Source organism: Pseudomonas putida, from assembly GCF_050990305.1.
GTDB classification, from domain to species: Bacteria; Pseudomonadota; Gammaproteobacteria; order Pseudomonadales; family Pseudomonadaceae; genus Aquipseudomonas; species Aquipseudomonas putida_AH.
This window is the reverse complement of the sequence record NZ_CP158817.1, coordinates 3,951,495-4,066,837: the sequence shown is the minus strand read 5'-3', so window position 1 is coordinate 4,066,837 and position 115,343 is coordinate 3,951,495. Positions and strand designations below refer to the sequence as shown.

Sequence of the window (115,343 nt, the reverse complement as noted above, 5' to 3'; positions counted from 1 at the left end):
GCTGGCCAGCGGTGAAATCGTGATGGCGCTCGACGGTGATACGTCCTTTGACAACAACATGGTCAGCGCCATCGTGCGCCATTTCGAAGACCCCTCGGTGCCGGCAGTCGCTGGCAGCTTGCGGGTGCGTAATGCCTGGACGTCCTGGGTGACCGCGATGCAGGCGCTGGAGTACTTGCTGTCGATCCACATGTCGAAAATCGGCCTGTCGGAATGGAACCTGGTCAATAACGTCTCGGGGGCCTTTGGTGCGTTTCGTCGCAGTTTCCTGGTGAAGATCGGTGGCTGGAACACCCACACTGCCGAGGACCTGGACCTGACGCTGCGCATCAAGAGCTACTTCAAACGCCACGACTTGAGGATTCCCTTCGAGCCAGAAGCGGTCGGGCACACCGATGCGCCGGCAACGCTCAGGCAGTTTCTGATGCAGCGCCTGCGCTGGGATGGCGACCTGTTTTTCCTCTACATCAGAAAGCACAACCACAACATCAACCCGCGCCTGTTGGGCTGGCCGACCTTTGTGATGATCCTGCTCACGGGGTTCTTTTTTCAGTTGGTGCTGCCGTTTCTCATCTTCAGCTACACCTTGCTGGCGCTTTTCATACTGCCGGGCAAGACGCTGCTGTTCCTGTTCGTGCTGGTCTACCTGCTGTACCTGATGATCACCGCGCTGCTGTTCGTGGCCATGTTGCTGATGGTCTCGGACCGGCCAGGGCAGGACATGAGGCTGGGGTTGCTGGTACCGCTGTTCCCGCTGTTCATGCTGATCCTGCGCTGCTGGAGCGCAGTGGCGATGCTCAACGAGATGTTCCGTCGCGGCCATGAAGAGAGTTCGATGGCCCCGTGGTGGGTGCTTAAACGAGCGACGAGGTTCTGAGATGCGATCGATAGGGCTTGCCTTGATCCTGGCGCTGCCACTGATGGTGCAGGCAGCGCCGTCGACATGGTCCCAGGCCAGTTACGTCTGGGACAGTGAAGGGTTGCTCGATCCCGGGCATCGCGCGACGGAACTGGCGGCGCTGCGCCAGGCCGGCATGAACAAGATCTACCTGGGCCTCAAGGCCGAACAGCTCAAGGATCTGGCCACCACCCGCCAACAGCTCGCGCAATTGCTGCCAGAGGCGGCAGGCGAGGGGGTGCAAGTGAGTCTGTTGCTGGGCGATCCAGAGTGGCTCAAGCCGCAGGAGCGTCATCAGCTCAGCGATTTGCTCGGCAAACTCAAAGGGCTTTCCTTCATCAGCCTGCACTTGGACCTGGAAGTCGAACAACTGGGCGTCCCCGTCCCTGATCAGCGCTTGAAAGACTGGCTCGACACCTTGCGCATGGCCTCGGCGCAAAGCCCCTGGCCGGTGGAAATCTCCAGCCATCACCGCTGGTTCGCCGAACCCAAACCCGGACAAACCTGCGTGCCCTGTGCGCTTCCCGATGCGGGCGTGCGCCAGGTCAGCCTGATGATCTACACCCGCAACCCGAAAAACAGTGCGCGAATGGCCGAGCAGATCGCCCAGCGCTGGCCCGCGCTGCAATTTCGCCTGGCGCAAAGCACCGAGCCGCAACTGGATGCCACGGAGTCCTGGGCCGGCGCGTCGACCGAACAGTTGCAGCGTCAGGCCAACGCCTGGCGCCAGCAACTGCAACCTCAGGGAATTGCCGGCATCGACTGGCAAGCCTGGCGAGACTTTCCAAAACGGTGAACCGAGATGAAGATTCGTTTCGACAGTCGCAAGGAACTCAACCCGACGCAGGAGCAGGGTTTAAGCGTGCTCTACGCTCCGAGCAAGCGCACGGCCTTTCGCGTGCGTTGGTACCTGATCCTGTTGCTGGTGGCGAGCCCGTTGATCTGGCTGGGCGGCAAACTGGCGTACGGCATGCTGATGATCGACGCGCCGGCGCAATTGCGCCTGCCGATTCTGGAGGTGCGTGCCCGGGATGCCGGGCGGGTCGAACAGTTGTTCGTTAAGGCCGGTGACCAGGTTCAGATCGATCAGCCCCTGGCCAATCTCGATAACCCCGAATGGCGTGCCCGGTTGGCGCAACTCGCCGCCGTCCCGGCCAATACCGCAGTGGCGAGTAATGCCAAACTCGGTGGTCGGGAGCGTCAGTTGCTCAGGACCCGGATTGGCCGCTCAGAGGACCGCGTCAAAGTGCTTGAAGAACTGGAGGCCCGTGGCTCCGTTTCTCGGGGCGAGGTGTTGACGGCCCAGTCCGAACTCGACAGTTTCAGGGCCGATTTGCTGGCGTTCGAACGCCGCGAGCAACAGGCCAATCAACCATTGAGCGACGAGCGCGAGAAGGTTCAGCGCAGCACCGAGCAAAAGTGGCTGCAAACACGTCTGGCCGCGCTGCCGGTCAAGGCCGCGCAGAGCGGGCGGGTGGCGGAAGTGCTGGTCAATCCCGGTGAAAACGTCGGTGCCGGCACCTTGCTGATGCGCATCGAGCAACTTGAAGAACCGTTGCTATGGATCTACCTGGAGCCGTTGAACATCAGCTACGCCGGGATTGGCCAGCCGTTGAGGGTACGCATGCCCGATGGCAAGTGGCTGACCGCCCATGTGGTGCAGGCCGTGGACAGCGCCGGGCGCACCCCGACGGTGTTGCGCGGGCCGTTCGCCGCCAGTGAAATGGGTTTGCAGGTCGCTGCCCGGTTTGATCAGCCGTTGCCGCCGCGGTGGCGCATCGATCAGCTGCCGTTGAATGTGCGCTTTCCGACCGATTGGCAACAAATGCTCACTGACAGCCGCCAGCTCATCCAGGAGTTGGGTGAATTCATTGCCGTGAACAAATCGGCGGCGAGCACGGATCGGGCTTCTCAGTAGTACGGATGGCGACGGGCGGTCGCGGTGACTTCGGTCGCCAGCAAATGCTCGACCAGCACGTCGTTGAGGAAACGGAACTGATCGTTGAGGCCTATCACTTCGTTGTTGAAGTGATGACCGGCTGCCGGAATCAGCAAGGCTTCGAATTTTTCGTCGAACATCAGGGTCAACACTTTACGAGACTCGAATTGCTGCGAGTAGTAGTTGTTGCCGAACACCGGGAAGCTCACGGCCAGGGTGACTTCGTTGATCATGACGTGCGCTCCTTGGACAGGACGAACCAGGCAAGACACTCAACCACAAGGCCGTCAGGGCCCGTTACAGGTTTCGTGTGGGGTTGGAATTGATCCTACGCTGACGGTTGGCGGGCGGAAGGCAATCGTGGCGATGATGAATATCGATGTAAGTGATGGTCGGCTTTTGTGGTGGTCTGCCAGGCCCCTTCGCGGGCAAGCCTCGCTCCTACGGGATGTGGGGTGTTTTCGTAGGAGCGAGGCTTGCCCGCGAAGGGGCCCGAAAGGCCACCCTCAAACCCGAATGGGCAACGACCGCCACCTATACTGAAATCAGGGCTTTAAAACGCCGGCCACTCGGCTTGGCGTCGACTTCAAGGAGCCGCGATCTTGAACCTGCGTTCGCTGATCGTCGCCGTGCTGGTGGTGTTGGCGGGATGCGTCACGCAGCCGCGCGCGCCGGTGGAAGTGCCGCAGGTCATGGTCTCGCCGAGCACCTGGCAGCAAGTGGACCGGGAGATTATCGAGGCGTCGCAATCGGCTACCGAACAGACCCGGATCTACGCCCGTGGCGCCATGGATTACTGGCGCACACGGGTCTATGAACTGACCGAACAGAACTTCATTCCCTGGTTCAGCAGCTACTGGACCCAGGAATGGCTGTCGATGAAAGTCAGTTGGTACACCTTGAGTTCCCAGGGCGAGCAGGATGCCTCGGAAAAACGCTTGGCTGCTTATCTGCTGGAGAAGTACCAGGAAAAAGTCCTGGCCCCGGTGGCGGTGGAGATCGATCCGGATGCGATTCTCAGCTTGGCGGCGGCTTTCTACGTGGACATCCTCAAGGAAGAGCTGCAACACATCTCCAAGCGCCACGGTGTGCCGATGACCCAGCTTAATGGCCGGATCCAGAAAATCCCGGCGATTGCCCTCGGCCCGCCCCCGGCGCGCAACGCCTCGCTGTACCAGATTGTGTACGCAGACCCGCTGAATAACCTGCCGGCCTATGCCGCCCTGGTCGACAAGATCCACAAGGCTGGCGGCGACAAGGGGGTTGGTTCGACCGACACCGCCATGGAGCCGGTGGCCAAGCGCGCCAGCCGCCGGATCGAAGCCGAAATGGCCCCCCGTGGCGCCGCCAGTGCCGTGGCAGCGGCGGCCGGCAAACTCGCGGGGGGGCTGATCACCGTCGGTGTCGCCGGAATCCGCGCGCTGATTCAGGCCAACGACCGGCCCGACAGCGAGGCGTTGATTCGCAGCAGTTTGGGCAACACCTTCGACAAGGCCTGGATGAAGCTGGTGCAGAACCCGACCACCGGCGTCATGGCCGGAACCCTGTACATGGCGGGGCAGATCGAAGGCACCCTGGCCGCCAGTGCGCAACCGCCGGTCGGCCTGCAAGCCGATCATGTCGAATGGCAGCCCAGCCAATCGACTAACCAGCAGATCACCCCATGATCGCCTTCACCCCTGAGCTCAAGGAGAACCCCCATGTCTTACGTCAATGCCTTTGTCGCGGCGGTCCCCACCGCCAATCGCGAAAAATTCAAGCAACACGCCGATATCGCCGCTGCGGTGTTCAAGGAAAATGGCGCCTTGAGTGTGGTCGAGTGCTGGGGCAATGACGTGCCCGATGGCAAGGTCACATCCTTCCCGATGGCAGTGAAACTCAAGGACGACGAAACCGTGGTGTTTGGCTGGCTCGTCTGGCCGGACAAGGCCACCAGTGATGCGGCGATGGAAAAAATGATGGCCGACCCGAGGATGCAGTCGGACGTCAATCCAATGCCGTTCGATGGCCAGCGGATGATCTTCGGCGGTTTTGACATCATCGTTAAGGCTTGAGCCACCCGCGCAGGGTCACTCCGGTGCCGGGGTGATCCGGCAGCTCTTGCGGTTGCGGATCTCGCTGTCCGTGGGTCGCTCCCTGACGAATTCGAAACGCGGTTCACCTTCGTTGTAATGAACCAGCCAACCCCATTCCAGTTCGGACTCATCCTGACCGGGTTTCGGTGGCATGGCCCACCATGGCTCTTTGCTGATGATTTCTCGCATGGCCCCCTCCAGTTCAAGCGTTTGGATGAACTATAACTTGGATGTCAGGAGGTGCCACCGATGAGCGACGAATCCCGCGAACCCTTTAAACGGCTGTTTTTTGCCCTGGACTGCGCGCCGGCACAGCGCAAGGCAATCGCCCAATGGCGCAGCGCCTTGCAACTGAGGTATGGGCGCCCGGTGCCGGCGGAGAATTTTCACCTGACGCTGAAGTTTCTCGGGGCGGTGGGTACGGCACAGTTGGCGGACATCTGCACGGCTGCGGCGTCGGTGCGCACCTCGGGTGAGCGTCTGACCGTCGTGTTGAATCGACTGGATGTCTGGCGCAGGGCAGGGGTGCTGGTCTTGTCGCCGGAACAGTCGCCGCCGACGTTGTTGCGGCTGGTGTACGACCTGGAGCAGGCAGTGTTGCCGTTTACCCAGGAAGATGCCCCCCGTGAGTTCCGCCCGCACCTGACCCTGGCCCGGGACTTTCGCGCGCCGGTTCCCGAGTCCGCCACGCCGCCGGAATTTTTCCTGCGTGCCGACCGCTTCGCTTTGTTCGAATCCCACAAGGGCCGCTACCGACCGTTGGCTTCGTGGCCACTGGGAGGCGCGTAGCCAAAACAAAAAAAGGCGCCCGAAGGCGCCAAACTCACCCAAACCGAGGAAGCCAGGTGAGGCCGTTCATCGGAGACGAGTGCAGCGGTGGTAAGGCGCTGCGTGAACGGAAATCAGTTGAGGGTGAATGTTATGGCCCCATCGCCAGCAAGCCGGCTCCTACAGGAGATATGTTGGGTCACGATCCATTGTAGGAGCCGGCTTGCTGGCGATGGCAATTTCAGATTCAGCGATTATTTACCCAGCTTCACCTTGGTCCAACCCCGGGTCATCACCCGCTGCACACCAATCGGCATATCCGGAATGGCATACAAGGTCGCCATGGTTTCCTGGGACGGGTACGAACCCGGATCGTTGCGAATCGCTTCATCCACCAGCGGTGTGGCCGCCGAGTTGGCGTTGCTGTAGCCGATGTTGTTGGTGATCTCGGCGATGATGTCCGGGCGCATCAGGAAGTTCATGAACAGGTAGGCGTTCTCGACGTTGGCGGCATCGCGCGGGATGGCGACCATGTCGTAGAAACTGCCAGCGCCTTCTTTCGGGATGCTGTAGTCGATCTTGACCTTGTCCCCGGCTTCCTGGGCGCGGGCCTTGGCTTGCAGCACGTCGCCGGAATAACCGACAGCTACGCAGATGTTGCCGTTGGCCAGGTCCGAGATGTATTTGGAGGAGTGGAAGTACGCCACCGACGGGCGAATCTTCATGAACAGCGCTTCGGCCTCGGCGATGTGCGCCTTGTCCTGATCATTCACCGGGTAGCCCAGGTAGTGCAGGGCGGCCGGGATCATCTCGGTTGGCGAGTCGAGGAAACTGATGCCGCAGGCTTTAAGCTTTTCCGCGTTTTCCGGCTTGAACAGCAAGTCCCAGGAGTTGGTCGGGGCGTTGGCGCCGAGCACTTCCTTGACCTTGTCCGGGTTGAAGCCGATACCGATCGAGCCCCACATGTACGGGAAGGCGTGACCGTTATCCGGGTCGCTGGCGGAGGCGTTTTTCAGCAGCACCGGGTTGAGATTTTTCCAATTCGGCAGCTTGGACTTGTCCAGCGCCTGGTAGACGCCAGCCTTGACCTGCTTGGCCAGGAAGCTGTTGGACGGCACAACGATGTCGTAGCCGGATTTGCCCGCCAGCAGGCGTGCTTCCAGGGTTTCATTACTGTCGAACACATCGTAGGTCACCTGGATCCCGGTCTCGTCTTCGAACTTCTTGACGGTGTCCGGGGCAATGTAGTCCGACCAGTTGTAGACGCGCAGTACCTTGTCATTGGCTTGGGCGCCAGCGGCGATTGCGCCCATTAAGGACAGTGTCAGCAGAGTCCTGCCAAACATTTTCATCGGTACAACTCCATTTCTTTTTATTCAATTACGCAAAGCAATTGCTGTGAACACACAACTCTTTTGTAGGAGCTGCCGCAGGCTGCGATCTTTTGACTTTAAAAAACAGGATCAAAAGATCGCAGCCTGCGGCAGCTCCTACACAGTTAAGCCAGCGGCGACCTTAGGCTGTCGCTCCGACCATTTGCTTCTTCGGTTGTTGCCAGGATTCGCTCGCCGTTTGGTCCATCGCTTCCTGGATCGCGCGTTTACGGCTGGCTTCGGCACGGCGGCTGAAGTACCAGACCATGAAGGTCACGATCGACACCGCCAGCAGAATCAGACTGGCCACGGCGTTGATCTCAGGCTTCACACCCAGGCGCACCGCAGAGAACACTTCCATCGGCAAGGTCGTGGAGCCAGGACCGGAAACGAAGCTCGCCAGTACCAGGTCATCCAGGGACAGGGCGAAGGACATCATGCCGCCGGCCGCCAGTGACGGCGCGATCATCGGAATGGTGATCAGGAAGAACACCTTGAACGGCTTGGCACCCAGGTCCATGGCCGCTTCTTCGATGGACAGGTCCAGCTCGCGAAGGCGCGCGGAGACTACCACTGCAACGTAGGCGGCACAAAACGTGGTGTGAGCGATCCAGATCGTCACGATGCCGCGTTCCATTGGCCAGCCGATCAATTGCGCCATGGCCACGAACAGCAGCAACAGCGACAGACCGGTAATCACCTCAGGCATTACCAGCGGCGCGGTGACCAGGCCACCGAACAGCGTGCGACCCTTGAAGCGCGTGACGCGGGTCAGCACGAACGCCGCCAGTGTCCCCAGTGCGACCGCCGCCACCGCCGTGTAGCAGGCGATTTCCAGCGAGCGCACCACCGAACCCATCAGTTGCGAGTTGTCGAGCAGGCCGGCGTACCACTTGAACGACCAGCCACCCCACACCGTCACCAGCTTGGAGGCGTTGAACGAGTAGATCACCAGGATCAGCATCGGCAGGTAGATAAACGACAGGCCGAGCACCAGCATCATTTTTGAAAACCCGAAACGTTTCATCCCCGTGCCTCCATCTCTTTGGCCTGGCTGCGGTTGAACAGCAGAATCGGCACAATCAGGATCAACAGCATCACCACCGCCAGGGCGGACGCCACCGGCCAGTCGCGGTTATTGAAGAACTCTTGCCACAGCACGCGACCGATCATCAGGGTCTCCGGGCCACCCAGCAGTTCTGGAATCACGAACTCGCCCACCACCGGAATGAACACCAGCATGCAACCGGCGATAATGCCGTTCTTGGCCAGCGGCACGGTGATTTTCCAGAAGCTGTTGAAGGTGCTCGAACCCAGGTCCGACGCCGCTTCCAGCAGGCTCTGATCGTGTTTGACCAGGTTGGCGTACAGCGGCAGGACCATGAACGGCAGATACGCATACACCACGCCGATATACACGGCGGTGTTGGTGTTGAGGATCTCGATCGGGTGATCGATCAGCCCGGTCCACATCAGGAACGCGTTGAGCAGACCGTTGTTGCTGATGATGCCCATCCACGCGTAAACGCGGATCAGGATCGCGGTCCAGGTCGGCATCATGATCAGCAGCATCAGGACGTTTTGCGCTTCCTTGCTCGTCTTGGTAATGGCGTAGGCCATCGGAAAACCGATCACCAGGCACATCAACGTGCTGAAAAACGCGACCTTCAACGAACCCAGGTACGCCGAGAGGTACAGCTCATCTTCGCCCAGCAGCGTGTAGTTGCCGATGTTGAGCAGCAGTTGGAATTTCTGCTCGGCGTAGGTGTAGATCTCCGAGTAGGGCGGAATGGCCAGGGCCGCTTCGGAAAAGCTGATCTTCATCACCAGGAAAAACGGCAGCATGAAGAACAGGCACAGCCACAGGAATGGAATGCCGATGACAATCTTTCGACCGCTGGGCACCAGGCGCAGGAATTGCTGATTGAAGGTTTTCATGCGCGCAGTACCACGCCGCTGTCGTCTTCCCACCACACGTAGACCTGATCGTCCCAGGTCGGACGCGCGCCCCGGCGTTCGGCGTTGGCCATGAACGACTGCACGACTTTGCCGCCAGGCAGTTCGACGTAGAACACCGAGTGACCACCCAGGTAGGCGATGTCATGCACCTTGCCGCTGGACCAGTTGTAGCGGGTGTCGGGCTTGGTGGTGCTGACCAGCAGTTTTTCCGGGCGGATCGCGTAGGTGATCGACTTGTCTTGCACCGAGGTGCTGACGCCGTGGCCGACGTAGATCTTCTGCTCAAGGTCCGGGCTGTGAATGATCGCGTGACCTTCCAGGTCTTCCACCACCGTGCCTTCGAAGGCGTTCACGTTGCCGATGAATTCGCAGACCATGCGGCTGACCGGTGCTTCATACACATCCACCGGGCTGCCGATCTGGGCGATCCAGCCCAGGTGCATGATGGCGATGCGTTGGGCCATGGTCATGGCCTCTTCCTGATCGTGAGTCACCATCACGCAGGTCACGCCGACGCGTTCGATGATTTCCACCAGTTCCAACTGCATTTGCGAGCGCAGCTTCTTGTCCAGTGCGCCCATCGGTTCATCGAGCAGCAGCAATTTCGGACGTTTGGCCAGGGAGCGGGCCAGGGCCACGCGCTGACGCTGGCCACCGGACAACTGATGCGGCTTGCGCTTGGCGTACTGGGTCATGTGCACCAGGCGCAGCATCTCCTGCACGCGGGCGTCGATTTCGGCGGCAGGCAAACGGTCCTGCTTGAGACCAAAGGCGATGTTCTGGGCCACGGTCATGTGTGGGAACAGGGCATAGGACTGGAACATCATGTTGATCGGCCGCTCGTAGGGCGGCATGTCGGTGATGTCCACGCCGTCGAGCAGAATCCGGCCTTCGGTTGGGCGTTCGAAGCCGGCGAGCATGCGCAGCAGCGTCGATTTACCGGAACCGGAGCCACCGAGCAGGGCGAAGATTTCGCCCTGATGGATTTCCAGGGACACATCGTCCACGGCGGTGGTTTCGTCGAATTTCTTGGTGACGCGATCGACTTTCACCAACACCTTTTTCGGTGCCTGGTGACCTTCAAGGGCCTTCCTGTAGATGCTGGAGGCGTTTGCCATGTGAAACTCCCAACAGGTTTCAGTCGCCGGGCCAACACGGCCTGGCTTAATAGTTGATTGCAAACCCGGGTGGTCAGAGTGCGGCCTCTGTAGGAGCTGCCGAAGGCTGCGATCTTTTGACTTGGCTATTCAAAATCAGATCAAAAGATCGCAGCCTTCGGCAGCTCCTACAGGGAGTCACTCCCTGCCAGCCGGGTTTATTCGGCGCCGCCGTCCTGGCTGCCTTTCGTACTTGTTGTTATTACAGGGTGTTGTTATCGCGAGGGACGGGCGCGCAAAGGCACGCCCGCCTGACCCGCGGGGGCAGAAAATTTTTATTCGTGTTTTACGTCAGCGCGCGTTTCGCAGCGCCGCCCGTTGCCGACACGCCTCGCCGAACGCCTGGAAAATGCTCAGGTAGGGCGGGTTGTCCAGCACCTGCCACTCCGGGTGCCATTGCACGCCGAGGGCGAAGGCCTTGCTGTTCTCCACCGACACCGCTTCGATCAAGCCATCGGGCGCGACCGCTTCGGCGCGAAGGCCGGGAGCGAGCCGGTCGATGCCCTGGCTGTGAATCGAATTGACCTGGAACACCGCAGGCAAATCCAGCGCCTGAAACACGCCGCCTGGCTGCACATTCACAGCATGGGCGGGCGCGTACTGCACGGCCAGATCCGGATGGTTGGCTTCGCGATGATCGAGGAAGCCGGGGAGTTCATGGACTTTCTGATGCAGGCTGCCGCCGAACGCCACGTTCATCTCCTGGAAGCCACGGCAGATGCCGAGCACCGGCACGCCAGCGGCGATGGCCGCGCGAATCAGGGGAAGGGTGGTGCGATCCCGCAAAGGATCGTGTTCGGTGCCGGGAGCGCTGTCGGGGCCTTGATAGTGGAAAGGTTCCACGTTCGAAGGCGAGCCGGTCAGCAACAGACCGTCGAGCTGCGGCAGCAGGTCTTCGATTTCGGTCAGTTCAGCCAGGGAAGGAATGACGACGGGCAGCCCCAGCGCCGCAACGCTGACAGCGCGCAAGTACTTGTCGCCGCTGACATGGTAGGGGTGCAGGCCAATCTGTTTGACGCACGCAGTAACGCCGATCAATGGCTTGAATGCCATTTTTATCACCTCGAAGTTTGACACTTGAACGAGCTTTTCCGGAGCTTAGCGTCGTTGATTTTAATTAACAACTCCCATGTCAATAATTCTAAACGCCGCACGTCGAATCTTCAGGGTTTTCGCGTGTTTGGTAACTATTTTGTACACGCGTGCTCCTTAATGGCCCAAAAAATAAACGCTGAACGGCTAAGTGTTAAGTATTGACTTAACATTGCCTTTCGGATTGACTGGCTGCGTGAAAGGGCGGTGAACATAATAATTAACAGTAAAAAATAGGTGCATCATGTCGGTCCCTCTGCGTGCCGTTCAACTCAACGAAGCAAACGCATTCCTTAAGAAACATCCTGAGGTTTTGTACGTCGACCTTCTGATTGCGGATATGAACGGTGTGGTGCGCGGCAAGCGCATCGAGCGCACCAGTCTTCATAAGGTTTACGAGAAAGGCATTAACCTACCGGCGTCTCTGTTTGCTCTGGACATCAATGGCTCTACGGTGGAAAGCACCGGCCTGGGTCTGGACATTGGCGACTCCGACCGAATTTGCTACCCGATCCCCGGCACCCTGAGCATCGAGCCGTGGCAGAAGCGCCCAACCGCACAGCTGCTGATGACCATGCACGAACTGGAAGGCGAGCCGTTTTTCGCTGACCCGCGTGAAGTGCTGGCCAACATCGTGCGCAAGTTCGACGACCTGGGCCTGACCATCTGCGCCGCGTTCGAACTGGAGTTCTACCTGATCGACCAGGACAACGTGAACGGTCGTCCGCAATCGCCGCGTTCGCCAGTGTCTGGCAAGCGTCCGATGTCGACCCAGGTGTACCTGATCGATGACTTGGACGAATACGTCGACTGCCTGCAAGACATCCTCGAAGGTGCGAAAGAGCAGGGCATCCCGGCTGACGCCATCGTCAAGGAAAGTGCCCCGGCGCAGTTCGAAGTGAACCTGCACCACGTGGCTGACCCTATCAAGGCGTGCGACTACGCCGTCCTGCTCAAGCGTCTGGTGAAGAACATCGCCTACGACCACGAGATGGACACCACCTTCATGGCCAAGCCGTACCCTGGCCAGGCGGGTAACGGTCTGCACGTGCACATTTCGATTCTCGACAAAGAAGGCAACAACATCTTTGCCAGCGAGGATCCCGAGCAGAACGCCGCGCTGCGTCACGCGATCGGCGGTGTGCTCGAGACCCTGCCGGAGCAGATGGCGTTCCTCTGCCCGAACGTCAACTCCTACCGTCGTTTCGGTGCACAGTTCTACGTGCCGAACTCGCCGAGCTGGGGCATCGACAACCGTACCGTGGCGGTCCGCGTGCCGACCGGTTCGCCAGACGCGGTGCGCATCGAGCACCGCGTGGCCGGTGCCGACGCCAACCCGTACCTGCTGATGGCCTCGGTCCTGGCCGGTGTGCACCACGGTCTGACCAATCAGATCGAGCCGGGCGCTCCGGTAGAAGGCAACAGCTACGAGCAAAACGAGCAAAGCCTGCCGAACAACCTGCGCGACGCCCTGCGCGTGCTGGATGACAGCGAGGTGATGGCCAAATACATCGACCCGATGTACATCGACGTGTTCGTGGCGTGCAAGGAAAGCGAACTGGCCGAGTTCGAAAACTCCATCTCGGACCTTGAGTACAACTGGTACTTGCATACCGTTTAACGGCCCGCCCGCCAAGGCGGGCGACCCCCTGTAGGAGCTGCCGAAGGCTGCGATCTTTTGATTGTGTTTTTTAAGGTCAAGATCAAAAGATCGCAGCCTTCGGCAGCTCCTACAGAGGTCGCATTTCAAGTTACAGATTGCGGGCATCGGTCCCGCGATCACCAATTTCTCTGTGTGAGTCACTTCCATGACCATGACCCGCAGCGACTGGGAACAACGCTTCCAGTCCCTCACTATCGAAAGCCGTGCCTTCATCGACGGTCAATATTGCGCAGCTGCCAGCGGTGCGACGTTTGAATGCGTCAGCCCCGTGGACGGTCGTTTCCTGGCGAACGTCGCCAGCACCGACGAAGCCGATGCCAATGCTGCCGTCGCCGTGGCACGCCGCACCTTTGAATCCGGCGTGTGGGCCAAGCTGGCCCCGGTCGAGCGCAAACGCATCCTGATTCGTTTCGCCGATCTGATCCTGGAGAACCGCGAAGAACTGGCGCTGCTGGAAACCCTGGACATGGGCAAGCCGATCAGCGACTCCTTGGGCATCGACATCCCGGCGACCGCCAACGCGATCCGCTGGACCGCCGAAGCCATCGACAAGATCTACGACGAAGTGGCCGCCACACCCCACGATCAATTGGGCCTGGTGACCCGCGAGCCGGCCGGCGTGGTCGCGGCCATCGTGCCGTGGAACTTCCCGCTGATCATGGCCAGCTGGAAATTCGCCCCGGCGCTGGCGGCGGGCAACTCGTTCATCCTCAAGCCTTCGGAAAAGTCGCCACTGACAGCGATTCGCATCGCGCAATTGGCGCTGGATGCCGGCATTCCGAAAGGCGTGTTCAACGTCCTGCCAGGCTACGGTCACACTGTCGGCAAGGCGCTGGCGTTGCATATGGACGTCGACGTGCTGGCCTTTACCGGTTCGACGGCGGTGGCCAAGCAACTGATGATCTACGCCGGGCAAAGCAACATGAAACGCGTCTGGCTCGAAGCGGGCGGCAAGAGCCCGCACGTGGTGTTCGCCGATGCGCCAGACCTGCGTGTGGCGGCCCAAGCGGCAGCCAGCGGTATCGCCTTCAACCAGGGTGAAGTCTGCACCGCCGGCTCGCGCCTGCTGGTGGAGCGCTCGATCCGCGACCAGTTCATCCCATTGCTGGTGCAAGCTCTGCAAGCTTGGAAGCCGGGGCACGCGCTCGATCCCGCGACCACGGTCGGTGCGGTCGTCGACCAGCGTCAACTGGATAACGTATTGCGCTACATCGACATCGGCAAGGAGCAGGGCGCTCAACTGATCGCTGGCGGCCGCCGTACCCTCGAAGACACCGGTGGCCAATACGTAGAACCGACGATTTTCGACGGCGTGACCAACGCCATGACCATCGCCCGCGAAGAAATCTTCGGCCCGGTGCTGTCGCTGATCACTTTCGACAGCGCTGAAGAAGCCTTGCAGATCGCCAATGACAGCATCTTCGGTCTGGCAGCCGGCGTGTGGACCAGCAACCTGAGCAAGGCCCACACCTTCGCCCGTGGCTTGCGCGCCGGCAGCGTCTGGGTCAACCAGTACGACGGCGGCGACATGACCGCACCGTTCGGTGGCTTCAAGCAGTCGGGTAATGGCCGCGATAAATCGCTGCACGCGTTCGACAAGTACACCGAGCTCAAAGCGACCTGGATCAAGCTCTAACAACAATAAAAGCGGCGGCCGCCGGTTGTACCCGGCGGCCATCGGAGAATCTTATGAAACACGTAAACAGCTACTACGCCGCCACCCGCAACTTCACCGGTGACTTCCCTGTGTTGGAAGAACTGGTGGAATGCGACGTCTGTGTGATCGGCGCCGGCTACACCGGTTTGTCTTCGGCGCTGTTCCTCGCCGAAGCGGGCTACAGCGTCACCGTGCTCGAAGCGGCGAAGGTCGGCTTCGGCGCCAGCGGGCGCAACGGTGGCCAACTGGTTAACTCTTACAGTCGCGACGTCGATGTCATCGAAGAGCGCTACGGCGACAAAACCGCCGAAGTGCTCGGCAGCATGATCTTCGAAGGCGCCGACATCATTCGCCAGCGCATACAGCACTACGACATCCAGTGCGACTACCGTCCGGGCGGCATCTTTGCTGCGCTGAACAAGAAGCAGTTCAAGGGCCTGGCCGAGCAGAAGAAAACCTGGGAACGCTACGGCAACAAGAACCTGACCCTGCTCAGCGAGTCGGACATCAAGCGTGAAGTGGGTTGCGACAACTATGTCGGCGGCCTGCTGGACATGCAGGGCGGGCATATTCACCCGCTGAACCTGGCCCTGGGCGAAGCCTCGGCGATCATTGGCCTGGGTGGCAAGATCTTCGAACAGTCGGCGGCAGTGGAAATCACCTACGGCGAGCCGATCACCGTGCGCACCGCCAAGGGCGTGGTGCGGGCCAAGTACCTGCTGATCGCCGGTAACGCCTACCTGCCACAGGGCCTGGACAACCGCGTGACCGCCAAGAGCATGCCGTGCGGCTCGCAGATCGTCGTCACCGAACCGTTGACGGAGAAACAGGCCAAGAGCCTGATCACCAACAACTACTGCGTCGAAGACTGCAACTACCTGCTCGATTACTTCCGCCTGACTGCCGACAACCGCTTGCTCTACGGCGGTGGCGTGGTCTACGGCGCCCGCGAGCCGGACGATATCGAACAGCTGATCCGTCCGAAGATCCTCAAGACCTTCCCGCAATTGAAGGACGTGAAGATCGACTACCGCTGGACCGGCAACTTCCTGCTGACCATGTCGCGCATGCCGCAATTCGGCCGGATTGAGAAAAACGCCTATTACATGCAGGGCTACAGTGGCCACGGCGTTACTTGCTCGCACCTGGCTGGCAAATTGATCTCGGAAATGATTCGTGGCGATGCCGAACGCTTCAACGCGTTTGCATCCTTGCCACACATGCCAATGATCGGCGGGCGCACGTTCTCCGCGCCGCTCACCGCCATGGGCGCCGTGTATTACTCGCTGCGCGATCGGTTCGGGATCTAAGCGTTACCTCGCCGGCGGTGGCCCCAACAGGTATCGCCGGCTTTTTAATTGCAACAAAAAGCGCGACCTCTGTAGGAGCAAGGCTTGCCCGCGATAGCGCCAAATCAGGTGACATTTTAACCGCCTGACGGACCGCCATCGCGAGCAAGCTTTGCTCCTACAGCAACACCAACAAACGTGATTTAATAGCCGCCTTTCACGTTTGCGGGACCGGAAAACGGCGTGATCCGCGCCTGCTCTCCACCCCTCCATCATCGCTCCTACGGGTTGGCATATAAGGCTGTCATGGATACGGGCTCACGACTCAAATTAGTACGCGAAAGCTACAAACTGTCCCAGCGCGAGCTGGCCCGGCGTAGTGGCGTCACCAATGCCACCATCTCGCTGATCGAGCAGAACCGCGTCAGCCCCTCGGTCAGTTCCCTGAAAAAACTGCTAGAAGGCATCCCCATGTCCCTGGCGGACTTCTTTACCTTCGACCAGCCCCCGCGCGAACACCAATACGTCTTTCGTGCCAACGAACAACCAGACCTGGGCCGCCATGGCCTGCGCCTGCTGCTGATCGGTGCCTCGGTGCCAAGCCGGCAGATGCGCTTGCTACGCGAGCAATACGCACCGGGCGCCAGTTCCGGGGAAGAACCGATCGTGCATGCCGAAGGCGAAGAGTGCGGCTTGGTCACTCGGGGCACGGTTGAGCTCACCGTTGATGGGCAGGTCAGCGTATTGAATGCCGGGGATGGGTATTACTTCCCGACCACGCTGCCGCACCGGTTTCGCAATATCGGACAGGACGAGGCCGAAATCATCAGCGCCAACACGCCAGCCAACTTCTGATCACACGACAGCGCCTACATTGATGTTCGGGGACCGGTATGCACACCCCCTGTAGGAGCTGCCGAAGGCTGCGATCTTTTGATCTTGCGGCACAAGATCGCAGCCTCGTTGCACTCGACAGCTCCTACAGGGTGGCAGATTGCCAATGCCTTTCTGGCGGGATGAGGGGAGTCAACATCCTCAACTGTGTCTAAAATTCTTAGGAATTGACCAGCCTTGTAGGAACGACACATGACCAGATCCCGCTCATTGATTGCAGCTATTACATGCCTTGCATTGGTCACCGGCCCAGTGACCGCATGGGCTGATCCTGGCAATGGCAATGGCAATGGCAAGGCAAACTCGCAAAATGCCCAGGATCACGGCAATCAGGGGGGGCATGGAAACAAAGGGAAAAAATCCGGGGACAGTGATTGGGATCATGGCCCGAGCATCAATCACGCCAGCGTGCTCGGGATTGTCGGCGGTTATCGCGACTATTGGACACCCGGTCCGGCTTTGCCACCCGGCATTCAAAAAAACCTCGCCCGAGGCAAGCCGCTACCACCGGGGATAGCCAAAAAGCTCGACGGTCGGCTGATTGGCAAGTTGCCGCATTATGACGGCTATGAGTGGCAACAAGCAGGCGGGGACTTGATTCTGGTCGCGTTGGCCACCGGACTTATTTATGAAGTGCTTAATGGGGCTTTTGATTAACCTTTGAGAGGCGAGGGTGATTTGCATCTCATTCTCGAAAGCGCCTTTTGATATCGACCTTCCGTCTGTCGCGAGCATTTGAACTGTAAGGTGGGTAACGCGTCATACAGCATGCGAAATCAATCCTACGGAAGCAATCATGCTTTTAAACAACAAGAGTCTCGCCGCTGTCCTGTCCTGCGCCCTGATGTTCGCAGCCGCTCCATTACTGCCCGCTAACCTGTCCCTCATTAACGCCGCACACGCCAAAGAAGGTGGTGGTGGTGGTGGTGGTGGTGGTGGTGGTGGTGGTGGTGGTCACGGCGGTGGCAATGGCGGTGGCAATGGCGGTGGCAATGGCAATGGCGGCGGGCATGGTGGCGGAAACGGTGCCGGCCACGGCGCAGGTATGGGGGGCGGCCACAATGGCTCGGACCACGCCGGCAACGCCACCAGCAATGGCCATGGCAAAGGGCTGGCCAGCGATCATGCCGGCAACGCCACTCGCAACCACGGTATCAGCGGCAATCACTTTGGCAGTGAGCGTAATGACGATAATGGACGTGGCACAACGACGTCCGCCATCGCCCACTCCAAAGATACCCACGGCACCTCCAAGGCCCGTGCCATTTCGGCGGCGAAACCGGGTGATCACGAGGCGAAAGGATTGAGTAAGACTGGCATGTCGGGCTCGAAGAAAACCCATTGAGCAAACGCCTGTTGAGTCATTAAAAAACCGCAGCGATGCGGTTTTTTTGTGCCCGATATGAAGTGAATGCGCGAGGTAGATGTCGCTTTCTCGGTGTGGTCAGGGATCGAGTAGGGAGCGTTAAACTGGCGGCGTCTTTTTTATCACCAAGGAATGGACATGACATTGACTGTCGAAACGTTGATCAGCATTGCGATGACCAACCCCATAAATGCTCAAATCACTTCGCGTTTGCCTTCGCTCGGATTGAATCAATGCATGCTCACCGCGGGCTGCCTTTTCCAGGCCGTGTGGAATCATCAGTCGCTGCGACCCACGGCCTGGGGAATCAAGGATTACGACGTCTTCTACTTCGATACAGACCTCTCCTGGGAGGCCGAGAATGAGGTTATCCATTCGGCCCAGCGTCTGTTCCAGGACCTCGGTGTCAATATCGAAATCAAGAACCAGGCCCGTGTTCACCTTTGGTACGGCCAGCGTTTTGGCAAGGCCTATCCCGCACTTCAATCAGCGAAAGACGGGATTGATCGTTACTTGATTGCGGGTACCTGTATCGGGCTGGATGTTGCAACAGGCGAAGTCTATGCGCCGAACGGCCTGGCTGACATTGAACAGGGAATTCTTCGAATCAATCCGAAAAATCCGCAGCCAGACTTGTTTGAACAGAAAGCGAAAAGTTATCAGGAGCGTTGGTCTTGGCTGAGGATTCTGACGTCCTGAAGTCACAAATATCAGCGACAGGCCAACTCCAGCTATCGATTCGCGCTGCCGCAACCGCCCTTCAGGATGCCAAATGCCCATTGTGGTGAGGGGATTTATCCCCGTTCGGCGGCGCAGCCGTCGTAAAGCCGGGCACTTGGATTTGTCATAAGAAATGAACTTGTAGAGTTTGGGACCGCTTCGCGATCCAACGGGGATAAATCCCCTCGCCACAAAGGGGCGTTTTACCGGCCACCCAATCGAGCGTTCGTCGGATGTCAAAGGGGCCGCCCCTAGGAGTAGAAGTGACAACAGCTACGCTAGGGTAACAACCGGGAAACAGCGCCACGCCGTGACGTGTCCGAGGCGTATCAAGCGCGGCTTCAAGTCAGGGAGAACCGAAATGACCCAAACACTGGAACACGCCATCGCCATCGCAGCCGGCGCCCACGCAGGGCAGGTCGACAAGGGCGGTGCGCCGTACATCCTGCACGCGCTCAGGGTGATGCTGAAAGTCACCACACTGGAAGAGCGGATCGTCGCGGTACTGCATGACGTGGTCGAGGACTGCGACATCAGCCTGGAGGAGTTGCGTGAGGAGGGCTTCAGCGAAACGGTGCTGGCGGGTATTGAGTCCGTGACAAAAGTGCCGGGTGAATCCTATGAGGATTTCATTGCCCGCGTGGCGCAGAACCCGATTGGTCGGGTGGTGAAACTGGCGGACCTGGAAGAGAACAGTGATCTTTCGCGGATTGCCCAGCCAAGTTGGGAAGATCTTGAGCGGATTGAAAAGTATCGGCGGGCGATCGGAGTGCTGCGTTAATGTTCCCGACGTCCTGGTCGGGACACTTTTGAACGCTCTCAACGTCACGTGCTTGCGAGTGGATCCTTCGCTACTTGAAAGATGTAGTCGAAATAAACGTCAGTGTAGTGAGCAAAAAAGTCACAATGACTACTTCAAATCAGATTATTGATGACTTGGCTGTAGGGCTTTTCCGACAAATTGCCAAAAGTGTCTAGTTTGTGAAGTAGGCAAAGTCATATATAGCGCGTAGGAAACGTCCGGACGTGCATTTCAGGGGTGACATATTTCAGCGAGATCGTGCATCGTTGCTCCCCCGAATGTGTGGCGGTAGTCATTGACGACTTTTAATTAAAAGTATGTGTTTTTGCTTTTGAGCAAAATCTCATGGCATGGCCCGCAGTCGGTGTGTTGTATTCCACTCAGCATAAATTGGATTTTATCGAGCAATGGCAACGGCTGTTGCGATGTCGCATGGAGGAGTTATGGCTTCAAATAGCTTTCAAAATGAAGTGCCCAAGGCGCGGGTTAACATAAAACTCGATTTGCACACCGGTGGTGCGCAGAAAAAAGTCGAACTGCCGCTTAAGTTGATGGTGATGGGCGATTACAGTAACGGCAAGGAACAGCGTGCGTTATCGGCGCGGAGCAAGATCAGTATCAATAAAAACAACTTCGATAGCGTACTGGCCGAGTTCTCTCCCGCAATGACGCTTGCGGTACAAAATACCCTGGTCGAAGAGGACACCGAAACGTCGGTGGCGTTGAGCTTCGAGTGCATGAAGGATTTCGAACCCGAGCAGGTAGCTCGCCAGATTCCACAGCTTCGCGCGCTGTTGGCCATGCGTAATCTGTTGCGTGATCTCAAGTCCAACCTGCTGGATAACGCCACTTTCCGTTATGAGCTTGAGCGCATCCTCAAGGACGATGCGTTGAGCGATGAACTGCGAGCCGAACTGGCGGCACTGGCTCCAAAAGAAGTTCATTAATTCCTCTCGGTTCATTTAAAAGGAAGTTTCCATAATGTCGGTAGATAGTTCTAACGTGCAATCGCGCGGCGCTACAGTGTTGGCCGAAGAAAACAAAGGCGTTTACAGCGCGTTGTTTGGAAAGATCAATCTAAGTCCGGTCGAAACTCTGACTGGCATCGAAGTGTTCCAGAATGCCGAGGCCCTCTCGGAGGCCACGGCCGATGAGCGAGTCACCGCGGCCGTCAGTGTGTTCTTGAAGTTGCTCAAGCAGTCGTCGCAGAAAGTCGAGCGATTGGATAAAACCCTGCTGGATGAGCATATCGCGTCGCTGGATGCCCAGATCAGTCGCCAACTGGATATGGTCATGCATCATCCGGATTTCCAGCGAGTTGAATCAACCTGGCGCGGCGTAAAGTCGCTGATCGACCAAACGGATTTCCGCCAGAACGTCCGTATCGAGCTGTTGGATATCAGCAAGGATCACCTGGTACAAGATTTCGAAGACGCGCCGGAAATCGCGCAAAGTGGCCTGTATGTGCACACCTATACCCAGGAATACGACACACCGGGTGGCGAGCCGATTGCCGCCGCCATTTCCAACTTCGAATTCGATCGCAGCCCACAGGACATCGCCCTGCTGCGCAATATTTCCAAGGTGTCCGCCGCCGCGCACATGCCGTTCATTGGGGCAGTTGGCCCGGCCTTCTTTGGCAAGCAGTCGATGGAAGAAGTGGCGGCGATCAAGGACATCGGCAACTACTTCGACCGTGCCGAATACATCAAGTGGAAGGCATTTCGCGACAGTGACGATGCTCGCTACATCGGCTTGCTCATGCCACGTGTACTGGGTCGTCTGCCGTACGGGCCGGATACCGTTCCGGTGCGCAGCTTCAACTACATCGAGAGCGTAAAAGGGCCGGACCACGACAAGTATCTGTGGACCAACGCCTCGTTTGCCTTCGCCACCAATATGGTCAAAAGCTTCATCGCCAATGGCTGGTGCGTGCAGATTCGCGGACCTCAATCGGGCGGTGCGGTCACTGATTTGCCGATTCACTTGTACGATCTGGGCACAGGCAACCAAGTGAAAATCCCTTCGGAAGTAATGATTCCCGAGACCCGCGAATTCGAGTTCGCCAACCTCGGTTTCATCCCGCTCTCTTACTACAAGAACCGCGACTACGCGTGCTTCTTCTCGGCCAACTCCGCGCAGAAACCGGCGCTGTACGACACCGCCGATGCCACGGCCAACAGTCGCATCAACTCGCGCTTGCCTTACATCTTCCTGCTGTCGCGCATCGCTCATTATTTGAAGTTGATCCAGCGCGAAAACATCGGCACGACCAAGGATCGTCGTTTGCTCGAGCTGGAATTGAACAAGTGGATCAGCGGGCTGGTGACCGAGATGACCGATCCGGGTGACGACCTTCAGGCATCCCATCCGCTGCGCGATGCCAAAGTGACCGTGGAGGACATCGAGGACAACCCCGGCTTCTTCCGCGTCAAGTTGTATGCCGTGCCGCATTTCCAGGTGGAAGGCATGGACGTCAATTTATCGCTGGTTTCGCAGATGCCCAAAGCGAAAGCCTGAACCGTTCATACCCAAGTCAATTCGTAGGGATACGACTTCATGAAGATCGATCGTCCTTTGTGGGCTGCGGGGGCTCTATTGTCTCCGCAGCAATTTCAACAGCAGGCACGCTGGGAGGCCTGGGCCAATGAGGGGCTGGCGCAATTGTCGCTCGTCCACCCTTGGGGTATCCAGGCCGTGGCGTTTGATATGCAAGCCTTGCGGCTGGGCAAACTCAAGCCCACTCAACTGCGCCTGCGCATGCCCGACGGCACGTTGATCGATACCGATCATGTGGATCGTCTTCCTGATGGCGTGGAGTTGGCCCGGCTGCTGCCCGATGACGTTCAAGTGGCGACATTGCTGCTGGCCTTGCCGCTGGAACAAGCCAATGGCAACAACTGCCTGTTCGATACCGACAATGCCGATCGGCCGACACGCTATCGCCAGGATTGGCGTCAGGTGCAGGACCTCTACGGCGACGAGACGCAATCGATCGGTGTCTTGGAGCATGTACTGAGTCTGCGCTTCGCCCATGACGATAACGGCAATTACCTGACCTGCCCGATTGCGCGCCTGATGCGTGACGGGCAGGGCGCCTGGAGCCTGGATGCCGGTTACGTGCCGCCACTGCTCAGTTTCGCAGCGCATCCCGGGTTGCTGGCGCAACTGGACAATCTGTTCACGCAATTGTCCGCCAAGCGTCAGCGGTTGATGGGCATGCGGCGTGAGAGCAACCAGCGCATGGCTGACTTCGCCGTGGCCGATGTGTCGTTGTTCTGGCTGCTCAATGCACTGAACACCTACCAGCCGGTACTGGCCGATTTCAAGGCCTTTCCCGCACGGCATCCGGAACAGGTTTATCTGGAACTGTCGAAACTGGCCGGCAGCCTGCTGACCTTTTCGCTGGAACACGATATCGAGCAAATTCGGCCTTACCACCATGAGCAGCTGGAAAAGGTTTTTCCCTCATTGCTGCAACTGATCTCCACGTTGCTGGAAGCCAGTCTGCCGTCGCGGGTCATTGCCCTTGCGCTGGAGCAGACCGTTGCCAACCGCTGGCAGGTCCCTCTCAGCGATGGGCGCTTGTGTGAGCCTGACAGCGTCGATTTCTATCTGTCGGTGCGCTGTCGCATGCCTGCTGCGCAGTTGCAACAGCAGTTCCCGCGCCTGTGCAAGATCGGCGCGCCGGATGATCTCGATCGACTGGTCAATGCCGCGCTCGACGGCGTGCCGTTGCAATCGCTCAGTCATGTCCCGGCGGCCATTCCCCTGCGTCTGGAGAACCAGTACTTCGCCCTTGATCTGAGCCATGAAAAGGGGCGGGCCATGCTGGCCTCGGGCACCTGTGCCGTCTACGTTCCCGGCACCCTGGCCGACGTCAAACTTGAACTCTTCGCGGTACTGCGCACATGAATCCGATCGCATCGAAAAAACACCTCGCCTGCGCGTTGGCGATCGACTCGCTGTTGCAGGACAGCTATTTGCTGGTGGTCGAGCTGCGGCAAAAAGCGTCGATAGACAGACGCGAGCCCTTCATTGACCTGTGCACCCAGCAAGTCGAGTACGTGCGTCAGCGGCTGGAACAGGCAGGATTGAGCCCGCGCAGCATCGACCACATCAGTCATGCGCAATGCGCGTTGCTGGACGAAACCGTACTGGGGTTTGCCAAGGACGGTGACCACACCCAATGGGCCAGCGAGCCGCTGCAAGCGAAGTTTTTCAATCGTCACCAGGCCGGTGAATTTCTGTATGAGGACATGCGTGAAGTGCTGCGCGAGCCCACCCCGGACCTGCATGTACTGACGGCTTTCCACCGAGTGCTGATGCTGGGATTTCAGGGGCGTTATCGCGACATCAATGACCCCGAGCGTGAGCAACTGTTGGCCGCCTTGAGTGAGCAGGTTGCACCGCTGAACCTCGACCAGACAATTGCGACGCAAACCACTGCAGGTTCCCGGCTGGCAATACTGCACGGGCTGCAATCGCCGCTCGCCCAGGTGGTGGCGGCAGGGCTGTTGCTCGGGGCGACCTGGTGGGGGTTGGACTACCTGCTGGCGGGTTGGGTTGCCACGCTCGTGCCTGAGGTGTGAGGGCGCGATGACGTTCAAACTCAAACGCGGTCTCTGGCTTTGGGCCGGCACGCTCGCCATTGCACTGCTGGTGATCATCCCGCTGACCGCCTGGACCCGCGCCACAGCGATTCTGCTTGTGATGGGTGGCGTCCTGCTGATCTGCAAGCGGATCAGCGAGCGCGCGTTACGCCAGGGCGAAAACCTGGAGATCGCGAACCATCAGTCGTTGCCACCGGTGGCCTATCGTCAACCAGTGGTGCTGGTCTGTGGTGATGGTCTGGAGGGCCTGTTTGGCTTGATCCCGGCCGAGCAATTGGCTCTGCGCATTACCGACAAGGGGTGCTATGTGCGGGTACCGCTTGTGGAGCGGCTACCGCAGGTGGCCGACCGCCTGATCGCCTCGCGCCCTGATTGGGGGCGGCAACTGAGCGTGATGTTCATCGTCAATCCGCAGGCACATACCGACCGCGAAGTCCTGGCCGGACGCCTGCGCGCCTTGCGCCACCAGTTGCTGCGGGTGCGCAAGCAAGGCTTTGCCTTGCCATTGCTGTTGGTGAGCTACCTGCAAGCGGCTCGAGGCGAGGGACCATGGTTCAGTTGGGAGGACGGACGCGCCATCGCGCGTGTGCGTGAAGACGGCGCCTGTGTCGAGCTGGATGACTGGCAAACGCAAACCGCAGACAGTGCAATCCGCGCTTCGCGCTTGCAGACCTGTGTCCAGTTGAGCAGTACGGCGGCGTGGCTGGGTGAGGCGGTGCTGCCGCATCTTGCTTCACGCGAGGGTGGGGCATGCAACGCTCTGGCGGTGACCAGCGCGATCACGCTGGTGACGTCAATGCCCAACAAGGCCGATGGCAACCTATGGCAACAATGGTTGCGCGAAAAGGTCGCCCTGATAGGCGCGCAAACGAGCGACGAGTCCCAGGCCTTGCCGTTCCCCGATCCACTGCTGCCGCTGCTGGCCAGCGATACCCGCTACGCGCCCAACCGCCGTGCCCTTGTGATTGCTCTGTGGTTGTTCACGGCTGCCGCGCTGGTCGCGTTGGGCAGTTCCGCGTGGCAGAACACCTTGTTGGCGCGACAGGTCAGCGATGACCTGCGCCGATACGCGTCCATCTCTCCGGCAGAGTTCGCCCGGCGGGAAGCGGCCCTGAACGTATTGCACCAGGAGGCTTCACGCCTGGACGGCTACTACCGTCACGGCGCGCCGTTGTCGCTGGGGTTCGGCCTGTATCACGGTAACCGCCTGCGCGAGCATGTGCTGGCGGTGATCGGCGCTCACCGACAGCCCGTGAAGGCCGTCGCCACCACCGTACGCCTGGACAGCCTGTCGTTGTTCAGCAGCGGCAGTGCACAACTCAAATCCGATTCAGCCAAAGTCCTGATCAATGCCTTGGTCGACATCAAGGCCCAGCCCGGCTGGCTGATCGTCATTGCCGGGCACACCGATGCCAGCGGCAGCGCCGAGCACAACCTGCAGTTGTCGCGAGCCCGTGCCGCAGCGGTTCACCAGTGGATGCGGCAGATGGGTGACATCCCGGACAGCTGCTTCGCCGTGCAGGGCTTCGGCGCCACCCAGCCCATCGCCAGTAATGACACCGAAGCCGGGCGCCAGGCCAATCGGCGCGTCGATATCCGCCTGATTCCGGAAGCGGGAGCCTGTGCGCTACCCACTGCGGGATCGGGCATGCAACCCCAGCCGCATACCGCGGCATTCATGTACTAAGAAAAGGAGTTTCACATGGCAATTCCCGTTTACCTGTGGCTGCAAGATGACGGCGGCGCGGACATCAAGGGTTCAGTGGACGTGCAAAAGCGCGAAGGCAGCATCGAAGTGGTCGCCCAGGACCACAGCCTGTACATCCCCACCGACAACAACACCGGCAAGCTGACCGGCACGCGGGTTCACACCCCGTTCCTGTTCAGCAAGGAAATCGATGCCTCCAGTCCCTACCTGTACAAGGCCGTGACCACCGGCCAGACCCTCAAGAGCGCCGAGTTCCGGTGGTACCGGATCGACGATGCCGGCCAGGAAGTGGAGTACTTCAACACCCGCCTGGAGAACGTCAAAGTGGTGAAAGTCGCGCCGAAAATGCACGACGTCAAAGACCCGTCCAAGGAAAAGCACAACCACCTCGAGCAGATCGAGTTGCGCTACGAGAAGGTCACCTGGACCTACAAGGACGGCAACATCATCCACTCCGATTCCTGGAGTGAACGCCAGAGCGCCTGACGCGCAATGACCAGCAGGCAGGCTTCTGCCTGCTGGTTGCGGTGTGCCGGGTTGAGTGTGCCGGGTTGAGCGTCTGTTCGCGGACGTTCAACCCGGCACATCCCCCACGCTTTCCATTCGCACAAACGACTACACGCTGGGCATCCAGCACAAGGACGTATTCCATGGCCGAACACTCCGCTCGCTTGCTTCGTCGCCTCAATCCCTATTGCGCCCAGGCCCTGAGCGCGGCGGCTTCGCTGTGCCAAAGCCGGGCCCACGCGCACATCAGTATCGAACACTGGCTGCTCAAGTTGCTTGAGCAAGGCGAGGGTGACCTGACCCTCATTGCCCGACGCTATGAATGGGACATGGACGCGTTGTGGCGTGGCCTGCTTGATCACCTCGACACATTGCCACGCAGCGTGCAAAGCAAGCCGCAGTTGTGTGCAAAGTTGCAGGAATTGACCACGAACGCCTGGCTGCGCGCATCGCTGGAGGGCAGTGAACATCTTCGATCGGCGGACCTGCTTGGCGCTCTGCTGGAGACCCCCGAATTGATGGCATGCGAAGCGGCCTGGCCGCTGCTGAGTGTCAGCGATACTCAGTTGCGACATCTGTTGCCTGTGTTGGATCAACACTCCGAAGAGCGACCGCAAGTGCAGCAAGAGGCCGTATTGGTCTCGGCTGCGGATCCGTTGGCCATACCACCGGCCAACGATGCCTTGCTGGCGGTGCTGGACAGATTCACCCAGGACATTACTGCCAGGGCGAGGGCGGGGCAGATCGATCCGGTGTTTGGCCGTGACGATGAAATTCGCCAGGTGATCGACATCCTCGGTCGCCGACGCAAGAACAATCCGATCCTGGTTGGCGAACCCGGGGTGGGCAAAACCGCACTGGTCGAAGGCCTGGCCCTGCGCATCGCCGAAGGCAATGTTCCGGACAGCCTGAAAACTGTGAGTGTGCGTACCCTCGATCTGGGGTTGTTGCAGGCCGGGGCCGGGGTCAAGGGTGAGTTCGAACAGCGCCTGAAAAACGTCATCGACGCTGTGCAGCAATCGGAAAGTCCGGTGCTGCTGTTCATCGACGAAGCCCACACCTTGATTGGTGCCGGTAACCAGGCAGGCGGTGCCGATGCAGCCAATCTACTCAAGCCAGCGCTGGCCCGTGGCGAGTTGCGCACGATCGCGGCCACCACCTGGAGTGAGTACAAGCAGTACTTCGAACGTGATGCCGCCCTTGAGCGACGCTTCCAGCAGGTCAAGGTCGACGAGCCCGATGACGACAGCGCGTGCCTCATGCTCCGTGGACTCAAGGCTCGCTACGCCAGTCATCATGGCGTGCATATCCAGGACGCAGCGGTGCAGGCGGCAGTCAGCCTGTCTCGCCGTTACCTGACGGGGCGACAACTGCCGGACAAAGCCGTCGACCTGCTCGATACCACCAGCGCGCGAGTGCGCATGAGTCTCGATTGCGAGCCGCAGGCCCTGGTGCGGCTCAAGGCCCGGCAGGCGGCGCTGGATCTGGAGTGGCATGCATTGCAGGAAGACCAGCAGTTGAGCGGCAGCCGTGCTGATGAACGTCTGGTGATCATCGCGGCGCAGCACGTCGAAGTCGAGCACCAGAAAATCGAATTGACCCGGCAATACCAGCTTGAGCTGGAGCTGACGCAGGCGCTGCTAAAAGCGAGGCAGGGTGACTCACCTGACACGCAAGCCTGCGCACAGTTGCATGCACGATTGATTCAGGTGCAAGGCGCTCAACCGTTACTTTCTGCGGACGTCGATACCCGCCGTGTCGCCGAGGTGATTGCCGACTGGACTGGTGTGCCCTTGAGTAGCCTGCTCAAGGATGAACAAGCCAATCTCCTGCTGCTGGAGCAGCAACTGGGTGAACGGGTGATCGGCCAGGATCATGCCCTTGGCGCACTTGCCCAGCGTTTGCGTGCGGCCAAAACCGGACTCACCGAAGAACAGGCGCCGCTGGGGGTATTTCTGCTGGTGGGCACCAGCGGCGTCGGCAAGACCGAAACCGCGCTGGCCCTGGCGGACTGCCTGTTCGGTGGCGAAAAGTCGCTGATCACCCTCAACCTTTCCGAGTACCAGGAAGCCCACACCGTCAGCCAGCTCAAAGGCTCACCACCGGGTTATGTCGGTTACGGCCAGGGCGGGGTACTCACCGAAGCCGTACGCCAGCGCCCCTACAGTGTGGTGTTGCTCGATGAAGTGGAGAAAGCCCACCGCGACGTGCTCAACCTGTTCTACCAAGTCTTCGACCGCGGCTTCATGCGCGATGGAGAAGGGTGCGAAATCGACTTTCGCAATACGGTCATTCTCATGACCTCAAACCTGGGCAGCGATGAACTGCAAACCGGACTGCAAGCGCAACCGGATGCACCGGACAGCACCCTGCACGAATGGCTGCGCCCGATCCTGCGCGATCACTTCCAGCCGGCGTTGCTGGCACGCTTTCAAACCCTGATCTATCGCCCGCTGGATGCCTGTGCGCTCAAGCGCATCGTCGCACTCAAACTCGCCAAGGTCGCCCAGCGCTTGCAGCGCCACTATGGCCTGACCTGCCAAATCGAAGATTCGCTCAACGACGCCCTGGTGGCCGCCTGCCTGTTGCCGGACACCGGCGCGCGCAACATCGACAGCTTGCTCAACCAGCAGATATTGCCGGTGCTCAGCCAACAGCTCTTGCAGCGCCAGGCCGTCGATTTGAAGACCCTTGGCATCACCCTGGGCTACAGCGACGAATCCGGCATTTGCCTGTCTTTTATCGATGCTGAGCAAACGGCGTCCTCTATGGTCGTGGAGGCCTGAACATGAACCTGCCAACACCGGTCTTCTTCGACCACAGCCGCCACAAACTCCAGGTCGAAGACCTCGATGCCCACCTCGACGTCCTGGCTTTCAGCGGCGAAGAACACCTCAGCCAACCCTTCAGCTACTCCATCGAGTTTACCTGCGCCGAACAGGACCTGGCCGCCGAGCAACTGCTCGGCCGGCACGCCAGCTTCAGCCTGCACGCGGTACCGGTGAAACTGCCAGTAATGTCCTGGGAACCGCCACCGCCGATCAAACCGCTGCGCATCCTGCATGGCGTGATCACCAGCCTGCAGCGCCTGTCCGCTTCCCGTGACGAGGCGCGCTACCAAGTCACCCTGCAACCGCGCCTGGCGCTGCTCGAGCGCGGCCAGCAATACCGCATCTACCAGCACAAATCGGTACCGGAGATCGTCGAGCACGTGCTGCGCAGCCGGCACAATTTCGAGTACCAGGACTTCGTCTTCAATCTGAATCGCCAATACCCCCGACGCGAACAGGTGATGCAATACGGCGAAAGCGACCTGGCCTTCATCAGCCGCCTGCTGGCCGAAGTCGGCATCTGGTACCGTTTCACCAGCCACGAGCGCCTGCGGATCGACGTCGTGAATTTCTGCGACGGCCAGCGCGGCTACCAGTTCGACGTCGAGCTGCCCCACCGCCCGCCGGCCGGCCTGAGCAGCGGCGAAGACGGCGTGTGGGCCCTGCAGACTCGCCACCAGGTGGTGGAAAAACACGTCAACATCCGCACCTACCACCATCGTGACGCCCAGGCCTACCTCGACGCCGAGGTCGACCAGACCCGTGGCGCGAAAACCACCTACGGCGAGGCCTACCACTACGCCGAACCCTACCGCGTACTCGGCGGTCGCTATGACCACCACGAAGACTTGCAGTGTGAAAGCGGCTACTTCTACGCCCGCCTGCGCCACGACCGTTACCTCAACCAACAAACCCAACTCAACGGCCTGAGCAACAGCGCCACCCTGGCCCCCGGCCACGTGGTGACCATCACCGACGGCGCGCCCCAGGCCTTCACCCCGCGCTGTACGATCATCGGCATGACCACCCGCGCCGCCCGCGATGCCAGTTTCGAGTGTCGCTTCGAGGCCATGCCCTACTCGGAAACCCTGTGCTTTCGCCCGCGCGTCCCAGCCAAACCACTCATCCCCGGCACCGTCCCGGCCCGGGTCACCAGCGCCCAAGCCCACGACCAATACGCCGAGATCGACAAGGAAGGTCGCTACAAGGTCAACTTCCTGTTCGACCGCGACACCTGGGAACTCGGCGAAGAAAGCCTCTGGCTACGCCTGGCCCGACCCTACGCCGGCGACACCTACGGCCTGCACCTGCCACTGATCTGCGGCACCGAAGTGGCCATCGCCTTCGAACAAGGCGACCCCGACCGCCCCTACATCGCCCACGCCCTGCACGACAGCGAACACCCCGACCACGTGACCCTGCGCAAACGCGACTACACCCGCAACGTATTGCGCACGCCAGCGAACAACAAACTGCGCATGGAAGACGAGCGTGGGCAGGAGCACGTCAAGCTCAGTACCGACTATGGCGGCAAGAGTCAGCTCAATCTTGGGCATCTGGTGGATGCCGAAAAGAAGAAACGCGGGGAAGGTTTTGAGCTGAGGACGGATGACTGGGGCGCGATTCGTGGCGGCAAGGGCGTGTTCATCAGCGCCGATGCCCAGGCCAAAGCCCAAGGCCAACAACTGGACATGAACGCCGCCGTGGGCCGCCTGCAACAAGCCGGCGAACAACTGCAAAAACTCTCGGTCGACGCCCAAGCCGCCAGCGCCGACCCGGCGGATGTGGCAGCGCAACTACAACTGCTGCGCCAGGAACTGGATCAACTCAAGGCCTCGGTGCTGCTGCTCAGCGCCCCGCAGGGCATCGCCCTCACCAGCGGCAACCACCTGCAGCTGGCCGCACAGAACAACCTGATGCTCAACGCCGGCGCCGAAGCCGACATCAGCGTGGTCAAGCGCCTGTTCATCGGCGTCGGCCAAGGCCTGAGCCTGTTCGTGCGCAAGCTGGGGCTCAAGCTGATCGCCAATCAAGGCCCGGTGCAGATTCAGGCACAGAACGACAAGTTGGAATTGTTCGCCCGCCATGGCCTGGACATCACCAGCACTGAAGATGAAGTGCGCATCACCGCGAAAAAGAAAATCACCCTCAATGGTGGTGGCAGCTACATCACCCTGGAGGCTCGCGGTATCGAGGCAGGCTCGGCAGGGGATTACAACGTCAAGGCGGCGGACTACCTCTACACCCCGATCAAAACCACCCTGGCCACGCCAATAGTCGGCATGCCGAAAGTGATCGATCCGCCACTCGAATTCCACGAGCAATTCCGAATCGTCAAGAGCGACGGCGAACAGCCCTGGGCCAGCGTGCCCTACAAAGTCACCGCCGCCTCAGGCCAGGTCTGGAAAGGCACCACCGACAGCCAGGGCTTTACCGAACGCGTCTACACCGCCAAGCCCGAAGAGCTGTCGCTGGTCTACGACATCGAAGAGGAGGAAGAGGAAGAAGAGCTGGAAGGGATCACCCTGCGGTTGGGGCTGTTTTTTGATGGGACCGGTAATAACCAGGCCAATGCAGCGGCGACGGAGCAGTGCAGGCGTGAGGATCTGGCGTTGTTCGATGAAAGCGAGATGGAAAGCATGGTCTCGTACTGCAAGAAGTACGGGTTCGATGGGTTTGATGGCGATGGTTTCAGTAGTGCACCGGATAATAGTTACGGGAATGCGCCGAGTAATGTGGTGCATTTGTTCAGGTTGTATCCCGATCATGCTACCAATAGACTCCCACCCGCCGCTGACATTGGCTATGTAAAGGTTTATCTGGAAGGCATTGGTACCTACAGTAATGGTGAAGACTCATTAATCGGCATGGCCTCAGGCCTGGGAGAAACCGGGGTTGTGGCGCGGGTAAAACAGGCGCCTCAACAAACCGAAGAACAGTGGGACCTGTTTCAAAAAACTAACCCAGGTGTTTATATCCGACAGATCGAGTTCGATATTTTCGGGTTCAGTCGCGGTGCCGCAGCAGCACGGCATTGTGCTAACGAACTGTTCAAACCAGGGCGTGGGCTTTTCAACGAACTGCTGCAGGCCGGTCGCTTCACCTTGGTCACCACGTTCGATCCGGCGGTGGACGTCAGCATCAACTTCATCGGCCTGTTCGACACCGTCGCTGCCATCGGCGGTATCGACAGCACTGGCTTTAACAACGTGGCGGACGATCACAACCCGGGTGTGAACCTGTACCTGCCACCCGGTTGCGCGCGTCAGGTCATCCAGCTACAGGCTCGCGATGAGTGTCGGCACAACTTTTCCCTGAACGGCGTGCATCACCACCATCGGCAAATCTGCCTGCCAGGCGTGCATTCGGACATTGGCGGCGGCTACCTGCCGCGCGCCCGCGAAAAGGTTTTGTTGACAAAACCTATTGTGGTCGACCTGAAACCCAACCAACCCATGACGTCTCTCGGAGAGTGGTCGCGATACCGCACCAAATTGGAGGCACTACGTGCCAGCGGCATCGCCGACGACGGCGAGGTTGAAATCAGGACATGGGAGACAGTCAAAGCGCCACGCGGCGGTCCGGAGCCCCTTGAAGAGCAACACCTGATGGCGATCGAGCTTGACCGACCGGTACGCGGCGAGTTGGCACTGATTGCACTGCGTGTCATGCGTGAGTTAGGGGTGGGCCATGGTGTGCCATTCATGGACGTTGAGGCGCGGCCTGATTTGGCGCTTCCCGAAGACTTAAAACCCATCGCCGCGCGCATCCTCGATCAAGTGCTGGGGGGCAACGAAGTCAACCTCGATCCCGAACAGGAGCGCCTGTTGCTCCGACGCTACATTCACCAATCAGCCCACTGGGTACCGAGCGCAAAACTCGTGCTGGTCAGCAAGCCCGCGAAAGACAACGAACGCAATGTTTATCCTAATCGTCCCCAGAAAGGGTACCCCCAATGAAGCGCCTGACCCTGCTCGTCAGCCTGCTCGTCAGCCTGTGCGCCTGCGCCAGCGGGTCCAAGCCTTACACGCCACCAAAGCTGCCTTATCACAGTTGGTATATCGGTCTTGCTGCACCACGTCATATGGAAGTTTGGGTCGAGACCGTGGATGTGCTCGATAATCGGGGGGGGGCATATTTTGAAGTTCATAGTGGGAGGGCGAGTTATGCCCGCACACCGCAAAACTGGCCCTACGCAGGAACAATGATGCCAGTGAACAACGTCGACTTGCCGCAACGGATTTTCCTGCGTTGGCAATCGCTGGTCGAACCGCAATCCTACAAGATAAGAATCCCAATCCCGCAGTGGGTGCGCGATGAGATGCTCAGGCCGGAGCGGGTCTTTTGCCAAGGCTCCAAAGAGTGGAGGAATGATTATCGGAAGATGATAACGCTGGGTATGGCCCCCGGCGGCATCGTAAAGGTCTGGATGGGCGGGGCCTGCCTCGACTCCAAGGAAGTCGGGCGCTTTCAGGCAGAGATCGAGCCGTTAGGGCCGTTCAGAGGTAAAAGCAAAGGTCAGTACATCCGCATCGAGCCCGAGAACAAGGCTTATGTCGAGCAGCAAGGTATTCCGTATGGGTCTTGGTAAAGGGTCTTTATTGAAGCGCCTGAGTCTGCTCGCCGGCCTGCTGTTCAGCCTGTGCGCTTGTGCCAGTGGGGCCAAACCACCGGCCACTACCAAGTTGCCCTATGACAGTTGGTACATCGGCCTTGCCGCTCCGCGTTTCATGGAAGTGTGGGTCGAGACTGTTGATGTGCTCGACCAGCGTGGGCTGCCGTTCTTTCGTGTCCATGCAGGTGTAGCTGGCTATACCCGCAAGCCGGAAGGTTGGCACAAAGGTGGGGGGAAAATGAAACCTGTAAACAACGTCGATCTGCCACAACGGATCTTTTTGCGCTGGCAATCGCTGGTCGAGCCACAGGCTTACAAGATCCGACTCCCGATCCCGCAGTGGGTACGCGAAGAAATGGTCAAGCCAGAGCGTGTGTATTGCCCAGGCTCCCAAAAATGGAAGGTCGATTATCGAGACTCCATCACCCTAGGCATGGCCCCCGGAGGCATCGTGAAGGTCTGGGTGGGAGGGGCATGCCTGGACTACAAAGAAGTTGGGCGCTTTCAGGCCGAAATTGAGCCCCTTGGGCCTCATCGGAATGGCAACGGTATTTATTACCGGGCTCCGAAGTCGGAAGCGCAGGCCTACATCGATCAGCACGGTATTCCCTATGGCTCTTGGTAAATGGTCCCCAATGAGGCGTCTGATCCTGCTCGTCGGACTGCTGTTTAGCCTGTGCGCCTGTGCCAGCGGGACCAATCCCTATACGCCGCCCAAGCTGCCTTATAACAGCTGGTACATCGGCCTCGCTGCTCCGCGTTTCATGGAGGTTTGGGTCGAGACTGTGGATGTGCTCGATCAGCGGAGGGGGGCGTACTTTGAAGTTCACGCGGGGGTCGCTGGTTATACCCGCAAGTCGGAGGGCTGGCACAAAGGCGGAGGGAAAATGATGCCAATAAACAACGTCGATCTGCCGCAACGGATTTTCCTGCGTTGGCAGTCGCTGGTGGAGCCGCAAGCCTACAAGATTCGAATCCCTATCCCGCAGTGGGTGCGTGACGAAATGATCAAGCCGGAGCGGGTGTTTTGCCAAGGCTCCAAAGAGTGGAGGAACGACTATCGAAAGATGATCACCCTGGGCATGGCACCCGGTGGCATCGTCAAGGTCTGGGTGGGCGGGGCATGTCTGGACTTCAAGGAAGTCGGGCGCTTTCAGGCGGACATCGAACCGCTAGGGCCTTACAGAGGCAAGAGCAATGGTGAGTACATTCGCATCGAGCCCAAGAACAAGGCCTATGTCGACCAGCACGGTATTCCGTATGGGACTTGGTAAATGATGCCCTATTTCAAAATAATGCAGATGAATTTATGACTGTTTTTACTAAATACCGTCTGAAGGGATGTATTTATGCTCGATTTATTAAAAGCTATCTATCGATTCTGGCTGTGGCGTTGCTATTTCCTTTTATCGTCATGGCTAACGATCAGACTAGTTTTGCTTCGTATATTTTAACTTTTGCCGGAGATGAGGTAACTACAGAAATTAGTTCGCCAAGACGATATTCGCGATTTTCAACGCAGGCCAAAGAGGATGCGGCAGCCTTTGTCGCTAGCGACGGAGCCATTAGAGGTCCGTTTTTTGAGAGTGCTATTCAAGAGTTTCGCATAACAGCCTCTCCATATTTAAGTGATTGGGATATTGCCAGTTTTATGCTTGGCGGTGCCTGAGGCATCTAAATAATTGCTGGTGCAAAACAAGCTCAATGCGCCAGTAGATTTGAAAAGGATTTTAATTGTGCAAACTCGAAATGTTCTATTTGCAATAGGTCTATCGTTTTTCTCCGTTCTGTCGGAAGCTAATTCAAGCGATCTTGTAGGGCGTTACTACTTGCAAGGCGCCATGGAGATGGCTTCTGAATTATTACTCAAGGAAGATGGGACGTTCGCCAGTCAGATTGTTTATGGCTCGGCACAAGGACATGCCAAGGGTATTTGGCGGGTGGAAGGGGATGCTGTTTTATTGCAAAACGATGCAGGTACTACACCGAGAGCTGCGGGTGATATCAGTTTCAGATTGCAGGATGAGCTTACTCTGGAGGAAGTAAGGGGATATCAAGATTATGATAGCGAGCATGGCGACAAGCTTGTGCAAAATAATTATGTCTTGGATATAAAGCACGATCAGGATATAGCGCCTCCAGCGATTGACCCCATGGATGTGATTTTTGAGTTTTCGGATGGTTCTATTACTAAGTTAACGTGGGAAGGTTGGACGGATTGGCGTCTATCACTCCCCTTTTATGAGCGAAAAGCTCTAAAAAAAATTGGCTTTGGTGATAAGGGCGGTGTAGGCGCTATTCAATGGTTCGAAGTTTCTAATACTGCGCGCTGGCTTGGTATTGACTGGAAGAAAAAGCCAGGTCGAAAAATATCTTTTGATCAGCCGTTCGAACGTGATCTGGTGGGGGCGGAGCTTTACTATAAAAATAATCCTGAAGAGCTGGAGCATATAAGAGGTCATTATTTTATAGCTCTTTATTATGATAATGAACTTGTCAAGCCGCAGATTAATCCTGTGTATGTTCATTGGAGGTTTGAAGACGGTTCCGTAAAAAAAGAGCTCTGGAATGAAACTAGGGGGCAGCTAGCACTCTTGCCATATGGGGCACAGAGAAAATTACAAAAGATCGGCTTTCAAGAACAGGGCTCGACCAGACCCATTCAGTGGCTGGAAGTTTCTCCAACAAAGCGCTGGTTCAGTGTTTATTGGAAAGGACATCCACCCGGTCAAGAAGATGATCTCTCCATGCTGTTCAATGATCTGGCTTTGGAAATCAAACCGAATTGCCTGGTGCTTGACTTGGGTACCGGCAAAGCCTGTTTTCGTAAATGAGTTGTTGTCTTTTTAGTGTTGAGCGTTCGGCTTTGTTAGGCCGGGACGGGTCGTTTAATGCCGGGTCCCGCCGAATCTCAGCAAGGATTAACAAGGAGTCTGATCATGCAGCAAGTCAAACACGCAGGAAGCACTAACAGCGCAGACAGCACCGTAGTCAAAGTCCAGTCCGCGGAAAATTCGTTGACTTGGGTATCGCCTGCCGAAAATGCAGTGTTCAAGATCACACAGGATGCGGAGCTGCCAGACATTGTTTTCGAATTTCGCACGACAGTAACCGGTGATTATAAGTGGTCATGGTCAATCGAATGGGAAGCGAAAGTCAGTGGGTTAAGAGAGCGCGCCAGAAAAGGCAATGTTTTACAAACGTTCAAGGAGTCGGGTTCGTTTGTCAGCAGCGCCCATTCATGGACCGTTGGCTTTTCTGAAAAGGTATTGGGCGGCACGCTGACAGTGAAGGTGAGTGTCGGGGCCAAGACATTGACAAGAACAGTAGTGATAAAGGGGCAGAACCCCAGCGTGGAAAGTGTGGCGACCTATATATCCACCCTCGACGACATGACGGGCTTTGAAAAGTTGCTGGAGCAAGAATCCAACTCCAAGCACTTCATTAACTTCGATAACGAACCCATAGCCGCATTCGATAAAGGTTACGGCATCACCCAAATGACCAACCCGGCACCGTCTTATGAACAGGTGTGGAACTGGAAAGCCAATATTTTGGCAGGCTCGTCCATTTACAAGGACAAAGTTCGCATTGCCAAGAAGTATCTTGGGCAGTCGGGCAGAACTTATACGGATGATCAGCTGCAGCATGAAGTCTTCAGCCGTTGGAATGGCGGTTCTTATCATGAGTGGAATACGGCCTCCGCGTCGTGGGTCAGGAAGAAGAACATTTTGTGCGATTCCAATACGGGAAATATCGGTTGGTCCATGGATAAGGAAAAGAACAAGGGGCAGACGGAAACTGAACTGCGCGAACGAGATAAAGATACTTACTCCAAAGGTACCAAGGGCCAATCCGATGAACACCCGTGGGAATACAAGGGGGTGTGTTATGCAGATCATGTATTGGGTGAATAAGTTCGCAAAGGGGGTGGTTTTAACTTTGCTGAGTTTGTGGGTAATTAACCCTGTTTATGCCGGCATCGATACATCTTGGGTGAAAAACAAGGACGGGCAGGTGCATCTGCAAATGGCCGATGGGGCGATATATGACATCAAGTTGATGGCTGATATAGAGGGCGTGTTCTATGACCGGGAAAAACATCCGGTTGAGGGTGGGGAATATATTTCACTGTTCCAGATTCATCCCTCCAATAGTGCAAGTTCCACCGGGCTTTGTGGTGTGGGACGTGAAATCTGGCTCTATGTCTATCAAGTCGTTGACACGGCATTGATTGAAAAGAAAAAGCGATTAGTGGGCAGTTGTTTGCGTTCGATCTCAATGGCAAGCCAGAACTCGGGGGACGCGGATCAAGATGACGATTTCTCTTCGGTCAACTGGAACTCAAGTGGGTTTTCCATTGAGTGGTTTGACAATGTTGATGCAGCCGGACGGTCGTTACAGCGTTCAAATTTTGTGTTGCATGGCGATCACTTTTTACAACAAGACGTATTGATTCAAGACAACCCGAAGAAGTGATTCACCGATTAATAAAAAGGACTGAGACATGAAAGGCATCATTCGTAAAGGCGACAAAAACTCCGGTGGCGGCACTGTGCTTTCAGGCTCTACCGCCAAGCGGTTCAATGGCATCGGTGTCGCCCGCGAAGGCGACCCCGTGCGTTGTCCGGTTCCGGGCCACGGCGACACGGTGATCGCCGAGGGGCATCCGAGCTATCGCGACAATGGTGTTCCGGTCGCATTCGAAGGTCATCGCTGTGCGTGCGGGTGTGTGTTGATTTCTTCTCTGCCCAGAGCAGGTGCGAAATAACCATGCCGGTCAGATTGGATCGCCTTCCCGCACCGGCAACCAGACCTGCACGCCCGCGAATCCTGCTCTGGTTGAGCTTGCTGGTGCTGTTGCTCGCATTGGGTGTCGGGTTGACATTCGTGTTCGCTAACCAAGCGTTGCGAGAGCAGCCAATGAGTTTCTGGGGCCTGGCAATGGGCATGCCATTGTTGGGCTGGATCGTTTTGGGGTTCGGGCGAATTGCGCTCTACATCGGCCAGCAGAGTGCCGCCGATGGTTGGGATGAGGCGCGTGAGGACGACTTGATTGGCAGCATTCGTCAGGGGCGACGCTCCCAGCAAGTGTTGAGCGTGAGTCTGTACACCGCGCTTCACCACCCGGGCGACAAGCCAGCAACCCAACTGGATGCCTTGCTGGCCGGAACTCAGACACTGAAGGCTCAAGCGGGCCCGGTGGGGGAGGCACCTTTGCGCCACTCTCGCCTGCAAGATCGCGCGGGTGAAGAACCTGAAGACGTTCTGATTCGGGTATTGACGCAGGTGTTGACCGACCTGGGGCAAACCCTGGCGCAATTGCCGGACGACAGGCCAGTGGCCCTGTTGTTGGAATTCGATAGCAGCTTACCGGAAGGCCTGTCGCGCCGGGTGTGGCAGCAGGCATGGCGAAATTCCGGCATCCGTCAATCGACCGTAGCCGTCGATGGCGGTGGATTGGCGGCGGTGGATCACTGGCTCGACCAGCGCATCAACGATCAGGCCTTGCTGCTGGTCCTGGCGGTGCAGTTTGCCCCACAAGAAGCCGAAGGCACGGCAGAGGTCGCCGTGGGTTTGTTGTTGGGCAACCGCCTGACGCAAAACACCCTGGCGCCTATTGCCTATCTGCACCGTCCTGAGCAGGAACGCGAGCCAACCGATGCCGATCTGCTCTACGCCACACGCCAGGCCCTTGATTGGGTACCGCTGCAAGGGCCTGCAATCGAGCAGGTCTGGCGGGTGTGCGTGGGGGCGCAACGAACGGCGGCCATGACGTCTGCACTGATTGAAATTCCGATACCGGCCGAGTCGCCGCGAGGTGTGTGCAATCTCGATGCACTGCTTGGCAATCCGGGAAAGGCCGCACCCTGGCTGGCCATTGCCGGTGCGGCGCAATCGATTGAGCGCGGCGCGGGGCCGCAATTCATTTTCAGTGGCGACGATGACGCAGCCAGGCTTTGGTGCACGGTGTTGATGCCAGTGTCCCCACTTTCGAAATAGGAAATCTCGAATGCAGTTTCGACGCTCTGTAGGGGTAGGTTTTGTGGTCGGGGGGCTGTTGCTCACCGGTCTGGTCTTGGGTGTGCTCGTCTGGCGTCATCCTGAGTCGCTGGGGATTGTCTCCGGCGGAGTCTGGCAAACGTTCTGGCTTACAGTGATAGCGGCCACGACCCTCATCGTGGTGATGTTCATCGGTGGCTATCAGTTGTTGGGGAATCTGAAGGGGAACTCAAATTATCGGCGCCTGAAAGCGGGTGAAGATGATCCCCCAGCGTCGGTGTCCCCCGAAAAATCCGTCGAGACGCAAGCGGCACGCATCATCGCGGCGATCAAGGACAATCTGAGCGAACAACACGGCCTGCTCTGGCGATTTAAGATTCGCGTATTCCTGGTCGTCGGCGAACCGGAACAGATCAACGCCATCGCCCCTGATCTGGCCATGCATCATTGGCTGCAAGGTCACGACACGCTTCTACTGTGGGGCGGCAGTACGCAATCCGCTGCGAACGACACCGTATTGAGCCTGTGCCGTTGGCTGACCCGCTGGCGCGCCCTCGACGGTGTGATCTGGGCGCTGAACAAATCGCAAACCACTGACACCCGTGCAATGGACCTTGGCGCGCGCCACCTGAAAACGCTGGCCGTGAAGCTGCGCTGGCAACTGCCGCTGCACCTGTGGCAGGTCTGCGACAGTAAGTGGCCGCAGGACCAACGCCCAACCGAACCGGTCGGCTGTCTGCTGACTCCATCCGCCACCGTGTCGGAGCTGGACACCGCACTCGACAGCCTGATCGAACCCCTGCGCCAAAAAGGCTGGACGCAAATCCGCGAGGCCATCCCTCACGACTTTCTCGTGCGTCTGGCCCGCGACCTGCGAGTCGAAGGCATCCCCCGCTGGCGGCAGGCGCTGGGCCCGTTGTGGCGGGTGTTCGAGCGCGGCGTGCCGTTGCGCGGTTTATGGTTCAGTCTGCCGCTTAAGGACAATACAAAAAGCACCGACAACCTGTGGCACGCCACCCCACCTTGGGAAGGCGTGCTCGGCGCCAAGTCGGTTCAACAGCGTCGCCTCGGCTGGGGCATTCCGCGCATCGCCTATGCCCTGGTACTGACCCTGATCGCGGTGTGGGGCGCCGGCCTGTTGCTGTCCTTTGCCAGCAACCGCGAGCACCTCGGCGAGGTGCAAGCGGCCGTCACAGCGATGCAACAGGCGCACAGCCCCGACGAGCAACTACTGGCCTTCAACAAACTGAACCGCGAACTGGACCGCCTTGTGTATCGCGATCAACACGGCACGCCGTGGTACCAACGCTTCGGCCTCAATCGCAACCAGCAACTGCTCAACACCCTGTGGCCACGCTACGTCGAAGCCAGCCAGCGCCTGCTACGCGACCCGGTCGCGAGCACCCTGCAACAGCAACTCAACGCACTCCTGAAGCTGCCCCCGGACAGCCCCGAACGCCTCGCCCGCGCCGCCACCGCCCATAGCCAGCTCAAGGCTTACCTGATGCTGGCCCGCCCGGAAAAAACCGATCCAGCCTTCCTCGCCCAAGCGCTGAGCGACGCACAACCACCACTCGCCGCTGCCTCGCCGAGCCTGTGGCAAGCCCTGTCGCCGAGCCTGTGGCAGTTCTACACCGAGCAACTGCCAGCGCACCCCGAGTGGCGCATCGAAATCGACCAACGCCTGATCGCCCAAGTGCGTCAGGTGCTGCTCGGCCAGTTAAGCCAACGCAACGCCCACACCAGCCTCTATCAAAAAGTTTTGGACGACGCCGCCCAGCATTACCCGGCCCTGAGCCTGCAACAGTTGGTCGGCGAGGCCGATGTGCAGGCGCTGTTTTTCAGCCGCGACAGCGTCCCCGGTGTGTTCACCCGCCAGGCGTGGGAAGGCCATGTGCGCCGGGCCATCGACGCCATCGCCGAGGCACGGCGCGAGGAAGTCGACTGGGTCCTGAGTGACCAGCCGAACGAGATCGCCGCCGAGCTGACCCCGGAGCAACTGCGCCAGCAACTGAGCGAACGCTACTTCCAGGATTACGCCGACGCTTGGCTCGATTTCCTCAACAGCCTGCGCTGGCAACCGGCCGACAACTTGGGCGAGGTGATCGACCAACTGGCGCTGATGAGCGATGTGCGCCAGTCGCCGCTGATCGCGTTGATGAACGCCCTGGCGTATCAAGGCCAGGCCGGCGCACGCGGGCAAGCGCTGGGCGATTCGCTGGTCAAGTCGGCGCAGAAGCTGATCGCCCAGGATCAGGTGCCGCTGATCGATCAACCGACAACAAACAATCCGCTGGACGCCAGCTTCGGCCCGCTGCTGGCCCTGCTGGGCAAGGACGGCGCCGAAAACGATGAGCGCCTGAGCCTGCACACCTTGCTCAACCGCGTCACCCGCGTGCGCCTCAAACTGCAGCAAGTGAGCAATGCCGCCAACCCGCAAGCCATGACCCAGGCCCTGGCGCAGAGTGTGTTCCAGGGCCAGAACGTCGACCTCACCGACACCCAGGCCTACGCCAGCCTGCTCGCCGCCAGCCTCGGCGCGGAGTGGGACGGGATCGGCCAGACGCTGTTCGTGCAGCCGCTGGAACAGGCCTGGCAACGGGTCCTGCAACCTTCGGCCGCCGGCCTCAACAGCCAGTGGCAACGGGCGATCGTCAACGACTGGCACGGCGCCTTCGCCGGCCGCTACCCGTTCGCCGCCACCGCCAGCGACGCCTCGCTGCCGATGCTCGGGCAGATGATCCGCGCCGACTCCGGGCGCATCGAACAGTTCCTCCAGCAGCAGCTCGGGGGCGTGTTGCGCAAGGAAGGCAGCCGCTGGGTCGCCGACGCGCGGCATAGCCAGGGCCTGCGTTTCAATCCGCAGTTCCTCAGTGCAATCAACCAGCTCAGCCAACTGGCCGACGTGCTGTACACCGACGGCGGCATGGGCATCAGCTTCGAATTGCAGGGCAAAGCGGTACGCGACGTGGTGCAGACCACCTTCATCCTCAACGGCCAGAAGCACCACTACTTCAACCAGAAAGAAAGCTGGCAGCGCTTCAGCTGGCCAGGTTTCACCGCCCATCCGGGCACGCGCCTGACCTGGACCAGCGTGATTGCCAATGAACGGCTGTTCGGTGATTACGAGGGCACTTGGGGGCTGATCCGCTTGCTGGAACAAGCCAAGGTCACGCCGCTGACCGACAGTGGCAGCCAGGTACGCCTGCAATTGCGCGCCCCCGATGGCATCGACCTGACCTGGTATCTGCGCACGGAACTGGGGGCGGGGCCGTTGGCGTTGCTCAAGTTGCGGGACTTCAAAATGCCGAAGCAGATTTTCCTCGGTGAAGGCAATGCCGCACTGGCGCAAAACGAGAACTTCCAATGACCCTACGCACCCTGATCAATCGCTGCCTGGGCGAGCGCGATCCCGTGTCCCTTGCCCATGTGCAATCAGAGCGCTGGCAGGCCTGGTTGCAGCCCATCAGCCCCGAATCGCCGGTCGGCGAAGACCCCGGTTATGACGATGACTTTCAGCGCATGCGCGAGGAGGTCAACAAACTGTCCGGCGCGGATGTCGACCTGGTGCTGCAACTGGCGCAGAAGCTGCTCACCCAAAGCTGCAAGGACTTGCGCGTGTCCACCTACTACCTGTGGGCGCGCTTGCACAAGGACGGTGAGGCCGGTCTGGCCGATGGCCTGCAATTGTTGGCTGCCTTGATCGAACGCTTTGCCGCAGAGGTCCTGCCCATGCGGCCCAACAGCCGCAAGATGGCCCTGGAATGGCTGGCCAGCAGCAAGGTACTGGACTGCCTGTCGCTGTACCCGGAAGTGGTGAAGGACGAGGCGCAGCGCACGGTGGCGGCACTGGTTTGGCTGGAGCGGGGCCTGGAGGCCTGGCCGGAGGATCAACGTCCGCAGCTGGGCGCGTTGTACAGCGCCTTGTCCTCCCGGTTGGCGCAGTCCGGTGGGGTCGATGCCGTGGTGCCGCAGAACAGTGCCAGTCACGATTCCGCCACTCAAACGGCAGCACCCACCGCGAACGCGATCAAGTCCGGGCGCGATTTGCTGGATAGCGGCCGGGCGCTTGCCGGGTATTTGCGTGAGCAACCCAACGGTTGGCTGGCGGCACATCGGCTGATGAAGAGCCTGCGCTGGGACACTGTGCATCAGGCACCGGCCCAGGACGCCAACGGCCTGACGCGCCTGACTGCGCCCCGTGGCGACTACCGGGCTCAACTCAAGCGCCTCTACCTGCAACAGAGCTGGAATGAATTGCTCGATCAGGTCGAGCGTATCTACGCCGAAGGCGTGAACCATTTCTGGCTGGATTTGCAGTGGTACGCCGTTCAGGCACTGAGTAAACAACCGGCACCGCAGGAAAGTTGGGCGGATATCGCCAAGCGTGACCTAGGCATGTTTCTCGAACGTTTGCCGGGCCTTGAACTGCTGTGCTGGAGCGACGGCACCCCCTTTGCCGACGAAACCACCCGCGAGTGGATCACCCAGCACGTCAGCGGCAACCGCCCGCAGCAATGGTTGCCGGTGCCCGCCATGGCGTCGGCGGGTGCGGATAGCGAGATCCTGTCACTGGAGGGTGAGGCGCTGGCGCAAGCCGACAGTGATGGCGTCGAGCAAGCGTTGGCCTGGCTGGCTGCGCGCCCTGGTATCGATACCGGACGGCAACGCTGGTTGTTGCACCTGCTGATGGCGCGGGTGGCCGAGCAATACGGCAAAAGCGATCTGGCCCTGCACCTGCTGGGCGAGCTGGACGCCACGGCTCAGCGCCAGGCATTGGCGCAATGGGAGCCGCCACTGTGTTTCGAGGTCAAGGCGCGCCTGCTCAAGTTATTGCGCTTGAAAGCCCAGCGCCACGATGCCGACAAAACCGCCCTGGGCCAGCGTATGGACGCGCTGCTGGCGGCGCTGGTGGCCATCGATCCGGTACGCGCCGCCGTGCTGTGCGGCTAATCACATTCACAGGAGTTTAATGATGAACAAGGACAACCTGACACTGCATTACTTCGACGCCGAAATGCGCTACCTGCGTGAGGCTGGGCAGGAATTCGCCGAAGCGTTCCCGGACCGCGCGGCGCAACTGAACCTGGACAAACCGGGGGCGCCAGATCCCTACGTGGAGCGTCTGTTCGAAGGCTTTGCCTTCCTGATGGGCCGCTTGCGCGAAAAACTTGACGATGACCTGCCGGAGCTGACTGAAGGTCTGGTCAGCCTGTTGTGGCCACATTACCTGCGCACCATTCCGTCACTGTCCATTGTCGAACTGGCGCCGCAAGTGGGGGAAATGAAATGCAGCAAAGTGATTGGCGCAGGTTTTGAGGTGCTGTCGCAGCCCATCGGTCCCAAACGCACCCAATGCCGATACACCACCACCCAGGATTTGACACTACGGCCGATGACCCTGGATTCCGTGCGGCTGGACCACGAGCCAGACGGGCGCTCACTGCTGAGGCTGCGCTTCACCCGCGGCACGATGGCTAAATGGAGCGAGATCGACCTCAGTTACCTGCCGCTTTACCTCAATGCCGATGCGCCGATGGCCAGTGCACTGCATCAGGCTCTGGCCCTCAACGCTGAAACGTTGTATGTGCGCCTGCCAGACGATTGCGAACGCTATCCGCTGGATGGATATTTTTCACCCAAAGGCTTTGCCGATGAGGATCGCTTGTGGCCCAAGGGCGACAGTGCCTTCAGCGGCTATCAGCTGCTGCTTGAGTATTTCACCTTCCGCGAGAAGTTCATGTTCGTGCATCTGCGTGGGTTGGAGCAGTTCACCATCAGGCCGGACGCGACGTGGTTCGAACTGGAGGTGGTGCTGCGCGAACAGTGGCCGCAGGCATTCAACCTGAGCGCCCAGCACATTCGCCTGCATGCGGTTCCGGTGATCAATCTTTTCAAACTGGAGTCCGACCCGCTGACGCTGCAACCGCTGCAGACTGATTACCTGCTTCGCCCCATGCGCTTGCAGGACGGTCATACCGAAATTTACTCGGTGGATCAGGTCAGCGGGTCGAAGAATGGCGAGCGCCAGGACTATGTACCGTTCAGCAGCTTCCGCCACAAGGGCGGCATGTTGCGTGACGAATCCCCTGAACGTTACTTCCATACCCGGCTGAAACGCGGCACCAATGGTCTGCATGACACTTGGCTGATCCTTGGTGGCGAAGGCTTTGACGAAGACTTGGCGCGCAATAACAAAAGTCTGTCGCTGCACCTGACCGGCACGCACGGCCAACTCCCGCGCAAGGCGCTGCAAAGCACCTTGCTCGACACACCGGCGCAGTCCTCCCAGGTGGGTCTGCGGGTGCGTAATCTCTGCGCGCCAACCTTGCCGTGCTACCCGCCAAACCGCGACCGCTTCCACTGGCGCGTGCTCAGTCATCTGGGCTCGAATTTCCTGCCGATGCTCGACAACGCCGAAGTGCTGCGCGGCACGCTGGCGCTGTACGACTGGACGGGCAGCGAACTCAATCGTCGACGCCTGGCCGCCATCGTTGAGGTCAAACACTACCTGCTGCAGCGTTTCGAAAAAGGCTTTTTGCTGCGCGGTGTGGCCATCGACGTCACCCTTGATTCCAACGGTTTTTCCGGCGAAGGCGACATCAGCCTGTTCGGCGAAATGCTCCATCGCTTCTTCGCCTTGTACGCCGACATTCATCTGTTCAACCAGCTCACGCTGATCCTTCAACCTACTGGAAAGTGCCTGCGATGGAACGAGAACCACAGTCAGCGTATTCCCGGCTGAAAGCCAGTGGCTTGCTGCAAATACTGGAAGGGCGAGTGGCCGAGGCCAACCTGTATCGCTTCTGCCAGTTACTGGAGCAGGCATTGCCTGATCATCCGCCACTGGGCAGCACCACCCACCCGGCCGATGACCCGGTGCGTTTCCGGCCCGACCCCGGCATGGGCTTTCCCGCCGGTGAATTGCGGGGGATCGAAACTGACGAAAATCATCCGCTGCGCCCGGCCACGGTGCGCACACGCCTGTTGGGCCTGTATGGCGTTGACTCGCCGTTGCCGACGGCCTTCCTCGACGACATCGCCCAGCGTCGGGAAGGGCATGAAGCGCTGGAGGGTTTCCTCGATATCTTCAACCACCGGATCTTCACCCAGTTCTACCGAATCTGGCGCAAATATTCGTACCCGGCCACCTTCGAAGCAGGCGCTGCCGATAAGACGTCGCAGTGCCTGCTGGGTCTGATCGGCCTCGGGATTCCCGGCACCGCGCAACGCATCGCCACACCTGTATCGCGGTTTCTGGCGCTGCTCAGTGTGATGCGCCTGCCGACCCGCAACGCCGAGGGTATTACCGCGCTGGTGACGCTGCTCGCCCCTCAAACCCGGGCGCAGGTGGCGCCGCACTGGCCGCTGAAAATCGCCCTGAAGCAGGCCGCCGGTCTGTCCAGCCGATACCCGGTGAGCTTGTCACAAGGCACGCCGCTGGGGGCGTCTGGCCACGACGCCAACAGTCAGATGCACTTGGCGCTGTTCACCGAGGATCAGCAAGAGGCCCAAGGCTGGTTGCCCGGTGGGCAGTTGTACAACGATCTGCGGGTGCTGCTGCGGGTGTACCTGGGCTGGCGCTGCACCGCGAAACTCAAGCTGTCGCTACCCCTGCGCAGCCTGCCGCCACCGGTGTTGGGCGGCGAGCCCGTATTGCTGGGCATGACCGGTGTGCTGGGGCTGAAAGGTCGCACCGGACAGGACGCGGATAACGCCACGATCACCATCAACCTGGGCCGCTACCAAGGCCTCGACAACCTTCCCGACGACAAGGACAGACCGCATGGCATGTACCGTTTCTAACCCCCTGATGATCGCTGCACTCAGTGCGCTGCTGACCGGCTGCGGCTTGACCCAATCGGTGACGGAGTCCACCGCATCCACCGCCCACGGGATTTTCTACAAGCAAGTCAAAACCCTGCACTTGGACATCAGTTCCAGGGTCGCGATGAACACCCAAGCCACGGAGATGAGCGGCTTGTCGGTGCCAACGTTGGTGCGGGTGTACCAGTTGCGCTCCAACAAGTCCGTGGAAAAAGCCAGCTATGACAACTTGCTCAGCGAAGACGATCGCGTGCTCAGTAGCGATCTGCTGGACACGCGCACGGTGGTGGTCAAGCCCGGTGAAGGCGCACAGCTGAGCGTGCCGATGGACAAGGACGCGCAGGTCGTCACGGTCGTCGCGTTGTTTCGCCAACCCGATGCCGAACTCAACACCTGGCGTTTGACGCTGACCCGTGATGACCTGAACCCGGATCGGGCACGGGTCATCGAGTTGGGGGACAACCGACTGACATTGCGCCCGTTGGCCAAGGAGTAACCCATGCCGGAGTTGAATCCCTCGCTCTATGAAACGCTGTTGCAGAACTTCAATGGGGACCTGGGCCTGCATCAAGTCAGCGAAGAGGACCAGTACACGCTCTCGGTACTGGACAACGTGCAACGCATCCTCAACAGCCGTGCCGGCACACTCGCGCACCTGCCCGATTACGGTCTCACGGACATGGGCCAGATCCTGCAGGGGCTGCCGGGAACGGCGCATACCTTGATGAGGACCCTGCAAGACACGCTGCTCAAGTACGAACCCCGGCTGGCGGCCATCAGCATCCAATTACTGCCGCAGGTTCAACCGGGATATTTGGACTACGCGCTGGAGGCGCAACTGCGTAGCGGCAAACAGGTGAGTTTCGGCACGACGCTGGCACCCGAGGGCAAAGTCCTGGTGCGTCACCTGAAGCGCCAGAGCTGGTTGGCGCAATCGAACCTGTAACCCAAAGGAGGCGCGATGACGGCGTTATTTGAAATGTGCATCAGGGTGGGTGGCGATCCGCGCGACTTCAGTGAGTTTGCAGCGTTGCGTGAAGAGTTGGCCAAGCTTAATCACCCCGCATGCCCGGATGTGGACTGGGCGAGGGTCGAGCAACTGTGTCTGACGCTGTTCCAGAAGAACGGCGCAGACCTGCAATCGGCCGCGGCCTTTGCATTGGCGCGCAGTCAGCGCCACGGTTTGGACGGCATGGCCCAGGGCGTGGCGCTGATAGGGACCCTCGGCTGCGAAGGGGCGAACCTATGGCCACCCATGCCTTCGCTTCGGCTGGATATCCTGACCTGGCTGTTCGTTCAGTTGCAGTCGTTGCTGCGCAGCCTGCGCTTGGACATGCACAGCCTGCCCGCACTTGTGCATCTGGATACCGAAATGCTGCGTTTACAGTGGCGGCTGGATCACCCGATGCCAATCCACTCATTGCAAGCCCTGCGTCAGCAGATCGAAAGTCTGAGGCATCGCTTGCAGCTGAACACCGCGATGGGCAGTGCTCTACAACTGACCTCCAGCGAAACACAGTCGGCCCGGTTGATGCCCATCGTGATTTGGCCGGCCAACCCTGTGCCTGAGATCAAACCGACTGCGCGGCGGCGCATCATTTGGCTAGGTGCCGTGGCGGCAACCCTCCTTCTGGCCGGTGGCGTCTGGTGGAGCCTGTATGGCTGGAACAATCAGGGTCAGCATGGCGTGATGGCGCTGTTCCAGCAGCAACAGCCGATCCCCACACCCGTACGCCTGGACAGCCTGGCACTGTTCGACGCCGGCAGCGCCGAACTCAAGCCTGGTTCGACCAAGGTACTGATCAATGCACTCATCGACATCAAGGCCCAACCCGGTTGGCTGATTGTCATCAGCGGGCACTCGGATGATCGGGGCAACCCCGAACAGAACCGCCAACTGTCACACGCCCGCGCCTCGGCCGTACGTGGCTGGATGCAACGCATGGGTGACATTCCCGACAGTTGTTTTGCCGTGCAAGGGGTCGCCGCCAGCCAACCGATCGCCAGCAATGAAACGGAATCCGGGCGCACGGCCAACCGTCGAGTCGATATCAGTCTGGTGCCACAGGCGGGGGCCTGCGGGCAATCGTCTGTTGGCTCCGTATAGCAAGACCGTAGGAGCGAGCACGCTCGCGAGGGTCGTTAACGATTACGCGTGCCAACTGATTCAACGCGGCGCATTTGAATTCATCGCGAGCATGCTCGCTCCTACAGACTATCGGAGTGCCGGCCTCCTGTAGGAGCGAGCACGCTCGCGAGGGTCGTTAACGATTACGTGTGCCAACTGATTCAACGCGGCGTCCTTGAATTCATCGCGTTCATGCTCGCTCCTACAGACAATCGGAGTGCCGGCCTCCTGTAGGAGCGAGCACGCTCGCGAGGGTCGTTAACGATTACGTGTGCCAACTGATTCAACGCGGCGTCCTTGAATTCATCGCGAGCATGCTCGCTCCTACAGGTTTCCTGGGTTGAATCACCTGGCAAGGCCAGGCTGCTTAACGGTCAGGCCTTGCTGGCGGCCAGGTAAGCGCCCAGGCGTTTGCCCATTTCCTCGCCCAAGGCTTGCAAGCCGCTCATGGGGCGGACCATTACTTCGAAATCGACGATTTTTCCCTCCTCGTTGAAGCGGATCATGTCGATGCCCTTGAGCTGCTTCTCGCCAACCCTGGCGCTGAACTCAAGGATGACATTCAAGCCATCGGCGGTTGCCAACTCACGGTGGTAGGCAAAGTCTTCGAACACCTTGGATACCGTGTTGAGAATCATCGAGACCACCGGCGCGCCAGGATACGGCGTGTGCGCCATTGGCGAGCGGAACACCGCTTGCGGGTCCAGCAGGTCGGGCAGGGCCTTGAGGTCGCCGGTGCGGATCATCGCGTGCCACAGGCTCAGGGACTCCGCGGCCTTGGGATGCAGTTGCAGTTCAGACATCGTCAACTCCTGTTTTTTGTTGTTGTTGTTCAAATTTGCCTGATGGGTTGTTACCGAAATGCCGAGCAATGACCTGTGCCGCGTCATTGGCCCATGCACTGTAGATCAATGGCCCGGGGTGGAAACCGTCCGCGGCCATGGAACCGGCCACGGGCGCCAAATGGGTGGTCAGCATCGTACAGCGATCCATGCGCTCGACCAGATGTGCAAGACGCGCATTAAAGCGCACGGCCCGTTGACCCAGGTACCAGCGCAGCGGTTGCGGCAGTGCCGGAAACAGATGCATGGGGGGAAGAGGGGAGACGACGATCAGCTTGGCGCCAAACTTGCCGATCAGCACCTCCATCAATTGTTGCTGCCGGGCGATCCATTGATCCGCCGTCAGCCTGCCGGTGACATCGTTGACGCCGATGGACAGCAGTGCCACGTCGAACCGCTCCAGCGCCTGCTGCCCGAGCCGCTCCAGTAACCCTTGCGAGTCCAGGCCCGACTGGGCCGAGAGCTTCCAGCAGACCCGAAAATCCCTGGCCAGGCGATTGACCAACTGGCCGCTCAAGGCCTCGGCCTGGGTCGATACCCCGACACCTGCTGCGGCGCTGTCGCCGAGAATTATCAGGCGCAGGGGGGCGCCAATACCGGCTTCGCCTTCGCGCTCACCCTCGGCTTCAGGCAATATCGGGGTGACCCGGCGGGTGTACAGGCCCTGCATCAGCAGCACGGGGCCGAGCATGATTTTGGCCAGGGTTTCGGTTTTGCTCATGGCAAAGGGCCTTGGGATTGATGTCGCTAGGCTGCCAGAACCTTGTCTGGTGCGTCACCGGTCATATCCGCCGAAAATAGGGCAGTAGAAGTAGTTTCTATAACGGCTTCGGACCACTTGTAGGAGCGAGGCTTGCCCGCGATGGACGTCAACGATAACGCGGGCAGTTTGAATGTCCGCGGTGTCTGAGTATTTTTCGCGGGCAAGCCTCGCTCCTACAAATGGTTCCAAGGATAGGTACACCGTCTTGAGCGAACCACACTTGCTTATGAAACCGCCAACGGCAGCGAAAAACTGAACACCGCACCACACGGCTCCAGATTCTGCGCCCAGATATCCCCCCGATGCCGGCCAATGATGTTCTTGCACAACGCCAGGCCAATCCCATTGCCGCTGACCTTGGAGGAGAAGAAGCCATCGAACAGTTTCTCCTGCGCCTCGGCTTGAATCCCCCGGCCGCAGTCTTCGATCCGCACCAGCGCCACATCGCCGTCGCGGCTGGCCTGTATGCGCAGGACGCGGCGTTCAAGGGGCAGGTCGACCATTTCTTCGATGGCGTTGAACGCCAGGTTGAGGATCACCTGGCCGATCAGCACTTTCTCGCAACTGACCCGCAGCGGCTGCGGTGAAGGGGCGATGTCGACCCGTATCAGGCTCGGATCGGCCCGCAGGCTGATGAAGTAGCGGGTTTCGCGCAGCAGTTCGTTGAGGTCGATCAGTTCTTCGCTTTTCTCCAGCTTGACCACGTAATCGCGCACGCTCTTGATGATCACCGACGCGTGCTCGATTTGCCGCACGGCGTTGTGCAAACCCCAGGCGACGCCTTGGTCGGCCTCGGCGGCGTTGCCCAGGCGAATCAACGCGCCTTCGATGAAATTGCGGGTGGCGGCCAGCGGCTGGCTCAGTTCGTGGGCGATGGCCACGGCCATTTCGCCCATGGCGTTGTAGCGCGCCAGGTATTCGATTTTCTGTTCGCTGACCCGCCGCGCCTCTTCTGCCTGCACCTGATCGGTGACATCGCGAAACAGCAGCAGATGCCCCACCAGATCGTCTTCGATCTCGATGTAGCGGCAGGTTGCGTCATGCCAGCGCCATTCGCCGTCCCGACGTTGCACCTTGTAGTGCACGCTGAACGGCAGGTGTTCGGGCGTCTCGTTGGACAGTTGCTGCAGCAGGCGTTGGCGCGAAGCGTCGTCACACCAGCCGAGAAAGTTCTTGCCGATCAGTTGCTGCACTTTGCTGTTGAGCAGATGCGCACCGGAGTCGCTGATAAACCGAATCTCGCCCTCGGGGCCCAGCACTGCCACGCCCTCGGCCAGGTCTTGCATGAACGCTTTGAGCCGGCTTTCGAAGCGTTTGAGGTCGCGCTTGACCTTGTCTTCCTTGGAAATGTCGCGGAACTGCACCATCAGTACATCGCGACCTTGCAGGTGCACCAGCGTCGCCACCGCCTCGGACAGAATCTCCACCCCTTGCTTGGAGCGGTAGCACCACTCGATGGCGCGCTGGCCGGTACGGGCGGCGCCTTCGAGCCAGCGCAAGCCCACCGAACGCCGGTACTTGGGCGCATCGCGGGTCATGTCCGGGGCTTTGAGCGGAGTGAGTTCTTCGAGGGTAAAGCCCAATGCCGACAAGGCCGCAGCGTTGGCCCAGAGAATCTCCTTGCTGTGGGCATCGTGAAGAATGATGCACAGCGGCATGGCTTCGATCAGCGTGAAAAAGTCGTTCTGTTCAGGCAAATACATCGCGCAGCCCTTGGCGGCAGGGGATTGAGACCGGTGAACCGGAAGTATGGCGTTTTATACCGGCTCATGCGCGGGGAAGCGCTCAGAGGTAACCGGGGGCGGACTAGGGGTTTTCTTTAGTTGGGGGGCTGCACGCACCAATAGTTGCCGTCGGATGCGGTTTTTACACTGGCTCCCAATGCAAGGGTAGCCACCCACATAGGTGGGTGACACATGAAAAATCTGCGTCACACGCATCACTTGTAGGAGCCGGCTTGCTGGCGATGGCGGCGTCAAGAACACCGCTAATTTTGCTGGTCTCATCGCCAGCAAGCCGGCTCCTACAGGATCGTTTGGCAGTTGTCTGTCGTTACCTGTGCCCTCTAACAATAAGCAAAACGGAGAAAGCCCATGCTGCGTTCAGCGGTCGCGCAACAAGACGCATCGATCGGCGTTGACGAAAATGTCGTCGACAGCCAGGCATTCCAGCGAGTCCTGGATGAAGTGCGTCAGCGTCGCGAGGAGTTCGACAGTGTTTCCCATGTACCACGGGACATGATCGAGCGCTTCAAACAGGTGGGCATCTACCGCGCCGCCACGCCAAAGTGCTTCGGCGGCGACGCCTTGGCGCCTGCAAAATTCCTGCAGATGATCGAGCGTATCTCCGAAGCCGACGGTTCCGCTGGCTGGGTTGCCAGTTTCGGCAGCGCCGGCGTCTATCTGGCCGCCTTGCCACAAGAAACCCTGGCTGAACTCTATGCCGACAGCCCCGATCTGGTGTTCGCCGGTGGTCTGTTCCCGCTGCAACCGGCTGAAGCCGTCGAAGGTGGCTGGCAAGTCAACGGCACCTGGAAATTCGCCAGCGGCTGCAAAGGCGCTGACTTGCTGGGCGTGGGTATCGGCGCGGCGGGCGGCAAGCCACGCACTGCCGTGTTCCGTCCGGATCAAGTGGAAATCGTCGAGAACTGGGACGTGGTCGGCCTCAAGGGCACCGGTAGCCACGATCTGCGTGTCACCAACAAGCGCATCGACGAGCGTTGGACCTTCATTCGCGGCGGTGCGGCGACCATCGACGAACCACTGTTCCGCTACCCATCGATTGCCTACGCCGCGCAAGTGCTGGCCGTGGTCAACCTGGGCCTGGCTCGCGCTGCCATCGACGAAGTCAGTCGCATGGCCAACGGCGGTGGCATCACCGGCGCGCCTAAGTTGTCCGACCGCGCCTATGTGCGCATCGAAATCGCCAAGGCCGAAGCCAAGCTCGCTGCCGCCCGTGCCTTTTTCTACAACACCACCGAACAGGTGTGGGACTCGATCCTGGCCGGCAACCCGGTCACCCCGGAGCAGACCAGCCAGTTGCGACTGTCGGCGATCCACGTCTCCCAGGCCGGCGCCGCCGTGGTGCAGAGCGCCTACAGCCTGGCCGGGACCACCGCCATTTACCTGCGCCATCCGCTGCAACGCTACCTGCGCGATTCGATGGTGGTGACCCAGCACGCCTTCCTCAGCGAAGGTCTGTACGACGGCGCAGGCTCGGTGTTCCTCGGCGTACAGCCGTTCCCGGGCTACATCTGAATTCCAACCCATTTTTCAGTCTTCAAATTCAAGGATCAACAGCATGTCCCAAGCTACCCAGGAACCGTTGCGCGTCGTCTTCTGCATCGGCATCACCCAGAATTTTTTCGACCTGCCTACCGGCGAAGGCCTGAGCGTGTGGAAGGGCTTCAGCAAAATGATGGCCGACCTCGGCGCGATGCCCGGCATCACCGTGCTCGGCGCGATGGATGACGACCGCCTGATGGTCGGCCCGTCCACCACCTCGCCATGGACTGTGTACATCATGGCCGATGTCGACTGCCACCAAACGGTGATTGACGCCTGTAACCTGTTCCGCACCACGCCTGTAAACGAGTACAGCCTGTGGCGCTACGCGAAAGTCGAAGCGCGCATCGGCCGTCCGTTGACCATCCCTGATGCGGCCAAGGTGTAAGCCATGAACGAGGCCTTGCTCCAGCGTCTGGCGACGCTCGAAGGGGAAAGCGCGGTGCGTCGCCTGATGGCGCGCTACATGGACCTCTGCGATGTGCCAAGAGCGGCGGTGCATGTCAGTCAGTTGGCGCAGTTGTTTACCGAAGATGCGGTCTGGGAAGGCGTTGGTCGCGAGACCGCGCAGACCTTCGGTCAGCATCGCGGACGCGAGGCCGTGGCGGCATTTGTCGGCGGTTACCTGCCGCCGTCGGATCACTTCAGCCTGAACCTGCATTACCTCACCAGCGAGTCGATCGTGGTCGACGGCAACGCGGCGCAGGGGCAGTGGATCATGCAGCAGATCTCCACCTACGCCGATGGCCGCAACGAGTTGTTCGGCACCCGCCTGAACATCGATTTCCGTTGTGTCGACGGCACCTGGCTGATCGCGCACTTCCGCACGCAACGTTTGTTCAACACTGACTTGAACAAAAAGGAGCTAGGCGCATGAGTACCTTCATCAGCGAATTCCTGCTCGGTGGCAACGGCAAGCGCGTTGCGATCAAGGACTCCATCGACATCGCCGGCTACCCGACCCGCTCGGGCAGTCGCGCGTTCGCCGATGCCCCGGCAGCCACGAAAAATGCCGAAGTCGTGGACGCGATTCTCGGCGCCGGCTGGCAGATCGTTGGCAAGACCAACCTGCATGAACTGGCGTTTGGCGTCACCGGTATCAACGACTGGACCGGCACGCCGATCAACCCGCAAGCGCCAGACCGTGTTCCAGGCGGCTCTTCCAGTGGTTCGGCGTCGGCGGTTGCCGCAGGCCTGGCGGACATCGCTATTGGTACCGACACCGGTGGATCGGTGCGGGTCCCGGCAGCGTGCTGCGGGGTTGCCGGGCTCAAGCCGACCTATGGCCGTGTCAGCCGCGTCGGTGCTCATCCCTTGGAGTCCAGCCTCGACTGCGTCGGGCCGTTCGCCAAAACCATGGACGACCTGATTGCCGCGATGCAGGTGATTTGCCCAGGTTTTGCCGTTCAGGGCTTGCCTGGTGACGGCGCCAAAGTCGGCTTTCTGGAAGTGGCCTGCGACGCGCACTTGCAAGCCAGCCTGGGTGCTGCCGCCGACCGTGCCGGCTGGCGTCGCAGCAGCCTGCACCTGAGCGAATTCGAAGCCGCCTTCGCCGCCGGCCTGACCGTGATCAATTTTGAAAACTGGGCGGCCTTCGGTCACCTGACCGGTCAGGACCTGATCGGTGCAGACGTGGAAACCCGTTTGCTGGCCGCCAGCCGTACGACGCGTGAAGAGCTCGCAGCGGCCGAAGCCGTACGCGGCCGTTTTACCCAGCAGGTGGATGCTGCATTGGAAGAGTTCGCGGTGCTGCTGCTGCCGACCTTGCCGAGCCTGCCACCCACCCTGAGCGAAGCGCGCGGCGGCAGCAAGGCCGTGGCCGGCATGACCCCACTGGTACGGCCTTTCAACCTCAGCGGCCATCCGGCGCTGACGGTGCCGGTGGAACTCGATTGCGGTGGGCTGAAAGTCGGCCTGCAAATCGTTGGCCGTAAAGGACAGGACGAAGTGGTCTGCGCCTTTGGTGCGCAACTGCAACAGAGCATGGCCGGTTAACGGCGCGGCTCTACAAACGAAATCATAACAAGAAGCCATGAGGAGAACCGCATGAGCACTCATGAATACACGCTGATCGCAACGTCGAAAAGCCCCGAAGAGCTGGTCCAGCACGACCGCGTCGACGTCTCGCTGTACAACGACCCGGCGCTGTTCGAAGCCGAACTGGACAAGATTTTCTACCGCACCTGGGTGTGGGTTGCCCACGAAAGCGAAGTGCGCAACAGCGGCGACTTCAAGACCGCAATGATCGGTCGTCGCCCAGTGATTGTCGTGCGCGACAAGAAAAACAACATCAACGTCCTGGAAAACCGTTGCCGCCACCGTGGCGCCACCGTGTGCGAGAAGCACAAGGGCAACGCCACCGGATTCACTTGCCCGTACCACAGCTGGTCCTATGGCCTGGACGGCAAGCTGCGTGCGCTGCCATACCCGGACGGCTATGAAGGCATCCTGGAAAAGTCCGAGCTGCCACTGACCAGCCTGCGCGTTGAAAGCTACGCCGGCATGATCTTCGCCAGCTACAACGACGAGATCGAGCCGCTGGAAGACTTCCTTGGCGGTGCCAAGCACTGGATGGACCTGTTCATGAAGCAGGGCGCCGGCTACCCGATCAAGACCCAGGGCGAACACAAGTTCAGCTTCAAGGGCAACTGGAAGATCCAGCTGGAAAACACCACCGACGGTTATCACTTCCCGATCGTGCACAAGTCGTTCATGTCGTCGGTGGATGAAGAAACCTCGGAAATGCTCTCGTTCATGACCGACGAACAAGCCGTGACCCATTCGCTGGGCAACGGCCACAGCGTGATGGTGATGGTGCCGGAGCACGTCGACCTGGATCACGACGACGGTACCGAACAGTTGCAAGAGCGTTTCGCCCACGTCACCGAAGAACTGTCGAAAACCATGGAGCCTGCACAGGTTCGCCGCATCGTGCGCTCGCTGCACGGCGCCGGGTTCAACCTGAACCTGTTCCCTAACGTGGCCATGTCGATGTCGTTCTTCCGCGTGTTGCGCCCAGTGTCGGTCACCGAAACGGAAATCCGTCACGTGGCCCTGGGCATGGACGGCGGCCCGGAAATCGCCAACCGCGAACGCATGCGCATTCACGAACACTTCCAGGGCCCGTTCGGTTTCGGCAGCCCCGACGATGCCGAAGCCTGGGACCGCGTGCAGCGCGGCTCGTATGCCGGCGTCGATGCACCGATCCTGGTCAACCGCGGCCTGAACCGCGAAATCACTGCTGAAAACGGCGACAAGGTCTCCCATGCCACCGACGAAGGCGGCATGCGCGGTGCCTACGACATGTGGAAAAGGATGATGAGCCAATGAGCAATCAAGACACCCTGAACGGTTTCACCGGCCCGTTGGCCCAGGCCATCGAATTCATCTGGCGCGAAGCCGAGCTGCTGGACCACAAGAACTACGCCGAGTGGGCGACCTTGTGGAGCGAAAGCGGCAAGTACATCGTGCCGATCGACCCGGACACCGAAGACTTCGAGGCAACGCTCAACTACGCCTACGACGATGCACGCATGCGTGCCCTGCGTATCGAACGCTTGAGCGCCGGCTACTCGCCGTCGGCGGTGGACGCGGCGAAGACCATCCGTACCATCTCGCGTTTCCGCCTGGTGGAAGCGGCCGGTGACATCGTTGAAGTCAACTCGGCGCAGGTGCTGTACGCCTACAAGCGCGGCGTGCACACGCCGTTCGTGGCGGACCTGAACCACCGCATTCGCTTCACCGACGGCGTGCCATCGCTGGAGCGCAAGGTTGTGCGTTTGATCAACTCCACCGACAGCCTGAGCGCGCTCGGCTTCCTGCTGTGAGGGCAACATCATGAGTCGAGTAGCCCTGGTCACAGGTGCCTCGCGCGGACTGGGCGAGTGCATCGCCCGCCGTCTGCACGCGGCGGGTTATCGCGTCGGCCTGGCCGACGTGCGCCTCGATGGCGTTCAGCAGCTGGCCGCCGAGCTGGATGGCAGCGGTGCCACCGCCGTCGCCATCGAGCTGGATGTACGCAGCAAAACCGACTTCCAGCGTGCTCGCGACGTGCTCGCTGAACGCTGGGGCGGCACCGACATTCTGGTGAACAACGCCGGCGTGTCGAAAGTCGCGGCGCTGATGGACATCACGCCTGAGGAGTTCGACGAGTCGATGGCGATCAACCTGCGCGGCACTTTCGTCGCCTGCCAGGTGTTCGGTGCGCACTTCGCCGAGCGTGGCTTCGGCCGGATCGTCAACATCGCGTCCCTGGCCGGGCAGAACGGCGGCACCGCCACTGGCGCGCACTATGCCGCTGCCAAGGGCGGCGTGGCGACGCTGACCAAGGTCTTCGCCCGTGAATTGGCGCCCCGTGGCGTGACGGTCAACAGCATCTCGCCAGGTCCTTTGGACTTGCCGGTGGTGCGCGAAACCGTGGCCCCGGAGCGTCTGGAGCAGATTTTGAAGATGATCCCGGCGGGCAGCCTCGGCGACCCGACGTTCATCGCCGACAGCGTCCTGCTGCTGATCTCCGACAACGCGATCTCTGTAACCGGCGCGTGCCTGGACATCAATGGCGGCTTGTACATGCGTTGAGCAGCCCAGGATTTACGCAACACCTGTAGGAGCCGGCTTGCTGGCGATAGCGGTGAATCAGACGCTGCAATGCTGACTGGATTGCCGCCATCGCCAGCAAGCCGGCTCCTACAGAGCGCAATAACAAGAACTCAAACACAGTATTCAGGTGATGCAATGATGAAGGTGAAGATCGAAAGGATCGTCGACGAAGCGCTGGATATCCGTTCCTTTCGCCTCGTGCGCAGTGACGGCCAGCCGCTCGACACCTATGAGCCGGGTGCCCACGTCGACCTGACCGGTCCGACCGGCGTAACCCGCCAATATTCCCTGTGCAGCCCGCCACAGGACCGCCGCGCCTATCTGGTAGCGGTGAAAAAAGAGCCGAAATCGCGTGGCGGCTCGCAAGCCTTGCACGAGCAGGTCGAAGAGGGCATGGAGCTGGAAATGGGGGCGCCGCGCAACCTGTTCCGCCTCGATTCTGCCGCCCGCGAACACGTGCTGTTCGCTGCCGGTATCGGTGTCACGCCGCTCTTGAGCATGGCCTATCGACTGGCGGAAAGTGGCCAGCCGTATCGCCTGCATTACTTTGCCCGCTCGGCCGAGTACGCAGCGTTCACCGAACTGCTGGCGACGAATTTTGCCGACCACGTGGAGTTCCACTACGGTGTGGAACCTGCGGACCTGGACGCTGCGCTGAGCGAGTGCCTGGGCCGTGCCGGTAGCGACGCCCACGTCTACACCTGCGGCCCGGCGCCGTTCATGAACAAGGTGGTGGAAGTGGCATCGCGCAGCCGCTCGGACGATGCCATTCACCTGGAACACTTCGCTGCAGATCCGGCTGCCAACAGTGCCCCGGCCGGCAGCTTTGAGGTGGAACTGGCCAGCTCCGGCGTGGTACTGCACGTGCCGGCCGACAGCAGCCTGGTGGATGTACTGCAGGCCCATGGTTGCGACATCGACACCGAGTGCCGCGAAGGCATTTGCGGAACCTGCATCGTTGAGGTGCTGGACGGTGTGCCGGAGCATCGCGACAACTGCCTGTCGAACAAGGAAAAGGCGTCCAACAAGCAGATTTGCGCCTGCGTTTCCCGGGCACTTTCCGCTCGTCTGGTATTGGATATTTAAACGCTTTCAAGGCTGGAAAGCAGACGCCGGAGCCTGTTGAATGGGCGCCGGCGGCCGTCGAGGGAGGGATGGCCGGATCATGAAAGATTTTTAACGAACCGCTCGACGAAGCGGTCGGAAAATAACAACAAAAAAACGTGAGGCTTTGCGGACATGATTACAGCATCGGCGGTGCGCAATGAGGCGTTCGAAAGCTGGCTGAGCCAGGTGAACCAGGCCTGCGGGCGCTTCGACGCCCGCGCGCTGGATACCGATTTTTACGGCGAGCTGGCGGAGTTTCGTGGGGGCGCGATCAAGCTCAGCGTGGTCGACATGGCCCATGTGCACCTGTATCGCACCAGCAAGGATGTCAGTGTCAGCAGCGATGGCCACTACTATGCGGTGTTCCAGCTGCGCGGCAGCTCGCAACTGGAGCAGGGTGACAGCCGTGCACGATTGGGTTGTGGCGACATTGCCCTGATCGATGCCAGCCGCCCGAGTGACATGACCTACAACGAAGACTCGCGGCAGTTGTCGTTGATCCTGCCGCGCCAGGTGGTCGAGCGGGGTTCGCATTTCAAAGCGGTCAATTGCGCCACGCGTATCGCGTCCAGCAATCCCCTGGCGGCGATGGCCAACCGACTGGTGTTGGAAACCCGCCAGCAGGAAGGGTTGGACATGCAGGAAAGCGAAGCGGTGCTCGACGCCCTGGCCAGCCTGCTATTGCCGGGGATCAGTGGGCGCGACAGCAATGGCGATATCCACGAGCGGCAGTTCCGCAAGATCATTGCGTTTATCGACGAACACATCAGCGACGAAGAACTCTGCCCGGAGCTGATTGCCCGGGAAGTGGGGATTTCCGTGCGCGGTCTGTACCGGATGTTCTCCAAGCGCGGTCTGGTAGTGGCGCAGTACATCAAGCACCGTCGCCTGGACTTCTGTGCGGAAAACCTGCGTCGCAACGATGTCGAGCAGAAGCTGTCGGCGCTGTGCTATGCGTGGGGCTTTTCCGATTCCAGCTACTTCTCCTCGGCGTTCAAATCGCGCTTCGGCGTGTCCCCCGGTGCTTATCGCAAGCGCTACAGCCAGAACTGAAAACCCAAGCCCAATGTAGGAGCTGCCGCAGGCTGCGATCTTTTGATCTTGTTTTTAAAAATCAAAATCAAAAGATCGCAGCCTGCGGCAGCTCCTACGGTTTTGGTGTGTGTCAGATGGAATGGATGTTGGATGTGCCGGCCTCATCGCGGGCAAGCCCGCTCCCACAGGGATCGGTGTCGTACACAGAGTTTGTGAACACCATCAATACCTGTGGGAGCGGGCTTGCCCGCGATGAGGGCCTCAATTTCTTTGAAGTGCTAGGCCTCTAACATCTGAATCAATGCCGCACCGGCTCCTCACCCGGCAAATGCAGCACCTCGCGCACCAGCATGGCAATGCTGCTCACGCCCATTTTTTCCTTGATCTTGGTGCGGTGCACATCAACGGTTTTCACGCTGATGTTCAGCTCCCGGGCGATCACTTTGCTGGCTTTGCCATCGATCACCAACATCAGCACTTCGCGCTCACGGCTGGTCAGCAGGGCCAGTTTGCCTTGCAGGTTCTGGCGTTGCTCCTGATCGGCCTGGGCGTGTACGGCGGCCTTCAGGGCGGCCTGGATGCGGTCGATCATCTGCTGCGGGTTGTAGGGCTTCTCGACGAAGTCCAGCGCGCCGTTCTTCATCGCCGTCACCGACATCGGTATATCACCATGGGCCGAGACGAAAATGGTCGGCAAGGTGCTGCCGCGCTGGTTGAGGATTTCCTGCAACTGGAAGCCGCTGGTTTCCGGCATGCGTACGTCCAGTACCAGGCAGGCCGGTTGCTTGGGGTCGTACTGGCTGAGGAACTCTTCGGCGCCGGCAAAGCACTGCGCCTGGACGCTGACCGACTCCAATAGCCAGGCCAGCGAGGTCCGCAGGTCCTTGTCGTCGTCAACGATGTAAACAATCGGTTTGCGGGTTTCCATCTGGGCTGCCACGAAAAATTCTATTTATTGTGTTCGCTCGCGAGCACGCGCGGCGGGCATCGGCTCATCTTTTTGGAGCCAGATAGCAGAATACCCACTGTGGCCGGCCCTTGCGATAAAGAAACCACCTAGTCGACTAGCGGAAAGCCTACCTTCGCGTGGGGATCGTCAGAATGGTTGCGTGCCGCGGCCGGCCTTAATCTTGTTCCATCACCTACGGACCGCAAACGAACGGTCCTCCTGAAGGAAGGGGCAAAGACATGGCCGACCTGAGCCAGCAGCAAATCGACTTTCGCAACGCCATGGCGCAACTGCCGGCCGCGGTGAACATCATCACCACCAATGGCCCTGGCGGTCGTTGCGGCATCACCGCCAGCGCCGTGTGCTCGGTCACCGATTCGCCGCCCACCGTATTGGTCTGCGTCAACCGTAACAGCGCCACCCATGACGTATTCCGCACCAACGGCCGGTTGTGCGTCAACGTGCTGTGCGGCGAGCAGGAAGAACTGGCCCGCCACTTCGCGGGCATGACCAAGGTGCCGATGGACGAACGCTTCGCCTGGGACCTGTGGGACGACGGCGCCGCCGACGTGCCGGTGCTGCGTGACGCCCTGGTGCAGCTGGAAGGGCGCATCAGCGAGTGCAAGGAAGTGGGCTCGCATTCGGTGATGTTCGTGGAGTTGACGAAGGTTGGCGTGCGCGAGCCGCGCGATAGCCTGGTGTATTTCAACCGCCTGTTCCATCGCCTGGACCACGCCGTCGCCACTTGCTGATAGACCGCTTTATCTTCATCGCGGGCAAGTCGGGTCGACGCATCGCTCGCTCCTACAGACAATGGATACCTGTAGGCGCGAGCGGTGCGGCGACCCGACTTGCCCGCGATGGCAGTCTCTATGTCGCCATGGACGTAGAATTTTCCGGCCTCATTGCGAGCAGACTCGCTTGTTCAGGTCCGAACCAAGGGCGTAAAGGGGACAGATTTACTGGACCCCCCGCCCACAGGTGATTCCAGCCGCTCGACAAAATTCGCATTTCAATCTGAGCAATCTTGTCATTTGCCAAGGCTTAGGGCAGGGTCGACCCCACTGACATCTCTGCCAAAGGAGTCACCCATGTCTAAGCTATATCCCAGTATCGATCCTGAGGGGCTGGTCGAGTACTCAGTGGTCTACACCGACCGCTCGCTCAACCACATGTCGCAGTCATTCCAAGGCGTGATGAAGAACATTTCCACGACCCTGAAACAGGTCTACAACGCCCAGGCCGTTGCGGTGGTCCCGGGCAGCGGCACATTTGGCATGGAAGCGGTGGCGCGACAGTTTGCCACCGACCAGCAATGCCTGGTGATACGCAACGGCTGGTTCAGTTACCGCTGGAGCCAGATCCTTGAGATGGGCAACATCCCGGCGGCCACTACGGTGTTGAAAGCCCGACCGGTCGATACCGGTCGCCAGGCGGCCTACGCGCCACCCCCTCTGGACGAAGTGCTGGCAGCCATTGCCGCGCACAAGCCGCAGATTGTCTTCGCCCCCCACGTTGAAACCTCATCCGGGATTATCCTGCCCGACGAGTACCTGCGGGCCGTCGGCGATGCCGTGCATGCGGTGGGTGGCCTGTTCGTGCTGGACTGCATCGCCTCGGGAACGATTTGGGTTGATATGCACAAATGCGCGGTAGACCTGCTGATCAGCGCACCACAGAAAGGCTGGAGTTCCTCCCCTTGCTGCGCCCTGGTAATGCTCAGTTCTTTGGCCCTCGAGCGCATCGAACACACGCAAAGCAGCAGCTTTGCCTGCGACCTGAAAAAGTGGCTTCAGATCATGCAGGCCTACGAACAGGGCGGGCATGCCTACCATGCAACCATGCCCAGCGACTCCCTCGCGCGATTTAACGAAGTGATGAAAGAGACACAAGCCTACGGCTTCGACAAGGTCCGCGACGAACAGCAGGCTCTGGGCGATCGGGTGCGCGCAGTGTTGACCGGCAAAGGCATCAAAAGCGTGGCCGCCGCCGGCTTTCAGGCGCCTGGCGTCGTGGTGAGCTACACCGATGATGCCGACATCAAGAGCGGCAAGAAATTTGCCAACCATGGCCTGCAGATCGCCGCCGGCGTGCCGTTGCAATGCGACGAGCCGGCCGACTTCCAGACCTTCCGCATCGGACTGTTCGGACTCGAAAAACTGCACAATATCGAGCGCACGGTCAGCACCCTCGAGCAGGCACTGGACGAGGTGATGGTTAACTAAGCCCTCATCTTGCCCCTGTAGGAGCGAGCATGCTCGCGATGAACGTCAACGATGACGCGGGCTGTCTGGATGCCCGAGTTGTCCTGGCGTTTTTCGCGAGCGTGCTCGCTCCTACAAGGAGTTGGTGATCCCCCAACGGCCAGGTCTGATCCTCTCCCGGTGCTGCTCCAATCGTAAAAACCGTTCAAGGATTATCATTGTGGGCAATGACGGCCGTGGCAAAACGGCCCTTGCCCACGGCGCGATCCGCAGCACATGCCCGCGTTCCCCTGTAGGAGCGAGCATGCTCGCGATGGACGTCAACGATGACGCGGGCTTTCTGGATGCCCGAGTTGTCCTGGCGTTTTTCGCGAGCGTGCTCGCTCCTACAAGGGGTTGGTGATCCCCCAACAGCCAGGTCTGATCCTCTCCCAGTGCTGCTCCAATCGTAAAAACCGTTCAGGGATTATCATTGTGGGCAATGACGGCCGTGGCAAAACCGCCCTTGCCCTCGGCGCGATCCGCAGCACATGCCCGCGTTCCCCTGTAGGAGCGAGCATGCTCGCGATGGACGTCAACGATGACGCGGGCTGTCTGGATGCCCGAGTTGTCCTGGCGTTTTTCGCGAGCGTGCTCGCTCCTACAAGGGTTGGTGATCCCCCAACGGCCAGGTCTGATCCTCTCCCGGTGCTGCTTCAATCGTAAAAACCGTTCAAGGATTATCATTGTGGGCAATGACGGCCGTGGCAAAACGGCCCTTGCCCTCGGCGCAATCCGCAGCACATGCCCGCGTTCCCCTGTAGGAGCGAGCATGCTCGCGATGGACGTCAACGATGACGCGGGCTTTCTGGATGCCCGAGTTGTCCTGGCGTTTTTCGCGAGCGTGCTCGCTCCTACAAGGGTTGGTGATCCCCCAACAGCCAGGTCTGATCCTCTCCCGGTGCTGCTCCAATCGTAAAAACCGTTCAGCGATTATCATTGTGGGCAATGACGGCCGTGGCAAAACCGCCCTTGCCCTCGGCGCGATCAGTAGTGCAGCGCTTTCGTACCGATGAGAGAACCTGGAACATAGTCACAGGAGCCACCTATGCTCTGGACAACGACCCCGACATCAATGTCAGTTGGGCCATGGCCTGACTCGGCGAGTTGCCGGTGGCACAGTTCCGGTCCACAACGACAACGTCCGGATTCAAGCCATGGCTGGAAACAGAACTTGGCGCTACTGATGCTCTGTTGACGGAACCCGACTCAATCGTGGAGTGAACCCAGCATGACCTCGGCCCATAAACTGTTTGTCGGCGTCGCAGTGGCCTGCCTGCTACTCGCCGGTTGTACCTCCCAGGTCACTGAGCGCGAGCAATACTCCGGCTTCTTGTCCAACTACAACGACCTGAAAGAAGTGACCACCACCACGGGTGAGCAGTCATTGCGCTGGGTGAGCCCATCGTGGAACCCGGATGCTTATGACACCATCGCGTTCAGGGCGCTGGAGTTTTATCCGGCTCCAAAACCCAATGAACAGGTTAATCAGCAGACACTGGCTGACTTGCAGAACTACATGTCCAGGAAAGCCAAAAGTGTGCTGGGCCGCAAGTACAAAAGGGCATCCAGCGCGGCGGCTGCACCGGCGGGGTCACACCCCTTGGTCCTGCGTGCGGCCATCACGGGCGTCAGCGCTTCGAACGAAGGCATGAAGTGGTATGAGGTGATGCCGATCGCCGCCGTTGTCGGCGCGACACAGGCCGTCACCGGCCATCGGGATCAAGACACGAATCTGTACATCGAAGCCGAGTTCATCGATGCGAAAACCAACCAGACGATGGCCAAAGTGGTGCGTAAGGTATTCGGCAGCCAGTTAGAGAACGAGAGTCAGAAAATTACAACCAAAGACTTTAAAGCCGCTATCGACAAAATGAACACCGATCTGTGGTCGTTCGTTCATCAATGAAGTGAGTGCTTCGGGTTATTTGCGATTCGTTTTGAAAGGCATTCATCCATTGCAGGTGTTCGCCAGCCTCAGCAATGAAAGTGGGTTGTATGGAGGCAATCAGCAAACAGAGAGGTACTTGCAGTCTGTGTTTCTATACTGACTCCCCGGATAGCCCAGGTGCTGCGTACGGAACACTTCCCCCCAAACTGCATAACCCTGGATTGGTTAAACACCACAGCGCGGTCTAGTGTCGTATTGTCCATTTCCCATGGCGCAGGCGACGACTCTGACTTGGGGTTTACCGGATTTCATTGGAGATATTCAGTATTGGTTTTCAACACTCGAAATTTCACTCTGTCCTCGGGGCTCAAGCTGCTGCTAACGTTATGCGTGATTAGCCTGCTTGGCTGTTCACGTAGCGACGAGGTAGGGCAGTGTAATGCGGCGCCCAAAGCGCCTGCTCGACAGGTGGTCATCATCGGCATCGACGGCCTGCGTACCGATGCGGTCAGTCCGGCACTGACCCCCTTCCTGTCCCAGTTGGCTGAGTCCAAGGGGTTGGCTTGGGGGAGGGTCGATGTCAGCAATGGTCGCACGCAACAGACTTATTCCGCGCCTGGCTGGGTCAGTGTGCTCACCGCGAGTTGGGCAAGCGCACATGGCATTGTTGATAACGACAGCCCGGGTCCCATCAAAAGCCAAACCGTGTTTGAGCGTCTTCAAACCCGCAAGGCCGCTAGTCGCAGCATTCTCATTACCTCCTGGAAGCCGTTGTACAACTTGATCGAGGGGCGTTTGCGGGGTTTTCCGGCGCTAAACCATGCGGCTTTTTTGCGTAAGAACGATACAGCGGTTGAGCAGGAAGTATTGACCACCTGGCGTACCTGCCAGCCCGATCTGGCTTTCATTCATCTCGATGCTGTAGACGAAGCGGGCCATGCCAGTGCTTTCGACCCCTCTGATCCGGGCTACGCTGGCGCCGTGCAAGAAACAGACGCTCGCATTCGTCGTCTCTGGGAGAAGGCATTTGCGTCACCCTCCGCCCAGGGGGCAATGCCTCAGCGCCTGGTCATTTTTGTCAGTGATCACGGGGGCTTCGGCAACAAGCACGGCCGCTATTCAGAAGCTGAGCGCTGGGCGCCGCTGCTGGCCATATCGCCGTCTGGTTATCCGGCAGTGAAGATCAGCGAGTTGGTTGATATTGGCCAGGCTTCGCTGGATTTCGTCCAGTGAGGGTTTGACTGTCCCGGCTCAGATAGACATCCCCGATAAAGTCCTGGACTCACGGCGGCCCATTGTGACTGGCCGCTTTTTATTGCGACCTGCCGGCCGGGGCTGTAGTCGACCGAAAAATGCGCTCGCAATGATGCTTTCGCGGGCGCTGTATTTACGATCGGTCAACGAGGAAACAAAAACGTCACCGCTGCACGAAACCCCCAGCCTTGCGGCCCATCCTCGGGGCTGTCAATCCAGTATCTGGGGCCCGCCTGGATCGTCAGGGGATGCCCGCTGATTCTCAATAGTTGGGTGACTGTCAGGTTGATGGGCACCGACCATTCGCGCGATTGCCAGTCATAGGTTGATTCGGTGTTGATGCCATAAGTGGTCAGCGCCGTGGTGGTGTAGGAAAGGAAGGGTTGCAGGAATGTCTGATTGACCTTTTCCTTGTCGTCCGGCGGGCTGCCGTCCAAACCCCAGATATGGTTGGCGAGTATGCCGCGGGTCCAGCCATTTGATTGCTTGAGTGCCACGGCGGTCGGGCCGGCGCCCCATTGTTCGTTGCTCAATAACTCGTTACTGCCGGTTGGAATCAACAGAGCAGGGCCGGCGCCAAGGATCCAGCCACTCTCGGTAGGCCGGCGCGGGGAAAAGAAAAAGCTTTGCGTGATATCCCCCACACCCGACTTGTCAGCAACGCCATTGGGTGCCAGTCCGTGTTGGTCGATGACAGGCAGGATGGTGCGTGAAATCAGGTTCCAGTCTTCATTCAACGTGAACGGCAGCACCGGCTGGATATTCGTCACGCTGTGCATGCCCTCACCGGTGGGCCCCATCTTCTGATCCCAGTTGTACTGCACGGGCAGGCTGTACATGGCGGCCACAGGATTGAGCGCCGCTTTGGCCAGTTCTGCGGAGTCGTCGGCTTGGGCAATACCGACCTGAGCGACAACCACAATGACCGACAAGTACGTGAGATGGATTCCTTGCATGTGCTCTCCTGGTGGCGCGTGTCGAGTGATCGCCCATAGACGATAGTCGTTATCTTTTACACCGTGAAAAAACCTGCCCTGCGATTCCATGGAGAGCCTGCCGCATCAATGAGCAAAGCCGTCGGTCAGCTACGGTCACTCTTTTTGCTCAGGGGTTCAAACTGCGGGGTGCGACTCCAACGGAGGCGTACGACCCTGAGCACTACCTTATTGAGCGCGATGACCGCAGCGCTGCTGGGTGCCGCCTGCCAACTGGGCCGCTGAACCGAAACGCCGTGGAGTTTTGTTCGACGGCGTTTAACCTTGGGGGCTGTGCCGGCCCCAAAAGATCGCAGCCTGCGGCAGCTCCTACAGGGAACCGTATTCCTCTGTAGGAGCTGCCGCAGGCTGCGATCTTTTGATCTTGCTCTTTATTTGCCATCCCCAAAAATGCCCGTATCGCGCGATACGGGCATTTTTCATTTCAGGTCAGGACTCAGAAGGTGTTTCCGGTTGGGAGGCAGCAAATGGCAACGCAGGTGCTGGCCTGTTTCACTTCGCACATGACGGCGGCTGCGGCAGATGCAGCGGGGTCTTGATCAGGCAGCCGCCGACATCAACGCCACCTCGGCAAACTCAATATCACCTTCATCGTCAACCTCGGTACCCAAGCCCTGCTGGCCCATGCCTGCGAGTCGCTGGCCTCAGCCAATGTCATGACCCTGGATCTGGCGGACAGGACGGAGGGGACGAGTCGTAACACGCTACTGGGTATCGCGCAGGTCATCATGTTGGGTGAGTTGGCAGTGAACCGGGCGTTGGATCGGATTGAATTGTCGCAATAGAAGATCAAAAGATCGCAGCCTTCGGCAGCTCCTACAGGGAACGCATTCCAAATGTAGGAGCTGCCGCAGGCTGCGATCTTTTTTGCTTGCGCCATTCCCTGGGGCTCAGCCCATGCCAGCGCTGAAAGGCACGGGTGAGCGCACTTTGGTCGCTGTAGCCGAGCAAGATGCCCTCCACAGTAGGCCTATCAACCGTAGTTTCGCCCGACGCATCGGACGTTAACAGCGGAGAGCGCCAGGGTGCCGGGCGCTTGCGCCTCAACACCCTGACTGGGGCATCAGAAGTCGAAAAACACGGTTTCTGCTTCGCCTTGAACGTGAATATCGAAGCGATAGGCCAGCTTGCCATCCACCGTGCAGCGTCGGGCGACCAGGGATTCGCGACGATGGGGTTGTTCGATCAGGTTCAACACGGGGTCCAGTGCATTGATCTGCGCTTCGTCGTCGAAATACAGTCGGGTTTGGAGGTGAATGTTGATGCCACGGGCAAACAGCGCCACGTTGACGTGGGGAGCCATGGGAACGCCTGCAGCGTTTTTCACGATGCCGGGTTTCACGGTGTTGATCGTCCATTCACCGACGTCTGTGGTGGCGGTACGGCCAAAACAGTTGAACGGTTTTTCCAGGTCATAGCCGGTGTCGTAATCGCCATTGTGATTGGCCTGCCAGAGCTCCAGAAACGCGTCACGGATCAAGTGTCCATTGCCGTCGTAAACATGGCCCAGCAATACAATGTGCTCGCCTGGCGCGCCGGGTTTGGCCATTTCATTCCAGATTTCCTGCTCACGCGGCGGGTTACCGGCGGCTTCCAGCGCCAGGCCGATGTGCACATAGGGGCCGGCCGTTTGCGACGGGGTTTCAGGCAGCAGTTGAACGGGCATACGCAGGCCTCCTCAGCAGTTTTCGAAGTGGGTCTTGCGCTGGCCGCGCAGGACGATATCAAAACGATAAGCCAGGCAATCCATGGGATTGGCCATGCTCATATCAAGCTTCGCGATCAAGCTCTGCACCGCCTCCGGGTTGGCAATCGACTTGACGATCGGGCACATCGGGATCAGCGGGTCACCTTCGAAATACAGCTGGGTAATCAGGCGCGTGGCAATGGACGGGCCACTGATGGAGACATGGATATGCGCGGGTCGCCAATCGTTGGGACCGTTGCGCCAAGGGTAGGGGCCAGGCTTGACGGTGCGGAAACTGTAGTTGCCATCGCGGTCCGTCAGTGCACGGCCAACACCGCCGAAATTCGGGTCGAGGGGGGCCAGGTAGCTGTCTTTTTTATGACGGTAACGACCACCGGCATTGGCCTGCCACATTTCCACCAGGGTGTGGGGAATCGGTTTACCGTACTGATCGCAGACGCGGCCGGCGACGATGATGCGCTCGCCGACGGGCAGGCCGCCGTGATTGAAATTCAACAGCAGATCGTTATCGTGCCGCCCCATCTTCAGGTGGGAAAAGTCCGGGCCACTGGTTTCCGAGAGCGATTGCGGGATGCTCACCAGCGCCTGACGCGGCGATCTGAGGATCGAGGTCTTGTAGTCAGGGGTCAGGGCTTTGGGATGCCAATTACGGTCACGAATGACGAAGCGGCTGTCGTGCGCATCAGACATGTCGTTTTTCCTGTTGTTATGGTTGGACAGAGGCGGGCACTGCCTTGGCAGCGACTCGTCACCTACTGTCCTCTTAAACGGGCCAACCCGAAAATGAAAAAATCGACCTTATCCATGTCCAAATGGTTATGGATGTTTTCCTTCCCGATACTCCTGGCCCACCTCGCGCAATGTCTCCACGCACCATTGCGCCGCCTGTGCCAGCGGCAACGCCGGATTTGAGCAGAACCCCACGGAACCGCCCGGCTCACGCATTTCCAGGTCGAGCTCTACCAACTCACCTTGGCGCAAGTCCTGCCTGACGGCGTCGAGTGGGGCGACCCAGATGGCCTGACTGCATTGCACATAGCGCCGGCTCAGGGCTATCGACAGGGTCTCCAGGCGCTGACGGGACGGTGTTATCCCATGCTGCACAAACAGGCTGTCGGCGAATTTGCGGATCGTCGTCCCCGCGGACGGCAACACCAACGGATAGTCTTCCAGGTGTTTAAGCCCAGGTGAGTCTGTGAGTGCCGGATGGCCGTTACGCACGACCAGGGTCATGGACTCGCTGTAGAGGTGCTCGAACGCCAACCCCTGAATCAACGGGCTATCGGTCATCCTGCCGACCACCAGGTCGAGCTCACCGAGCCGTAGGCGCGACAGCAGATAGGCGCTGGGCCCGGTCATGACGCTGACCACCAACGCGGGGTGTCGGGCGTGCAAGCGGCAGATAACCTCCGGAACCAACAGACTTTCGACGGTGGACAGCACGCCCACTTGCACGGTGATGGGCTCATGTACGCCGGAGCGCAAACTATTGACCCCTTCGCGCAGCGATTGCACGCTCGGTGCGGCATAGCGCAAAAAGGCCTCGCCGGCCTGGGTCAGCGTCGAACCCTTTTTACCCCGTTCAAACAGGGTGGCTTCGAGCAGCAGCTCCAGCTCCTTCAGCGTCTTGGAAAGCGCCGGTTGGCTGATTGCCAAATTGTCGCAAGCACGGGCCAGGCTACCTTGGCGCGCCACCTCGAGAAAACACACCAGGTGACGGAATTTGATTCGAGTATCGATGTTCAATCGCTCGTTCTTCCTTCGTCGTATGGCATCCATTATCGCTGGATATGAAGCGTTTGTGCGGTTGTCCGGAATTCTCTGGCCATTGGCTGCGATGATCTCAAATGATCGAAGCCGTTGGTGGTGATCGCTCTTTGTCGGATATGGGTTCGGCGCATGCGGTGATCAATTCACCAGGCTCTCAGGGGTGTCCCTTGGGTAATCTGCTCGTACATCCGGACCCGGCGGTGATTGCGCGCATAACCGCCCATTGCCGATACGGTGCCGCTTTGAATGTGATCCAGGTAACGGAACAATTTGCGCGGTGAAATAGAACGCACCGAGTAGCCCAGGGCCGTCATTCGATCCTGCAGTTCATAACCTGGATTTCGTCCATCCATTTGAAAGTGAAAATCGTATTGCTTGAAGAGCGCCACATTCCACAGCGTGCAAAAGCTCTTCAGGTGCTTTTCTCGATAAGGCTTGGGTGCTCTTGCATGAAAGCCTAGCGCCAACAGACTCCGTCGGGTGTAGTGCTTGCAAAAACGTGAGGCCAGGCGCCAGGCCGAGCGAACGAAGCCCCGGTCCAGTTGCTCCAGGCAGCCGACGGCGGCCACTTCGCGCCGCGCTGCGCATTGGTCGAGCATCATGGCGAAGACTGCAGGATCGTAAATGAAGGTATCGGTGTGCAACAGAAACAGATAGTCGGTTTCAACCCTCGCCAAAGCGAGATCCAGCGCCCGGCCATGGGCAATGTTTCCCGCTTCAGGGCCTGTGTGTTTGCGTTCGATCAGTTCAATCCAGTCCAGTGAGCGCAAGTACTGGCTGCTCGCATCGTCGGAGTGGTTATCCACCACAATCACCGGCACGCCTGTCCCGCGCAGCGCCGTCTGTAGAAGCGTGAGACAGGTTTTGGTCAGCTCAAGTGTTTTGTAGTTAACCAACGCAATGCTGTAGTTGGCTGTCGTTGGAGTTGGACGATTCATAACCTGTTGTGCCTCGATGATTTAACCGATACCGCGCAAGATTTCTCAAGGTTGACGGGGTAAAAGCCCCCTCAATTCGAGCGTGAAACGTCGTTGGAAGCGGCGTTCTGATTGCTGGCCGTGGCGGTCGTCGTGGCAGAGCCTGAGTGTTGATTGGAGGCCATGGCGGTTGCCCTGGCGGCTTCCATTTTGGCTACCACGGTATCGCCACCACCTTCTGCCATTGCGGCGACAGAGGCAGTCATCAAGGTCACGATCAAAAGGGCTTTAAGGCTGTTCATGAGTATTCTCCAGTATTGAGTTGGGCCAACACGGTGTTGGTTGGCTTGGACTCATCTTGATGCTCACGGCCTTTCACCCTGTTCGCCGGAAAATGAATTTTTCGACAGGTTGGCGGCGGGGTAATGCTGTTCACAGTAGGAGCGGGCTTGCCCGCGATGGCGGTGCGTCAGTCACCATGAAGTTCGATGTGCCGGCCTCTTCGCGAGCAGGCTCGCTCCCACAGGGATCGCTGTCGCGCACGGGATTTGCGTACAACCTTGATCAACTGTGGGAGCGAGCCTGCTCGCGAAGGCGCAGCGTCAGTCACCGTTGATGTTGGATGTGCCGGCCTCTTCGCGGGCAAGCCCGCTCCTACAGGGATCTCTGTCGCACACGGGATTTGCCTACAACCCTGATCAACTGTGGGAGCGGGCTTGCTCGCGAAGGCGGTGTGTCAGCCACCATTGATGTTGGATGTGCCGGCCACTGCTGCTTTACCCAGCAGATCGATGCGACAGCCAGGCGTCGCGTCACCGACAGTCAATTTCAGATCGTGCAAGCGCGCAACAGCGGAGACCATGCTCAACCCCAGGCCATTGCCCGGTGTGTGCCGGCTCGATTCGCCGCGGTACAGCCGGCGCAACACGGCTTCGCGCTCACCTTGGGCAATGCCCGGTCCGTTGTCCGTGACGCGAATCCCGACGGTGCCTTGATCAGCAATCACCGACAGGTTCACGTGGCTATGGTCGGGAGAAAACTTGATGGCGTTGTCCAGCAAGTTGCAGATCGCATCAAACAACAGTTGTGCATCGCCTGCGATGATCGCGGGCGACGGGCTTTCGTTGAGGGTGAGGCTGATGCCGCGTTCTTCGGCCAGGGGTTCATACAGTTCGGCTGCATCGGCGCTGATCAGGTTCAGGTCCAGCGTCGCGAAGTGACTTCGGCGCGCGCTGTTTTCGATTTCCGAGATACGCAGCAAGGCCTTGAACGTCAGTAGCAGGGCTTTCGCTTCGTTGAGCGCTGCATCGATGCTGGCGGCGTATTGCGCTTCATCCAGGCCGCGCCGCTGGGTGCGCTCAAGGCCGGCGATCAGGCGGGTCAGCGGGGTGCGCAGGTCGTGGGCGATGTCGTCGCACACACCCTTGACCTCGCTCATCAAACGCTCCAGTTCATCGAGCATGCCGTTGACCACCGAGGCCAGTCGGTCGATGTCGTCGTTGGTGCCCTGGATCGGCAGTCTGCCGGTCAAGTCGCCTTCGATGATGCCCTTGATCGAGCGGCTGACCTTGTCCAGCCGTCGGTGCGCCGAATAGCCCAACACCACCGCGCCAAACAGGCCGACCACCAGCAACAGCACGCCACCGGACACCAGCGCCTTGATCAGCAGTTCGTCGAATTCGCGGATGTCGTGGATATCCTGAGCGACCAGCAAGGTCTTGCCATCGGCCAGTTGATGGACGATGAAGCGGATCGGGCGCTGGTGTCCGTTGGCCTTGCGCCAGTCGAACTCCTGAGGCTTGTCGTAGGCAGAGAAGGGCGGCAGTTGCTGGATGGCCCCGGCAATGAACTGGCCTTGCGCATCGAACAGGCTGTGGGGCAGGCGCGCTTCGACATCCTGCACGGCGTGATTGCGGATCTCCCGAAGTTGCAACTCGGGGTCCTGCGCACTGCGGTTTTCCACTTGGCGATACAGCGCAGTGTCGGCTTCGGTTTTCAGGTAGAACGCCGTTTGCCAATAGACGTAGCCGAACAGCGCCAGGAACGAACAGCCGAACAGCCCGAGAAACAGCAGGCCGGTGCGAAAACTGATGGTGCGCGGGATCTCACTCAGGCGAACGGAGGACATAACCGGCTCCACGAATGGTATGGATCATCGACGGTTCATCTTCGCCGTCGATCTTACGCCGCAAGCGGCCCATGTGGACTTCAATCACGTTGGTGCGCTCGTCGTAGGCGTAGTTCCACACCGCTTCGAACAGCATGGTGCGCGTGACCACTTGCCCGGCATGGCGCATCAGGTGCTCGAGCAACGCGTACTCGCGGGGCACCAGCTCAATGACCCGGTCACCCCGTCGTACCGTGCGGCTCAGCAGATCGACGTCCAGATTGCCGACGCGCAAACGCGTTTCCCGAGCTTCGGCGACCGGTTCGGCGCGGCGCCGGTTCAAGGCATCCAGGCGTGCAGTCAGCTCGATGAATTCGAAGGGTTTGGTCAGGTAGTCATCACCGCCCGCGCGCAGGCCGCGAACCCGTTCATCCAGCGCGCTCAAGGCACTGAGGATCAACACCGGGGTGCTGACGCTCGCGGCGCGCAAGGCGGTGAGCACGCCGAGCCCGTCGAGACCACCGGGCAACATGCGGTCCAGGACGATCAGGTCGAACGGTTCGCTCAAGGCCTTGAGCAGTCCTTCGCGACCGTTGTGGACGCAGCTCACGGTGAAGCCGTGATCGCACAGGGCGGCTTCGATTTCGCGGCAGGTAGGCAAGTCGTCTTCGACGACCAGAACATGGGTCATGGCTATTGGACCGCTCACTTGATCGGGCAGAGGTGGCATAGTGTGACAAAGCTGGCGGCGGCGCCACGTTCCCGCCAGTTAAACAAAAGTTTAGGTTTGATTTGTGGAGAAGCCGCCGTGCGCATTCTTGTGGTTGAAGACGATGCCCAGACAGCCGCCTACCTGCTGCGCGGGTTGAGTGAAAGCGGGCACATCGTCGATATCGCCAGCGATGGCAACAGTGGTCTGGGCATGGCCCTGGAGCAAATCCATGACGTGCTGATCGTCGACCGTCGTTTGCCCGGCCTCGACGGTATCGGCCTGATCAAGGCTGTGCGAAAGCAGCAATTGCGGGTGCCGATCCTGATGCTCAGCGCGCAGGCGTCCACCCTCGACAAAGTCGAAGGTCTGCAGGCCGGTTGCGATGACTACCTGGCCAAGCCCTATGCGTTCGCCGAAGTGCTGGCACGGCTCGATGCCTTGTTGCGCGGGCGCGATCCGGTCGCCGGCGCAGCGCGCCAACTGCAGGTGGGCGAGTTGCAACTCGATTGCGCCACACGCACCGCCGTGCGCCAGGGTCGGGTGATTGCCTTGCAGCATCGCGAAGCGCTGTTGCTGGAAAAGCTCATGCGCCACAGCGGTCAGGTGGTGACCCGCGACATGCTGCTCGACAGCGCCTGGGACTACGACTTCGACCCCAACGACAACGTCATCGACAAACACATCCATCGTTTGCGGCGCAAACTCGATGAAGGTTTCGACCACTCGCTGATCCGCACCGTGCCTGGCGCCGGCTACAGCTTCGAGGTGTCGCCGGAGCAGGGTTAAACAAAAGTTTATCTGCCGACGAACGCTCTGGCAGGCACCTCTCGCTATCTTCGCTGCATTCGTGGATCGCTCCACAGAGGCTTTAGCGGGGGATAGCTTGCCCATGTCGGTTTCAACCTTGGCGGCGCGCAGCAGGCGCGGTGCGTGTTTTTCATGCGTTTCGTTGACGCTGCTCGGTGTGCTGATGCTGGGCGGCTGTTCGATGGTGCCGACCTATCAGCAGCCCGAGTTGCCCCTGGCGCAGCAGTTCAATGGCGCGACCGACAGCCCCGCGGCCCAGGGCGGCCAGTGGTGGCGCGAGTTTCACAGCGCCGAACTGGATCAACTGATCGCCCGTGGCCTGGCCTCCAACTACACCCTCAAAGCGGCGGTCAGCCGTATCGATGAGGCCCGCGCCTCGGCGCAGGTGGCCGGTGCGGGGCAATACCCGGCGTTGAACCTGGGCGGTAATTACCAGCGGCAGAACAACTACGGCACCACGGAGAAACGCAGCGTTTTTGCCGAAGCGACCTACGAGGTCGACTTTTGGGGCAAGCAGCGTGCGGCGGCAGATTCCGCCGATGCCTTGGCCAATGCCACAGTGTTTGATGCGCAAACCCTGCGCATGAGCCTTGGCGCGAGCATTGCTGATCGTTACTTCGAAGTGCTGTCGCTGTCGGATCGGCTGCGCCTGGCGCAATCGATTGCCGACGATGCGCGGCAGGTGCTGGATCTGGTGCAGGTCCAGGCCAGCCAGGGCGCGGTGTCGAACCTCGAAGTCGAACAGCAGCGCAATGCCATGCAGACCTTTGAAGCGGCGATGCCGCCACTGCGTCAACAGCGGGACCTGGCGTTGTACCAGTTGGCCGTACTGGTCGGCACCCCACCGGAAGGGTTTACCGTGCAGGGCGACGGCTTGAACGCTCTGCAAGTGCCGCAGCCGACCACCGGCCTGCCGATTGGCCTGCTGCGCCAGCGTCCCGACATACAGGCGGCCGAGGCACGCCTGAAGTCTGCCAACTTTGATATCGGCGTCGCCCGCGCCGCGTTTCTGCCGAACCTGTCGCTCGACCTGCTGGGCGGCATCGACACGCTGGCCGGCGGGCAGATCTGGAGCGCCATTGGCACGATCAGTCAGCCGTTGTTCGCCGGTGGTCAGCTCAACGGCCAACTGCATTTCGACCAAGCCCATGTGCAGGAACTCGCCTCAAGCTATCGCGAGTCGATTATCGAAGGTTTGCAGGACGTGGAAACCCAGCTCAGCGCCGCCCGCGAGCTGGACAAGAGCTACGCACTGAACCAATCCGCCGTGGACTCGGCCCGTGAGGCGGCGCGTCTGGCGCAGGTGCGCTACCGCCTCGGCTCCACCGATTTCCAGACCCTGCTGATCGTCGAACGCACCCAATACCAGGCCGAAGACACGCTGTTGCAGGTTCGCCTCCAGCACTTGCAGGCCGCCGTCGGCCTGTTCCGCGCCCTGGGCGGGGATTTCTCGACCGACGCCCTCGCATCCAATTCTTCTGCTCAGGTGGCTCACCCATGAATGCCTTGAACCCACGTCGTCGCGTTGTTTTCGGAGGGCTGGTGGTGCTATCGCTGGCGGCTGCCATCGGCGGTTTCCAATGGGTGAGGCAAGCCCATGCCGCGCCGGTAGTGCCCGCAAGCGGTGCGGTGCCGGTGCAGATGAGCCAGGTCAGCCGCCAAGACTTGCCGATCTGGATCAGCGCCATTGGCAATGTGCAGGCGCTCAACAGCGTCAATGTGCGGGTGCGGGTCGACGGCGAGCTGCAAAAAGTCCTGTTCAATGAAGGCCAGACCGTCACCGCCGGCAGCCTGCTGGCGGTGATTGACCCACGGGTGTATCAAGCCCAGGTCGCTCAGGCCCAAGCCTTGGTCGCCAAGGATCAAGCGCAGTTGGCCAACCTGAAGGTCAACCTTGATCGCGCCAGCAAACTGGCCGCCGCCAAGGCCGGGCCTACCCAGGACGTCGACACGTATCGCGCGCAACTGGCCGCGCAGCAAGCCACGTTGCAGGCCGATCTTGCGGCACTGGACGCGGCGCGCCTGCAACTGGAGTTCACCCAGGTCAAGGCCCCGTTGACCGGCCGCACCGGCCAGCGTCTGCTGGATGTCGGTTCGATTGCCCATGGCGCCGAAGCCACCGGTTTGGTGACCATTACCCAGATGAATCCGATTTCAGTCGCGTTCGCCGTGTCCCAGGACGAACTGGCGCAAATTCTCCAAGAGAACGCCAAAGGCGCGTTGCAGGTGGTGGCGATGACCCGCGATGGCCAACAGGAAATCGCCCGTGGCCAGTTGAGTTTCATCGACAGCCAGGTGACCGCCGCCAGTGGCCAGATCCAGCTCAAGGCACAGTTCGACAATGCCGATGCCAAACTCTGGCCGGGTGAACTGGTCAGCGCGCGGCTGCTGGTGCAAACCCGCAAGGACGTGGCCGTGGTGCCGGCCGATGCCGTGCAACTGGGGCGTCAGGGTAATTTCGTCTACGTGGTGGATGCCGATCAGCGGGTTCAACCGCGTCTGGTCGATGCCGGTACCGTCGTGGATGGCAAGCAATGGATTCGCCAAGGCTTGGCGGCGGGGGAGAAGGTGGTGGTGCAGGGCCAGTCTCGGATCGCGCCGGGTCTGAAGGTCATGCCGGTGAAGACCGACACCGCGTCCGATCTGGCGGAGGCTGTCCAATGAATGCGCTGGCCGGACTGATTCAACGGCGCGTGGGGCTGAGCCTGCTGGCCCTTGGGGTCATGCTGTTGGGCGCGTTTGCCTACTTTCAACTGCCGGTGGCACCGCTGCCAACCGTGGATTTTCCGACCATCCAGGTCACTGCCAAACTCTCCGGGGCCAGCGCCGAAACCATGGCATCGTCAGTGGCGACTCCGCTGGAGCGTGCGTTTGCCGCCGTGCCGCAAGTGACCTCGATGACCTCCTCGAGCGCGGCGGGCAAAACCCAGGTGGTGCTGCAATTCGACCTGTCGCGGGACATCGATGGTGCTGCGCAGGACGTGCAAACGGCGATCAACACCGCCACGCCGAACCTGCCGAAGACCATGTCCAGCGCGCCGACCTTCAACAAGGTCAACCCGGCCGAAGGTACGGTGATGTCGCTGGCGGTGACGTCCCCGGTGCGAACGTTGCCGGAACTCGATCGCTACGCCGACAACTACATTGCCCAACGCTTGTCGCAAATGCCCGGTGTCGGCCTGGTGGATTTTCACGGCGAACAGAAACCTGCGGTACGGGTGCAGATCGATCCCGATGCGCTGGCCGCTCGCGGCCTGACCCTGGAGGATGTGCGCAGCGTGATCGGCGTCAGTACCCTGGATCAACCCAAGGGCACCCTCGATGGCCAGAGCCGTTCGATCACCCTCGGTGCCACGGATCAACTGCTCGACCCGCAGCATTACCGCGACCAGGTCATTGCCTACAAGAACGGCATGCCGATCAAGCTCGGTGACCTGGGCCGGGTGATCGACGGTGCCGAAGACACCCAGCAAGCGGCGCAATTGGGGGCCGAGCCCACGGTGATCGTCGACATCCACAAACAGCCGGGTTTCAACCTGCTGTCGACCATCGCCACGATCAAGGCGAAATTGCCTGAACTGACCGCCTCGCTGCCGCGCGACGTACAGGTGCAGGTGGTGGGCGACCGGACCCAGACCATCGAGGCCTCGGTCAATGACATGCAGTTCACCTTGCTGTTGTCGATTGCCCTGGTGGTCGTGGTGATCTTTGTGTTCCTGCGCAAAGCCACGGCGACACTGATTCCCAGCCTGACCATTCCGCTGTCGCTGGTGGCAACGTTCGGCGTGATGTACCTGCTGGGCTACAGCCTCGATAACCTGTCGATCATGGGCCTGGCGATTGCCGTCGGGTTTGTGGTGGACGATGCCATCGTGGTGATGGAGAACATCGTCCGGCACCTGGAAATGGGCAAATCACGCCTGCAATCGGCGGTCGACGGCCTGCGCGAAGTGGCGTTCACCATCATCTCGATGACCGTGTCGCTGATCGCGGTGTTCCTGCCGATCCTGCTGATGTCCGGGATTGTCGGGCGCTTGATGCGCGAGTTTGCGGTGACGGTCAGTGTGGCGATCATCATGTCCGGGATCGTGTCCCTGACCATCACCCCGATGCTCTGCGCCTGGCTGCTCAAACCCCATGCCGACCAGGAGGAAGGGCGCTTTGCCCGGGCCTGCGAGCGTGTGTTCGATGGCCTGCACAACGGTTATCGGCGCAGCCTGGATTGGGTGCTTGACCACCAGCGCATCACCCTGGCCGTGGCCATCGCCACGCTGGCGGCGACGGCGGTGTTGTACGTCGGCATTCCCAAGGGCTTCTTCCCGCAACAGGACAACGGCTTGATTCAGGGCGTGGCCGAAGCGGCGGCGGACATATCGCCTCAGGCGATGCGCGTACAAGTCAACAAGGCTGCCGAAGTGATCGGACAGGATCCGGCGGTGGCGCGGGTGTACTTCTGGATTGGTCCTAACCCGACCGTCAGTCAGGGCAAGGTGATGATCAACCTCAAGCCGTTCGACGAGCGCACCGCCAGTGCCGCCGAGGTAATCCGCCGCCTACAACCGGCGCTCGATAAATTGTCCGGGGTCAAAGTGTTCATGCAGGCCAACCAGGACATCCAGATTGGCGGGCGGGCCAGCAAGACCCAATACCAGTACACCCTGCAAGACCCGGATAGTGCCGAACTTGACCATTGGAGCGGGGTGCTGCTGGAAAAACTTAAGACCTTGCCGCAATTGCAGCACGTCACCTCCGACCAGCAGCAGGCCATCGCCCAATCGACCCTGGTGATCGACCGACCCACGGCGGCGCGCCTGGGGGTGACGGTGCAGGCCATCGACGATGTGTTGTACGACGCCTTTGGCCAACGGCAGATCGCGACGATGTTCACCCAGCTGGACCAGAACCACGTGATTCTGGAGCTCGATCCGAGTTGGCAAACGTCGACTGTCACCCTTGAACACCTGTTTGTCCGCGCCAGTTCCGGCACTCTGGTGCCGTTGAACCTGCTGGCCAGCGTCAAGACCGAACAGGTGCCGATCATCATCAACCACCAGGGCGTATTCCCGGCGATTACCCTGTCGTTCGACCTCGCACCAGGGCACGCCTTGAGTGAAGCGGTGACTGCGATCAATCAGGCGTCTTTGGCGGTTGCGATGCCCGACACCGTGATCGGCAGTTTCCAGGGCACCGCCCAGGCGTTCCAGGATTCGTTGAAATCGCAACCCTGGTTGATTCTGGCGGCGATCCTCACCGTCTATATCGTGCTGGGGGTGCTGTACGAAAACGCGATTCACCCGTTGACGATCATTTCGACCTTGCCGTCGGCCGGTTTCGGCGCGCTGCTGGCGTTGATGCTCTGCGGTCAGGACCTGTCGGTATTGGGGATGATCGGCATCATTCTGTTGATCGGCATCGTCAAGAAAAACGCGATCATGATCGTCGACTTCACCTTGCAGGCCCAACAGCGGGGCCTGTCGCCCCGGGAGGCGGTTCGCGAAGGGTGCCTGTTGCGTTTGCGACCGATCCTGATGACTTCCCTGGCAGCCTTGCTCGGTGCCGTGCCGCTGGCATTCGGGCACGGTGCCGGCTCCGAGTTGCGCCAACCCTTGGGCATTGCGATTGTCGGCGGCCTGGCGGTGTCGCAGATCCTGACGCTCTACACCACGCCCGTGGTCTACCTGTGGTTTGAACGCCGGCGGGGCAGGGTGCAGCGCAACACCACCGAAGTCGCCATTTAAAACTGTCGGCCGTCCCCCTTGTAGGAGCGAGCACGCTCGCGATGGACGTCAACGATAACGCGGGCTGTCTGAATGACCGCGTTGCTCAAACACTCTTCGCGAGCAAGCCCGCTCCCACAGGTTTAACACGGACCTCTGTAGGAGCGAGCATGCTCGCGATGGACGTCAACGATAACGCGGGCTGTCTGGATGACTGTGTTGCTCATACGTTCTTCGCGAGCAAGCCCGCTCCCACAGGTTTAACACGGACCTCTGTAGGAGCGAGCATGCTCGCGATGGACGTCAACGATAACGCGGTCTGTCTGAATGACCGTGTTGCTCAAACGTTCTTCACGAGCAATTCCGTTCCCACAGGTTTAATGCGGACCTCTGTAGGAGCGAGCATGCTCGCGATGGACGTCAACGATAACGCGGGCTGTCTGGATGACCGTGTTGCTCATACGTTCTTCGCGAGCAAGCCCGCTCCCACAGGTTTAACACGGACCTCTGTAGGAGCGAGCATGCTCGCGATGGACGTCAACGATAACGCGGTCTGTCTGAATGACCGTGTTGCTCAAACGTTCTTCGCGAGCAATTCCGTTCCCACAGGTTTAATGCGGACCTCTGTAGGAGCGAGCATGCTCGCGATGGACGTCAACGATAACGCTGTCTGTCTGGATGACCGTGTTGCTCAAACGTTCTTCGCGAGCATGCTCGCTCCTACAGGTTCGGGTTCAGATTTTTCAGCGTGGAACGACCTGATCCAACACCCGATTCGCCGTGATCTGCGCCAGCATCACGCTGTTGGAAATCCCCAACAACGCATGGCGATCCCACCCTCCAGATGATCCATCACAAAGCTAAAAGCTACTCAAGGCAGCCTTTAGCTATAAACAATGTGTACTCCTACCAGATCGCCAAGGTGTAGCTGACGATCAAACGATTTTCATCCAGGTCGCTGCCAAAATTGGTCGAGCGCACTGTCGCGTTACGCCACTTCACTCCGACGTTTTTCAGTGGGCCGCTTTGTACAACGTAACCGATGTCGGTATCGCGCTCCCATTCCTTACCCTCAGGACGGTTACTGCCCAGATCAATGTTGTCGCCGTTTATGTAGCGGGTCATGAAGGTCAGGCCAGGCACACCGATGGCCGCGAAGTTGTAGTCGTAGCGAGCCTGCCAGGACTTTTCGTCTTTGCTGGCGAAGTCGCCGATCTGCACGAAGTTCACCAGGAACGCGTCGGCGCCGTTTACGTATGCATAACCGGTGTCACCACTCATGCTCTGGTAGCCAAGGCCCAACGCATGTCCGCCGAGGTTATAGGTGAACATCGCACCGAACGCGTTGTTGTCCACATTGCTGCCGCCATCGTCCCTTGAACGGGCAAAGCGCAGATCCGTCTTCAGCGACTGGCCCGTGGCGACTGGCAACACGTAGGTCAGGTTGACCAGGTGTTGGCTATAGAAGTTGTCGAGATGCCCATAGCTGTAGGCTGTAGCGAGATTGCCGGTCCATTTGTAATTCAGGCTGGCGAAATCAAACCTGTCGCTGGTGGCATTTTGCGTGGTGATGCCTTTGGCGCCAGTTCGGGTGATGCCCATGTCCTCGTAATCCGAAGAGTCACGCTGATTGACCTGTGTCAGTCGCCCGGCATCCACCGTCATGCCTTCAATTTCCAGCGACGTCAGCTGACCGCCCTCGAACGTTTGTGGCAGTAGCCGTGAATCGTTGGCCAGTATCGTTGGCAGTTTAGGCATCAGCGTGCCGAGTTTCAGCGCACTTTTGGAGGCGCGCAGTTTAGCGGTAAGGCCCAGTTCGCCATATTCGTCCTGGGAACCATCACGAGGGTTGCCATGGCGTTTGAGCAGGCCGGAACCCGCGCGATCGGGGCTGGAATCAAGCTTGATGCCCTCCAGGCCGAGAGCATCGAAACCCACGCCAATCAAACCTTCGGTGTATCCCGATTCATAGCGCAGCAGGAAACCCTGTGCCCATTCCTCTTGCATGGATTGCGCGGCATTGGTTTGGCGAAAGTCACGATTAAAGTAGAAATTGCGCAGTTCAAGGCTGGCCTTGCTGTCCTTGATGAAGTCAGCAGCAGCCGGGGCTGAAAGGCTGATGACACCACCAGTGAGCAGGATTCGGGTAGCGAGAGTGCGGGTGTTGCGGTCCATGTTAAAGCTCCTTTGTTTTTATTTTTGGAATCATGGGTCTGCCACCGGCCGACTGGAGCGCGATGTCCATGGGGCAGTGCAGGTGTGAAGCAGCCCTCGCCGGTGGGGCGAGGGTTATTGGATAAAAAAACGCCAACGCCGAAAGAGAGGAGTTGTTTGACGTGGCGTCGGCTTAATCGTCAGAACTGTTCTGCGCGCAGGCCATACAGCGAGGCACTGCCGGCCCGAATGGTTTGTTCCAGGCTAAAAATGCGTGGCAGCAAGCGGTGGATGTAAAAGTCGGCGGTGGCGATTTTCGCGTCGTAAAAATCTTCGTCTTCGCTGCGTTTTTGCCGGGCAACCTGAGCCATGCGCGCCCACAGCCAGGCGTAGGCGACGTAACCGAACAAGTGCAAATACTCCACTGAGGCAGCACCGACTTCATTGCGGTTGGTTGCGGCCTTGTCCTGTAGCCAGTCGCTGATGCCCTCCAGGCGCTGCACGGCATCGAGCAGCTGTGTGGCATAGGGTGCATCGGGTTGAGTCGCGAAACGGCGAATCTCGCGAGTGAACTGGCGAAGCGCTACGCCTTTATCGGCCAGCACTTTGCGTCCGAGCAGGTCCAATGCCTGGATACCATTGGTGCCTTCGTAGATCTGTGCAATGCGCACATCGCGGACCAATTGTTCCTGGCCCCATTCGCGGATGTAGCCATGGCCGCCGAAAACCTGCTGGCCGTTGATGCAGCTTTCCAGGCCGATGTCGGTAAAAAACGCCTTGGCCACTGGCGTCAGCAGCGCAACCAGGACCTGCGCGTTATTGCGCTCGCTGGCATCGTCTGAAAACTTCGCCAGGTCCAGTTGTTGCCCGACATAACTGGCGAACGCACGGCCGCCCTCTGTCATGGCTTTCATGCCAAGCAGCATGCGCCGCACATCCGGGTGAACAATGATCGGGTCGGCCGGTTTGTCCGGGAACACGGCACCGGTGGGTGCCCGGCTTTGAATGCGTTCGCGAGCGTAGGCGACGGCACTTTGGTAGGACGCCTCGGCGCAGCCGATGCCCTGAATACCGATGGACAGGCGTTCGTAATTCATCATGGTGAACATCGCCGCCAAGCCTTTGTTTTCCTCTCCGACCAGCCAGCCACTGGCGCCGTCGAAGTTCATCACGCAGGTGGCCGAGGCCTTGATGCCCATTTTGTGCTCGATCGAACCGCAACTCACGGCGTTGGCAGCGCCTAGGGAACTGTCGGCATTGACCAACACTTTAGGTACGACAAACAGCGAAATGCCTTTCGGACCAGCAGGCGCATTCGGCAGTTTGGCCAGCACCAGATGAACGATGTTCTCGGTCAGGTCCTGATCGCCCCCGGTGATGAAAATCTTGCTGCCGGTAATCTTGTAGCTGCCATCCGCCTGAGGTTCGGCGCGGGTGCGGATGAGCCCAAGGTCGGTGCCGGCATGGGCCTCGGTCAGGCACATGGAACCGGCCCAGCGGCCTTCATACATCGGGGGCAGATAGAGGTTTTTCAGGGTGTCGCTGGCGTGGGCATCCAGCGCCAGGCAGGCACCGGAACTCAATGCTGAATACAGCGCAAAACTTGAGTTGGCGCCATAGAGCATCTCTTCGAACTGCACGGCCAGCATTTTTGGCATACCCATGCCACCGAACCTGGCGTTGCCGGACAGTCCCACCCAACCGCCTTCGATGTAGGTTGCGTAAGCCTGTTTGAACCCGATGGGGGTGGTGACTCGCCCCTCATGCCATTGCGCGCCTTCTTCGTCGCCGCTGCGATTGAGGGGGGCAATAAGGTGCGAGGTGACTTTCGCCGCCTCCTCAAGAATGGCGTCCGCCGTATCGATATCAATGCTGTCGGCCAGGGCTGGCAGGCGCGCCCACATGGCCGGGGCATCGAACACTTCGTGCAGCACAAAGCGCATGTCGCGCAGCGGAGCTTTGAATTCGGGCATAAGGTAAACCTCGTTGGGACGGTTGTGGCAAGGGCACGGCGCCGCACACGCGGGCCGTGCCCCTTCATTCAATGATTCGAAGCGCTGGCAGCGCCGAGACCGGTCTGAGCTCGAACGAACTGGTCGGCGTAGGCATCACGCTCCTTGTCGGCGCGTGCACTGCGGTCGAGTCTGGACACCACGACGATCACCAGGAAGGCCAGCGGCATGGAGAACAGTGCTGGATGCTCGTACGGGAAGATGGCTTGCGCATGCCCGAGTACGGTCACCCAGACAGGTGGCGACAGGATGACCAGTGCCAGTGCGCAGACCAGGCCAGCAAAACCGCCCACGATCGCGCCTTTGGTCGTCAGGCCTTTCCAGTACATGGCCATGATCAGCACCGGGAAGTTGGTCGAAGCAGCGATGCCGAACGTCAGGCCCACCAGAACGGCGACGTTCATCTTCTCGAACAAAATGCCCAGCACAATCGCGATAACGCCCAGGCCCACAGTGGCCATGCGGGTCACGCGCATTTCCTGTTTCTCGTTCGCCGTTCCTTTCTTGTATACGGTGGCGTAGAGGTCATGGGAAATCGCCGAAGCACCGGCCAGCGCCAGGCCGGACACCACCGCAAGGATGGTTGCGAACGCTACAGCGGCAAGGAAACCGAAGAACAGATTGCCACCGACCGCTTTGGCAAGGTGCATGGCAACCATGTTGCCGCCACCGATCAAGGCACCGCCGACTTCGCCATTGACGTAGTACTGCGGGTCGGTGCCAATGATCACCATTGCGACAAAACCCAGGGTGCAGACCACGAGGAAGAAGAAACCGATGAAACCGGTAGCGTAGAACACCGACTTGCGGGCTTCCTTGGCACTAGGCACGGTGAAGAAGCGCATCAGGATATGCGGCAGTCCGGCAATCCCGAACACCAGGCCCAGGGACATCGATACAGTGTTTATCGGGTTGGCGAGCATTGAGCCCGGGCCCATGATGTTCCAGCCGCTGGCGTGAACACTTACGGCTTTTTCGGCCAGGGTTTCATAGCTGAAACCGAACTGCGACATCGCCATGACCGCGAGGGTAGTGCCGCCAACGAGCAGCAGCACAGCCTTGATGATCTGGACCCAGGTTGTGGCGATCATTCCGCCGAAGATCACGTAAATCAGCATCAGCACGCCAACTATCATCACCGCAACGGGGTAGTCGAGGCCAAACAGCAATTTGATCAGTTGGCCGGCTCCGACCATCTGCACGATGAGATAGCAACACACCACCGTCAGCGAGCCGAAGGCTGCGAAGATCCGCACCTTGTTCTGGTCCAGGCGATAGGAAACGATGTCCGCGAAGGTAAAGCGTCCGAGGTTGCGCAGACGCTCGGCCATCAGGAAGGTAATGATCGGCCAGCCAACGAAGAAGCCGATGGTATAAATGAAGCCATCGTAACCCTTGGCGAATACCAGGCTGGAAAGCCCCAGCAGGGTGGCTGCGGACATGTAATCGCCGGCAATCGCCAGGCCATTCTGAAACCCGGTGATACCACCGCCCGCGGTGTAGAAATCCGAGGTGGATCTGGTTTGCCGCGCGGCCCACCAGGTGATAGCCAGTGTGCCGAGGACAAACACGAAGAACATGCCGATCGCATTCAGGTTCAGTGGTTGCTTTTGCACCGCGCCCATCGTCGGCGCGGCGAGTGCAATGGAGGCCGGCAGTAGACCGGTAGCGGCGAGGATCAGTTTGCGCAACAGAGTCATCACTTGCTCTCCTCGATAATGGCTGCGCCCAATGCGTCAAAGCGCGTATTGGCGCTGTAGACATACCAACCGGTCAGTAACCAGGAAAACACGATCATTGCCGCACCGACCGGCATGCCCAAAGTCATCATGCGATGTTCGCCGAGCGGTGCATGCAGCCAATGCGGGGCAAAAGCCACCACCAGCATGAACAGGTAATAAGCGCCCAATACGATGGCGCTCAACGACCAGGCCAGGCGTGAGCGGCTACTCACCAGTTGACGGAATTTCGGATTGCGCCGTATGCGTTCGCAACGTTGGGTATCGGTTGAATGGATGTCGGTCATCAATAGCTCCACATTGTTTTTGTTATTGGTGTGTATGGGCAGGGCATTGCCGAATTCGGCCTGCACGAACCCGAAGCAGCAGGTGAAAACACCTGCCGCTTGATGGATGCAATGTCAGATGGGGTTAGAGCGCCTTGGCCCGGTCGCGCAATACGTACTTCTGGATCTTGCCCGTGGACGTCTTGGGCAAGAGGGTGAAAATCACTGTGCGCGGTACTTTGAAACCGGCCAGATGCTCACGACAGAAACTGATGATGTCAGCCTCGCGAACGTCCAGATGATCAGCTTTCAAGGTTACGAAGGCGCAGGGCGTTTCGCCCCATTTCTCATCCGGACGGGCGACCACGGCGGCTTCCATCACACCCGGGTGGCGATAGAGCACGCCTTCGAGTTCGATGGTGGAAATGTTCTCGCCGCCCGAGATGATGATGTCCTTGAGCCGATCCTTGATTTCGACGTAACCGTCGGGATGCCATACGGCCAGGTCACCGGTGTGGAACCAGCCGCCTTCGAACGCTTCGGCAGTGGCGGTCGGATTCTTCAGGTAGCCCTTCATGACGGTGTTGCCGCGCAAGAAGATCTCACCGATTGTCTGGCCGTCACGTGGGGTTGGCTCCAATGTTGTGGGATCACCGACCATCACGCCTTCGAGCGTTGGGTAGCGCACGCCCTGTCGGGACTTGATTTGCGCCCGTTCCTCCAGAGGAAACTCATCCCATTCGGCGTGCCAGGCGCAAACCGTCACTGGGCCATAGGTTTCGGTCAGGCCAAACACGTGAGTCACCTTGATGCCCATCTCTTCGACGGCACCGATCACTTTGGCCGGCGGCGCAGCGCCCGCGACCAGGGCATTGACCGGGTGATCGATGGCCGCTTTCGCCGATTCTGGCATGTTCACCAGTGCATTGAGCACGATCGGCGCACCGCACAGGTGAGTGACCTGATGCTCGCGGATCATCGTGAGGATTTTCTGCGGATCGACCCGGCGCAGGAATACGTGCACACCGGCCAGGGCGGTGATGGTCCATGGGTAGCACCAGCCATTGCAATGGAACATCGGCAGGGTCCAAAGGTAGACAGGATGGTTGCCGATGGCCCAGGTCATCTGATTACCCAATGCGCTCAGGTACGCGCCGCGATGGTGGTAAACCACGCCTTTTGGGTTGCCGGTGGTGCCTGAAGTGTAATTCAGCGAAATGGCTTGCCACTCGTCGACCGGCCATTGCCAGTCGAATGCCGGGTCGCCTTCGGCCAACAATGCTTCGTAGTCCAGGTCGCTTGCAGCCTGACCTTCACCGTACTCCGGGTCATTGACGTCGATCACCAGGGGCGGGTGATCCAGCATGCCAAGCGCTGCGTGGATCACGCCATGGAACTCGCGGTCGGTAATCAATACCTTGGCCTCGCCATGCTGCAGCATGAACGCGATCGCCTCGGCATCCAGTCGAACGTTGAGCGGGTTGAGTACGGCGCCAATCATCGGAACACCGAAATGCACTTCGAGCATTTCGGGAATGTTGGGCAGCATTACCGCCACGGTGTCGCCCTTGCCGATACCGCGACCGGCTAGCGCCGAGGCCAGACGTCGGCAACGGGTGTAGGTCTGCGCCCAGGTGCGGCGAATAGAACCGTGGATAACGGCGGGGTGGTTCGGATAAGTGCTGGCAGTGCGCTCGATGAAGCTGAGCGGGGACAAGGCAATGTGGTTGACAGCCGAAGGGCCTAGGCCTTGGTCATAGATAGACATGTACGGGTACTCGATGGCTGATTGTTAGCTCTATGGTTGACCTCGACGAGGTCACCTTCAAAGTCCGGATAACGTTATATAACATTCTGCTTTAGGTATGGAAGTACAACCTATGGCGTATGGTATATATACTATATCTGTTTCAAATAGTGCCGAATCAATGCCGTCAGCCTTCCGTGGTTGGTATATGCTTGGTTTCCCTGACAAAGTGGACCCGCAATGACCCTGACACCCGTTCGATTGCACAGTTGGCTTCGCCTGCAGCGTGAGGGGGTGTCTCTGGCCGCCCGGGCCGATGCGTTGTGCCGGGCACTGCAGGACTGCCCGGAAGTGCATCGGGCGGTTTACCTGAGTTGGCAACCCAATGCGCGGATCTATAGCCATGAGGGCGCCGCCCAGCATTTTCCACCAGGACTTGGCGACCCGGCGCTGGCCAGCGACCAGTTGCTTTTTGAGCACCTGGTCGAGGCAGGGCGTCTGGACCTGGCTCAAGTCCGCCAACTCGATTGCTGGCTATCTGGGCGGTTGCGTCGCGCCGCGATCAGCCATGGTCAGGTGTTTGATCTGGCCTTGCAGCCGGGGCAGCCGGGGTTGTTGCTGGTGGAAGTGTGTGAGGGGGTGAGTCTCGATTGGCTGGGCTGGGTGCAGGATTTGCTGACGACACTGCTGAGTAGCGTCAACGGCATGCTGCGAGGCTCGCCGATGCTGGGCCACGATCCGCAACCAAGTCTGTTGCTCGATGCACAAGGCCGACCGCTGGAGTTTAACGCGGCGCTGTTGGCGCTGCTCGCCGAGAAGCCACTGACCGATGTGTTGGGCTTTTTACCGGTCAATCATCGGGTACTGGTTCGTGCCTGCCTGGATCAGCAACGCGCCATCGAAGGCGTCGAGGCTCAGTTCGAAGCGCAGATCCTGATCTGGACGTTTATTCCCGATCCTCAGGACAACCGAGTGCTCGCCCGTTGCCGCGACGCCACGGCTCAAGTGCTGGCGGAACGTGAAGCGGCCACCGCACGGCGGCTGTACCGGCTGATCATCGAAAACACCACCGACCTGATTTCCCGTCACACGCCGGATGGACGCGTTATCGATGCGTCACCGGCATCCTGGACTTTGCTCGGTTACTGGCCCGAAGAGTTGCGTGGGCAAATGGCCCAGGGCCTGTTTCATGGCCAGGATCTGGCCGGTCTCGTGCAGCGCGCGCGCGATGCGCTGGAGCAAGATGGCTATCACACCATGACTTATCGCATCCGCCACCGCGACGGCCATTACCTGTGGTTCGAAACTGCCAGCCGTGCGATCCGGGAAACCTACACCGGGGCGGTGGTCGAAGTCGTCAGCGTATCCCGGGACATCACGGCCCGAGTGCAGGCCGAGGAGAACAAGCGACGCCTGGCCGAAGTGGTCGAGGCCAACATCGATCCGGTGCTGTTCATTGCCCCCGAGGGCCAGGTCACTTACCTCAATCCAGCCGCGAGGCGCATCCTTGGGATTGATGAGCAACAACCAATGCCGGCCCTCGCCGCGTTGTTCGCAAGTGGCGACCTTGCGAGACTGCAGCGCGATGGCTGGAAAAGTGCCGAGCGCGACGGTGTCTGGAGTACCGATGCGCGGTTGCAACCGCCGGGCGGTGGCACCTCTGTGCCGGTGTCGTTGGTACTCCTGGCACACGGCTCCGCCAGCGGCGAGCGTTATTACTCGTTGGTCGCGCGTGACATGACCGAACGCGAGCTGCGGGAGGTGCAACAGCGTCGACATCAGGACGAACTGGCACACACCGCACGGCTGGTCACGCTCGGTGAGCTGGCCTCGGGGATCGCCCACGAAATCAACCAGCCCCTGGCTGCCGTGGTCAATTATGCGAATGCCAGCCAGCGCTATTTACAGACGCTGGGCTCCAATTCCCAGGCCGCCGCAAGAGTGACCCAAGGCCTGGAACGCATTACCCATCACGCCACCCATGCCTCCGAAGTGATCCGGCGGTTACGCTCGTTTTTACGCAAGGGGCAGCGCCGCATGCAGGCGCTGAATCTGACCGACGTCGCCCGTGAAGCCGTGCGTTTGTGTGCGTGGGAGGCGAGTAATTGCCAAGTGACAATCGAGGATCGTCTGCCGGATAATCTGCCCCCCGTTTATGCCGACCGCGTATTGTTGGAACAGGTGCTGCTCAATCTATTACGCAATGCCATCGACGCCAACCGTGAACAACATCCCGGGCAGCCTTCCCTGATCGTGATGACCTCGGAACATGGCAGTGGCACTTGTGTGGAAATCCATGTGCGAGACCAGGGACCGGGCGTCAGCGAGCCGGAACTGGAACAGATATTTACCCCGTTTTACACCAGCAAGGCCGAAGGGCTGGGGCTCGGTCTGTCCATGAGCCGCAGCATCATCGAAGGTTTCGGTGGCGAATTGAACGCTCGGCGCCAACCGGTCGGGCTGCTGATGTGTTGCCGCTTGCCGCTTGCCGGCCCAACAAAACAACAACAATAGGAATCAGGTAATGGCAGGTGTAACGGAGCACGTTGTGTACGTGGTCGATGATGACCAGGGCATGCTCGAATCGACGGTCTGGTTATTGGAGTCGGTCGGCCTCAAGGCCTTGCCGTTTACCAGTGGCGTTGAATTCCTCGATGCCTGCGATGCAAGTCTCGATGCCTGCGTGGTGCTGGACGTTCGCATGCCCGGCTTGGGCGGTTTGAACGTGCAGGAAGAAATGCGCGTACGCCAACTGAACCTGCCGATCATCTTCGTCAGCGGGCATGCGGACGTGCCAATCGTAGTGCGCGCGTTCAAGGCCGGGGCCCATGATTTTATCGAGAAGCCTTATAACGAACAGCTGTTGCTGGACAGCGTGCAACAGGCGCTCAGCAGCTGTGCAGCCAACCGTTCGGGCAATCAGAGCCACGAAGTCTTGCAGGCGCGCTTGCTGACCCTGACCCCGCGCGAGCGCGATATCCTGTTACCGCTGGTGCAGGGCTACACCACTCGCGAAATCGCGGAGCAACTGGGCGTAAGCGCAAAAACCGTTGATCTGTATCGCTCGCGCGTCATGAAACGCATGCAGGCCAACACGCTGCCAGATTTGGTGGGCATGGCCATCGCGGCGGACATGGTCGATCCGCTCAAGCTACGTTGATCGCTCACGCTCGCGATAACGGTGCCAAACCGGCCAAACAAGGGGCCGAGGCCCCGGAACGGTTGGCTATAACGTACATGACTAGGGTAATACGCGCTCAGCTTTCGACGTATTCAGTGCGTTTTCACACAGCCTGGACCCATAGCTGCCTGTCGGCACAGGCAGAAGCCGGCCAGAAGAAGCTATTCAGTACGTCTACAAAAGTAGGGTCGATTCAGCTAGAGACACGACAACCAAGGCAAAATTTGCCTAAGTTCAAAATGAAGGTGATCGTGAGGTCATGAGGTGCGTTGTCCAGAAGGCGCACAACCGGCAAGCACGACTAAACAGCTTTCTCAGTCTCTCCTTGATGCCGATGAGTACAGGATGAAAGTATGAGTAGCGAATGTTCAAACACTAACGCTAAGCCTTTTCGCATTCCGCGCACGATTTGGGCTCTTGGCTTTGTCAGCCTCTTTATGGATCTATCGTCCGAGCTGGTACACAGTTTACTGCCTGTGTTTTTGGTCACGACATTGGGTGCCAGTGCATTGGCTGTCGGAGTGATCGAGGGAATTGCCGAGTCGACCTCCATGCTCGTCAAGATATCTTCTGGTGCAATCAGCGACTTTATTGGTCGGCGCAAAGGATTGCTATTGTTTGGATATGGTTTGGCCGCTCTGACCAAACCACTTTTTCCTCTGGCTTACTCGGTTGAGATGGTCTTTACAGCACGCTTTCTGGATCGAATTGGCAAAGGCATTCGTGGGGCGCCACGAGACGCTCTGATCGCAGATGTGTCGCCACCAGAAATCCGTGGCGCCTGCTTTGGACTACGGCAGTCGATGGATACCGTAGGGGCTGTTCTTGGCCCTGCTCTGGCCATCGTACTCATGTTATGGCTCGCCGATATACAGCTTGTCCTGTGGTTTGCAGTTATACCGGCAGCCGTGGCGGTAGCGCTCATTGTCACAGGCGTAAAAGAGCCCACACACCTCCCCAGCGAACACACATTTCGATCTCCAATTCATTGGAAAGTCCTGCACGACTTCTCCTCCGGATATTGGTGGGTTGTCATAGTTGGAGGGGTGTTTACGCTTGCCCGTTTCAGCGAGGCATTTCTGGTATTACGGGCGCAACAGATAGGCCTGTCGATCACCTGGACTCCAGTGGTGATGGTGGTTATGGCACTTTTCTATTCGCTGTCCGCTTATCCAGTCGGCTGGCTATCTGATCGCATCAGTCGCACCAAACTGCTCTGTGCTGGCATGGGACTGCTCGTCCTGGCGGATTTGCTGCTTGCTCAGACCAGTTCTGTCATGGCGATGATGTTGGGCATTGCCTTGTGGGGGCTTCATATGGGATTCAGCCAAGGCATTCTTGCCTCGCTGGTAGCAGATAACGCGCCCACGGAACTCAAGGGTACGGCCTTCGGCATTTTCAACCTTGCCAGTGGTGTATGCATGCTGATTGCCAGCGTTCTTGCAGGCTGGCTTTGGCAAAACACTGGGTCAGGCAGCACTTTCCTCACCGGTGCGCTGCTTGCCACAACAGCTCTGTTCTTACTGTTATTCAAGAAGCAGTAAGCGTGTACAACAAGCAAAACAAATGGTTTTAACAGCTTACCCTTTAGGCATCACCGGTTGTTCCGGTTATATGCGCATTCGACCTTGGCGGTGAAAGACCGCTTCTGGCCGATTCTGTTGAAAAAGTCGGTATACCCAAGTCGCTCGAATATTGATGTGCAAAAACACCTCTTTTGTACGCTGCTGCTTGAAATCTGAGTCCTGAACCTTCTGCCCAAAACTCAGATTTCAATCTCAGGCGCGCACTTTTTTCCTCGGAATTCGAAACCGACTTTTTCAACAGAATCGGCCAGAAGCGGACAGTCGGGAGATGTTGCTACCGCATCGAGAAGAAGGTCACGCAGACGACGCATTGCCGAGGCAATCTCCTCCCCAAAGCGGGCCGATGGGGCTCTCAGAAGGGGAGTGGTCTGCCTTGCACGATGCTTTTCATGACCAGCGTCGATGTCAATCGCAAGACGCTGGGCAACGTAGACAGGCTTTCGTCGTATAGCTTTTGAAATGCCCCGACATCGCTTGTCATGACGTGAAGCAGAAAGTCGGGATCGCCAAACAGGCGTTGTGCCTGGATGACTTCGGGGATCTGCGGAACAGCCTTCTCGAACGATTGGACGCTATCTCGGTCGGTGCTGCGCAGCGTCACGAATACGATGGCCGAGAAATTGAGGCCGACTGATGCCGGGTTGATGGTCGCTCGGTAGTCCGAAATCACGCCTGCTTCTTCCAATGCTCGAACCCGTCGATGACACGGCGACAGGCTCAAACCAATACGATCACCCAGCTCGGTGAGAGAAAGTCGTCCGTCCTTTTGAAGCTCAGCAAGGATCTTTCTGTCAATCTTGTCCATCGATAAGAATATTCCAGTAGGTTGCGGTTGCGAGCAATAGTTAGAAAGAAAATCTCTCGAGCCGAGCAGTATTCTTTTCCGCATGAATACATACACGCTTCTGCTCTTCACCGCCACCGTTCTGCCCTTGGTTTGTACGCCTGGGCCGGACATTCTCTTTGTCTCCTCGCAAGCCCTTTCAGGCGGCACGCGAGCCGCCTTACGGGCCACAACAGGAGTGCTGCTGGGCTACTGCGCCCACTCCCTGATGGTTGCGTTAGGGTTGGCAGCGGTTGTCGCCGCCTCGCCAATCCTGTTTGAGGGAATCAAGTGGGTCGGCATCGCCTACCTGATTTACTTGGCTTTCAAGTTGATCAAGTCGGCTCTGCAACCCGGTGACTTTGCTATCCCGACCGGGCAGGTCAGGAATCAGCTGTACAAGGGCTTCCTGACCTCCCTGCTCAATCCAAAAGGGATGATGGTCTACATTGCCATTCTTCCTCAGTTCATGGATCAACACGGCGCCCATCCCGCTATGCAGCCAGTGATCCTGTCAGCGATCTTCATGTTCTGGTGTGTGGTGGTTTATTCCGCCATATCCATAGCGTTGGGTCGCATAGGAAAGGAAAAATTTACCGACAAGCGCCGCCGGCAGGTGGATGGGACTGCAGGGGGAATGATCTTGCTCGCGGCAGTGTTTATGTCAGGGGCTCACTGAAACCAGGCACGCGAAAAGTGTACTGGGTACGTTTTTCACCCCACAGTGAACACAATGCTGTGTTTTTGGCTCTCATAAGCAGTCAGTTCATATCTGCAACGCTTGCGGCTATTCATCCGCAGCCTGGAAACCCTGCCAAGAAAGTTAGCTATAGGTTAGTTGCGCTGTCCTCGTTACGGTCAGCCATACGTAATCTAAAAGGAGACCCTGATGACCACAGCACATGTTTTCATCGCCACCAGTCTGGATGGCTTCATCGCTCGATCCGATGGCGATATTGACTGGCTATTGCAGCGCGATGATCAGAGCGAGGATCACGGCTACCTGGACTTCATCAGCGACAAGGATGCGATCGTGATAGGGCGGGGTAGCTATGAGAAAGTGCTGACCTTCGACACTTGGTTCTATGACCGGCCAGTAGTGGTGTTGTCTCAACAGTTGGCTGATTCGCCGGTGCCTGAAGCGCTAGAGGGTAAGGTGCGTTTTTCCAACCTCACCCCCTCACACCTGATGGTGGAACTGGCGAAGCAAGGTGTGCGTCGGGTCTATGTCGATGGCGGGCAGTTGGTGCAATCATTCCTGCGTGAGGGGTTAGTCGCCGATATGGTGATCACCACTGTTCCCGTGCTGATCGGGTCGGGAAGACCATTGTTCGGGGCCCTTGCGCAGGACATTGAATTAAAGCTGGTGACCAGCCGGTGCTTTGCTTCGGGTCTGGTGCAGTCAACCTACCAGTTGGTTCCTTGACCTGCTCGAGAGAGGCCCGACTCAAGGCGAGGGCGAGAGGGTCTATCTTCCAGTGCGCTGGCGGGTAATTGAACGCTTTTGGTTGTTTTCCGCCTGCCACGACTGGCTTAAACCGACCCAATATAGACGCTCAGTCGGCTATTGCTGAAATTCACAACGCAGTCCAAAGCAGAGGTAGGCTTCGATTTAACGCCTGTAATGCTGGCTTAATTTAGCTACGTTGTTATCGCCTGGGTCAGGTCCCCAGGCAGGCCATTTATTCCATTCGTCCCCCAATTGTATGAGCAACTTTCAGCGACTACACTCCAGCCCATGAAACGCTATCTGCGGTTTTGCCTCATCTTCATGATCAGCCTGGCGCTTCCCCTCAGTGGGATGGCGGGCGTTCAGGCACCGACAGAACCGTGCCCAATGAAGATGATGGGCATGGTGATGATGGATGACATGGGGATGGACTGCTGCAACGACATGAAAAGCCCTGTCGAGCATGGCAAACCTTGCAAGCCGGGCCAGGAGTGCAAGTCGGGCGGCATGTTGCAAGTCTCGATCTTCAAGCCGCCTGTCACGGTGTTCAGCCCCGTAGTGCTTTCCCTCATCAGCGATTCCCTGCCTGTTCAGACCCCGTCCGGGGTATGGCGACCACCCCGCGTTTGATTCCTGTCCCACATTGAGCCTCATTCCGCGTTAGCGGGATGGACTAGCTGTGCGCATGTCTTTTGACGCGTGCGGTGGATGATTACAGGAATCGTAAACATGAACTCCAAGTGCTATTGCACAGGCTGGCCCCTTGTGGCCGGTCTGGCGGCAAGCGTATTGGCATTGCCGAGCTTCGCTGCTGCTTTGACACTCGATGAAGCGTTGCGGCTGGCCGAAAACAATGCACCGTCGCTGACCGCACAAGACGCTAAAATTCAGGCTACCAGCAGTGCAGCTATTCCAGCCGGTGAACTACCAGACCCCAAGTTACTGCTGGGTGTGCAGAACTACCCCGTGGGTGGTCCGGATCGCTGGAGCATCGACCAGGACTTCATGACCATGCAAATGGTCGGAGTCAGGCAAGAGATGCCGAACGGCGATAAGCGCAAAGCGCGCATTGAGGTCGCCGAGGCAGCGGTTGATCGTGCCGCAGCGGAGCGTCGAGTCGAACGTCTGAAGGTGCGCCAGTCCACCGCGCTGGCCTGGATCAGCAGCTACTCGATTGAACGCAAAGATGCGCTGTTCCAGGATTTCTACAAAGAAAACCGCCTGCTGACGGATACGGTCCGAGCCCAGATTGCCGGTGGTCGTGCTCAACCCGCCGATGCGGTGACGCCCAAGCAGGAAGCGGTTCAACTGGCGGAGCAGCAAGACGATCTGGTTCTCCAGAGAGCACAGGCCCGAGCAACCCTCAAGCGCTGGATTGGTCCCGCCGCCAATGACAAGCCTGTAGGCAGCCTGCCTGAATGGCCTGTCGATACCTCAAGCTACGCCCATAAATTGCAACACCATCCCGAGTTGGCAGCGTTTGCGCCGATGGCCCGCGAAGCTCAAGCCAAAGTTAATGAAGCCGTATCGGAGAAGCAGTCCGACTGGAGTTGGGAAGTGGATTACCAGCACCGTGGCCGCGAGTTTGGCGACATGGTCAGCGTACAGTTTTCCTGGGATCTCCCGCTGTTTCCCGACTCTCGCCAGAATCCCAAAATTGCAGCCAAACAGGCTGAACTCAGTCAGCTTGAGGCTGAGCGGGAGGCCCTGTCACGCGAGCACACTCAACAACTGGAGAACGAACTGGCTGACTATGAGCGCCTCAATCGTGCCGTGCGGCGAAACCAGGAAAGTCTGTTACCACTGGCCAAGGAGAAGGTCGACCTCAGCATGGCCAGCTACCGTGCCGGCAAAGGCGATTTGAACGCCGTTGTTGCGGCTCGACGTGAACTAATCGAGGCCCGTCTCAAACAGATCGACGTGGAAGAGCAGCGAGCACTGACCAGCGCGCGGCTGTATTTTGCCTATGGGGAGTCCAGCCAATGATCCATAAAAAATGGAATGGGGCATTGCTGGTAGGAATCTCGATGGCATTGGGTGTTACCGGTGGTTTCTGGTTGGCGCATCAGCGCATGAGTGGGCTCCCAAATACTACACAGGAGCAGAGCCTCAATTCACCGGGCGAACGCAAGGCGCTGTACTGGTACGACCCCATGTACCCACAGCAAAAATTCGATAAGCCGGGTAAATCCCCCTTTATGGATATGCAACTGGTTCCCCAATATGCCAGCGGCGCAGGGGACCGTGCGAGCGTCAGCATCGACCCGAGTCTGACCCAGAATTTCGGCCTGCGTTTTGCGACGGTCACCCGTGGAATCTTTGGTTCCAGCCTCGACGTATCAGGTGTCTTGGGGTTCAACGAGCGTGATGTCGCGGTGATTCAGGCCCGTACCTCGGGCTTTGTGGAGCGGGTCTATGCCCATGCTCCCGGCGATGTGCTCAAAGCCAATGCGGCATTAGCGGATATTCTGGTGCCGGAATGGGCCGCTGCCCAGACAGAGTTTCTCGCGCTGAGGCGCAATGGAGATGCTGAATTGTTGGCTGCGGCCCGACAACGGCTGCGGCTCACCGGGATGCCAGCAACACTGATTACGCAGGTAGAGCGCAGTGGCAAAGTCCAGCCGTATCTGACTCTGACCAGTTCTATCGGAGGTGTGCTGCAAGAGTTGAACGTACGTGCGGGTATGACCGTGGCTACTGGCGATACTCTGGCACGCGTCAATAGCTTGAGCAGTGTCTGGCTAGCCGTCGCCGTACCAGAGTCGGATTCCGGATCTATCACCGTGGGGCAGAGTGTCGAAGCGCGTCTGCCAGCCTTCCCAGGGACAATGCTCAATGGCAAGGTCGGCGCGATTTTGCCCGAGGCCAATCCGGACACCCGCACCCTTCGCGTGCGCGTGGAACTACCCAATCCGGACGGACGTCTCAGACCGGGTATGACCGCGCAGGTAAGCCTGAACCGCTCGACCGAGCAGAGTGTGTTGTGGGTGCCGAGCGAGGCGGTCATTCGAACGGGCCGACGCGCCCTGGTGATGCTCGCCGAAGACGCCGGTCGCTATCGTCCCGTGGAGGTGCAACTCGGGCAGGAAAGCGATGGCAAGACGGCGATTTTGAAAGGTCTGGAGGAAGGCCAGAAGGTGGTGACGTCTGGCCAGTTCCTGCTCGACTCGGAGGCCAGTCTTAAGGGCATCGTTGCAAATTCAGAGGAACAGACACAGCCCAACGCAGCAGTCTCCAGCTTTCATGAAGCGGATGGACAGATCGTTGAGATCAACGACAAAGAAGTCACGCTCGCCCATGGTCCTTTCAAGACGCTAGGCATGCCTGGCATGACGATGACGTTCCCACTTGCTAACCCAGCGCTGAAACAGGGTCTGAAAGCGGGCGACAAGGTCCGGGTCGCGGTGAGCCAGACCGATGATGGCTTGCGTGTTGAGCGCCTGGATAAATTGGGGAGCCAGCCATGATTGCTGCCCTGATTCGTTGGTCAGTAGCCAACCGATTCCTGGTGTTACTGGCGACGCTGTTCGTCACGGCTTGGGGCATATGGTCGGTGCAGAGCACGCCCATCGATGCGCTACCAGATCTCTCAGATGTTCAGGTGATCATCCGCACCCCTTATCCGGGACAAGCGCCGCAGATTGTCGAGAACCAGGTGACCTATCCATTGGCCACCACCATGCTCTCGGTGCCAGGCGCCAAGACGGTGCGTGGATATTCCTTCTTCGGCGACAGCTTTGTTTACGTGCTGTTCGAAGACGGCACTGACTTGTACTGGGCGCGCTCGCGGGTGTTGGAGTACCTAAGCCAAGTACAAAGTCGGTTGCCTGCCAGCGCCAAGCCGGCGTTGGGACCGGATGCGACGGGGGTGGGCTGGATTTATCAGTACGCACTGGTGGATCGCACTGGCGGACACGATCTGGCGCAGTTGCGCGCACTTCAGGACTGGTTCCTCAAGTTCGAACTCAAGACCCTACCCAACGTGGCGGAAGTGGCCACCGTGGGTGGCATGGTCAAACAGTACCAAGTGCAACTTGATCCGCTCAAACTGGCCAACCTCGGTATCACCCAGACTGAGGTGAGCGAAGCTATCGGCAAAGCCAATCAGGAAACGGGTGGTGCCGTGCTGGAGATGGCAGAGACCGAGTTCATCGTCCGGGCGTCCGGCTACCTGAAGACGCTCAATGATTTTCGGGCGATCCCGCTCAAGCTGGGGTCGGGTGGTGTTCCGGTAACCCTTGGCGATGTCGCCACGATCCAGTTGGGACCGGAAATGCGGCGGGGCATCACCGAACTCGATGGCGAAGGCGAGACCGTCGGCGGTGTGGTGATTTTGCGCAGCGGCAAGAACGCTCGCGAGACCATTGCAGCGGTCAAGACTAAGCTCGATGAACTGAAAAACAGTTTGCCGGCTGGCGTGGAAATCGTCACCACCTACGACCGCAGCAAGTTGATTGACCGTGCTGTGGAAAACCTCAGCCACAAGCTCGTCGAAGAGTTCATCGTTGTTGCATTGGTCTGCGGGATCTTTCTCTGGCACTTGCGCTCATCACTGGTGGCGATCATTTCACTGCCGGTAGGTGTGCTGATGGCCTTCATCGTCATGCGTTATCAAGGCATCAACGCCAACATCATGTCCCTGGGCGGAATTGCCATCGCCATCGGCGCCATGGTGGATGCTGCCGTGGTCATGATCGAAAACGCGCACAAGAAAATCGAGAACTGGCACGCGGCCAATCCCGGGGAAGAACTAAAGGGGGAGCGTCATTGGCACGTGATGACCGAAGCGGCGGCGGAGGTAGGCCCCGCATTGTTCTTCTGTTTGTTGATTATCACCCTATCGTTCATTCCAGTGTTCACTCTGGAAGCTCAGGAGGGACGGCTGTTTGGACCATTGGCGTTCACCAAGACCTACGCCATGGCCGCAGCGGCGGGATTGTCAGTGACCCTGGTGCCCGTGCTGATGGGCTACTGGATTCGGGGGCGAATACCCAATGAGCAACGGAACCCGTTGAACCGGTGGTTGATCCGGATTTATCAGCCTGCCCTGGACGCAGTCTTGCGTCGCCCCAAACTCACGTTGCTTCTAGCGTTGCTGGTCTTCGTCAGTGCGTTGTGGCCCATGTCTCGTTTGGGTGGTGAGTTTCTTCCGCCGCTGGACGAGGGTGATTTGCTCTACATGCCTTCCGCATTGCCAGGCTTGTCGGCGCAGAAAGCAGCGCAATTGCTGCAACAGACCGACCGCTTGATCAAGACAGTTCCGGAGGTCGAGCACGTCTTCGGTAAAGCGGGGCGTGCTGAAACAGCCACCGACCCGGCGCCTCTGGAAATGTTCGAAACCACCATCCAGTTCAAACCACATGAGCAATGGCGTGCAGGAATGACCCAGGAAAAATTGGTGGAAGAGCTGGATCGAGTGGTACGAGTCCCTGGGCTAACCAATATCTGGATACCGCCGATTCGCAACCGTATCGACATGCTGGCGACGGGTATCAAAAGTCCCATCGGAGTGAAAGTTGCCGGCACCAACCTAACGCAGATTGATGCCGCGACTCAGGCCATCGAGCGCGTGGCCAAGAAAGTCCCGGGTGTCAGTTCTGCGCTGGCTGAGCGGCTGACCGGTGGCCGTTATCTGGACGTGGACATCGACCGCAAGACCGCCGCTCGCTACGGACTGAATATCGCCGATGTGCAGTCCATCGTGGCCGGTGCTATCGGTGGTGAAAACATCGGGGAGACCATTGAAGGGCTCGCACGCTTCCCGATCAACGTGCGCTACCCACGGGAGTGGCGTGACTCGGTCGGCGCCCTGGAGCAGTTGCCGATCTATACCCCGCTAGGGAACCAGATCACCCTCGGCACAGTGGCGAAGGTCAAGGTCACGGATGGCCCGCCGATGCTCAAGAGTGAGAACGCACGACCTTCGGGCTGGGTGTACATCGATGTGCGGGGGAGGGACATTGCCTCGGTGGTCGCCGAACTGCGCCGAGTCGTCAGTGAACAGGTCAAGTTGCAGCCAGGCATGAGCCTGAGCTATTCAGGACAGTTTGAGTTTCTCGAAAGGGCCAACGCACGACTCAAGCTGGTGGTGCCTGCCACGCTGCTGATCATCTTCGTTCTGCTCTATCTGACGTTCGCTCGCTTCGATGAGGCTTTGCTGATCATGGCCACGCTGCCATTCGCTCTTACGGGCGGAGCATGGTTCCTCTATTTGTTGGGATTCAACCTGTCGGTCGCCACCGGAGTCGGCTTTATTGCTCTGGCCGGTGTGTCCGCCGAGTTTGGCGTAATCATGCTGCTCTACCTGAAAAATGCCTGGGCCGAACGGGAAGATCTCGGCGACAGCACTGAGCGCGGGCTGGTGGCGGCGATTCGTGAAGGCGCCGTGCAGCGCGTTCGACCCAAGGCCATGACCGTGGCTGTCATCATTGCCGGTTTGCTGCCGATCCTGTTGGGCAGTGGAACCGGTAGCGAGGTGATGAGCCGCATTGCTGCGCCCATGGTCGGTGGCATGGTCACGGCCCCCTTGCTTTCCCTGTTTGTCATTCCGGCGGCCTATCGTTTGATACGTCGCCGGCACCTACAAGCTGAACCCGTCAACCTTCAAGGAAAATCCGTATGAAACTGACCCTGATTGCAGCTGCCAGTACCGCATTTACGCTTTCACTCTCTGCCCACGCGGAGGACATGCCGGGCATGAAAATGGACGGTATGGAGGGCATGAAAATGGAGCAGGAAACAAAACAATCCACGGTTGCCGAAGCTGAGGGAACGATTAAGGCCATGGATACTGTCAAGCATACGGTGACCCTTTCCCACGGGGCTGTTCCTGCTGTGCAATGGCCGCCGATGACCATGGCGTTTTCCGTAACAGAGGACCAACTCAAAGGCCTGACCGTCGGCGACCACGTTTCGTTTTCGTTTCGGGTAGAGGGTGGCAGAGCCACCATTGTGTCCATCAGAAAATAAGAGCATGGATGTGACCGGTGTGCTTTCTGACGCCGGTCACTATGGTTAATCCATTGGCTGTGAATAGAAGTAGTTCCGGAGAATGCTCGAATGACCGATTTTGACCGAAATGAAAAAGCCCGCGTGGGCGGGCTCGGGGACTCACAGTAGACGTTCCGCGAAGGCACCTACCTGAGCTCTGCATTAAGGGCGATGGTGTCCATGCGCGCCAGCACCGATAACACGTTGGCGCGTGTGGTGGTCGTGTTTGATGCGGCGAAACCACACTGTGTTTACCTGTTCAACCGGATGACGGCACCGTGCCCACCGATATCATTTGGGCCGAGAACCAGATACGTCCTAGGGCGCTCGAACTGGCTGTTTGCCGGGTCACCGCGTAGTGGCAAGCGAGCGGCAGCGACAATGAACTTGATCCTGTCGGCTTGGATGAATGGGCATGCCTCGTATGCCTAATTGAAGGATGTGTTGACGCGGCTGCCGACGCAGCAGCCGAGTGAGAACGACACACTGCTGCCCCATCGGCAGGGCCTGCCTAACTCACGCTAGGTGAGTTGGGCAGACGATTAATATTGGGAGTAAGGCGCTTTCCGTGGAACAAGCGTGAGGACTTAGCGAGGTGGCGTGCCCATGTGTTGTTGATGCTGCATCATCTGATCCATCATCATCTGTTGCATGCCCATGTACCTGTCCATCATGTATTGATGTTGCTTCATCTGTTCAGGCGTCATCTGGGAGTAGTGGCTGCCCATTTGGCCCCAGCCCATCATATGACCGTCCATCTTGCCGCCTCCACAGCAACCCATCATTCCGTCGCCCCACATCCCGTTCATCATTTGCATTCCATGCTGCATCATGGCTTGGTGCTGTTGCATCAATTTCTGGCGCTGAGCAGGATCGGTTGTCTTCTGGATTAGGATCATCTGCTCCTGCATGTTCTTCAGGTTTTCCTGAGCCTTCGTCATCGCCTGGTCGAATTGCTCGATGCTCATCGGCTGTTGAGTCGGCTTGGCGGCGCTAGCGTCCTGCTGCGCAAAAGCTAGGGCGGGGAAAAGCACGGCCGCCAAAGCGAGGGCGGTGAGTTTGGATGCTTTCATGATTCAGATCCTTGCATGCGATGGTGGGCAGGGAATGGATTGCCACTAATCAATATATGCCTCGATTAAGAGCGTAAATTGATGTGAGTCAAAGGCTGCCCCTGATGCCTCTATGCACGCAATGAAGAGTGCCGTGCATGCCCGTATTTGGCCAGTTTCTACCGGCCCCACCGACATTTGGGGGCGCAAGTCGCGTGGCCCGTGGCAAGGATAGAAAGATTCAAGTCGGGAGGGTGACTTGGCTGGGCGGTTACAAGCTCCTATCCGCTCAATGCGTTCATGCGATGGATTGGACTACCCCCGGTACGATAGACATCACCGGCCTACTGTACCTTCCGCCAACGGCAGCTTCTTGCCGGTAGTTGCCTATCGGCAAGCTGTCCTAGACAGTCCACCATCTGGTTTTCTTCCGCGCAGTGGGGTGTTGTTCTTTGAACGTGGCTTCGTGGAAATGGGTCAGTACGGATGCGAACCGGCGGCTGCCAGTCATCGATGATGACCTCCGATAGCCTTGCGCCGCGTCCAGAGTGGGGCGCTTGCGGCTTGCTGAGGACTAGACGTGACTCGACCCCGGCAGCGCAACCAACTCGATCTGCGAGCCCCATGGCGTCTGAAAATAGAACCATCGGATGCCGTCAGGGTTGGTGATGGGCTCACTGAGAATCGTCACATTCCTGCTTTTCAGCAGGGCAAGACTACGGTCGATATCATCGGTTCTCAGGGCCACGTGGCTTGCACCTGCGTCGTCTCCATGAGGCTGCATGCGGTTCATCTCGGTACCGCGATATTGGAACAACTCAAGCTTTGCACCACCGGCCGTTTGCAACATGACGAAACGTTGCAGATTGCTCGATTTATGCCAGTGAAACTGCTTTTTCCACTGATCTGGAATGCTGCCCGGACTAATGTCCGAGATGACCTGTGCGCCCAGCAACTCAAAGAAAAAGCGCGTCGCCGCATCGATGTCCGGAACGTTCATGCCGACATGGTCGATCGTTGAAATTTGAAGCGAGGGTGCGTCGTTATTCATGCCAGGTGTGCTTTGCGCAGGGCTGGTTGCAGCCTGTGCTGATATGGCCGATGCGACGCTGAACGCGAGCAGGGTCAGCTTAATGATGTTCATTCGATATCCTCCTTGGCAGCTAGGTGGGCGGCTCGAGTTGCCGCCCACATGAGTAATCAGACCTGTTGCTGACCACCGTCGACGAACAGTTCGATGCCGTTGATGAAGCTGGCGTCATCCGATGCCAGGAACAGTGCAGCACTGGCGATTTCCTCGGCTTCACCGACGCGGCCCATGGGGATGAGCGAGGCCAGGTAGTCCAGCAACCCTTGTTGCTGGGCGGCATCAGGGCCGGCCAGATCGACCAGACCTGGGGTGCGGGTTGCGCCGGGGCTGATGGTGTTGATCCGCACCTGACGATCCTTCAGATCGAGAATCCAGTTACGAGCAAACGAACGCACGGCGGCCTTGGACGCGGCATAGACACTGAAAGCGGCGGTGCCTGCGCTGCCGGCCGTGGAGCCTGTGAGGATCACTGAAGCCTTTTTAGCCAACAGCGGCAGGGCTTTTTGTACGGTGAACAGCACGCCTTTGACGTTGCGGTCGAAGGTGTCGTCGTAGTGCTGTTCGCTGATTTCGCCCAGCGGGACCATTGAGCCGCCACCGGCATTGGCGAAGAGCACGTCGATGCGGCCGTGGGCAGCGCTGATCTGGCTGTACAGTGCGTCCAGCTGGTCAAGCTTTGTGGAGTCGACCCTAACGCCGGTGGCGTTGCCGACGGTTGCTACGGCCGCGTCGAGTTCAGCCTGGCGTCGGCCAGTGATGTAGACATGAGCACCTTCTTCGGCGAAGCGTTTGGCGGTGGCCAGGCCGATGCCAGTGGTACCGCCGGTGACCAGTGCGATTTTGCCTTCGAGTTTGTTAGCCATGATGTTTCTCCCAGGTTTGATTTCAGCGTTGCGAGTGATTGAGTTGCGGTGTGGGAGAAGCTTATCGACGGCAGGGTGTTTTCAAAATAGAATTGTCTGCAATCAATCGTTGCAGAAATGAAATGAGCAAACTTCCAGATTTCGAAGGGTTGGCGATGTTTGCCAAGGTTGCAGAAGAAGGTTCATTCGCGGCAGCTTCGCGGGTCATGGGGGTCTCTGTGCCCACCGTATCTCGTGCAGTCGCTCGACTCGAAGAGCGCTTGGGTGGCCGATTGTTCAACCGCACCTCCAGGCAGTTGGCGCTGACTGAATTTGGCGCGAGCATGGCCGCCAAGGCGGGTGAGATCTATCGGCAAGCCGAAGAGGTGGAGAGCGAAGCCCAGGAGTTATCCGTATCACCGCGGGGCCAGGTGCGCCTGGCGGTACCGATGTCTTTCGGCCTGCGTTGGGTCGCGCCGTTGATGCCGCAATTGATGCGTCAGTATCCCGAGTTGTCGATAGACCTTCACCTGTCCGATGCCTCGGTCGACCTTATTGCTGAAGGCTTCGACGCGGCATTGCGGATCGCGGTATTGCCTGACTCGTCGCTGGTTGCTCGCCGGATATGCGCGGTCACCCAATACCTTGTTGCGTCTCCGGGCTACCTGGAGGAGCACGGACATCCCATCCATCCTCGTGAGTTGGCAGCCCGCAGTTGCCTCAGCTATGCGTATCGGTCACGCAGCCAGGTTTGGCGCTTTACCCATGACGACGGCACTGAAGAAGACGTCGTTCCCAATGGCCCTATGCGGGTGACCAACGCTGACGCCCTGTTACCGGCCTTGCTGGATGGGTTGGCCATTGCCGAACTTCCCGAATTCATTGCCAGCGAATACCTGGCGGATGGTCGGTTGGTCGTCTTGTTGCCAGAGTGGCACATGATGCGTGGCGGGCTTTATTTCGTGACACCGTCGGCACGCACGCGGCCCGTGAAGATCAAGGCGCTGTCTGATTTCTTCGCCAAGCACCTGTCAGAACCGCAATGGCGGTGGCCATGACGAGGTGATGCTTGGCGTTACAAAAGTGAAAGGATGTATTCCTATAATTGCTATTTTAGCAAGCTGCCGAATCTCATAACGTTGACTGGCAGGCTCGGAAGACCGAGCCAACCCATCAACCTTTTCGGGAGCAACAACTCATGAAAAACGCCGTAGAACTCCTCCAGATGTACTTGGAATCCATCCAATCCCCGGGCACCGCCGCTTCGCTCTTCGCCGAAGATGGAGCGCTGGAGCTTCCTTACCTCGAGTCCCTGGGCATCACCAGCAGTGTCCAAGGTAATGAAGCCATCGAATCCTTCATCGGCTCCCTGCTGGCCAAGGTTCCAGACTTCAAGTTTCGCAATGTGCGGTTCCTGATTGATACGCCCGACCAGGCGTTCGCGGAATACAGCGTCGAAGCGTTGGTGCCTGCTACCGGACGTATTTATCGGCAGATGTATGCCGGGCGCCTGGTGGCCAAGGACGGCAAGATCCAGTTGCTTCGCGAGTCATTGGACACTGTTGCTGCGGCTAAAGCATTTGCGCCTGTTGATCCTGCTTAAGCGCAGCACAGATCGCCACCCTAAAGTGTCGCGGCACTGGACGTCCGCTTCTGGCCGATTCTGCCTGTCGCGAAGCCTGCTGCGGGCAGTCACTTAGGTCGTTTCGACCGAAATTAACCCTTTGGACGTGAGCTTTTCAGGAGAAAAGGGCAATGTCGTCGGAGTAAATAATTCACCGACGTTTGGTGTTGAAATAAATAATCCACTGATTTACTCTCGATCCCACGTTGTACGAGAACAACCGCTGTTAGCACCTAAAAAAACAAACAATCGGGAGCAAACATGAAAGCGAAAGTGATGTTGGGATTGTTCATGACCGCCGCAGTTTCACTGCCAGCCTGGTCGGCTGACTGGACTGTAGGTGCTAACGTTGGCAACGTGCCCTGGGAGTTTCAGGACGCCAAAGGGGAGTTCGTCGGCTTCGAGGTCGATGTTGTAAAAGAAGTGGCCAAGCGCGCAGGCAAAAGCGTCGAGTTCATCAACATCCCTTTCAACGGCCTGTTCAGTGCCGTGCAATCCAAGCGTGTCGAGATCGCTATTTCGTCGATCACCATTACCCCTAAACGACTGGAGTCGGTCGCTTTCGCACAGCCTTACTTCGACAGCGATCAGTCACTGACCGCGCTGACCACGTCCAAGGTCAAGAGCCTGGGCGATATGACCGACAAGGTTGTTGGCGTCGACACGGGCTCGACCGGCGACATGTGGGTCGGCCAACACAAGGACGAGTACAAGTTCGCCGACGTCTCGCGTTATGAAGGGCTATCGCCGGCCATGCTCGACCTGGCTTCCGGGCGCATCGATGGCTACCTCAGCGACATTCCCGCGGTGCTCTACTACATCAAGGACAAACCGCAATACACCATCGTGGCGCGTATTCCCACCGGTGAGCGCTATTCGTTGATGCACGCCAAAGGCTGGGCGATGAGCGATCAGGTCAACGACATCATCAGCAAGATGAAAGAAGACGGCACACTCGGAAAGATCCACAAAGAATGGTTCGGTACCGACGCGGATAAAGACTCGAGCACCCTGCAAGTGACCGCTGTCCTCAAGTAAGCCTTGCTGCTGTTGCATGTAAGTGGCGACACCCGTTCGCCACTTGTATTGACCGAGGTATCCCATGGATCTTTTGCAGACATTTTTTAACTGGAATGTGCTCGTCGAGTCACTTCCGCTGATGATGCGTGGTCTGGGCGTCACCATTTTGCTTGGGGTGGTGAGTATTGCCCTGGGCCTGGTGGGTGGGCTGCTGCTGGCGCTGTTGAGGCTGTACTCCTACGCACCCGTTCGAGCATTCGCACGTATCTACATCGATATCATGCGCTCCATTCCATTGCTGGTTTTGCTGGTACTGATCTATTACGCGCTGCCTTTTGTGGGTATCCGACTGTCATCGTTCGCGGCCGCCGCCAGTGCGCTCTCGCTGGTCTCCTGTGCCTACAGCGCGGAGATTTTCCGCTCGGGCATCGAGGCCATTCCCCGTGGCCAGTTCGAGGCCTCGGCTTCCCAGGGCATGAGCTTTTTCAACACCCTGCGCGACGTCGTTTTACCCCAGGCCGTTCGCATCGTCATGCCGCCCATGACGAGCAATTGCATCAACGTCATGAAAGACACGGCGCTCGCCTCGGTGGTCGCGATGCCTGACTTGCTCAAACAGGCCACCCAGGCGCAGGCACTGGCTGCCAATCCGACACCATTGGTAGGCGCGGCCCTGCTGTACCTGTTGCTGCTGTTGCCGTTGGTGCAAATGGTCAGTTGGATTGAACGCCGTAACGCCTCGGGAGGAAAAACCGCATGAGCACCTTGATCGACATCGAAAAGCTCGACAAGTACTACGGCAGCTTTAAAGCGTTGAGCGATATCAATCTGCAGGTTGAAGAAGGGGAGGTGGTGGTCATTCTTGGCCCGTCCGGCTCCGGGAAATCGACTTTGATTCGCTGCATCAATCTGCTTGAAGACTACCAGCAAGGCCATATCCGCGTGGCGGGTGAGCGCGTTGAGCATGGCCCGCGCCTGGCCGCCATACGCAGCGAAGTCGGCATGGTGTTTCAGAGTTTCAACCTCTATCCGCACCTCACTGTGCTCGACAACGTGTCGCTGGCGCCGATCCGGGTGCGGGGCTTGAGTCGTCGTGACGCGCATGCCCGGGCCAGGGAGTTATTGGTGAAGGTCGGCATGGGCGATCACGCGCATAAATACCCCAGCCAATTGTCTGGCGGCCAACAACAGCGTGTTGCCATTGCCCGCACCATGGCCATGGAGCCTCGGGCGATTCTGTTCGATGAACCGACTTCCGCGCTGGACCCGGAAATGGTGGGCGAGGTACTCGATGTCATGCAAAACCTCGCTCGCTCCGGCGTCACGATGGTCGTGGTCACTCATGAAATGGGCTTTGCCCGGCGGGTCGCCGACCGGGTGATCTTCATGGAAAGCGGACGCATCGTTGAGCAGAACATCCCTGAACCGTTTTTTACCGCGCCTAAGGAAATACGCACTCAAGCGTTCCTGCAGGCCATCCTGCATCATTGAATCCGGCTGGAGAAAGTAGAGTGAATCCTCTCGATATCGATTACGTTCGCAAGCAATTTCCAGGTCTGGCCGGTGGTTTCGCCTATATGGATAACGCCGGTGGTTCGATGGTGTTGAGCACTGTGGCGCAGCGGGTCAGCGATTACCTGCTCAATAGCAGTGTGCAACTGGGCGCGTCCTACCAGGCTTCGGTCGACGCTGGCGAGCGTGTGATGCAGGCACGTTACTCGGTCATGCAGTTGATCAATGCCGAGCATCCCGAAGAAGTGATCATGGGCGGCTCGACCACCCACTTGCTGCAAATCCTGTGTCGCGCCATTGCCCCGTCAATCGTTCCAGGTGATGAAATCATCGTCACCAATTGCGACCACGAGGCGAACATCGGTCCCTGGGTCAAATTGTGCGAAAGCCGTGGCGCGACCTTGCGTGTGTGGCAGGTCAATCCCGTCAGTTGTGAACTTGAACTGGATGACCTGCAGGTTTTGCTTAACAGCAACACCCGCTATGTGGCGATGACCCACACCTCGAACATTCTCGGCTCGGTCAATCCAGTGGCTGAAGTGGCGCGGCGTGTCCATGCGGTAGGCGCCAAGCTGTGCGTGGACGCCGTCGCCTATGCGCCACACCGTCTGGTGGATGTGCAGGCCAGCGGCGCCGACTTCTACGTCTACAGCTTCTACAAAACCTTCGGTCCGCACTTTGCCGTGCTCTGGGGGCGTCGTTATCTGTTGCTGGAGCTGCCGAGCCTTAACCACTTTTTCATTGGCCAGGACGTGGTGCCTTACAAATTGCAGCCGGGCAACGTCAACTACGAGTTGTCCTTCGGTTGCATCGGTATTACCGACTACCTGCTCGACATCAGCACCCGTCTTGGCGCCCAAGGCAGCGAGCGCAAGTGCATGCAGGCGGCGTTCGATGCCTTCGAGGTACAGGAAGATTTGCTCGCCGAGCGCCTGCTGGCATTTTTGCGCCAGCGCGAGGGCGTGCGGATCATTGGCAAGGCGCATACCCGCAATCGGGTGCCAACGATCAGTTTCGTTGTTGAAGGGGTTCAGTCAGAGGCTGTTGTGCGCAGTGTCGATGAGCACCGGATCGGCATTCGCTTTGGTGACTTCTATGCGCGGCGGCTTATCGAAGCCCTTGGACTCGATCGGTTTGGCGGGGTAGTGCGGGTGTCGTTGGCGCATTACAACACGCTGGAAGAAGTCGACCGTCTCATCACGGCGCTGGATCAAGCAATCGATGCGTTGCGTTGACAGGCCCACACACTTCTAATTTGACGAGCCTTGATCATGGCCTTACCTGAAACCCTTGCAGAGCTGCGTGACTGTATCGCGGCCCAGCACGAACAACTGACTGGTCGCCTGCGCGATGCGGCCCGATTCCTGATCGACAACCCGCATGAGATCGCCCTCAACACGGTCGCCGAGCTGGGTAAGCGTTCGAGTATCGCGCCTGCCGCCTATATTCGGCTGGCCCAGGCCCTGGGCTTTGCGGGTTTCAAGGATTTGCAGCGGCTGTTCCGTGCACCGTTGCAACAGGCTGCCGACACCCAAAGCGAGCGCATTCGGCACTACGGCGGTGAGACGTTGCTGGAAGACCCGAGTGACGTCGGCGCGATTCTGCGGGAGTTCAGTCAGGCCAACATCGTTTCCCTGGAACACCTGGCCGAAGGGGGAGAGCAGGCCAATATCGAAGCGGCCATCGCCCATCTGCAAGTGGCGCGTACCACCTTTGTTATCGGCATGCGCCGGGCCTTTCCGGTGGCGGCGTACCTGAGCTACGCATTGAGTCGTGTGGGCCGGCGAACCGTGCACATCAGCGGCGCTGGCGGCACCTTGCCGGAGCAGGTCAGTGCCATTGCCGATGATGATTTGTTGATTGCTGTCAGCTTTCCGCCGTACGCCAATGACACTGTTGAGGCCTGTCGCCAGGCGCGCCAGGCAGGCGTGACGCTGGTGGCGATCACCGACAGTGTTTTGAGCCCTATCGGGCAGATGGCCGATACGGTGATTGAGGTCAACGACGCCGAACTGCTGGGCTTTCGCTCGCTCACCGCTTCGTTCTGTATTGCGCAAACCCTGGCCATGGGGCTGGCCTTCAGCGAGTGGCAATCGGATAGCACCTTCAGTCATGAGCGGCTCAAGGATATCGACTGCTAGTTCGCTACCTTCGCTACGTACTTGTTTAACCAGTCACTTTTAATCAGTCACTTCAGGAGAAAATCCCGATGGTTTCACCTGCACGCGATTTAGTGGGTTACGGAAGAAAACGCCCGCAAGGCACCTGGCCCAACGGCGCACGATTGGCCATCAGCCTGGTGATCAACTACGAAGAAGGCTCCGAGCGCTCACTCGCCATGGGCGACCCGGACCAGGAGTCCATGACCGAATGGGGTAGCTATTCAATCCCCGACGGCACACGCAACCTGGCGATGGAATCCATGTACGAGTACGGCTCGCGCGTGGGGATCTGGCGAATTCTGGATATTCTCGACCAGCAATCGGTAAAAGCTACGTTTCATGCTTGCGCCGTGGCTTTCGAGCAGAACCCCGATGTTGCCCGCGCTGCCGTGGCCGGTGGTCATGAAATTTGCAGCCACGGTTATCGCTGGGAGGAAGTGTTTCGCCTGACCGAAGAAGAGGAGCGTGAACACATGCGCTTGGCCATCGAGTCCTTCGAGCGCACCTGTGGCAAGCGTCCTGTTGGCTGGTATTGCCGCTATGGCGCCAGCGTCAACACCCGCCGTCTGGTTGCCGAGGAGGGCGGTTTCCTCTACGACTCCGATGCCTACAACGACGATGTTCCCTACTTCGTCGAGGTCGAGGGCAAGCGTCACCTCGTGGTGCCTTACACCGCCGACGTGAACGATTTCCGCTACTGGAACTCTCCGGGGCTGTCCCAGGCCTCGGACTTTCTCGAGTACATGAAAGAAAGTTTTGAGGTTCTCTATGAGGAGTCCGCTGAAGGGCCACGGATGATGTCGATCGGGCTGCATCCACGCATGGTGGGCCGTCCCGGGCGGGTCAGGGCGATCAAGCAATTCATCGAGTATGCCAAGCAACACGGCGGTGTCTGGTTCGCTACCCGTGAAGAAATCGCCAGTGCCTGGCTTGAGCGTACTTGAGCGTGGCCGCAGCCGGTGACTTCTGAAAGAGGCCTGATATGCAACCTTTCGACACGGTAATTCGCAACGCCCGCGTGGTCACCGCCGCGGACACGTTCACCAGCGACATCGGTATTCGTGATGGGCGCATCGTTTCTCTTGGTCTGGACCTGCCGCAAGGTGTCCGGGAAATCGACGCGGCAGGCCGGCATGTCACCCCCGGTGGCATCGATAGCCACGTGCACTTCGACCAGCCGACGGGAGACGGCTCGGTGATGGCCGATGACTTCTTCAGCGGCACGGTCTCGGCGGCCTGCGGCGGCACCACCACCGTCATCCCGTTCGCCTGCCAGCAGAAGGGCGAAAGCCTGCGCGCTGCCGTCGATGACTACCATCGTCGGGCGGGCAACAAGCCGGTGATCGATTATGCCTTCCACCTGATCGTCACCGACCCCACCCCGCAGGTGCTGCGTGAAGAACTGCCGGCCTTGATTGCCGAAGGCTATACATCGTTCAAGATCTACATGACCTACGATGCGCTGAAGCTGGGCGACCGGGAGATTCTCGAGACGTTGTCGGTCGCGCG

Annotated in this window: 103 protein-coding genes and 3 pseudogenes (2 of these 106 cut by a window edge); 76 read left to right on the top strand and 30 right to left on the bottom strand. The window is 59.1% G+C overall.

From position 1 onward, the window contains the following. The 3 genes in view from ABTV22_RS18295 to ABTV22_RS18285 are tightly spaced (at most 6 nt apart) and all read left to right on the top strand, a layout consistent with a single transcriptional unit that may run on beyond the window. Window positions 1-877: the 3' portion of a glycosyltransferase family 2 protein gene (locus tag ABTV22_RS18295; RefSeq protein ID WP_433735904.1), read on the top strand. The gene continues 452 nt to the left of window position 1, outside the view; only the last 877 of its 1,329 coding nucleotides appear in the window; the start codon falls outside the window, past its left edge; it ends in the stop codon at window positions 875-877. Window position 878: 1 nt separating this feature from the next. Next, the gene (locus tag ABTV22_RS18290) at window positions 879-1,694 is read left to right on the top strand and encodes a hypothetical protein (RefSeq protein ID WP_433735903.1); all 816 of its coding nucleotides are present in this window, start codon (window positions 879-881) and stop codon (window positions 1,692-1,694) included. Window positions 1,695-1,700: 6 nt separating this feature from the next. Beyond that, on the top strand, window positions 1,701-2,816 hold the full coding sequence (locus ABTV22_RS18285; RefSeq protein WP_433735902.1) for an HlyD family secretion protein: 1,116 nt from the start codon (window positions 1,701-1,703) through the stop codon (window positions 2,814-2,816). Here ABTV22_RS18285 and ABTV22_RS18280 read toward each other — a convergent pair. Then, entirely contained in the window at window positions 2,810-3,070 is a 261-nt protein-coding gene (locus ABTV22_RS18280; protein ID WP_433735901.1) for a hypothetical protein, read from the bottom strand. The genes ABTV22_RS18285 and ABTV22_RS18280 overlap by 7 nt on opposite strands. Before the next feature lie 369 nt (window positions 3,071-3,439). Between ABTV22_RS18280 and ABTV22_RS18275 the strand changes: the two genes are divergently transcribed. Then, window positions 3,440-4,504 (top strand): hypothetical protein, encoded by a 1,065-nt coding sequence (locus ABTV22_RS18275; RefSeq protein WP_433735900.1) that lies wholly within the window; start codon window positions 3,440-3,442, stop codon window positions 4,502-4,504. Between the two features lie 33 nt (window positions 4,505-4,537). After that, window positions 4,538-4,891: a DUF1428 domain-containing protein gene (locus ABTV22_RS18270; protein WP_433735899.1), complete on the top strand. Its 354-nt coding sequence runs from the start codon at window positions 4,538-4,540 to the stop codon at window positions 4,889-4,891. Window positions 4,892-4,906: 15 nt separating this feature from the next. Here the strand turns inward: ABTV22_RS18270 and ABTV22_RS18265 are convergent, their stop codons facing one another. Beyond that, complete coding sequence (locus tag ABTV22_RS18265) at window positions 4,907-5,101, bottom strand: hypothetical protein (protein ID WP_433735898.1); 195 nt, start codon at window positions 5,099-5,101, stop codon at window positions 4,907-4,909. A 60-nt stretch (window positions 5,102-5,161) separates the two neighbouring features. On the opposite strand from ABTV22_RS18265, the gene thpR reads away from it, so the two are divergent. Next, on the top strand, window positions 5,162-5,701 hold the full coding sequence (thpR, locus tag ABTV22_RS18260) for an RNA 2',3'-cyclic phosphodiesterase (RefSeq protein WP_433735897.1): 540 nt from the start codon (window positions 5,162-5,164) through the stop codon (window positions 5,699-5,701). 233 nt (window positions 5,702-5,934) lie between these two features. Here the strand turns inward: thpR and ABTV22_RS18255 are convergent, their stop codons facing one another. The 5 genes from ABTV22_RS18255 to ABTV22_RS18235 all read right to left on the bottom strand — a co-directional run bounded on the left by ABTV22_RS18255 (window position 5,935) and on the right by ABTV22_RS18235 (window position 11,222). Next, entirely contained in the window at window positions 5,935-7,032 is a 1,098-nt protein-coding gene (locus tag ABTV22_RS18255; protein ID WP_433735896.1) for a polyamine ABC transporter substrate-binding protein, read from the bottom strand. A 163-nt stretch (window positions 7,033-7,195) separates the two neighbouring features. Then, a complete protein-coding gene (locus ABTV22_RS18250; protein ID WP_433735895.1) occupies window positions 7,196-8,080 on the bottom strand; it encodes an ABC transporter permease subunit in 885 nt (294 codons plus the stop codon). Continuing rightward, window positions 8,077-8,958, bottom strand: coding sequence for an ABC transporter permease subunit (locus tag ABTV22_RS18245; RefSeq protein WP_433741440.1), 882 nt, complete (start codon window positions 8,956-8,958; stop codon window positions 8,077-8,079). Before ABTV22_RS18245 ends, ABTV22_RS18250 begins: the two co-directional genes overlap by 4 nt. Window positions 8,959-8,987: 29 nt before the next feature. Then, on the bottom strand, window positions 8,988-10,130 hold the full coding sequence (gene potA, locus ABTV22_RS18240; RefSeq protein WP_433735894.1) for a polyamine ABC transporter ATP-binding protein: 1,143 nt from the start codon (window positions 10,128-10,130) through the stop codon (window positions 8,988-8,990). A gap of 330 nt (window positions 10,131-10,460) precedes the next feature. Next, on the bottom strand, window positions 10,461-11,222 hold the full coding sequence (locus ABTV22_RS18235; protein ID WP_433735893.1) for a gamma-glutamyl-gamma-aminobutyrate hydrolase family protein: 762 nt from the start codon (window positions 11,220-11,222) through the stop codon (window positions 10,461-10,463). A gap of 283 nt (window positions 11,223-11,505) precedes the next feature. Between ABTV22_RS18235 and ABTV22_RS18230 the strand changes: the two genes are divergently transcribed. From ABTV22_RS18230 to ABTV22_RS18075, 32 genes are all read left to right on the top strand, one after another. After that, entirely contained in the window at window positions 11,506-12,882 is a 1,377-nt protein-coding gene (locus ABTV22_RS18230) for a glutamine synthetase family protein (RefSeq protein WP_433735892.1), read from the top strand. Window positions 12,883-13,069: 187 nt separating this feature from the next. Next, a complete protein-coding gene (locus ABTV22_RS18225) occupies window positions 13,070-14,560 on the top strand; it encodes an aldehyde dehydrogenase (RefSeq protein WP_433735891.1) in 1,491 nt (496 codons plus the stop codon). 53 nt (window positions 14,561-14,613) lie between these two features. Then, complete coding sequence (locus tag ABTV22_RS18220; RefSeq protein WP_433735890.1) at window positions 14,614-15,891, top strand: NAD(P)/FAD-dependent oxidoreductase; 1,278 nt, start codon at window positions 14,614-14,616, stop codon at window positions 15,889-15,891. Between the two features lie 285 nt (window positions 15,892-16,176). Then, a complete protein-coding gene (locus ABTV22_RS18215; protein ID WP_433735889.1) occupies window positions 16,177-16,725 on the top strand; it encodes a cupin domain-containing protein in 549 nt (182 codons plus the stop codon). A gap of 231 nt (window positions 16,726-16,956) precedes the next feature. Further along, window positions 16,957-17,421, top strand: a complete 465-nt coding sequence (locus tag ABTV22_RS18210) for an anti-virulence regulator CigR family protein (protein ID WP_433735888.1) — start codon at window positions 16,957-16,959, stop codon at window positions 17,419-17,421. A 139-nt stretch (window positions 17,422-17,560) separates the two neighbouring features. Next, the gene (locus tag ABTV22_RS18205) at window positions 17,561-18,109 is read left to right on the top strand and encodes a hypothetical protein (protein ID WP_433735887.1); all 549 of its coding nucleotides are present in this window, start codon (window positions 17,561-17,563) and stop codon (window positions 18,107-18,109) included. Window positions 18,110-18,268: 159 nt separating this feature from the next. Further along, window positions 18,269-18,829, top strand: a complete 561-nt coding sequence (locus ABTV22_RS18200; protein ID WP_433735886.1) for a nucleotidyltransferase family protein — start codon at window positions 18,269-18,271, stop codon at window positions 18,827-18,829. Window positions 18,830-19,211: 382 nt separating this feature from the next. Further along, on the top strand, window positions 19,212-19,631 hold the full coding sequence (locus ABTV22_RS18195) for an HD domain-containing protein (protein ID WP_433735885.1): 420 nt from the start codon (window positions 19,212-19,214) through the stop codon (window positions 19,629-19,631). A 464-nt stretch (window positions 19,632-20,095) separates the two neighbouring features. Next, window positions 20,096-20,599 carry a type VI secretion system contractile sheath small subunit gene (gene tssB, locus ABTV22_RS18190; protein ID WP_433735884.1) on the top strand — a complete coding sequence of 168 codons (504 nt, stop codon included), beginning with the start codon at window positions 20,096-20,098 and terminating at the stop codon, window positions 20,597-20,599. Between the two features lie 34 nt (window positions 20,600-20,633). Beyond that, complete coding sequence (gene tssC / locus ABTV22_RS18185) at window positions 20,634-22,172, top strand: type VI secretion system contractile sheath large subunit (RefSeq protein ID WP_433735883.1); 1,539 nt, start codon at window positions 20,634-20,636, stop codon at window positions 22,170-22,172. Window positions 22,173-22,211: 39 nt separating this feature from the next. Beyond that, entirely contained in the window at window positions 22,212-23,567 is a 1,356-nt protein-coding gene (gene tssK / locus ABTV22_RS18180) for a type VI secretion system baseplate subunit TssK (RefSeq protein ID WP_433735882.1), read from the top strand. Beyond that, complete coding sequence (gene tssL / locus ABTV22_RS18175; protein ID WP_433735881.1) at window positions 23,564-24,244, top strand: type VI secretion system protein TssL, short form; 681 nt, start codon at window positions 23,564-23,566, stop codon at window positions 24,242-24,244. The genes tssK and tssL overlap by 4 nt, the downstream gene beginning before the upstream one ends. Window positions 24,245-24,251: 7 nt before the next feature. Then, a complete protein-coding gene (locus ABTV22_RS18170) occupies window positions 24,252-25,952 on the top strand; it encodes an OmpA family protein (protein WP_433735880.1) in 1,701 nt (566 codons plus the stop codon). A gap of 15 nt (window positions 25,953-25,967) precedes the next feature. Then, on the top strand, window positions 25,968-26,459 hold the full coding sequence (locus ABTV22_RS18165) for an Hcp family type VI secretion system effector (RefSeq protein WP_433735879.1): 492 nt from the start codon (window positions 25,968-25,970) through the stop codon (window positions 26,457-26,459). Window positions 26,460-26,623: 164 nt separating this feature from the next. After that, window positions 26,624-29,266, top strand: a complete 2,643-nt coding sequence (tssH, locus tag ABTV22_RS18160; protein ID WP_433735878.1) for a type VI secretion system ATPase TssH — start codon at window positions 26,624-26,626, stop codon at window positions 29,264-29,266. Window positions 29,267-29,268: 2 nt separating this feature from the next. Beyond that, on the top strand, window positions 29,269-33,270 hold the full coding sequence (gene vgrG / locus ABTV22_RS18155; RefSeq protein WP_433735877.1) for a type VI secretion system tip protein VgrG: 4,002 nt from the start codon (window positions 29,269-29,271) through the stop codon (window positions 33,268-33,270). Next, window positions 33,267-33,902, top strand: a complete 636-nt coding sequence (locus tag ABTV22_RS18150) for a DUF2931 family protein (RefSeq protein WP_433735876.1) — start codon at window positions 33,267-33,269, stop codon at window positions 33,900-33,902. Before vgrG ends, ABTV22_RS18150 begins: the two co-directional genes overlap by 4 nt. Continuing rightward, window positions 33,889-34,551, top strand: a complete 663-nt coding sequence (locus ABTV22_RS18145; protein WP_433735875.1) for a DUF2931 family protein — start codon at window positions 33,889-33,891, stop codon at window positions 34,549-34,551. Before ABTV22_RS18150 ends, ABTV22_RS18145 begins: the two co-directional genes overlap by 14 nt. Continuing rightward, the gene (locus ABTV22_RS18140; protein ID WP_433735874.1) at window positions 34,466-35,200 is read left to right on the top strand and encodes a DUF2931 family protein; all 735 of its coding nucleotides are present in this window, start codon (window positions 34,466-34,468) and stop codon (window positions 35,198-35,200) included. The genes ABTV22_RS18145 and ABTV22_RS18140 overlap by 86 nt, the downstream gene beginning before the upstream one ends. Window positions 35,201-35,235: 35 nt before the next feature. Next, entirely contained in the window at window positions 35,236-35,595 is a 360-nt protein-coding gene (locus ABTV22_RS18135; protein WP_433735873.1) for a DUF2388 domain-containing protein, read from the top strand. 13 nt (window positions 35,596-35,608) lie between these two features. Next, on the top strand, window positions 35,609-36,760 hold the full coding sequence (locus tag ABTV22_RS18130) for a hypothetical protein (RefSeq protein ID WP_433735872.1): 1,152 nt from the start codon (window positions 35,609-35,611) through the stop codon (window positions 36,758-36,760). A 105-nt stretch (window positions 36,761-36,865) separates the two neighbouring features. Then, entirely contained in the window at window positions 36,866-37,843 is a 978-nt protein-coding gene (locus ABTV22_RS18125) for a hypothetical protein (RefSeq protein ID WP_433735871.1), read from the top strand. After that, a complete protein-coding gene (locus ABTV22_RS18120) occupies window positions 37,818-38,405 on the top strand; it encodes a hypothetical protein (protein ID WP_433735870.1) in 588 nt (195 codons plus the stop codon). The genes ABTV22_RS18125 and ABTV22_RS18120 overlap by 26 nt, the downstream gene beginning before the upstream one ends. Window positions 38,406-38,433: 28 nt before the next feature. Then, window positions 38,434-38,697, top strand: coding sequence for a PAAR domain-containing protein (locus tag ABTV22_RS18115; RefSeq protein ID WP_433735869.1), 264 nt, complete (start codon window positions 38,434-38,436; stop codon window positions 38,695-38,697). 2 nt (window positions 38,698-38,699) lie between these two features. Then, entirely contained in the window at window positions 38,700-39,929 is a 1,230-nt protein-coding gene (locus ABTV22_RS18110) for a hypothetical protein (RefSeq protein ID WP_433735868.1), read from the top strand. Window positions 39,930-39,939: 10 nt separating this feature from the next. Beyond that, window positions 39,940-43,299 (top strand): ImcF-related family protein, encoded by a 3,360-nt coding sequence (locus tag ABTV22_RS18105; RefSeq protein WP_433735867.1) that lies wholly within the window; start codon window positions 39,940-39,942, stop codon window positions 43,297-43,299. Then, entirely contained in the window at window positions 43,296-44,882 is a 1,587-nt protein-coding gene (gene tssA, locus ABTV22_RS18100; protein ID WP_433735866.1) for a type VI secretion system protein TssA, read from the top strand. The genes ABTV22_RS18105 and tssA overlap by 4 nt, the downstream gene beginning before the upstream one ends. Window positions 44,883-44,904: 22 nt before the next feature. Then, window positions 44,905-46,674, top strand: coding sequence for a type VI secretion system baseplate subunit TssF (tssF, locus tag ABTV22_RS18095; RefSeq protein WP_433735865.1), 1,770 nt, complete (start codon window positions 44,905-44,907; stop codon window positions 46,672-46,674). Next, window positions 46,638-47,735 (top strand): type VI secretion system baseplate subunit TssG, encoded by a 1,098-nt coding sequence (tssG, locus tag ABTV22_RS18090; protein WP_433735864.1) that lies wholly within the window; start codon window positions 46,638-46,640, stop codon window positions 47,733-47,735. The genes tssF and tssG overlap by 37 nt, the downstream gene beginning before the upstream one ends. Beyond that, window positions 47,716-48,252: a type VI secretion system lipoprotein TssJ gene (gene tssJ / locus ABTV22_RS18085; RefSeq protein ID WP_433735863.1), complete on the top strand. Its 537-nt coding sequence runs from the start codon at window positions 47,716-47,718 to the stop codon at window positions 48,250-48,252. Before tssG ends, tssJ begins: the two co-directional genes overlap by 20 nt. Before the next feature lie 3 nt (window positions 48,253-48,255). After that, window positions 48,256-48,702 carry a type VI secretion system baseplate subunit TssE gene (tssE, locus tag ABTV22_RS18080; protein WP_433735862.1) on the top strand — a complete coding sequence of 149 codons (447 nt, stop codon included), beginning with the start codon at window positions 48,256-48,258 and terminating at the stop codon, window positions 48,700-48,702. A gap of 15 nt (window positions 48,703-48,717) precedes the next feature. Further along, window positions 48,718-49,863, top strand: coding sequence for an OmpA family protein (locus ABTV22_RS18075; protein ID WP_433735861.1), 1,146 nt, complete (start codon window positions 48,718-48,720; stop codon window positions 49,861-49,863). Window positions 49,864-50,258: 395 nt separating this feature from the next. Here the strand turns inward: ABTV22_RS18075 and ABTV22_RS18070 are convergent, their stop codons facing one another. From ABTV22_RS18070 to ABTV22_RS18060, 3 genes are all read right to left on the bottom strand, one after another. After that, window positions 50,259-50,687, bottom strand: a complete 429-nt coding sequence (locus tag ABTV22_RS18070; protein WP_433735860.1) for a nuclear transport factor 2 family protein — start codon at window positions 50,685-50,687, stop codon at window positions 50,259-50,261. Beyond that, window positions 50,680-51,447, bottom strand: a complete 768-nt coding sequence (locus ABTV22_RS18065; protein WP_433735859.1) for an SGNH/GDSL hydrolase family protein — start codon at window positions 51,445-51,447, stop codon at window positions 50,680-50,682. The genes ABTV22_RS18070 and ABTV22_RS18065 overlap by 8 nt, the downstream gene beginning before the upstream one ends. A 266-nt stretch (window positions 51,448-51,713) precedes the next feature. After that, on the bottom strand, window positions 51,714-53,192 hold the full coding sequence (locus ABTV22_RS18060) for a PAS domain-containing sensor histidine kinase (protein WP_433735858.1): 1,479 nt from the start codon (window positions 53,190-53,192) through the stop codon (window positions 51,714-51,716). A gap of 390 nt (window positions 53,193-53,582) precedes the next feature. Between ABTV22_RS18060 and ABTV22_RS18055 the strand changes: the two genes are divergently transcribed. The 9 genes from ABTV22_RS18055 (at window position 53,583) to feaR (ending at window position 61,532) form a co-directional block, all read left to right on the top strand. After that, window positions 53,583-54,746, top strand: a complete 1,164-nt coding sequence (locus ABTV22_RS18055) for an acyl-CoA dehydrogenase family protein (protein WP_433735857.1) — start codon at window positions 53,583-53,585, stop codon at window positions 54,744-54,746. Between the two features lie 43 nt (window positions 54,747-54,789). Beyond that, window positions 54,790-55,161, top strand: coding sequence for a hypothetical protein (locus ABTV22_RS18050; protein WP_093222363.1), 372 nt, complete (start codon window positions 54,790-54,792; stop codon window positions 55,159-55,161). Window positions 55,162-55,164: 3 nt separating this feature from the next. Then, entirely contained in the window at window positions 55,165-55,650 is a 486-nt protein-coding gene (locus ABTV22_RS18045) for a nuclear transport factor 2 family protein (RefSeq protein WP_433735856.1), read from the top strand. Next, window positions 55,647-56,768: an amidase gene (locus ABTV22_RS18040; protein WP_433735855.1), complete on the top strand. Its 1,122-nt coding sequence runs from the start codon at window positions 55,647-55,649 to the stop codon at window positions 56,766-56,768. The genes ABTV22_RS18045 and ABTV22_RS18040 overlap by 4 nt, the downstream gene beginning before the upstream one ends. A gap of 51 nt (window positions 56,769-56,819) precedes the next feature. After that, window positions 56,820-58,103, top strand: coding sequence for an aromatic ring-hydroxylating oxygenase subunit alpha (locus ABTV22_RS18035; protein ID WP_433735854.1), 1,284 nt, complete (start codon window positions 56,820-56,822; stop codon window positions 58,101-58,103). After that, window positions 58,100-58,600: an aromatic-ring-hydroxylating dioxygenase subunit beta gene (locus tag ABTV22_RS18030; protein ID WP_433735853.1), complete on the top strand. Its 501-nt coding sequence runs from the start codon at window positions 58,100-58,102 to the stop codon at window positions 58,598-58,600. Before ABTV22_RS18035 ends, ABTV22_RS18030 begins: the two co-directional genes overlap by 4 nt. Window positions 58,601-58,610: 10 nt before the next feature. Continuing rightward, window positions 58,611-59,351, top strand: a complete 741-nt coding sequence (locus tag ABTV22_RS18025; protein WP_433735852.1) for an SDR family NAD(P)-dependent oxidoreductase — start codon at window positions 58,611-58,613, stop codon at window positions 59,349-59,351. Between the two features lie 156 nt (window positions 59,352-59,507). Beyond that, window positions 59,508-60,458 (top strand): PDR/VanB family oxidoreductase, encoded by a 951-nt coding sequence (locus tag ABTV22_RS18020; RefSeq protein WP_433735851.1) that lies wholly within the window; start codon window positions 59,508-59,510, stop codon window positions 60,456-60,458. Window positions 60,459-60,611: 153 nt separating this feature from the next. After that, on the top strand, window positions 60,612-61,532 hold the full coding sequence (gene feaR, locus ABTV22_RS18015; protein ID WP_433735850.1) for a transcriptional regulator FeaR: 921 nt from the start codon (window positions 60,612-60,614) through the stop codon (window positions 61,530-61,532). Window positions 61,533-61,812: 280 nt separating this feature from the next. Here the strand turns inward: feaR and ABTV22_RS18010 are convergent, their stop codons facing one another. Next, entirely contained in the window at window positions 61,813-62,442 is a 630-nt protein-coding gene (locus ABTV22_RS18010; RefSeq protein WP_433741438.1) for a response regulator transcription factor, read from the bottom strand. Window positions 62,443-62,702: 260 nt separating this feature from the next. On the opposite strand from ABTV22_RS18010, the gene hpaC reads away from it, so the two are divergent. The 4 genes from hpaC to ABTV22_RS17990 all read left to right on the top strand — a co-directional run bounded on the left by hpaC (window position 62,703) and on the right by ABTV22_RS17990 (window position 67,830). Continuing rightward, a complete protein-coding gene (hpaC, locus tag ABTV22_RS18005) occupies window positions 62,703-63,215 on the top strand; it encodes a 4-hydroxyphenylacetate 3-monooxygenase, reductase component (RefSeq protein ID WP_433735849.1) in 513 nt (170 codons plus the stop codon). Window positions 63,216-63,554: 339 nt separating this feature from the next. Further along, on the top strand, window positions 63,555-64,688 hold the full coding sequence (locus ABTV22_RS18000; protein ID WP_433735848.1) for an alanine--glyoxylate aminotransferase family protein: 1,134 nt from the start codon (window positions 63,555-63,557) through the stop codon (window positions 64,686-64,688). Between the two features lie 1,249 nt (window positions 64,689-65,937). Then, a complete protein-coding gene (locus ABTV22_RS17995) occupies window positions 65,938-66,615 on the top strand; it encodes a DUF3313 domain-containing protein (RefSeq protein WP_433735847.1) in 678 nt (225 codons plus the stop codon). Between the two features lie 237 nt (window positions 66,616-66,852). Beyond that, window positions 66,853-67,830 (top strand): alkaline phosphatase family protein, encoded by a 978-nt coding sequence (locus tag ABTV22_RS17990; protein ID WP_433735846.1) that lies wholly within the window; start codon window positions 66,853-66,855, stop codon window positions 67,828-67,830. 164 nt (window positions 67,831-67,994) lie between these two features. On the opposite strand, the gene ABTV22_RS17985 is transcribed toward ABTV22_RS17990, so the two are convergent. Then, the gene (locus ABTV22_RS17985; RefSeq protein WP_433741436.1) at window positions 67,995-68,807 is read right to left on the bottom strand and encodes a transporter; all 813 of its coding nucleotides are present in this window, start codon (window positions 68,805-68,807) and stop codon (window positions 67,995-67,997) included. Between the two features lie 561 nt (window positions 68,808-69,368). On the opposite strand from ABTV22_RS17985, the pseudogene ABTV22_RS17980 reads away from it, so the two are divergent. Further along, window positions 69,369-69,631: pseudogene (locus ABTV22_RS17980) on the top strand (DUF6124 family protein). 278 nt (window positions 69,632-69,909) lie between these two features. Here ABTV22_RS17980 and pcaG read toward each other — a convergent pair. From pcaG to ABTV22_RS17945, 7 genes are all read right to left on the bottom strand, one after another. Then, window positions 69,910-70,512, bottom strand: coding sequence for a protocatechuate 3,4-dioxygenase subunit alpha (gene pcaG, locus ABTV22_RS17975; protein ID WP_433735845.1), 603 nt, complete (start codon window positions 70,510-70,512; stop codon window positions 69,910-69,912). 12 nt (window positions 70,513-70,524) lie between these two features. Beyond that, window positions 70,525-71,244: a protocatechuate 3,4-dioxygenase subunit beta gene (gene pcaH, locus ABTV22_RS17970; RefSeq protein WP_433735844.1), complete on the bottom strand. Its 720-nt coding sequence runs from the start codon at window positions 71,242-71,244 to the stop codon at window positions 70,525-70,527. Window positions 71,245-71,370: 126 nt separating this feature from the next. After that, on the bottom strand, window positions 71,371-72,300 hold the full coding sequence (gene pcaQ / locus ABTV22_RS17965) for a pca operon transcription factor PcaQ (protein ID WP_433735843.1): 930 nt from the start codon (window positions 72,298-72,300) through the stop codon (window positions 71,371-71,373). A 167-nt stretch (window positions 72,301-72,467) separates the two neighbouring features. Further along, a complete protein-coding gene (locus ABTV22_RS17960; protein WP_433735842.1) occupies window positions 72,468-73,262 on the bottom strand; it encodes a glycosyltransferase in 795 nt (264 codons plus the stop codon). A 71-nt stretch (window positions 73,263-73,333) separates the two neighbouring features. After that, entirely contained in the window at window positions 73,334-73,543 is a 210-nt protein-coding gene (locus ABTV22_RS17955) for a co-regulatory protein PtrA N-terminal domain-containing protein (RefSeq protein ID WP_433735841.1), read from the bottom strand. Between the two features lie 434 nt (window positions 73,544-73,977). Further along, a complete protein-coding gene (locus ABTV22_RS17950; RefSeq protein ID WP_433735840.1) occupies window positions 73,978-75,369 on the bottom strand; it encodes an ATP-binding protein in 1,392 nt (463 codons plus the stop codon). Continuing rightward, on the bottom strand, window positions 75,347-76,039 hold the full coding sequence (locus tag ABTV22_RS17945; RefSeq protein ID WP_433735839.1) for a response regulator transcription factor: 693 nt from the start codon (window positions 76,037-76,039) through the stop codon (window positions 75,347-75,349). The genes ABTV22_RS17950 and ABTV22_RS17945 overlap by 23 nt, the downstream gene beginning before the upstream one ends. 117 nt (window positions 76,040-76,156) lie before the next feature. Here ABTV22_RS17945 and ABTV22_RS17940 point away from each other — a divergent pair, with 117 nt between their 5' ends. The 4 genes from ABTV22_RS17940 to ABTV22_RS17925 all read left to right on the top strand — a co-directional run bounded on the left by ABTV22_RS17940 (window position 76,157) and on the right by ABTV22_RS17925 (window position 82,605). Beyond that, window positions 76,157-76,846: a response regulator transcription factor gene (locus ABTV22_RS17940; protein WP_433735838.1), complete on the top strand. Its 690-nt coding sequence runs from the start codon at window positions 76,157-76,159 to the stop codon at window positions 76,844-76,846. A 103-nt stretch (window positions 76,847-76,949) separates the two neighbouring features. Then, window positions 76,950-78,368 carry an efflux transporter outer membrane subunit gene (locus ABTV22_RS17935; RefSeq protein WP_433735837.1) on the top strand — a complete coding sequence of 473 codons (1,419 nt, stop codon included), beginning with the start codon at window positions 76,950-76,952 and terminating at the stop codon, window positions 78,366-78,368. Next, window positions 78,365-79,531: an efflux RND transporter periplasmic adaptor subunit gene (locus tag ABTV22_RS17930; RefSeq protein WP_433735836.1), complete on the top strand. Its 1,167-nt coding sequence runs from the start codon at window positions 78,365-78,367 to the stop codon at window positions 79,529-79,531. The genes ABTV22_RS17935 and ABTV22_RS17930 overlap by 4 nt, the downstream gene beginning before the upstream one ends. Then, on the top strand, window positions 79,528-82,605 hold the full coding sequence (locus tag ABTV22_RS17925; protein ID WP_433735835.1) for an efflux RND transporter permease subunit: 3,078 nt from the start codon (window positions 79,528-79,530) through the stop codon (window positions 82,603-82,605). Before ABTV22_RS17930 ends, ABTV22_RS17925 begins: the two co-directional genes overlap by 4 nt. 722 nt (window positions 82,606-83,327) lie before the next feature. On the opposite strand, the pseudogene ABTV22_RS17920 reads toward ABTV22_RS17925, so the two are convergent. From ABTV22_RS17920 to ABTV22_RS17895, 6 genes and pseudogenes are all read right to left on the bottom strand, one after another. Then, window positions 83,328-83,440: pseudogene (locus ABTV22_RS17920) on the bottom strand (DUF6124 family protein); the annotation flags it as partial. A 50-nt stretch (window positions 83,441-83,490) separates the two neighbouring features. Continuing rightward, window positions 83,491-84,759 (bottom strand): OprD family porin, encoded by a 1,269-nt coding sequence (locus ABTV22_RS17915; protein WP_433735834.1) that lies wholly within the window; start codon window positions 84,757-84,759, stop codon window positions 83,491-83,493. Window positions 84,760-84,938: 179 nt separating this feature from the next. Then, window positions 84,939-86,711, bottom strand: coding sequence for an acyl-CoA dehydrogenase C-terminal domain-containing protein (locus ABTV22_RS17910; protein ID WP_433735833.1), 1,773 nt, complete (start codon window positions 86,709-86,711; stop codon window positions 84,939-84,941). 68 nt (window positions 86,712-86,779) lie between these two features. Continuing rightward, window positions 86,780-88,450: a cation acetate symporter gene (locus ABTV22_RS17905; protein WP_433735832.1), complete on the bottom strand. Its 1,671-nt coding sequence runs from the start codon at window positions 88,448-88,450 to the stop codon at window positions 86,780-86,782. Next, a complete protein-coding gene (locus ABTV22_RS17900) occupies window positions 88,450-88,776 on the bottom strand; it encodes a DUF485 domain-containing protein (RefSeq protein WP_433735831.1) in 327 nt (108 codons plus the stop codon). Before ABTV22_RS17900 ends, ABTV22_RS17905 begins: the two co-directional genes overlap by 1 nt. Before the next feature lie 124 nt (window positions 88,777-88,900). Beyond that, window positions 88,901-90,523 carry an acyl-CoA synthetase gene (locus ABTV22_RS17895; RefSeq protein WP_433735830.1) on the bottom strand — a complete coding sequence of 541 codons (1,623 nt, stop codon included), beginning with the start codon at window positions 90,521-90,523 and terminating at the stop codon, window positions 88,901-88,903. Between the two features lie 219 nt (window positions 90,524-90,742). Here ABTV22_RS17895 and ABTV22_RS17890 point away from each other — a divergent pair, with 219 nt between their 5' ends. The 3 genes from ABTV22_RS17890 (at window position 90,743) to ABTV22_RS17880 (ending at window position 95,227) form a co-directional block, all read left to right on the top strand. Beyond that, a complete protein-coding gene (locus tag ABTV22_RS17890; RefSeq protein WP_433735829.1) occupies window positions 90,743-93,016 on the top strand; it encodes a PAS domain-containing sensor histidine kinase in 2,274 nt (757 codons plus the stop codon). A gap of 10 nt (window positions 93,017-93,026) precedes the next feature. Continuing rightward, window positions 93,027-93,662, top strand: coding sequence for a response regulator transcription factor (locus ABTV22_RS17885; RefSeq protein WP_433735828.1), 636 nt, complete (start codon window positions 93,027-93,029; stop codon window positions 93,660-93,662). A gap of 374 nt (window positions 93,663-94,036) precedes the next feature. Further along, window positions 94,037-95,227, top strand: coding sequence for an MFS transporter (locus ABTV22_RS17880; protein ID WP_433735827.1), 1,191 nt, complete (start codon window positions 94,037-94,039; stop codon window positions 95,225-95,227). 221 nt (window positions 95,228-95,448) lie between these two features. On the opposite strand, the gene ABTV22_RS17875 is transcribed toward ABTV22_RS17880, so the two are convergent. Both ABTV22_RS17875 and ABTV22_RS17870 read right to left on the bottom strand, forming a co-directional pair. Then, window positions 95,449-95,580 (bottom strand): hypothetical protein, encoded by a 132-nt coding sequence (locus tag ABTV22_RS17875; RefSeq protein ID WP_433735826.1) that lies wholly within the window; start codon window positions 95,578-95,580, stop codon window positions 95,449-95,451. 41 nt (window positions 95,581-95,621) lie between these two features. Next, window positions 95,622-96,074: an Lrp/AsnC family transcriptional regulator gene (locus ABTV22_RS17870; RefSeq protein WP_433735825.1), complete on the bottom strand. Its 453-nt coding sequence runs from the start codon at window positions 96,072-96,074 to the stop codon at window positions 95,622-95,624. 82 nt (window positions 96,075-96,156) lie between these two features. Between ABTV22_RS17870 and ABTV22_RS17865 the strand changes: the two genes are divergently transcribed. The 8 genes and pseudogenes from ABTV22_RS17865 to ABTV22_RS17830 form a co-directional block, all read left to right on the top strand. Next, window positions 96,157-96,771, top strand: coding sequence for a LysE family translocator (locus ABTV22_RS17865; RefSeq protein ID WP_433735824.1), 615 nt, complete (start codon window positions 96,157-96,159; stop codon window positions 96,769-96,771). A 210-nt stretch (window positions 96,772-96,981) separates the two neighbouring features. Further along, entirely contained in the window at window positions 96,982-97,518 is a 537-nt protein-coding gene (locus ABTV22_RS17860; RefSeq protein WP_433735823.1) for a dihydrofolate reductase family protein, read from the top strand. 312 nt (window positions 97,519-97,830) lie between these two features. Further along, window positions 97,831-98,172 carry a hypothetical protein gene (locus tag ABTV22_RS17855; RefSeq protein ID WP_433735822.1) on the top strand — a complete coding sequence of 114 codons (342 nt, stop codon included), beginning with the start codon at window positions 97,831-97,833 and terminating at the stop codon, window positions 98,170-98,172. Between the two features lie 99 nt (window positions 98,173-98,271). Further along, complete coding sequence (locus ABTV22_RS17850; protein WP_433735821.1) at window positions 98,272-99,528, top strand: TolC family protein; 1,257 nt, start codon at window positions 98,272-98,274, stop codon at window positions 99,526-99,528. Next, complete coding sequence (locus ABTV22_RS17845; RefSeq protein WP_433735820.1) at window positions 99,525-101,009, top strand: efflux RND transporter periplasmic adaptor subunit; 1,485 nt, start codon at window positions 99,525-99,527, stop codon at window positions 101,007-101,009. Before ABTV22_RS17850 ends, ABTV22_RS17845 begins: the two co-directional genes overlap by 4 nt. Next, window positions 101,006-104,164, top strand: a complete 3,159-nt coding sequence (locus ABTV22_RS17840; protein ID WP_433735819.1) for an efflux RND transporter permease subunit — start codon at window positions 101,006-101,008, stop codon at window positions 104,162-104,164. The genes ABTV22_RS17845 and ABTV22_RS17840 overlap by 4 nt, the downstream gene beginning before the upstream one ends. Next, window positions 104,161-104,511, top strand: a complete 351-nt coding sequence (locus ABTV22_RS17835; RefSeq protein WP_433735818.1) for a copper-binding protein — start codon at window positions 104,161-104,163, stop codon at window positions 104,509-104,511. The genes ABTV22_RS17840 and ABTV22_RS17835 overlap by 4 nt, the downstream gene beginning before the upstream one ends. 287 nt (window positions 104,512-104,798) lie before the next feature. Further along, window positions 104,799-105,057: pseudogene (locus ABTV22_RS17830) on the top strand (transposase domain-containing protein); the annotation flags it as partial. A 62-nt stretch (window positions 105,058-105,119) separates the two neighbouring features. Here ABTV22_RS17830 and ABTV22_RS17825 read toward each other — a convergent pair. The 3 genes from ABTV22_RS17825 to ABTV22_RS17815 form a co-directional block, all read right to left on the bottom strand. Then, the gene (locus tag ABTV22_RS17825; RefSeq protein ID WP_433735817.1) at window positions 105,120-105,605 is read right to left on the bottom strand and encodes a hypothetical protein; all 486 of its coding nucleotides are present in this window, start codon (window positions 105,603-105,605) and stop codon (window positions 105,120-105,122) included. 553 nt (window positions 105,606-106,158) lie between these two features. Then, window positions 106,159-106,728 carry a VOC family protein gene (locus tag ABTV22_RS17820; RefSeq protein ID WP_433735816.1) on the bottom strand — a complete coding sequence of 190 codons (570 nt, stop codon included), beginning with the start codon at window positions 106,726-106,728 and terminating at the stop codon, window positions 106,159-106,161. Window positions 106,729-106,784: 56 nt separating this feature from the next. Continuing rightward, window positions 106,785-107,537, bottom strand: coding sequence for an SDR family NAD(P)-dependent oxidoreductase (locus ABTV22_RS17815; protein ID WP_433735815.1), 753 nt, complete (start codon window positions 107,535-107,537; stop codon window positions 106,785-106,787). 122 nt (window positions 107,538-107,659) lie between these two features. Here ABTV22_RS17815 and ABTV22_RS17810 point away from each other — a divergent pair, with 122 nt between their 5' ends. The 9 genes from ABTV22_RS17810 to hydA all read left to right on the top strand — a co-directional run. Next, window positions 107,660-108,574: a LysR family transcriptional regulator gene (locus tag ABTV22_RS17810; protein ID WP_433735813.1), complete on the top strand. Its 915-nt coding sequence runs from the start codon at window positions 107,660-107,662 to the stop codon at window positions 108,572-108,574. Between the two features lie 140 nt (window positions 108,575-108,714). Continuing rightward, a complete protein-coding gene (locus ABTV22_RS17805; RefSeq protein ID WP_433735812.1) occupies window positions 108,715-109,119 on the top strand; it encodes a nuclear transport factor 2 family protein in 405 nt (134 codons plus the stop codon). 282 nt (window positions 109,120-109,401) lie between these two features. Further along, window positions 109,402-110,178, top strand: coding sequence for a transporter substrate-binding domain-containing protein (locus tag ABTV22_RS17800; RefSeq protein ID WP_433735811.1), 777 nt, complete (start codon window positions 109,402-109,404; stop codon window positions 110,176-110,178). A 64-nt stretch (window positions 110,179-110,242) separates the two neighbouring features. Then, window positions 110,243-110,920, top strand: coding sequence for an amino acid ABC transporter permease (locus ABTV22_RS17795; RefSeq protein ID WP_433735810.1), 678 nt, complete (start codon window positions 110,243-110,245; stop codon window positions 110,918-110,920). Then, on the top strand, window positions 110,917-111,651 hold the full coding sequence (locus ABTV22_RS17790; protein ID WP_433735809.1) for an amino acid ABC transporter ATP-binding protein: 735 nt from the start codon (window positions 110,917-110,919) through the stop codon (window positions 111,649-111,651). The genes ABTV22_RS17795 and ABTV22_RS17790 overlap by 4 nt, the downstream gene beginning before the upstream one ends. 20 nt (window positions 111,652-111,671) lie before the next feature. Beyond that, the gene (locus ABTV22_RS17785; RefSeq protein ID WP_433735808.1) at window positions 111,672-112,907 is read left to right on the top strand and encodes a cysteine desulfurase-like protein; all 1,236 of its coding nucleotides are present in this window, start codon (window positions 111,672-111,674) and stop codon (window positions 112,905-112,907) included. A gap of 36 nt (window positions 112,908-112,943) precedes the next feature. Next, a complete protein-coding gene (locus tag ABTV22_RS17780; protein WP_433735807.1) occupies window positions 112,944-113,813 on the top strand; it encodes a MurR/RpiR family transcriptional regulator in 870 nt (289 codons plus the stop codon). A 68-nt stretch (window positions 113,814-113,881) separates the two neighbouring features. Continuing rightward, the gene (locus ABTV22_RS17775; RefSeq protein ID WP_433735806.1) at window positions 113,882-114,778 is read left to right on the top strand and encodes an allantoinase PuuE; all 897 of its coding nucleotides are present in this window, start codon (window positions 113,882-113,884) and stop codon (window positions 114,776-114,778) included. 38 nt (window positions 114,779-114,816) lie between these two features. Beyond that, window positions 114,817-115,343, top strand: the start of a protein-coding gene (gene hydA / locus ABTV22_RS17770) for a dihydropyrimidinase (protein WP_433735805.1). 910 nt of this gene lie beyond the right edge of the window; only the first 527 of its 1,437 coding nucleotides appear in the window; it begins with the start codon at window positions 114,817-114,819; its stop codon lies off the right edge, out of view.

Coding starts and splice junctions, on each gene's coding strand:
- ABTV22_RS18290 (WP_433735903.1), top strand. CDS start 879: ATGCGATCGATAGGGCTTGCCTTGATCCTGGCGCTGCCACTGATGGTG.
- ABTV22_RS18285 (WP_433735902.1), top strand. CDS start 1,701: ATGAAGATTCGTTTCGACAGTCGCAAGGAACTCAACCCGACGCAGGAG.
- ABTV22_RS18280 (WP_433735901.1), bottom strand. CDS start 3,070: ATGATCAACGAAGTCACCCTGGCCGTGAGCTTCCCGGTGTTCGGCAAC.
- ABTV22_RS18270 (WP_433735899.1), top strand. CDS start 4,538: ATGTCTTACGTCAATGCCTTTGTCGCGGCGGTCCCCACCGCCAATCGC.
- ABTV22_RS18265 (WP_433735898.1), bottom strand. CDS start 5,101: ATGCGAGAAATCATCAGCAAAGAGCCATGGTGGGCCATGCCACCGAAA.
- thpR (WP_433735897.1), top strand. CDS start 5,162: ATGAGCGACGAATCCCGCGAACCCTTTAAACGGCTGTTTTTTGCCCTG.
- ABTV22_RS18255 (WP_433735896.1), bottom strand. CDS start 7,032: ATGAAAATGTTTGGCAGGACTCTGCTGACACTGTCCTTAATGGGCGCA.
- ABTV22_RS18250 (WP_433735895.1), bottom strand. CDS start 8,080: ATGAAACGTTTCGGGTTTTCAAAAATGATGCTGGTGCTCGGCCTGTCG.
- potA (WP_433735894.1), bottom strand. CDS start 10,130: ATGGCAAACGCCTCCAGCATCTACAGGAAGGCCCTTGAAGGTCACCAG.
- ABTV22_RS18235 (WP_433735893.1), bottom strand. CDS start 11,222: ATGGCATTCAAGCCATTGATCGGCGTTACTGCGTGCGTCAAACAGATT.
- ABTV22_RS18230 (WP_433735892.1), top strand. CDS start 11,506: ATGTCGGTCCCTCTGCGTGCCGTTCAACTCAACGAAGCAAACGCATTC.
- ABTV22_RS18225 (WP_433735891.1), top strand. CDS start 13,070: ATGACCATGACCCGCAGCGACTGGGAACAACGCTTCCAGTCCCTCACT.
- ABTV22_RS18220 (WP_433735890.1), top strand. CDS start 14,614: ATGAAACACGTAAACAGCTACTACGCCGCCACCCGCAACTTCACCGGT.
- ABTV22_RS18215 (WP_433735889.1), top strand. CDS start 16,177: ATGGATACGGGCTCACGACTCAAATTAGTACGCGAAAGCTACAAACTG.
- ABTV22_RS18210 (WP_433735888.1), top strand. CDS start 16,957: ATGACCAGATCCCGCTCATTGATTGCAGCTATTACATGCCTTGCATTG.
- ABTV22_RS18205 (WP_433735887.1), top strand. CDS start 17,561: ATGCTTTTAAACAACAAGAGTCTCGCCGCTGTCCTGTCCTGCGCCCTG.
- ABTV22_RS18200 (WP_433735886.1), top strand. CDS start 18,269: ATGACATTGACTGTCGAAACGTTGATCAGCATTGCGATGACCAACCCC.
- ABTV22_RS18195 (WP_433735885.1), top strand. CDS start 19,212: ATGACCCAAACACTGGAACACGCCATCGCCATCGCAGCCGGCGCCCAC.
- tssB (WP_433735884.1), top strand. CDS start 20,096: ATGGCTTCAAATAGCTTTCAAAATGAAGTGCCCAAGGCGCGGGTTAAC.
- tssC (WP_433735883.1), top strand. CDS start 20,634: ATGTCGGTAGATAGTTCTAACGTGCAATCGCGCGGCGCTACAGTGTTG.
- tssK (WP_433735882.1), top strand. CDS start 22,212: ATGAAGATCGATCGTCCTTTGTGGGCTGCGGGGGCTCTATTGTCTCCG.
- tssL (WP_433735881.1), top strand. CDS start 23,564: ATGAATCCGATCGCATCGAAAAAACACCTCGCCTGCGCGTTGGCGATC.
- ABTV22_RS18170 (WP_433735880.1), top strand. CDS start 24,252: ATGACGTTCAAACTCAAACGCGGTCTCTGGCTTTGGGCCGGCACGCTC.
- ABTV22_RS18165 (WP_433735879.1), top strand. CDS start 25,968: ATGGCAATTCCCGTTTACCTGTGGCTGCAAGATGACGGCGGCGCGGAC.
- tssH (WP_433735878.1), top strand. CDS start 26,624: ATGGCCGAACACTCCGCTCGCTTGCTTCGTCGCCTCAATCCCTATTGC.
- vgrG (WP_433735877.1), top strand. CDS start 29,269: ATGAACCTGCCAACACCGGTCTTCTTCGACCACAGCCGCCACAAACTC.
- ABTV22_RS18150 (WP_433735876.1), top strand. CDS start 33,267: ATGAAGCGCCTGACCCTGCTCGTCAGCCTGCTCGTCAGCCTGTGCGCC.
- ABTV22_RS18145 (WP_433735875.1), top strand. CDS start 33,889: ATGGGTCTTGGTAAAGGGTCTTTATTGAAGCGCCTGAGTCTGCTCGCC.
- ABTV22_RS18140 (WP_433735874.1), top strand. CDS start 34,466: ATGGCAACGGTATTTATTACCGGGCTCCGAAGTCGGAAGCGCAGGCCT.
- ABTV22_RS18135 (WP_433735873.1), top strand. CDS start 35,236: ATGACTGTTTTTACTAAATACCGTCTGAAGGGATGTATTTATGCTCGA.
- ABTV22_RS18125 (WP_433735871.1), top strand. CDS start 36,866: ATGCAGCAAGTCAAACACGCAGGAAGCACTAACAGCGCAGACAGCACC.
- ABTV22_RS18120 (WP_433735870.1), top strand. CDS start 37,818: ATGCAGATCATGTATTGGGTGAATAAGTTCGCAAAGGGGGTGGTTTTA.
- ABTV22_RS18115 (WP_433735869.1), top strand. CDS start 38,434: ATGAAAGGCATCATTCGTAAAGGCGACAAAAACTCCGGTGGCGGCACT.
- ABTV22_RS18110 (WP_433735868.1), top strand. CDS start 38,700: ATGCCGGTCAGATTGGATCGCCTTCCCGCACCGGCAACCAGACCTGCA.
- ABTV22_RS18105 (WP_433735867.1), top strand. CDS start 39,940: ATGCAGTTTCGACGCTCTGTAGGGGTAGGTTTTGTGGTCGGGGGGCTG.
- tssA (WP_433735866.1), top strand. CDS start 43,296: ATGACCCTACGCACCCTGATCAATCGCTGCCTGGGCGAGCGCGATCCC.
- tssF (WP_433735865.1), top strand. CDS start 44,905: ATGAACAAGGACAACCTGACACTGCATTACTTCGACGCCGAAATGCGC.
- tssG (WP_433735864.1), top strand. CDS start 46,638: ATGGAACGAGAACCACAGTCAGCGTATTCCCGGCTGAAAGCCAGTGGC.
- tssJ (WP_433735863.1), top strand. CDS start 47,716: ATGGCATGTACCGTTTCTAACCCCCTGATGATCGCTGCACTCAGTGCG.
- tssE (WP_433735862.1), top strand. CDS start 48,256: ATGCCGGAGTTGAATCCCTCGCTCTATGAAACGCTGTTGCAGAACTTC.
- ABTV22_RS18075 (WP_433735861.1), top strand. CDS start 48,718: ATGACGGCGTTATTTGAAATGTGCATCAGGGTGGGTGGCGATCCGCGC.
- ABTV22_RS18070 (WP_433735860.1), bottom strand. CDS start 50,687: ATGTCTGAACTGCAACTGCATCCCAAGGCCGCGGAGTCCCTGAGCCTG.
- ABTV22_RS18065 (WP_433735859.1), bottom strand. CDS start 51,447: ATGAGCAAAACCGAAACCCTGGCCAAAATCATGCTCGGCCCCGTGCTG.
- ABTV22_RS18060 (WP_433735858.1), bottom strand. CDS start 53,192: ATGTATTTGCCTGAACAGAACGACTTTTTCACGCTGATCGAAGCCATG.
- ABTV22_RS18055 (WP_433735857.1), top strand. CDS start 53,583: ATGCTGCGTTCAGCGGTCGCGCAACAAGACGCATCGATCGGCGTTGAC.
- ABTV22_RS18050 (WP_093222363.1), top strand. CDS start 54,790: ATGTCCCAAGCTACCCAGGAACCGTTGCGCGTCGTCTTCTGCATCGGC.
- ABTV22_RS18045 (WP_433735856.1), top strand. CDS start 55,165: ATGAACGAGGCCTTGCTCCAGCGTCTGGCGACGCTCGAAGGGGAAAGC.
- ABTV22_RS18040 (WP_433735855.1), top strand. CDS start 55,647: ATGAGTACCTTCATCAGCGAATTCCTGCTCGGTGGCAACGGCAAGCGC.
- ABTV22_RS18035 (WP_433735854.1), top strand. CDS start 56,820: ATGAGCACTCATGAATACACGCTGATCGCAACGTCGAAAAGCCCCGAA.
- ABTV22_RS18030 (WP_433735853.1), top strand. CDS start 58,100: ATGAGCAATCAAGACACCCTGAACGGTTTCACCGGCCCGTTGGCCCAG.
- ABTV22_RS18025 (WP_433735852.1), top strand. CDS start 58,611: ATGAGTCGAGTAGCCCTGGTCACAGGTGCCTCGCGCGGACTGGGCGAG.
- ABTV22_RS18020 (WP_433735851.1), top strand. CDS start 59,508: ATGATGAAGGTGAAGATCGAAAGGATCGTCGACGAAGCGCTGGATATC.
- feaR (WP_433735850.1), top strand. CDS start 60,612: ATGATTACAGCATCGGCGGTGCGCAATGAGGCGTTCGAAAGCTGGCTG.
- ABTV22_RS18010 (WP_433741438.1), bottom strand. CDS start 62,442: ATGGAAACCCGCAAACCGATTGTTTACATCGTTGACGACGACAAGGAC.
- hpaC (WP_433735849.1), top strand. CDS start 62,703: ATGGCCGACCTGAGCCAGCAGCAAATCGACTTTCGCAACGCCATGGCG.
- ABTV22_RS18000 (WP_433735848.1), top strand. CDS start 63,555: ATGTCTAAGCTATATCCCAGTATCGATCCTGAGGGGCTGGTCGAGTAC.
- ABTV22_RS17995 (WP_433735847.1), top strand. CDS start 65,938: ATGACCTCGGCCCATAAACTGTTTGTCGGCGTCGCAGTGGCCTGCCTG.
- ABTV22_RS17985 (WP_433741436.1), bottom strand. CDS start 68,807: ATGCAAGGAATCCATCTCACGTACTTGTCGGTCATTGTGGTTGTCGCT.
- pcaG (WP_433735845.1), bottom strand. CDS start 70,512: ATGCCCGTTCAACTGCTGCCTGAAACCCCGTCGCAAACGGCCGGCCCC.
- pcaH (WP_433735844.1), bottom strand. CDS start 71,244: ATGTCTGATGCGCACGACAGCCGCTTCGTCATTCGTGACCGTAATTGG.
- ABTV22_RS17960 (WP_433735842.1), bottom strand. CDS start 73,262: ATGAATCGTCCAACTCCAACGACAGCCAACTACAGCATTGCGTTGGTT.
- ABTV22_RS17955 (WP_433735841.1), bottom strand. CDS start 73,543: ATGAACAGCCTTAAAGCCCTTTTGATCGTGACCTTGATGACTGCCTCT.
- ABTV22_RS17950 (WP_433735840.1), bottom strand. CDS start 75,369: ATGTCCTCCGTTCGCCTGAGTGAGATCCCGCGCACCATCAGTTTTCGC.
- ABTV22_RS17945 (WP_433735839.1), bottom strand. CDS start 76,039: ATGACCCATGTTCTGGTCGTCGAAGACGACTTGCCTACCTGCCGCGAA.
- ABTV22_RS17935 (WP_433735837.1), top strand. CDS start 76,950: ATGTCGGTTTCAACCTTGGCGGCGCGCAGCAGGCGCGGTGCGTGTTTT.
- ABTV22_RS17930 (WP_433735836.1), top strand. CDS start 78,365: ATGAATGCCTTGAACCCACGTCGTCGCGTTGTTTTCGGAGGGCTGGTG.
- ABTV22_RS17925 (WP_433735835.1), top strand. CDS start 79,528: ATGAATGCGCTGGCCGGACTGATTCAACGGCGCGTGGGGCTGAGCCTG.
- ABTV22_RS17915 (WP_433735834.1), bottom strand. CDS start 84,759: ATGGACCGCAACACCCGCACTCTCGCTACCCGAATCCTGCTCACTGGT.
- ABTV22_RS17910 (WP_433735833.1), bottom strand. CDS start 86,711: ATGCCCGAATTCAAAGCTCCGCTGCGCGACATGCGCTTTGTGCTGCAC.
- ABTV22_RS17905 (WP_433735832.1), bottom strand. CDS start 88,450: ATGACTCTGTTGCGCAAACTGATCCTCGCCGCTACCGGTCTACTGCCG.
- ABTV22_RS17900 (WP_433735831.1), bottom strand. CDS start 88,776: ATGACCGACATCCATTCAACCGATACCCAACGTTGCGAACGCATACGG.
- ABTV22_RS17895 (WP_433735830.1), bottom strand. CDS start 90,523: ATGTCTATCTATGACCAAGGCCTAGGCCCTTCGGCTGTCAACCACATT.
- ABTV22_RS17890 (WP_433735829.1), top strand. CDS start 90,743: ATGACCCTGACACCCGTTCGATTGCACAGTTGGCTTCGCCTGCAGCGT.
- ABTV22_RS17885 (WP_433735828.1), top strand. CDS start 93,027: ATGGCAGGTGTAACGGAGCACGTTGTGTACGTGGTCGATGATGACCAG.
- ABTV22_RS17880 (WP_433735827.1), top strand. CDS start 94,037: ATGAGTAGCGAATGTTCAAACACTAACGCTAAGCCTTTTCGCATTCCG.
- ABTV22_RS17875 (WP_433735826.1), bottom strand. CDS start 95,580: ATGCGTCGTCTGCGTGACCTTCTTCTCGATGCGGTAGCAACATCTCCC.
- ABTV22_RS17870 (WP_433735825.1), bottom strand. CDS start 96,074: ATGGACAAGATTGACAGAAAGATCCTTGCTGAGCTTCAAAAGGACGGA.
- ABTV22_RS17865 (WP_433735824.1), top strand. CDS start 96,157: ATGAATACATACACGCTTCTGCTCTTCACCGCCACCGTTCTGCCCTTG.
- ABTV22_RS17860 (WP_433735823.1), top strand. CDS start 96,982: ATGACCACAGCACATGTTTTCATCGCCACCAGTCTGGATGGCTTCATC.
- ABTV22_RS17855 (WP_433735822.1), top strand. CDS start 97,831: ATGAAACGCTATCTGCGGTTTTGCCTCATCTTCATGATCAGCCTGGCG.
- ABTV22_RS17850 (WP_433735821.1), top strand. CDS start 98,272: ATGAACTCCAAGTGCTATTGCACAGGCTGGCCCCTTGTGGCCGGTCTG.
- ABTV22_RS17845 (WP_433735820.1), top strand. CDS start 99,525: ATGATCCATAAAAAATGGAATGGGGCATTGCTGGTAGGAATCTCGATG.
- ABTV22_RS17840 (WP_433735819.1), top strand. CDS start 101,006: ATGATTGCTGCCCTGATTCGTTGGTCAGTAGCCAACCGATTCCTGGTG.
- ABTV22_RS17835 (WP_433735818.1), top strand. CDS start 104,161: ATGAAACTGACCCTGATTGCAGCTGCCAGTACCGCATTTACGCTTTCA.
- ABTV22_RS17825 (WP_433735817.1), bottom strand. CDS start 105,605: ATGAAAGCATCCAAACTCACCGCCCTCGCTTTGGCGGCCGTGCTTTTC.
- ABTV22_RS17820 (WP_433735816.1), bottom strand. CDS start 106,728: ATGAACATCATTAAGCTGACCCTGCTCGCGTTCAGCGTCGCATCGGCC.
- ABTV22_RS17815 (WP_433735815.1), bottom strand. CDS start 107,537: ATGGCTAACAAACTCGAAGGCAAAATCGCACTGGTCACCGGCGGTACC.
- ABTV22_RS17810 (WP_433735813.1), top strand. CDS start 107,660: ATGAGCAAACTTCCAGATTTCGAAGGGTTGGCGATGTTTGCCAAGGTT.
- ABTV22_RS17805 (WP_433735812.1), top strand. CDS start 108,715: ATGAAAAACGCCGTAGAACTCCTCCAGATGTACTTGGAATCCATCCAA.
- ABTV22_RS17800 (WP_433735811.1), top strand. CDS start 109,402: ATGAAAGCGAAAGTGATGTTGGGATTGTTCATGACCGCCGCAGTTTCA.
- ABTV22_RS17795 (WP_433735810.1), top strand. CDS start 110,243: ATGGATCTTTTGCAGACATTTTTTAACTGGAATGTGCTCGTCGAGTCA.
- ABTV22_RS17790 (WP_433735809.1), top strand. CDS start 110,917: ATGAGCACCTTGATCGACATCGAAAAGCTCGACAAGTACTACGGCAGC.
- ABTV22_RS17780 (WP_433735807.1), top strand. CDS start 112,944: ATGGCCTTACCTGAAACCCTTGCAGAGCTGCGTGACTGTATCGCGGCC.
- ABTV22_RS17775 (WP_433735806.1), top strand. CDS start 113,882: ATGGTTTCACCTGCACGCGATTTAGTGGGTTACGGAAGAAAACGCCCG.